This is a genomic window from Aquimarina mycalae (assembly GCF_029906345.1).
In the GTDB taxonomy this organism is placed as follows: Bacteria; Bacteroidota; Bacteroidia; order Flavobacteriales; family Flavobacteriaceae; genus Aquimarina.
In genome coordinates this window covers 346,029-461,371 of sequence record NZ_JARYGY010000005.1, presented here as the reverse complement: position 1 = coordinate 461,371, position 115,343 = coordinate 346,029, and the positions used below count along the sequence as shown (strand labels likewise).

At 32.7% G+C, this 115,343-nt stretch carries 88 protein-coding genes and 5 tRNA genes (2 of these 93 cut by a window edge); 46 read left to right on the top strand and 47 right to left on the bottom strand.

Features of this window, described 5'->3' with window-relative positions:
• Positions 1-1,095: the beginning of an ATP-dependent Clp protease ATP-binding subunit gene (locus QBK95_RS14440; protein WP_280934984.1), read on the bottom strand. The gene continues 1,461 nt to the left of window position 1, outside the view; the window shows 1,095 of its 2,556 coding nt (coding positions 1-1,095); its start codon is at positions 1,093-1,095; the stop codon falls past the left edge of the window.
• Positions 1,096-1,479: 384 nt separating this feature from the next.
• Here QBK95_RS14440 and gyrA point away from each other — a divergent pair, with 384 nt between their 5' ends.
• Both gyrA and QBK95_RS14430 read left to right on the top strand, forming a co-directional pair.
• A complete protein-coding gene (gyrA, locus tag QBK95_RS14435; protein WP_280934981.1) occupies positions 1,480-4,011 on the top strand; it encodes a DNA gyrase subunit A in 2,532 nt (843 codons plus the stop codon).
• A 41-nt stretch (positions 4,012-4,052) separates the two neighbouring features.
• On the top strand, positions 4,053-5,327 hold the full coding sequence (locus tag QBK95_RS14430) for a tetratricopeptide repeat protein (protein ID WP_280934979.1): 1,275 nt from the start codon (positions 4,053-4,055) through the stop codon (positions 5,325-5,327).
• A gap of 71 nt (positions 5,328-5,398) precedes the next feature.
• Here the strand turns inward: QBK95_RS14430 and QBK95_RS14425 are convergent, their stop codons facing one another.
• The 3 genes from QBK95_RS14425 to QBK95_RS14415 form a co-directional block, all read right to left on the bottom strand.
• On the bottom strand, positions 5,399-5,806 hold the full coding sequence (locus QBK95_RS14425) for a glyoxalase (protein WP_280934977.1): 408 nt from the start codon (positions 5,804-5,806) through the stop codon (positions 5,399-5,401).
• 217 nt (positions 5,807-6,023) lie between these two features.
• Positions 6,024-9,092, bottom strand: a complete 3,069-nt coding sequence (locus tag QBK95_RS14420) for a WD40/YVTN/BNR-like repeat-containing protein (RefSeq protein ID WP_280934975.1) — start codon at positions 9,090-9,092, stop codon at positions 6,024-6,026.
• Between the two features lie 80 nt (positions 9,093-9,172).
• The gene (locus QBK95_RS14415; protein ID WP_280934973.1) at positions 9,173-9,910 is read right to left on the bottom strand and encodes a LolA-like protein; all 738 of its coding nucleotides are present in this window, start codon (positions 9,908-9,910) and stop codon (positions 9,173-9,175) included.
• Positions 9,911-9,999: 89 nt separating this feature from the next.
• On the opposite strand from QBK95_RS14415, the gene QBK95_RS14410 reads away from it, so the two are divergent.
• The 6 genes from QBK95_RS14410 to QBK95_RS14385 all read left to right on the top strand — a co-directional run bounded on the left by QBK95_RS14410 (position 10,000) and on the right by QBK95_RS14385 (position 17,360).
• Entirely contained in the window at positions 10,000-10,890 is an 891-nt protein-coding gene (locus QBK95_RS14410) for a DUF72 domain-containing protein (RefSeq protein WP_280934971.1), read from the top strand.
• A 205-nt stretch (positions 10,891-11,095) separates the two neighbouring features.
• The gene (locus QBK95_RS14405; protein ID WP_280934968.1) at positions 11,096-11,497 is read left to right on the top strand and encodes a hypothetical protein; all 402 of its coding nucleotides are present in this window, start codon (positions 11,096-11,098) and stop codon (positions 11,495-11,497) included.
• A gap of 87 nt (positions 11,498-11,584) precedes the next feature.
• Entirely contained in the window at positions 11,585-12,694 is a 1,110-nt protein-coding gene (locus tag QBK95_RS14400) for a DEAD/DEAH box helicase (protein WP_280934966.1), read from the top strand.
• 309 nt (positions 12,695-13,003) lie between these two features.
• Positions 13,004-15,481 (top strand): ATP-dependent Clp protease ATP-binding subunit, encoded by a 2,478-nt coding sequence (locus QBK95_RS14395; RefSeq protein ID WP_280934961.1) that lies wholly within the window; start codon positions 13,004-13,006, stop codon positions 15,479-15,481.
• 62 nt (positions 15,482-15,543) lie between these two features.
• The gene (locus QBK95_RS14390) at positions 15,544-15,993 is read left to right on the top strand and encodes a hypothetical protein (protein WP_280934959.1); all 450 of its coding nucleotides are present in this window, start codon (positions 15,544-15,546) and stop codon (positions 15,991-15,993) included.
• Between the two features lie 14 nt (positions 15,994-16,007).
• On the top strand, positions 16,008-17,360 hold the full coding sequence (locus tag QBK95_RS14385; protein ID WP_280934956.1) for a DUF5458 family protein: 1,353 nt from the start codon (positions 16,008-16,010) through the stop codon (positions 17,358-17,360).
• Between the two features lie 64 nt (positions 17,361-17,424).
• Here the strand turns inward: QBK95_RS14385 and QBK95_RS14380 are convergent, their stop codons facing one another.
• The 7 genes from QBK95_RS14380 to QBK95_RS14350 form a co-directional block, all read right to left on the bottom strand.
• The gene (locus tag QBK95_RS14380; protein ID WP_280934953.1) at positions 17,425-17,799 is read right to left on the bottom strand and encodes a response regulator; all 375 of its coding nucleotides are present in this window, start codon (positions 17,797-17,799) and stop codon (positions 17,425-17,427) included.
• Entirely contained in the window at positions 17,796-19,997 is a 2,202-nt protein-coding gene (locus QBK95_RS14375; protein ID WP_280934950.1) for a PAS domain-containing sensor histidine kinase, read from the bottom strand. The genes QBK95_RS14380 and QBK95_RS14375 overlap by 4 nt, the downstream gene beginning before the upstream one ends.
• A 129-nt stretch (positions 19,998-20,126) precedes the next feature.
• Complete coding sequence (locus QBK95_RS14370) at positions 20,127-20,522, bottom strand: hypothetical protein (protein ID WP_280934948.1); 396 nt, start codon at positions 20,520-20,522, stop codon at positions 20,127-20,129.
• A 633-nt stretch (positions 20,523-21,155) separates the two neighbouring features.
• A complete protein-coding gene (locus QBK95_RS14365; protein WP_280934946.1) occupies positions 21,156-21,566 on the bottom strand; it encodes a hypothetical protein in 411 nt (136 codons plus the stop codon).
• A gap of 15 nt (positions 21,567-21,581) precedes the next feature.
• Entirely contained in the window at positions 21,582-25,679 is a 4,098-nt protein-coding gene (locus QBK95_RS14360) for an RHS repeat-associated core domain-containing protein (RefSeq protein ID WP_280934944.1), read from the bottom strand.
• A gap of 2 nt (positions 25,680-25,681) precedes the next feature.
• Positions 25,682-27,043, bottom strand: coding sequence for a hypothetical protein (locus QBK95_RS14355; protein WP_280934942.1), 1,362 nt, complete (start codon positions 27,041-27,043; stop codon positions 25,682-25,684).
• A gap of 6 nt (positions 27,044-27,049) precedes the next feature.
• Positions 27,050-28,837, bottom strand: coding sequence for a type VI secretion system Vgr family protein (locus QBK95_RS14350; RefSeq protein WP_280934940.1), 1,788 nt, complete (start codon positions 28,835-28,837; stop codon positions 27,050-27,052).
• Positions 28,838-29,637: 800 nt separating this feature from the next.
• Between QBK95_RS14350 and QBK95_RS14345 the strand changes: the two genes are divergently transcribed.
• Positions 29,638-30,477, top strand: a complete 840-nt coding sequence (locus QBK95_RS14345; RefSeq protein WP_280934938.1) for a hypothetical protein — start codon at positions 29,638-29,640, stop codon at positions 30,475-30,477.
• Between the two features lie 180 nt (positions 30,478-30,657).
• On the opposite strand, the gene QBK95_RS14340 is transcribed toward QBK95_RS14345, so the two are convergent.
• From QBK95_RS14340 to QBK95_RS14270, 15 genes are all read right to left on the bottom strand, one after another.
• Positions 30,658-31,074, bottom strand: coding sequence for a hypothetical protein (locus QBK95_RS14340; RefSeq protein WP_280934936.1), 417 nt, complete (start codon positions 31,072-31,074; stop codon positions 30,658-30,660).
• A gap of 247 nt (positions 31,075-31,321) precedes the next feature.
• Positions 31,322-32,080 carry a hypothetical protein gene (locus QBK95_RS14335; RefSeq protein ID WP_280934934.1) on the bottom strand — a complete coding sequence of 253 codons (759 nt, stop codon included), beginning with the start codon at positions 32,078-32,080 and terminating at the stop codon, positions 31,322-31,324.
• A complete protein-coding gene (locus tag QBK95_RS14330) occupies positions 32,074-35,328 on the bottom strand; it encodes a toxin VasX (protein WP_280934932.1) in 3,255 nt (1,084 codons plus the stop codon). The genes QBK95_RS14335 and QBK95_RS14330 overlap by 7 nt, the downstream gene beginning before the upstream one ends.
• Before the next feature lie 14 nt (positions 35,329-35,342).
• On the bottom strand, positions 35,343-36,020 hold the full coding sequence (locus QBK95_RS14325) for a PAAR-like protein (RefSeq protein WP_280934930.1): 678 nt from the start codon (positions 36,018-36,020) through the stop codon (positions 35,343-35,345).
• Positions 36,013-36,900, bottom strand: coding sequence for a hypothetical protein (locus tag QBK95_RS14320; RefSeq protein ID WP_280934928.1), 888 nt, complete (start codon positions 36,898-36,900; stop codon positions 36,013-36,015). Before QBK95_RS14320 ends, QBK95_RS14325 begins: the two co-directional genes overlap by 8 nt.
• Positions 36,901-36,912: 12 nt before the next feature.
• A complete protein-coding gene (locus QBK95_RS14315) occupies positions 36,913-38,379 on the bottom strand; it encodes a T6SS phospholipase effector Tle1-like catalytic domain-containing protein (RefSeq protein ID WP_280934926.1) in 1,467 nt (488 codons plus the stop codon).
• Positions 38,380-38,387: 8 nt separating this feature from the next.
• Complete coding sequence (locus tag QBK95_RS14310; RefSeq protein WP_280934924.1) at positions 38,388-39,470, bottom strand: DUF2931 family protein; 1,083 nt, start codon at positions 39,468-39,470, stop codon at positions 38,388-38,390.
• Complete coding sequence (locus QBK95_RS14305; protein WP_280934922.1) at positions 39,460-41,244, bottom strand: type VI secretion system Vgr family protein; 1,785 nt, start codon at positions 41,242-41,244, stop codon at positions 39,460-39,462. The genes QBK95_RS14310 and QBK95_RS14305 overlap by 11 nt, the downstream gene beginning before the upstream one ends.
• 51 nt (positions 41,245-41,295) lie before the next feature.
• Positions 41,296-42,066 carry a hypothetical protein gene (locus tag QBK95_RS14300; RefSeq protein ID WP_280934920.1) on the bottom strand — a complete coding sequence of 257 codons (771 nt, stop codon included), beginning with the start codon at positions 42,064-42,066 and terminating at the stop codon, positions 41,296-41,298.
• Positions 42,063-42,797 (bottom strand): hypothetical protein, encoded by a 735-nt coding sequence (locus tag QBK95_RS14295; RefSeq protein ID WP_280934917.1) that lies wholly within the window; start codon positions 42,795-42,797, stop codon positions 42,063-42,065. The genes QBK95_RS14300 and QBK95_RS14295 overlap by 4 nt, the downstream gene beginning before the upstream one ends.
• Positions 42,798-42,814: 17 nt before the next feature.
• A complete protein-coding gene (gene tssD, locus QBK95_RS14290; RefSeq protein ID WP_280934915.1) occupies positions 42,815-43,210 on the bottom strand; it encodes a type VI secretion system tube protein TssD in 396 nt (131 codons plus the stop codon).
• A 145-nt stretch (positions 43,211-43,355) separates the two neighbouring features.
• On the bottom strand, positions 43,356-43,742 hold the full coding sequence (tssD, locus tag QBK95_RS14285) for a type VI secretion system tube protein TssD (protein WP_280934913.1): 387 nt from the start codon (positions 43,740-43,742) through the stop codon (positions 43,356-43,358).
• A 255-nt stretch (positions 43,743-43,997) separates the two neighbouring features.
• Complete coding sequence (locus tag QBK95_RS14280; RefSeq protein ID WP_280934912.1) at positions 43,998-44,873, bottom strand: TssN family type VI secretion system protein; 876 nt, start codon at positions 44,871-44,873, stop codon at positions 43,998-44,000.
• A complete protein-coding gene (locus QBK95_RS14275) occupies positions 44,870-45,793 on the bottom strand; it encodes a hypothetical protein (RefSeq protein ID WP_280934910.1) in 924 nt (307 codons plus the stop codon). Before QBK95_RS14275 ends, QBK95_RS14280 begins: the two co-directional genes overlap by 4 nt.
• A gap of 32 nt (positions 45,794-45,825) precedes the next feature.
• Positions 45,826-46,449: a C40 family peptidase gene (locus QBK95_RS14270; protein ID WP_280934908.1), complete on the bottom strand. Its 624-nt coding sequence runs from the start codon at positions 46,447-46,449 to the stop codon at positions 45,826-45,828.
• A 201-nt stretch (positions 46,450-46,650) separates the two neighbouring features.
• Between QBK95_RS14270 and QBK95_RS14265 the strand changes: the two genes are divergently transcribed.
• Genes QBK95_RS14265 through tssO form a run of 5 tightly spaced genes read left to right on the top strand, consistent with a single transcriptional unit; the run spans position 46,651 to position 51,637 of the window.
• Complete coding sequence (locus tag QBK95_RS14265; protein WP_280934906.1) at positions 46,651-47,082, top strand: GPW/gp25 family protein; 432 nt, start codon at positions 46,651-46,653, stop codon at positions 47,080-47,082.
• Between the two features lie 8 nt (positions 47,083-47,090).
• Positions 47,091-48,926 (top strand): type VI secretion system baseplate subunit TssF, encoded by a 1,836-nt coding sequence (locus tag QBK95_RS14260; RefSeq protein ID WP_280934903.1) that lies wholly within the window; start codon positions 47,091-47,093, stop codon positions 48,924-48,926.
• A gap of 24 nt (positions 48,927-48,950) precedes the next feature.
• Positions 48,951-49,940: a PKD domain-containing protein gene (locus QBK95_RS14255; RefSeq protein WP_280934902.1), complete on the top strand. Its 990-nt coding sequence runs from the start codon at positions 48,951-48,953 to the stop codon at positions 49,938-49,940.
• Between the two features lie 4 nt (positions 49,941-49,944).
• Positions 49,945-51,102, top strand: a complete 1,158-nt coding sequence (locus QBK95_RS14250) for a hypothetical protein (protein ID WP_280934900.1) — start codon at positions 49,945-49,947, stop codon at positions 51,100-51,102.
• 31 nt (positions 51,103-51,133) lie between these two features.
• On the top strand, positions 51,134-51,637 hold the full coding sequence (gene tssO, locus QBK95_RS14245) for a type VI secretion system TssO (RefSeq protein ID WP_280934898.1): 504 nt from the start codon (positions 51,134-51,136) through the stop codon (positions 51,635-51,637).
• A gap of 80 nt (positions 51,638-51,717) precedes the next feature.
• On the opposite strand, the gene QBK95_RS14240 is transcribed toward tssO, so the two are convergent.
• The 4 genes from QBK95_RS14240 to QBK95_RS14225 form a co-directional block, all read right to left on the bottom strand.
• Entirely contained in the window at positions 51,718-53,526 is a 1,809-nt protein-coding gene (locus QBK95_RS14240; RefSeq protein ID WP_280934896.1) for a M61 family metallopeptidase, read from the bottom strand.
• 414 nt (positions 53,527-53,940) lie between these two features.
• Positions 53,941-54,507: a hypothetical protein gene (locus tag QBK95_RS14235; protein WP_280934894.1), complete on the bottom strand. Its 567-nt coding sequence runs from the start codon at positions 54,505-54,507 to the stop codon at positions 53,941-53,943.
• Between the two features lie 121 nt (positions 54,508-54,628).
• Positions 54,629-55,504 (bottom strand): LytR/AlgR family response regulator transcription factor, encoded by an 876-nt coding sequence (locus QBK95_RS14230; protein ID WP_280934892.1) that lies wholly within the window; start codon positions 55,502-55,504, stop codon positions 54,629-54,631.
• 208 nt (positions 55,505-55,712) lie between these two features.
• Positions 55,713-55,797: transfer RNA gene (locus QBK95_RS14225), tRNA-Ser, on the bottom strand.
• Positions 55,798-55,968: 171 nt separating this feature from the next.
• Here QBK95_RS14225 and QBK95_RS14220 point away from each other — a divergent pair.
• The gene (locus QBK95_RS14220) at positions 55,969-57,018 is read left to right on the top strand and encodes a M28 family metallopeptidase (protein ID WP_280934891.1); all 1,050 of its coding nucleotides are present in this window, start codon (positions 55,969-55,971) and stop codon (positions 57,016-57,018) included.
• Between the two features lie 69 nt (positions 57,019-57,087).
• Here the strand turns inward: QBK95_RS14220 and QBK95_RS14215 are convergent.
• The 4 genes from QBK95_RS14215 to QBK95_RS14200 all read right to left on the bottom strand — a co-directional run bounded on the left by QBK95_RS14215 (position 57,088) and on the right by QBK95_RS14200 (position 61,464).
• A tRNA-His gene (locus QBK95_RS14215) sits at positions 57,088-57,163 on the bottom strand.
• Positions 57,164-57,222: 59 nt separating this feature from the next.
• Entirely contained in the window at positions 57,223-57,939 is a 717-nt protein-coding gene (bshB1, locus tag QBK95_RS14210; protein WP_280934889.1) for a bacillithiol biosynthesis deacetylase BshB1, read from the bottom strand.
• Between the two features lies 1 nt (position 57,940).
• Complete coding sequence (locus QBK95_RS14205) at positions 57,941-59,110, bottom strand: trans-sulfuration enzyme family protein (protein ID WP_280934887.1); 1,170 nt, start codon at positions 59,108-59,110, stop codon at positions 57,941-57,943.
• Between the two features lie 104 nt (positions 59,111-59,214).
• On the bottom strand, positions 59,215-61,464 hold the full coding sequence (locus QBK95_RS14200) for a tetratricopeptide repeat-containing hybrid sensor histidine kinase/response regulator (RefSeq protein ID WP_280934886.1): 2,250 nt from the start codon (positions 61,462-61,464) through the stop codon (positions 59,215-59,217).
• Positions 61,465-61,740: 276 nt separating this feature from the next.
• On the opposite strand from QBK95_RS14200, the gene QBK95_RS14195 reads away from it, so the two are divergent.
• The 9 genes from QBK95_RS14195 (at position 61,741) to ribB (ending at position 70,137) form a co-directional block, all read left to right on the top strand.
• On the top strand, positions 61,741-62,379 hold the full coding sequence (locus QBK95_RS14195) for a peroxiredoxin (RefSeq protein ID WP_280934884.1): 639 nt from the start codon (positions 61,741-61,743) through the stop codon (positions 62,377-62,379).
• A gap of 77 nt (positions 62,380-62,456) precedes the next feature.
• The gene (locus QBK95_RS14190; protein ID WP_280934883.1) at positions 62,457-62,771 is read left to right on the top strand and encodes a thioredoxin family protein; all 315 of its coding nucleotides are present in this window, start codon (positions 62,457-62,459) and stop codon (positions 62,769-62,771) included.
• Positions 62,752-63,009, top strand: coding sequence for a DUF6952 family protein (locus tag QBK95_RS14185; RefSeq protein WP_280934881.1), 258 nt, complete (start codon positions 62,752-62,754; stop codon positions 63,007-63,009). The genes QBK95_RS14190 and QBK95_RS14185 overlap by 20 nt, the downstream gene beginning before the upstream one ends.
• A 120-nt stretch (positions 63,010-63,129) precedes the next feature.
• Positions 63,130-63,630 (top strand): thiol peroxidase, encoded by a 501-nt coding sequence (gene tpx / locus QBK95_RS14180; RefSeq protein ID WP_280934879.1) that lies wholly within the window; start codon positions 63,130-63,132, stop codon positions 63,628-63,630.
• A gap of 7 nt (positions 63,631-63,637) precedes the next feature.
• Positions 63,638-64,006, top strand: coding sequence for a diacylglycerol kinase (locus QBK95_RS14175; RefSeq protein ID WP_280934877.1), 369 nt, complete (start codon positions 63,638-63,640; stop codon positions 64,004-64,006).
• A 67-nt stretch (positions 64,007-64,073) separates the two neighbouring features.
• Positions 64,074-66,545: an FtsK/SpoIIIE family DNA translocase gene (locus QBK95_RS14170; RefSeq protein ID WP_280934875.1), complete on the top strand. Its 2,472-nt coding sequence runs from the start codon at positions 64,074-64,076 to the stop codon at positions 66,543-66,545.
• 55 nt (positions 66,546-66,600) lie between these two features.
• Positions 66,601-67,233 carry an outer membrane lipoprotein periplasmic chaperone LolA1 gene (lolA1, locus tag QBK95_RS14165; RefSeq protein ID WP_280935056.1) on the top strand — a complete coding sequence of 211 codons (633 nt, stop codon included), beginning with the start codon at positions 66,601-66,603 and terminating at the stop codon, positions 67,231-67,233.
• A 74-nt stretch (positions 67,234-67,307) separates the two neighbouring features.
• Positions 67,308-68,768 (top strand): LptF/LptG family permease, encoded by a 1,461-nt coding sequence (locus QBK95_RS14160; protein WP_280934873.1) that lies wholly within the window; start codon positions 67,308-67,310, stop codon positions 68,766-68,768.
• A 217-nt stretch (positions 68,769-68,985) separates the two neighbouring features.
• Positions 68,986-70,137: a 3,4-dihydroxy-2-butanone-4-phosphate synthase gene (gene ribB, locus QBK95_RS14155; RefSeq protein ID WP_280934871.1), complete on the top strand. Its 1,152-nt coding sequence runs from the start codon at positions 68,986-68,988 to the stop codon at positions 70,135-70,137.
• 12 nt (positions 70,138-70,149) lie between these two features.
• On the opposite strand, the gene QBK95_RS14150 is transcribed toward ribB, so the two are convergent.
• From QBK95_RS14150 to QBK95_RS14140, 3 genes are all read right to left on the bottom strand, one after another.
• Positions 70,150-71,340, bottom strand: coding sequence for a DegT/DnrJ/EryC1/StrS family aminotransferase (locus tag QBK95_RS14150; RefSeq protein WP_280934868.1), 1,191 nt, complete (start codon positions 71,338-71,340; stop codon positions 70,150-70,152).
• Positions 71,341-71,424: 84 nt separating this feature from the next.
• Entirely contained in the window at positions 71,425-71,880 is a 456-nt protein-coding gene (locus QBK95_RS14145; protein WP_280934866.1) for a thioredoxin family protein, read from the bottom strand.
• 69 nt (positions 71,881-71,949) lie between these two features.
• A complete protein-coding gene (locus tag QBK95_RS14140) occupies positions 71,950-72,579 on the bottom strand; it encodes an NAD(P)H-dependent oxidoreductase (protein ID WP_280934863.1) in 630 nt (209 codons plus the stop codon).
• A gap of 90 nt (positions 72,580-72,669) precedes the next feature.
• Between QBK95_RS14140 and QBK95_RS14135 the strand changes: the two genes are divergently transcribed.
• On the top strand, positions 72,670-73,068 hold the full coding sequence (locus tag QBK95_RS14135; protein WP_280934861.1) for an acyl-CoA thioesterase: 399 nt from the start codon (positions 72,670-72,672) through the stop codon (positions 73,066-73,068).
• 55 nt (positions 73,069-73,123) lie between these two features.
• On the opposite strand, the gene nhaC is transcribed toward QBK95_RS14135, so the two are convergent.
• Entirely contained in the window at positions 73,124-74,608 is a 1,485-nt protein-coding gene (gene nhaC / locus QBK95_RS14130) for a Na+/H+ antiporter NhaC (protein ID WP_280934858.1), read from the bottom strand.
• Positions 74,609-75,700: 1,092 nt separating this feature from the next.
• On the opposite strand from nhaC, the gene QBK95_RS14125 reads away from it, so the two are divergent.
• Complete coding sequence (locus QBK95_RS14125) at positions 75,701-76,333, top strand: CPBP family intramembrane glutamic endopeptidase (protein WP_280934857.1); 633 nt, start codon at positions 75,701-75,703, stop codon at positions 76,331-76,333.
• Here the strand turns inward: QBK95_RS14125 and QBK95_RS14120 are convergent.
• The 3 genes from QBK95_RS14120 to QBK95_RS14110 are packed head-to-tail and all read right to left on the bottom strand — an operon-like array spanning position 76,330 to position 78,217.
• The gene (locus QBK95_RS14120) at positions 76,330-76,902 is read right to left on the bottom strand and encodes a non-canonical purine NTP diphosphatase (RefSeq protein WP_280934855.1); all 573 of its coding nucleotides are present in this window, start codon (positions 76,900-76,902) and stop codon (positions 76,330-76,332) included. The genes QBK95_RS14125 and QBK95_RS14120 overlap by 4 nt on opposite strands.
• A gap of 42 nt (positions 76,903-76,944) precedes the next feature.
• Positions 76,945-77,469: a KdsC family phosphatase gene (locus QBK95_RS14115; protein WP_280934852.1), complete on the bottom strand. Its 525-nt coding sequence runs from the start codon at positions 77,467-77,469 to the stop codon at positions 76,945-76,947.
• Positions 77,453-78,217, bottom strand: a complete 765-nt coding sequence (locus QBK95_RS14110; protein WP_280934850.1) for a Rossmann-like and DUF2520 domain-containing protein — start codon at positions 78,215-78,217, stop codon at positions 77,453-77,455. Before QBK95_RS14110 ends, QBK95_RS14115 begins: the two co-directional genes overlap by 17 nt.
• Positions 78,218-78,349: 132 nt before the next feature.
• Here QBK95_RS14110 and QBK95_RS14105 point away from each other — a divergent pair, with 132 nt between their 5' ends.
• The 3 genes from QBK95_RS14105 to QBK95_RS14095 all read left to right on the top strand — a co-directional run bounded on the left by QBK95_RS14105 (position 78,350) and on the right by QBK95_RS14095 (position 86,107).
• Entirely contained in the window at positions 78,350-81,505 is a 3,156-nt protein-coding gene (locus tag QBK95_RS14105; RefSeq protein ID WP_280934848.1) for a cytochrome c biogenesis protein CcsA, read from the top strand.
• A gap of 147 nt (positions 81,506-81,652) precedes the next feature.
• Positions 81,653-83,299, top strand: coding sequence for a solute:sodium symporter family transporter (locus QBK95_RS14100; protein ID WP_280934845.1), 1,647 nt, complete (start codon positions 81,653-81,655; stop codon positions 83,297-83,299).
• Positions 83,300-86,107: a helix-turn-helix and ligand-binding sensor domain-containing protein gene (locus tag QBK95_RS14095; protein WP_280934844.1), complete on the top strand. Its 2,808-nt coding sequence runs from the start codon at positions 83,300-83,302 to the stop codon at positions 86,105-86,107. It abuts the gene before it with no gap.
• On the opposite strand, the gene QBK95_RS14090 is transcribed toward QBK95_RS14095, so the two are convergent.
• Complete coding sequence (locus QBK95_RS14090) at positions 86,096-86,242, bottom strand: hypothetical protein (protein WP_280934842.1); 147 nt, start codon at positions 86,240-86,242, stop codon at positions 86,096-86,098. The genes QBK95_RS14095 and QBK95_RS14090 overlap by 12 nt on opposite strands.
• Positions 86,243-86,362: 120 nt before the next feature.
• On the opposite strand from QBK95_RS14090, the gene QBK95_RS14085 reads away from it, so the two are divergent.
• The 7 genes from QBK95_RS14085 to QBK95_RS14055 all read left to right on the top strand — a co-directional run bounded on the left by QBK95_RS14085 (position 86,363) and on the right by QBK95_RS14055 (position 102,541).
• On the top strand, positions 86,363-89,380 hold the full coding sequence (locus tag QBK95_RS14085) for a SusC/RagA family TonB-linked outer membrane protein (RefSeq protein WP_280934840.1): 3,018 nt from the start codon (positions 86,363-86,365) through the stop codon (positions 89,378-89,380).
• Between the two features lie 12 nt (positions 89,381-89,392).
• Positions 89,393-90,850, top strand: a complete 1,458-nt coding sequence (locus tag QBK95_RS14080) for a RagB/SusD family nutrient uptake outer membrane protein (protein WP_280934838.1) — start codon at positions 89,393-89,395, stop codon at positions 90,848-90,850.
• A gap of 18 nt (positions 90,851-90,868) precedes the next feature.
• Positions 90,869-93,028, top strand: a complete 2,160-nt coding sequence (locus QBK95_RS14075; RefSeq protein ID WP_280934836.1) for a hypothetical protein — start codon at positions 90,869-90,871, stop codon at positions 93,026-93,028.
• Between the two features lie 10 nt (positions 93,029-93,038).
• Positions 93,039-94,655 (top strand): glycoside hydrolase family 16 protein, encoded by a 1,617-nt coding sequence (locus QBK95_RS14070; protein ID WP_280934834.1) that lies wholly within the window; start codon positions 93,039-93,041, stop codon positions 94,653-94,655.
• 102 nt (positions 94,656-94,757) lie between these two features.
• On the top strand, positions 94,758-97,085 hold the full coding sequence (gene bglX / locus QBK95_RS14065; protein ID WP_280934831.1) for a beta-glucosidase BglX: 2,328 nt from the start codon (positions 94,758-94,760) through the stop codon (positions 97,083-97,085).
• Position 97,086: 1 nt separating this feature from the next.
• Entirely contained in the window at positions 97,087-97,848 is a 762-nt protein-coding gene (locus QBK95_RS14060; protein ID WP_280934829.1) for a glycoside hydrolase family 16 protein, read from the top strand.
• 322 nt (positions 97,849-98,170) lie between these two features.
• Positions 98,171-102,541, top strand: a complete 4,371-nt coding sequence (locus tag QBK95_RS14055; protein WP_280934828.1) for a carbohydrate-binding protein — start codon at positions 98,171-98,173, stop codon at positions 102,539-102,541.
• A gap of 81 nt (positions 102,542-102,622) precedes the next feature.
• Here QBK95_RS14055 and QBK95_RS14050 read toward each other — a convergent pair whose 3' ends face one another.
• The 4 genes from QBK95_RS14050 to QBK95_RS14035 form a co-directional block, all read right to left on the bottom strand.
• Entirely contained in the window at positions 102,623-103,225 is a 603-nt protein-coding gene (locus QBK95_RS14050; protein WP_280934826.1) for a hypothetical protein, read from the bottom strand.
• Positions 103,226-103,441: 216 nt separating this feature from the next.
• Positions 103,442-103,515 (bottom strand) — tRNA-Arg (locus QBK95_RS14045).
• A 15-nt stretch (positions 103,516-103,530) separates the two neighbouring features.
• Positions 103,531-103,605, bottom strand: a tRNA-Pro gene (locus QBK95_RS14040).
• Positions 103,606-103,671: 66 nt separating this feature from the next.
• Positions 103,672-103,755, bottom strand: a tRNA-Ser gene (locus QBK95_RS14035).
• Positions 103,756-104,041: 286 nt separating this feature from the next.
• Between QBK95_RS14035 and QBK95_RS14030 the strand changes: the two genes are divergently transcribed.
• The gene (locus QBK95_RS14030) at positions 104,042-105,637 is read left to right on the top strand and encodes a hypothetical protein (RefSeq protein WP_280934824.1); all 1,596 of its coding nucleotides are present in this window, start codon (positions 104,042-104,044) and stop codon (positions 105,635-105,637) included.
• Between the two features lie 78 nt (positions 105,638-105,715).
• On the opposite strand, the gene QBK95_RS14025 is transcribed toward QBK95_RS14030, so the two are convergent.
• Positions 105,716-106,957, bottom strand: a complete 1,242-nt coding sequence (locus QBK95_RS14025) for an NAD(P)/FAD-dependent oxidoreductase (RefSeq protein WP_280934822.1) — start codon at positions 106,955-106,957, stop codon at positions 105,716-105,718.
• A 102-nt stretch (positions 106,958-107,059) separates the two neighbouring features.
• Here QBK95_RS14025 and flxA point away from each other — a divergent pair, with 102 nt between their 5' ends.
• From flxA to QBK95_RS13980, 9 genes are all read left to right on the top strand, one after another.
• Positions 107,060-108,589, top strand: coding sequence for a flexirubin biosynthesis tyrosine ammonia-lyase FlxA (flxA, locus tag QBK95_RS14020; RefSeq protein WP_280934820.1), 1,530 nt, complete (start codon positions 107,060-107,062; stop codon positions 108,587-108,589).
• A 101-nt stretch (positions 108,590-108,690) separates the two neighbouring features.
• On the top strand, positions 108,691-109,830 hold the full coding sequence (locus QBK95_RS14015; RefSeq protein WP_280934818.1) for a WG repeat-containing protein: 1,140 nt from the start codon (positions 108,691-108,693) through the stop codon (positions 109,828-109,830).
• Positions 109,831-109,968: 138 nt separating this feature from the next.
• The gene (gene flxB / locus QBK95_RS14010) at positions 109,969-110,700 is read left to right on the top strand and encodes a flexirubin biosynthesis SDR family reductase FlxB (RefSeq protein WP_280934817.1); all 732 of its coding nucleotides are present in this window, start codon (positions 109,969-109,971) and stop codon (positions 110,698-110,700) included.
• Between the two features lie 3 nt (positions 110,701-110,703).
• The gene (locus QBK95_RS14005) at positions 110,704-111,924 is read left to right on the top strand and encodes a beta-ketoacyl-[acyl-carrier-protein] synthase family protein (RefSeq protein WP_280935054.1); all 1,221 of its coding nucleotides are present in this window, start codon (positions 110,704-110,706) and stop codon (positions 111,922-111,924) included.
• Between the two features lie 27 nt (positions 111,925-111,951).
• A complete protein-coding gene (locus QBK95_RS14000; RefSeq protein WP_280935052.1) occupies positions 111,952-112,197 on the top strand; it encodes a phosphopantetheine-binding protein in 246 nt (81 codons plus the stop codon).
• An 8-nt stretch (positions 112,198-112,205) separates the two neighbouring features.
• Positions 112,206-113,096 carry a lysophospholipid acyltransferase family protein gene (locus tag QBK95_RS13995; RefSeq protein ID WP_280934815.1) on the top strand — a complete coding sequence of 297 codons (891 nt, stop codon included), beginning with the start codon at positions 112,206-112,208 and terminating at the stop codon, positions 113,094-113,096.
• 3 nt (positions 113,097-113,099) lie between these two features.
• Positions 113,100-114,023 carry an NADPH-dependent FMN reductase family protein gene (locus QBK95_RS13990; protein ID WP_280934813.1) on the top strand — a complete coding sequence of 308 codons (924 nt, stop codon included), beginning with the start codon at positions 113,100-113,102 and terminating at the stop codon, positions 114,021-114,023.
• Positions 114,024-114,036: 13 nt separating this feature from the next.
• Positions 114,037-115,170, top strand: coding sequence for a dialkylresorcinol biosynthesis protein DarB (gene darB, locus QBK95_RS13985; protein WP_280934811.1), 1,134 nt, complete (start codon positions 114,037-114,039; stop codon positions 115,168-115,170).
• Positions 115,170-115,343 carry the 5' portion of a hotdog family protein gene (locus QBK95_RS13980; protein WP_280934809.1) on the top strand. It continues 282 nt past the right edge of the window, so the window shows 174 of its 456 coding nt (coding positions 1-174); its start codon is at positions 115,170-115,172; its stop codon lies off the right edge, out of view. The genes darB and QBK95_RS13980 overlap by 1 nt, the downstream gene beginning before the upstream one ends.

Here is a 115,343-nt window from a genome sequence, read left to right as displayed (position 1 = left end):
TCTTTCTAATGCGCCATCCTTTTCAATGTATTGTCTGTACTCATCCAGAGTAGTAGCTCCAATACATTGTATTTCACCTCTTGCAAGTGCGGGTTTAAACATATTAGAAGCATCCAAGCTTCCAGTGGCACCACCAGCTCCAACTATTGTATGAATTTCATCAATAAAAAGAATAATATCATCATTCTTTTCTAATTCGTTCATGACAGCTTTCATACGTTCCTCAAACTGTCCTCGATATTTAGTTCCAGCAACTAAACTGGCTAAATCCAGTGTAACTACTCTTTTATCAAACAATATGCGAGATACTTTTCTTTTAACGATTCGAAGTGCCAGCCCTTCAGCAATAGCAGATTTACCAACACCAGGTTCTCCTATAAGAAGAGGGTTGTTCTTTTTTCTTCTACTAAGTATTTGCGAAACTCGTTCGATTTCTTTAGTTCTTCCTACAACAGGATCTAACTTTCCTTCTTCTGCCATAGCAGTTAGGTCTCTACCAAAATTATCTAATACAGGAGTTTTAGATTTTTTGTTAGCTTTAGCACCTCCAGTAGGCGAATTGAAAGGATTTTCTTTTGATGCATCTCCAGACATGTCATCATCTTCAGAAAATGATTCTGCCTTTGGGCTTTCTATATATTCTTCTTCGTTAGCAATCATAAATTTAAATTGATCTTTAACATTATCATAATCTACCTTAAGTTTATTTAATAGTTTGGTAGTTGGATCGTTTTCATTTCTTAAAATACACAATAACAAATGTGCAGTATTGATTGAAGAGCTTTGAAACAACTTTGCTTCCAAAAAAGTAGTCTTTAATGCTCTTTCTGCCTGTCTTGTTAAGTGTAAATTCTTTTTTTCATTTGAGGCTACTGCCACATTAGGATTTGCGGGGCTAAGAATTTCAACTTTTCTTCTCAAATTTGTTAAATCTATATCTAACGCATCAAGGATATTAATTGCTTTTCCACTTCCATCACGCAAAAGTCCTAACATTAGATGCTCTGTTCCAATAAAATCATGCCCTAACCTGAGTGCTTCTTCTTTACTGTATGCAATTACATCTTTGACTCTAGGTGAAAAATTATCATCCATATAATTCGTTTCTTTCTTTTTCTCTGTTTCTTTATTACTAAATATAGTAATTTTTAAAATTACATTGGCAAAAACTATTCCTTTTAACCATGATTAACAACCAATATGACATTATGCTATGAATTGTCATATTTCTGTAGAACTTCGATTGTTCTAATTTAGGTGAACTAAATAGTTAATCTAATAGATTATTTACTTTTTTGAGTAAATAGACAAAAAAAGCGGTAATAATCAAAATCTATGTTTGTAGACTTATTAACGATATGAGTCGTTAAAGTTGTTAATAAATTACTGATATTAGAAAGGCTATTGGCTGTTAAAACCGTCTTAATTTACTTAAATTAGCGCGTTTAATAAAATCAATTTTAGAATAAAATAATTTTTATGGCAGAAGGAGAAAAGCTAATACCTATCAATATAGAGGATGAGATGAAGTCTGCATACATCGATTATTCGATGTCAGTGATTGTATCACGTGCACTTCCTGATGTTAGAGACGGTCTTAAACCAGTTCACAGAAGAGTTTTATATGGTATGTATGAGTTAGGCGTTAAAGCTAATAGTGCTCATAAGAAGTCTGCAAGAATTGTAGGTGAGGTTCTTGGTAAGTATCACCCTCATGGGGATACATCTGTGTACGATACCATGGTACGTATGGCACAGGAATGGAGTTTGCGATATATGCTTGTAGATGGTCAAGGTAACTTTGGTTCAGTAGATGGTGATAGCCCTGCAGCAATGCGATATACGGAGGCCAGAATGAGAAAGATATCAGAAGATATGCTTGCTGATATAGAGAAAGATACCGTTGATCATACTTTTAACTTCGATGATACATTACAAGAACCTACGGTTTTACCAAGTAGAGTTCCAGGATTATTAATTAATGGAGCTTCTGGTATTGCAGTGGGTATGGCAACCAATATGCCACCTCATAATCTAAGCGAAGTTGTTGATGGAACTATTGAGTATATCAATAATAACGACATTGAAATAGATGAATTAATACAGCACATTAAAGCACCTGATTTTCCAACAGGTGGTATTATATATGGATATGACGGAGTAAGAGAAGCTTTTAAAACGGGTAGAGGTAGGATCGTAATGCGTGCCAAAGCTAGTTTTGAAGAGGTAAATGGAAGAGAATGTATTATTGTATCTGAAATTCCTTATCAAGTAAATAAGGCAGATATGATTAAGAAAACTGCCGATCTTGTAAATGATAAGAAAATAGACGGTATCTCGACCATTAGAGATGAATCTGATAGAAAAGGAATGCGTATCGTATATATTCTAAAGAGAGATGCGATCCCTAATATAGTACTTAACCTTTTATATAAATATACTGCATTACAATCTTCTTTTAGTGTAAATAATATTGCATTGGTTAATGGAAGACCGCAGTTATTAAATGTAAAAGAAATGATTCATCATTTTGTTGAGCATAGACATGAAGTTGTGGTGCGCAGAACAAAATATGAACTTAGAAAAGCAGAAGAGAGAGCACATATTCTTGAAGGGTTAATTATTGCTTCGGATAATATTGATGAAGTTATTAAGTTAATCAGAGCTTCTTCTAATGCTGATGAGGCAAGAGCTAAACTTATCGAACGATTTAAACTTTCAGAAATTCAAGCCAAAGCAATTGTAGAGATGCGTTTGCGCCAATTGACTGGACTGGAGCAGGATAAATTGCGTTTGGAGTATGATGAGTTAATGAAAACCATTGAAGACCTTAAGGATATTCTTGACAAAAAAGAACGTCGAATGACTATTATTAAGGAAGAACTTCTTGAAGTAAAAGATAAGTATGGAGATGCTCGTCGTTCTCAGATAGAATATGCTGGTGGAGACCTTAGTATAGAAGATATGATCCCTAATGAGAAAGTAGTTATTACTATTTCTCATGCAGGTTATATTAAAAGGACATCTTTAAACGAATATAAAAAACAAAATAGAGGAGGAGTAGGTCAAAAAGGAAGTACTACTCGTAATGAAGATTTTCTGGAGCATTTATTTGTAGGAACCAATCATCAATATATGTTGTTCTTTACTCAGAAAGGAAAATGTTTCTGGATGCGAGTGTATGAAATTCCTGAAGGGAGTAAAACATCAAAAGGAAGAGCTATTCAAAACCTAATCAATATTGAGAATGATGATAAAGTAAAAGCATTTATTTGTACTCAAGATCTTAAAGACGAAGAGTATATTAATTCTCATTATGTGATTATGGCTACTAAAAAAGGCCAGGTAAAGAAGACATCTTTAGAGCAATATTCTAGACCGAGAACTAATGGTATAAATGCTATCACGATTAAAGATAACGATGAATTGTTAGAAGCAAAACTTACCGATGGAAAGAGCCAGGTAATGTTGGCGGTTAAATCAGGGAAAGCGATACGCTTTGAAGAAGAAAAAACAAGACCAATGGGACGTGGAGCATCTGGTGTGCGAGGAATTCGACTTGCAGATGATGCAGACGAAGTTATCGGAATGGTGGCTGTAAATGATATGGAGAGTAACATCTTGGTTGTTTCTGAGAATGGATATGGTAAACGTTCACGATTAGAAGACTATAGAATAACTAATCGAGGAGGAAAAGGTGTAAAAACAATTTCGGTTACTGATAAGACAGGTAAGTTAGTTGCTATAAAAAATGTAACGGACTCTGATGACTTAATGATTATCAATAAATCAGGGATCGCAATAAGACTCGCAGTAGAGGATTTAAGGGTTATGGGACGCGCTACTCAAGGAGTTCGTCTAATTAATCTTAAAGGTAAAGATTCTATTGCTGCAGTTGCAAAAGTAATGCACGAGGACGACGATGTTGAAGATATTGATGAGAATATTGAAGAAAATGACATATCTTTGCAAAATGAAGACGATGTCACAGATGGCACGACTATTGATTAATTAACAAACAAATAAAAAGAATCCCATAAAAAACACAAGTAATGAGAACTAAATTTATTATAGCCTTTTTCTTAACAATCAGTGCTGTAGGATTTTCACAGAAGAAAGCACTTAGTGCGGCGAAGAAAGCATTGAAATCTGGTAATTTAGAAACAGCAAATGATGCGTTGAAAGCAGCCGAAGGTCAGTTAGAAGCAGCTGATGATAAGATGAAAGCGCAATACTATTTTCTTAAAGGACAAGTTACTTCATCATCATCAGATAAGTCCTTGGAAAAAATAGAAAGTTCTGCAATGGCTTATAAAAAAGTATTGGAAATCGAAGAAGCTTCAGGTAGTTCTAAATATACTGAACAAGCGAATGCTGGATTACAAGCAGTACGTCAGTCCTTAGTTGAAACCGCAGTTGAAGATCAAAGAGCAGGTAAGAATGATGTGGCAGCAGAAAAATTATACTTAGGGTATAAACTTAATAAAGCTGATACATTATATCTATATTATGCGGCTTCTAATGCAGTTAATGGAAAGGATTATGATTCAGCTTTAAAATATTATGGAGAATTAGTAGATCTTGGGTTTAATGGAATCGAAGAAATATATACAGCTACTAATAAAGAAACAGGTACAGTAGAACCTTTTGATTCTAAACAAGTAATGGATCTTTCTATAAAAGCAGGAACTCACATCAAGCCAGAAACTAAGAAGAGCCCTTCAAAAAAATCTGAGATTACTAAGAATATAGCACTTATCTATATTAGTCAAGGAAAAGATGAAGAAGCTATGAAAGCTATGGAAATGGCTAAAAAGGAAAATCCTGAAGATACTTCTTTAATGCAAGCTGAAGCTGATATTTTCTATAAAATGGGAAATGTTGAAAAATATAAAGAGATTGTTGAGCAAATAGTTGCAAAGGATCCTAATAACCCTGATTTATTATATAACCTTGGAGTTAGTGCAGCACGATTAGGAAATAATGATCAAGCTTTAAACTATTATAAAAAGGCTTTGGAGTTAAAACCAGATTATGGATCTGCTCAAATTAATATCGCTTCTATTATTTTAAGTGAAGAACAAGCAATTGTAGAAGAAATGAATGGGTTGGGGACTTCTAATAGTGATTATAAAAGATATGATGCTTTAAAACTTAAGCGTCAGAATTTATATAAGAGTGCAGTACCTTACTTAGAAGGAGCATTAAAAAGTGATCCAGATAATGTTGAAGCTGTAAGAACTTTGATGAATATCTTCTATCAGTTAGATGATCCTAAGGCAGAAGAAATGAAAAACAAGCTTAAAGCTTTAGAAGGAGGAAACTAATATGTAAGTTTTATTCTTACTTAATATAAAAAAGCCGAATCAAATATTTGATTCGGCTTTTTTATATTGTATTAGTAAGCTAATGTGTTTTCTAATAATTGAATATTACTTTGTAGACGTTCCTTTACAATATTCATCATTCTTTTATTTAAAGCGGATGAATTTTTAATATATACAGAATACTCATCTACGGTAAATTGACCAATGATCATTCCTTTAAGACTATTCCTGAATTTTGTATCCTTTTGAATGGAGTTTTCAATATAAAGCAGACGTTTTTCAAGCGATAATTCATAAAAGGTATTTTTCCTTTTTTTAATGTAATTTCTAAATACTTCGATTAATAATTCATTTTGTAATTTGATAATTGGTCTGATTGTTTTGTTCTGAAATTGTTCATCATTTGACATGTTTTCAGAAACTCTTGCGTTTAAAATTTGTGGGCGTATTGCCAATAAATTAGATTCTCTGTTTTCCATAATAAAGAGCGTTTACTAAAAATACAGAATAGTTTCATCCGAAATTACAGTTCATGGATAGAGTTTTAAACCAGTTATGAACAGTTTTTTTTAAACAACCATCGAACTATAAGTGCTTTGTTTGTCCATAATAACAAACGATTCTAGATAATTACTATGAATACAAAAGCCCTTTAAAAAAGGGCTTTTGTCGTATCAATAAATATTTGTTATTGTTTTATTTGTCAATATATTCTTGTTTTGATTTCATTTTAATAGCTCCTTCATTATTCTTTTCTAAGTATTTCTTAAACTTGGCTAATTGTTTGCTTTCTATTTTTTGATAGGCAGTATTAGCATCCTTTAACCTGTTTTCTAATACTTCTTTATTTTCTAATTGTGAAACAGAAGGTTTTTCGAATTGATTAGCTACTTCACTATATATATCTGCTAGTTTTTCTCGTAATTGAGGTTCTGCTTCAGCAACATAATTATCACCAGTAGTAACCACTAATGTTTCTTTTAATGAATTCAAATCATTTATAAGCGTAGAAGTTATTTTATTTGCTTTTGAGTCTTTGTTTTGTATTTCCTTGGCCTTATTAATTACTTGGTCAACTTGGTATACCAGGTATGCAAGGTTTTCCATATCATCAAAAAGTTCTTTGGTTATTGTCGATTGACTTTTTCTTTCAGAAACAGTAATTACCGAATTTGGATCATTTAGAATTGTTATACTACTCTCAAAGCTGTTTTTTCCTTTTTTTAGAACTACCTTATAGGTTCCTGCAGTTATTCTAGGAGCTGTAAATCCACCAGCGGTAAAAGATTTTCCTGCTGCGACCTTAGGACCTTTCGTTCTAAATCCCCAGTTTACAATGTTGATTCCTTTAGATTTCCCTGGTACAAGACTTACAATTTCGTTTCCGCTATCATCTAACACAGTTAATGTCATTTTCCCAAAAGTATGTCTCTTTTTTAGGTAATAAATTATCTGAGCAGAAGATGAAGGGTTGTTTCCAACAAATTGTAGCTCTGTACTCGCTCCACCAAAACCGCCTTCTTCTTTAATTATTGCTGGTTTTGAATTAAAGAAGTGCACGTCTTTTTTTAGTACTTCTTGATTAATTTCACGTAACGGAGAAATGTCATCAATAATAATAACTCCTCTTCCATGGGTACCTAATACAAGATCATTTGTTTTTTTCTGTAAATCAATAAAATGAACTGCAGTAGCAGGCATATTATTGGTAAAACGTGACCAGTTTTTTCCACCATCAATAGTTATGAATAACCCAAACTCTGTTCCTAAATAGAGTAAGTTTTCATTTTCATAATCTTCTTGGATGTTTCTAGCAAACCCTATAATGTCATCGGTAACTAAGGATTTCCAGGTTTTACCAAAATCCGAAGTTTTATATACATAAGGTTTCATATTATTTTGAGCGTGCCCATCAAAAACAGCATAGGCAGTTCCCTTATCATGACTACTAGCTTCGATATGATACACCCATGTATTTTTTGGTAATCCTTCAATATTAGTAACCGTGTTAGTCCAGGTTTTTCCTCTATCTTGGGTTATTTGTACATTTCCATCATCAGTACCTACCCAGATAACATTTTCATCTAATGGCGATTCTGCTATAGTAAAAATAGTTGTATGTGTTTCAGCACCAGATTTATCAGTAGAGATACCACCAGATTCTTTATCTTGTTTTGAAGGATCATTTGTTGTAAGATCAGGAGAAATAATTTTCCAATTATCTCCCATGTCTTCACTTATGTGTAAAAATTGACTTCCTATATAGAAACGATCTGGTTGATGAGCACTTACGGCAATCGGTGCATTCCAGTTAAAACGAAGGTCTGCTTTTCCTTTTACATCTAATGGTTGTACATTTTTGGTGTTGTTTTTGTCTATATCATATCTCCATACATTTTGAGCTCCTTGCATTTCTGAGTAAATGATATTTTTGGTTGGATGTCGTAATACTCTGAAACCATCTCCAACTCCTACACGTTTCCAATCACGAGCTTCGATTCCTCCTGGAGAAGAAGAAGGTCCGTACCAAGAACCATTGTCTTGTAATCCACCATATATGTTATATGGTTCTTCATTATCTACACTGATATGATAAAATTGAGAAAGTGGTAAATTATCAACCATATCTAATGTAGCTCCGCCATCCCAACTTCTATAAACACCACCATCTGTACCTACATACATACGATCAGAATTATTGATATCGAAGGTAATATCATGAATATCTGCATGCATGTTTCCAAGGTTTTTAAAAGTCTTTCCGCCATCTCTTGAGATGGATCCAAACAAACCTCCTTTTGCTACGATGTCAGGGTTTTTAGGGTCCACAACAATTCGTGCAAAGTAAAATGGTCTAACGACAAGCCCAAAGTCACCATTAAGTAGTTTCCAACTTGCGCCTGCATCATCAGAACGATATAAACCCTTATCTTCTTTACTTTCGACAACAGCGTATACAATATTAGAATTAGAAGGAGCAATTGCAATTGCAAACCTTCCTAAATCTCCTTTGGGAAATCCATTATGAATTTTGTTCCAGGTTTTACCAGCATCAGTAGATTTGTAAAGAGCACTGTTTGGACCTCCAGAATTAAAACCCCAAGCGGTTCTCCTGAATTCCCACATAGCCGCATACAAAGTATTAGGATCATTAGGATCCATGATTATTTCGTTTGCACCCGTTTTTTCATTTATGTACAGGATTTTGTTCCAGGTTTTTCCTCCATCTATGGTTTTATAGATTCCTCTGTCTTCACTATCGCCCCACAAAGCTCCCATAACTCCTACATATACCTCATTAGAGTTTTTTGGATTTATTTGTATACTGCTTATTCGTTCTGAATTCTCAAACCCCATTTTTTTCCAATTAGCACCACCATCTTTAGATTTATATAGTCCATCACCAATAGAAACACTATTTCTTGTCCAGATTTCACCAGTTCCTACCCATATTGTATTATCAGGATCACTTGGGTCAATAGATACAACTCCTATGGATTGGGCGTAGTCATCAAATATAGGAGTGAAGCTAGCTCCACCATTAGAAGATTTCCATACTCCACCACCAGCAGTACCAGCATATAGTATTCTACTATTGGTTGGATGATTTTCTAGATCAATAATTCGACCACTCATTAACGCAGGACCTATATGTCTTGCTTCAAGTTTTCCAAAAAGTTCCTTGCCTTTTAGAACTATATCCTGAGCTTGTAACCCGAGTGATAGTATAATGCTAAGCCCAGCAATTATAATTTTTTTATTCATAATTCCTTTGATTGATTAGTATTGATTTATATGAAAAAAAATCCCCAAATAAATTGGGGATTATAGGTTTGTCTGTATGTTTATTTTTTCTCTGGAAATGCAAATTTTGCATCGTCAACCTCTGGATTTGTTTTAATTTCTTTAAAATTCATTGTTTGGAATTGATTGCCAACCGTAAAAGGAAAATATACTCCATTTACCTCTTGATAATCACTAATAGAAGATTTAATTGTTTGCCCTTTCATAGGACCTTCATTTACCTGAGATTCTATAATTATTGGGACATAATTCTCTGTATCGAAATAGTAGTGAGAAATGTTTGGTTGAGATTGACCGTTTACTATAATAGGATCTTTAGTTAACTTCACTTTATAAGTCTCTGTTCCATCAATAGTTTCTTTTCCAATAAACTCTACTGTGTATCCTTTTTCTTTATAATTTAAAAATGGATCAGGAAAATCTTTGGTCTGTTTTTTCATATTCTCTGTAGCTTCATTATCACTTTTTTCAGGTTCCATAGTCATTTGGTTCCTTTGCCAAGAGGTTTCTCCATCAAATGCAGACCATATCATACGATTACCTTGTAAATCAATAGTAACTAATTGTTTACCGTCTTTGGTAGATACTTGTTCAAAAGGGATTTCCATGCCTTGCATTTTCATAACTCCTATCATTTCTAAACCCTCTAGTTTTTCCCAATTGTCTTTACCTCCAGTGTTTTCAAGATAATTAGCTATAATTTCATCTGCGGTTTGTCCTTTTACAGGAGTAATAATTGCTAGAATTAATAGAACTATTATAGATTTTAAAGTATTCATTGTTAAAGTTTTTATTGTTGTTACTGTAAAGTTAGTTGTTTGAATTATATTTTTGTTACACTATTTATGTAATCTTTTAAATAAAAAAAATGAAGTTTGGTAAAGTAGAGCATCCAGAAAATGTAAATTTTGTGTTGCCAGAAGATCATATTGATACCTCAAGGGTTTTAGAAAAAGGAAAGAGTGAAAATTTTTCTGTTTATGTAGGTTGTGCTAAATGGAACAAACAAGATTTAAAAGGCTTTTATCCTAGAGGTACTAAGGATGAACTGTATTATTATTCTAGACAGTTTAATTCTATTGAGCTTAATGCTACATTCTATAGGATTTTTCCAGAAGATCAATTTAAAAAATGGTATGATAAAACACCAGATGGTTTTAAATTTTTTCCAAAACTAGTTCAAAATATTTCTCATCTTAAAAGATTAAATGATGATGTACAGCCATATGTGGATCAGTATTTAGCAAATGCTATTCATCTAAAAGAAAAATTAGGAACTATTTTTTTACAAATGCATAGTAATTTTGCCCCTAAGTATGTAGATCGAGTAATTAATTTTGTCACAAAATGGCCAAAGGAACTTCGTTTGGCAATAGAGTTTAGGCATACGGATTGGTTTAATGATCAAGTAGTGGCTAATGAGTTGTATGACTTGTTAGAGACTCACAATATTGCAAACATTATAACAGATTCTGCTGGACGAAGAGATTTGTTGCATATGAGACTCACGAATAAGGAGGCTTTTATAAGGTATGTTGGAGCTAATCACGAAACTGATTACACCAGATTAGATGATTGGGTTACAAGGTTGAAATCATGGAAAGCGCAAGGAATAGAAGATGTTCACTTTTTTGTACATCAAAATATCGAGAAAGAATCTCCCTTGCTGTCCAAATATTTTATTGAATTATTAAATAAAGAATTAAATACGACACTAATTTTACCTAATCATGATTCTGATAAATCTACCTTGTTTTAAATGGTATAGTGTTGATAAATATGGTTTTGCCATATGAAAAAAAAGTTTTTGCTATTAAAAAGTGTTAAAGTTTATAATTAATTTGCACTTAATCCTGTTTATGTGTATTTTGCCGATGTTTTTAATGATTATTGCTCTAAATACCGAGTTTTTGATTTGAAACAGGCTTATTTTGAAATGTATTAACAAGCCAAAATAAATATATATGACTAAACAACTACACTCCGCAGTATTATTTATTTCATTATTATTAGCAACTACAGCGCACTCTCAGCAAGGAGAAACGGCGCTATCTGTTTCAATATCAGGTCATGATATTACCGTTTTGAATTTATTTGATACATTAGAAAATAACCTGTCTTTAATAGAGAAAGATTTTTCTTACGAGTTTAGTTTAGATAATGAAGTTCACGATCATTCTGATCATCATGAACTAGTACATGATTCTCATTCACATGAGATATCTCTTATAGATTTTATTTCATCAGATTCAGGATCCGACTTCAATTGTTCTGGAGGTTTTTGTATGGATAAGAGTCATTTTCATAAGAGAGGACTAACATTAAAAAAGCAGTTATTTGATTATTTCATGAAAATTTCTTGCTAGTATTCTGATAATTTCCATTTTGTATTGACCTAATTAGTTGGGCAATGAATATATTCACCTATTTTTGTACCCTAAAACAAAATAAGGATGACATTTTCAGCATTAGGAGTTCCTAAAGATCTAAATAAAGGTCTTAAAGAAATGGGGATTACTAACCCTACTAAAATTCAAGAGCAGGCAATACCTATTCTTATTAACAATCAAGTAGACTTTATAGGAAAGGCTCAAACTGGTACTGGTAAAACGGCAGCTTTTGGTATTCCTTTATTATCTAGGATTGACCCTAATAAGCAGGAAGTACAAGCCTTAGTTTTAGCACCTACCAGAGAATTAGGTCAGCAAATAGCCAAACAATTTTTTAAATACACTAAGTATACAGAAAAGATTTTCACAGAATCTGTATATGGAGGTGAAAAAATAGAAAGACAGCTAACCAGATTAAAAAGACCAACACACATTATTGTAGCGACTCCAGGTAGACTTATTGATCTTATAGAGAGAAAAGCAGTTGATATTTCAAAAATTAAAACTGTAGTAATGGATGAAGCTGATGAAATGTTAAGTATGGGCTTCAAAAAGGATCTTACTACCATCCTAAGTAAAACAAAAGGACGTAGAAATGTATGGCTTTTTTCTGCTACAATACCTTCTGCACTTCACGAAATTATTGATTCCTATGTAGATAAAAATGCAATAAGAGTTTCTATTGATAAAAATGATGCCGTAAATAAAGGTATAGATCATCATTTTGTTATTGGAGAAGAAGCAAATAAACTAGATACACTGACATATTTCTTAAAATCTCAAAAAAATCATAGAGGTATCATTTTTACTAAGACTAAAGTAGCTGCAAGAAAATTATCTAAGCAACTTGTTGCTAAGAATTATCACGTTGGATTGTTAGAAGGTGATATGACCCAAAAAGACCGAGATAAGGTGATGCGCGCATTTAAGAAAGGGACTATGGAACTATTGGTATCTACAGATGTAGCGGCAAGAGGGATTGATGTGGCGAATCTATCATTCGTAGTGCATTATCAATTACCTGATCAGATAGAATATTATACACATAGAAGTGGAAGAACCGCCAGAGCAGGAAATACAGGACTTTCGCTAGCATTAATTGTTAAACAAGAATTAAAAGTAATCCGAGATTTGGAAAAGCAACTTGGGATTAGATTTAGTCAAATTCGATAGGTATATTGTATCTTCTAATTAGTATTTTCTTAAACTTTGGGCTTACAAGGTTTTTTTAAGGATTAAAAGTAACATAGGATAATAAGTACTTTTTATAAACTACCTGAAAACAGGGGTTACATTTTACCAAAAAACGAGGTAAATGAATCCATGATTTTATGATACTTTTGATTCAGATAAAGTAGTATATCATAGTTTTTTAGAAGAAAATCTCTCTTTGATGGATAATAAATTAAATTTTATGATCCGTATGGGATAATTTTTTGCTAATTATTAGGTTATTTATTTACTTTACGAAAAACCAACTTCATGCAAATATTAGACTACACATTGTCATCTAAAGTTGATAATGCAATTCATATAGCACAATCTATTGCTAAAGAGTGTTATAATGATCAATATAATGCTGCTCATTTGTTGAAAGCACTCTTGCATAAGGATGTAGGACTAAAAGATTTTTTTGACCAAATTGATGGAGATATTTATTATTATGAGGAATGGTCAGAAGTGAGAATAGAAGCTTTACCAAGAGTTGTTAATATTCCTGACACTATTCAAGGAGATAAATCTATAGAAGCCGTATTTAATGAAGCAGATACTGTAAAGTTAAAGTTGGGTCAAGATGAGATTACACCGCAAGCCATATTAATTTCTTTATGTACGCCAGGTGTAGGTTTTTCATACGAACAATTAAAAACATTACCGCTTAAAGCAGATGAAATTTTAATAGCTGTTAATCAAGGAAAAACAGGAGGAGGCAAGACTACTACTAAAGGAAAAACTACCCAAGGTAATGCGCAAAAAAGCGATTCTGGAATACTCGAAGAATATTGTTTTGATAAAACATTTGCTGCTAAAAATGGGCAATTAGATGATGTTTTTGGTAGAGATGCCGAAGTAAAGATGATCACAGAGATTTTAGGTAGGCATTCTAAACCGAATGTTTTAATTACTGGAGAACCTGGTGTTGGAAAAACAGTCTTATTAGATGGTTTTTCTGAAGCAGTTGTTCATGGTAATGTACCTGAAGGGTTAAAAGATGCTCAAATTTATGAATTAGATTTTATAAACTTAGTTTCTGGAGCGAGTTATAAAAGTGAGGTAGAAGATCGATTTAAAAAGATAATAGCGGCATTAAAAGAATTTGATAAACCTATTTTATTGATTGATGAGATCAATAATCTCACAGATAAAAATAGTGGCAATCAAGGTTTAGTAAATATTTTAAAATCTGAGCTAGCAAAAGGAGAAGTTACTTTTATTGCAACGGCCACAAACGATGCGTTTAGAAAACATATAGAAACAGACGAAGGGCTTACAAGAAGATTTGAGATTGTTGCACTAGACGAACCTTCAGAAGAAGATGCATTGACCATGATTTCTAATACTATTGATAAGTATAAAAATCATCATAGTTTAGATATTATAGATGAAACAATTGCAGAAGCTATAAGACTTTCTAAACGTTTTAATAAAGATAGAAGTCTTCCTGACGCGGCCATAGATCTTATAGATCGTACAATGTCTGCTTCTAGATATATGATAGAAACGACCGCTAATAATGTAGAGGTGTTATTAAAGGATATAAAAGAAATTGGAGAGAAGAAATCGGAAGAAGCTGAAAAAATCAATTCAGTAAGCTGGATATATAACAACCTTAAAAGTAAGTTTAGTTATTTGTTGTTTACAGAACTTGGTGAAGATGAAATGACTTCAGGAGCAGAAACTTTTAAAGAATATAAGACGAAAATTGTTACGATTTTAGACCGTTTTTTCCAAAAAGCATCTGAAGAGAAAACGATTATTGATAAAAATGATGTTTCTGCAACGATTGCTAATAAAACAGGAATACCAGTTGGAAAATTACAGGCAGATGAAAAGGAGCGATTATTAAATATGGAAGATCATCTTAAAAAAAGGGTGATAGGACAAGATCATGCGATTAAAACCATTTCTGAAGCTGTATTGGAATCAAGATCTGGTTTAAGTAAACCAGGTTTACCTACAGGTTCTTTCTTTTTTACAGGACCTACAGGTACAGGAAAAACGGAGTTGGCAAAATCTTTGGCAGAGTTCTTATTTCAAACAGAAGATGCTATTATTCGATTTGATATGTCCGAGTTTAAAGAAGAACATTCTGCAGCTTTGTTATATGGAGCACCTCCTGGATATGTTGGTTATGAAGAAGGAGGATTGTTAGTAAATAAAATAAGACAAAAACCTTATTCTATTGTATTGTTTGATGAAATTGAAAAAGCGCATCCGTCTGTGTTTGATATATTTTTGCAGATTTTGGATGAAGGAAAATTGAATGATAGGTTAGGTAAAACTGGAGATTTTTCTAATGCGGTTATATTGTTTACATCTAATATTGGTAGTGAACATGTGGTAAAGTCATTTACTGATGGAGAAATTCCCAAATCTTCAGATTTATTAGAGTTGATGGGAAGGCATTTTAGACCTGAATTTTTAGGAAGACTAACAGAAATAGTTCCTTTTGCTCCAATTACAAAAGAGAATGTTGTAAAGATTTTCAATATTCAATTAAAAGATTTACATAAAGCTTTAAATAAACAAGAAGTAACACTCGAATTGACCGAAGCAGCACAAGAATATCTGGCATATAAGGGATTTACCCCCAAATATGGAGCAAGACCTTTGCGAGGAGTTATTAGAACTGATCTTAGAGGCCCTTTGTCTAAAATGTTGATTACAGGAAAGATAGGTAAAGGTAGTAAGGTTAGTTTGGATATAAAAGATGAAAAAATGGAATGGTCCTATGAATAAAGACCAATATCCTGCAATAAAATTAGTATATTTATAATTCACAATCATTATTAAGAGAAAGTATGAGCAATAACACATATGGATTAGGAGGAACAGAGGTGAAAACCGATGCCAGTGAAGCTATATTGGAGATCGGGCAAAACAAAACGCTTCTTGTTCAAAAATTAACTCAGGATCAGCCAATTAAGCCGCAAATTGTTGGTGGGTTGACCTCTGTAGAACACGTGTTTGAAAATTATAAACCTGAAGTAGAGGTAGAATTTGAGGATGCAGATGGTGTAGAGAGTAAAGAAATGCTAAAATTTAATCACTTAGGTGATTTTGGTAAAAAAGGAATTATTAACCAGAGTAAATTCTTGAATGACTTGGATACAGAAAAAGATCAGTATCTAAAAGTTGTAAAACAACTTAAGTCAAACAAGATTTTAAAGACTGCATTGGCAGATCCAGATGCAAAAGAAGCATTAATAAGATCTATCCAATCGTTATTAGCAGAATTACAACAAGGTTAAAAAGATTAAATTACATGGCAGCAGGAAAACAAGCTCAAGAGAGTGTTAAAATAGAAAACCCAGCGAAAGAGCTGAAAATTAACGAGGAAAAACTAGCCAAATATGGTGGTTTTGACTTATTAGAAGCGTGTATAGATGATGTTCAGAATATGAACCCAGATCGTAAAGCACGTAAAAAGATTTTTCTTACCGAATCAACAAAGAAATTAGAAAGAGCCAAGCTTCAGAAAACTTTAGAAATTTGGAGTGAGGTTTTATCCTCATCTGATGATCTTTCTGAAATGGTAGATGAATCTGAAAAAAGATCGGAAATTGCTGGGAAATCATTAGAGAAAAATCTAGGAGCGGCTTTAGAACAAACCAGAGAATTAGAACAATCTTATAGATCTGTAGCGCTGTTTTTTAAGAATACAGAATCACAGAAAATTAAGAATATCAATATCATGAACGCTGAGCTTGAACAGCTTAAGGATCTTGATAATACAAGGTTTATCGATGCTGTACAGGAAGAATTAGTGCAGGGATACGATCGTTTAGATTTAAGAGATAATTATGGACTACTTGTTATTCCTGGATATTTGGGATCAAACAAAGTGGTAGAGAAATGGGCAAAGATTGCTCATGAGAATAAGGTGATGATGGTTACTGATTTTGAGCACTTAGATGAACCAGATGATGTAATGGAAATGTTTGAAGCAGCAAATCTTACAGGAGGTGATAAATACAGATCTAATGTGATTATGTCTTGTAACTGGCTTGTAGGAAGAGGGAAACACGATGAAGTAGGAGAAGAGGATGATCTTTTTGTTCCTCCATCAAGTGCATTAGCAGGTAAAATCTATAAGACATTAATGTCTCAGGTAACCGCAGGTAAGAAGTTTGGTGGAATGAATGAGGTTGATGGTGTTCGTTTTGATCTTAAGAAAAGTGAAATTGCTCAGTTAGAAAAATTAGGATTGGTTCCTATGGTAAATGAATATGGTAAAGTAATGGCATTTTCTGCTAAAACTTTATTTAATGGTGATAATCTGGGATTACAGACATATTCTGTAGTTCGTGTATTTGATTATGTGACTAAGGTATTAATGGATTTCTTAAATAGAAGAGCTTTCGAAAACTTTAATGCAAGAACCCGTAAAGAATTAATGGGGCAAATTGTTAAGTTTTTAGATGGTATAACTGGTCCAGATCAATTAATTGAAGACTTTTCAATCAAACGTTTTGAGCAAGATCCACAGCAAAAGGATAGAGTATTTTTAGATATACATATGAAGCCTTATTTTCCTGCTAAAAACTTTATGATTAAGATGGATGGTCAGAAAGGTGATGATGGAACTGATTGGGATTCTGATTATGAACAACAATAGTTTATAAAGAATAGAAATAAAATAATAATATAAATGAGTGTCAATTTTTTGGCACTCATTTTTTTTAGCTAACCTTAGATTTTACCTTAGAAATAGCAGTTAATAGTTTATCAAAATTTACAGGTTTTGAAAAGTATTTATCAAAACCAATTTTAATGAATTTTTGGGCATCACCAGGCATTGCATAGGCGGTTACTGCATATATAGGAATATGTTTTAGCGGATCCAGCTTCTTAAATCTTTTTAATAACTCACATCCGTCCATTTGATTTAATCCTAGGTTGATATCTACTAAAATTAAATCTAAAGATGATTTTTTTACTATTTCTAAAGCTGTGGGACCATTTTCCGCAATTATGACATTGGATACATTTTTTGATAGCATTTTATCCATTACCATTGCATTTATCTTATTGTCTTCTACGTAAAGTATATTCATATATTCTTTGGGATTGTAATTATAAATTCTGTTCCTTTATTTACCTTACTTGCAACTTTTATTTTGCCTCCAAGTACTTCAATATATCTCTTTGATAAACTCAAACCTATTCCAGTACCTTCATATTTTCTACTTAGCCCTATACTTTCTTGTATAAAAGGGTCGAATATTTTCTTCAGACTATCTTTTTCAATACCAATTCCTGTATCTTTTATCGAAATACGAATGTTTAGTTTTTTAGATTTAATCTTAACGACTATTTTACCTTCATCAGTATATTTAATAGAATTATGAATAATATTGTTTATGGCAGTAAGGAATATTTCTTCATCAATTAAAGTAGAAGGACAGCTTTCATCAAGTTTTAGAGTGTATGTGAGGTTTTTGGCTTTAGCCAAATGGCGATAATTTCTATAGGAAGTCTCTACTGTATAATTGATATCTGTTTCTGAATAATTGAGATTTTTTTGAATGGTTTCGATTTCACTATAATGTGATAAATTATTAATAGTGGCAAGTAACCTTTCTTTACTTTCATCTAAATAAACCGATAACTTTTCACGTTCTTCAGGATTTTCTTCTCCGGAGAGTAATAAATTACTGATAGTGATAATTCCGTTTAACGGAGTTCTTATTTCGTGGCTAAAATTAGATAATATGTTTGATTTAAGATTACTTAGCTCTTGCTCCTTTAGATGTGCTTCTTTAATAGCTATTTCTGCAGTTTTCTGCTCTGTGATGTCATGAAAACTAACTAGAACCGAGTTAATGTTATGCTCTTCATTTTTAATAGGAGTATATTTTGATTCTAACCATTGTATAGCGCCTTTATATGTAATTCGTTCTATTTCTTTTTTTACGGTATTTCCTTTTAAAGCTTCGTTAAATTCGTGGGCGAATGTACTTCTGAAATTGACAGGCATAACATCTATAAAAAGAGTAGGTGCATCTGTAGGATTGATGTTAAAATCTCTTTTTATAACTTTCAGTGAATTCTCATCCGCCATTAAGATTTCTCCATTTGTATTTAATAAAACCGTATATGCAAAGCTATTATTGATCATAGCCAATAATCTACTATGATTTTCTGCTATGGTGTGTTCGTTTAATTTTCTTTGGTGTACATCAATGAGATTACCAATCATTCTGGTAGTCCAGTTATTTTTGTCTTTTTTGCGATATCCGTGAATTTCATAATACCTGTAATCTCCTTCTTTGTTTTTTATTCTATAGTGATTGAAGTAGTGATTACCTTCTTTTTTAAGACCTTTGATATGTCGTTTAAGAGCTGGCTCGATGTCATCTGGATGAATTAATTCTTTTAATAAATTGACATCGATAAAGTCTTTTTCTAAAGGAAGTCCGAGCATTTTCTTAAAATCCTTGCTATAATACGTAGCATCAATATCAAAATGATGATCAAATAATCCAGAGCGGATTCCTTTAAGAGCCAGATGTTTGGTTTCTTCGTTATACTTTAATTTTTCAAGATAATTATGACGTTCTGTAATATCTGCAAAACTTCCATTAATAAAAACTACTTTGTTATTATGAATAATAGGTTCTCCCAAGACTCTAATCCACTTTTCCGTGCCTTTTTCTGTAATTATTTTTTCGGTATAATCAGTAGGTTTTTTATTAATTAGATCTTCAAGGTATTTCCATATTTTGGCTCTAGATTCCGGTCGATAATAGCTTATCGCCTTTTCCATCGTTATTGGAGTTCCTGGCTCTAAGTCGTGAAGGTTATAGCATTCTTTAGAAAAAAACATTTCTTCACTGATAGGATTATAATACCAAGCTCCAGTTTTAGTCAATTTTGATAATGAAATAAGGGAATAATGTTCTTTATTTTCTTCTGTTATGTCAATTCCAGATGCATAAATGAGATCATTATATAAGATAAAATCAAACTTTAAGGTAAGTATTCCAGAATTAGACGCTGGCGAAAACCGAAATGTATAATTTTGAGGAGACTTAAGTGTACAACATTTAGATATGATTTCTTCGAATTCATTTTCTTCCTGATCAATTATGAAATCAATAATGGATTTTCCAACAATTTGATCGTTAGGTAATTGAAATAAAGTCTCACTTCGTTTATTGGCATAATGCACTTTTCCTTCTTTATCTATAATTATAAGATAAAGCATGGTTTTTTCTGTTAGAGTGACAAATTCTTGCCCTGTAAATGCCATATAAATTGGGTGATTAGCTTTTTAAAGTTACAAAAATGATTTAGATAACGAAATGTTGGTTTTATAATTTGTGAATATGCTATCGCTTTTAACTTAAATTTATTACCATCATTCTAAAAGAAAGTAGCGCTACCCTTTTCTTTTTCTTAATCTAAAAATCAAAATAATTATACCTAATACAATAAGAATATATAGACCATAGGATTGTAAAAAAGAAGTGCTTTTGGTCGTGAGTAGGAGAGGTGTTTCTTTATTGTATAGCACTGTAATATGGTCACCTTCTTTGTCTAAAGCTCCTATAAACGGAATATGCATAAGTTTCACAACGCTAGATAGACTATCACCTTCTTGCGTTTTGTAAGCAACAGTTGCTGTAGCTGCAGATCTACGTCCACGAACTGTAAAATTGATTTCTTTTATTACAGCTTCGGTTTCTATATATGACACTGTTGTGTCCTGAGAAATACAAGTATTAGAAAAGCAAAAGTAGAAAATGAATAGGTAAAAGGTTTTAAGATGTTTCATTGTCGGTTAATTAGAAATCTAATATAGTGATCTTGTTTTTAATCCGATGTTAAAAATTTAATAGCATGTAGTTTTACATATTTGGTTTTAGTAAGCAATTTTTTAAATCAACTATTTTAATCAAAACTTTAGTTCTGTCAGATACTTTTATTTTGTATTCAAAACCAAAAAAATCTACTCGTAGATTTGAATATAAATGTTTGGATTATTGTCAAGTAATCCAATTTAATCCTGTAATGTTTAAGTTCTGGTATTAGCTAAATAATACCTATGTCTTATAATATAATCCTGTCTTTATATCTTCATACTTTTCTTGAAGCTATAAAAGGATAATTATTCAATGAACCTTTTACAAGGTTACGCACTTTTCCATAAATATCATACTCTACTTGCCAGGTTTTTTCGCCTTGACTATTATACATTTTTCTACAGGTGTACCCAGATAGTCAGTAGTTATAGGATAGCAGTCTTTTCCTATGGTTTTGGCAACACATTATAAAACTTTCGATGCTTTGATTTGAAATAGGAAACAGTTACGGAAATGTAACTGTTTCTTAATCTTTGTTACTATTCATAACCCTACGAAATTGCAAATTTCGTAAAATCAGTAGGTAAATTTATAAGCATGTTGTTTTAACAAAAAGCAACATCTCCATCTCCCAATTCCGTGATTTCATAATTATCACCTGTAATTTTTAAACCACACCCATGTTCAATATCAAAGCTAACTCTAAATTGTAGTCCGAACAGTTCTTTTTCATCTTGTTCATAAAGTACAAAGACATTCATTAATTGTATATCATTTTTTTGAACCTCTTTATTATATTCATTTTTGCCCCTATTTATAACTGCAAGAATAGCTATCTCATACCATTTTGAAGAATCGTTTATGAATTTAGCTATTTTGGATTTATACTTTTCGGTTAACTCCTCTTCTGATGCATCTAAATCATCGGATAGAGTAATACAAATTTGATTACTAGATTCATTAATTGAAGTATACAATTCTAAATTTTCATCAAAAAGTACATCACTACTGTTCATAATAAATAATATTAATTAAGGACATTTTGCATTTAATTTTTTCGCTTCCGCTTTTGCTTCTGGACTTTCATATACTGTTCCAGTATGATCTTCAAAACCTTTAACGGAACCTTTATGTGGTTTACTTGCGTTATGATCTGCCGAGCTTACTAACTGCATTTTAGCAGTATTAGTTTCAGGGTCATAGTCCACGTGATGCCAAACAACATCACCATGAATTTCTTTATGTGCATTACCTGTTGGTTTGCCTCGTTTTCCATTAAGACCTACATTCGCATTTGCAGCTTTGAAATCTTGACTTCTAGATCCTTGCATTTGAATTGTTGTTTCAGCTATAACATTATTTTTAGGGAATACCACTTCCTCTAAAAGTCCATATGGGTCAACAAAAGTATTACTATTACGTACATATGAATACAGGTTAGGCATCTTTCCAGCCAACCCTATCGGATCTTGCGATATATATACACCTTCATCAGGTGTATAATACCTAAACCGATTATAATACAATCCCGTCTCTATATCTTCATATTGTCCTTGATATCTAAAAGGACAATCATTCAATGAACCTTTTACAAGTTTACGTACTTTTCCGTAAATATCATATTCTACTGCCCAGGTTTTTTCGCCTTGGCTGTTATACATTTCTACAGGTGTACCCAGATAGTCAGTAATGATAGAGTAGGAGTTGTCTTCTGTAATTTTAGCAGCAGGCTTAAAGGTACCCTCGTCAAATATCCAAGTAATTAAATTCTCAACGGGCTCTGGTTTACTTTCTTTAAGCATTCCATATTCATCTACAACCAATTCTGGCCGTTGATTTAGATTGTATTTCCATTCATGGAGTGGGACATTGCCGTCCCAAACCCATCGAGTGATTTGTTTATTAGTTTTTGATAGGCTGGGGCTGACATTGGTGATTTTTGCAGTTCGTCTACCTAGTGCATCATATTCAAACTCTGTTGTATTGTTTTTTGGATCAGTCACTGAACGTAGCATTCCGTTGCTATACCATTCATAGTCCCAATTACCTTTATGAGTGATTTTGGTAATCAGGTTCCCTTCAGCATCATATTTAAATTTATTACCATCAGCTTCTTGAAGTTGTCCTCCAGTTCCGTATTTTCGATCTCCTTTACCTTCGGTTCTATATAAGTTTCCAACCTCATCTGGTAGTTTGTAATCGAATTGTTTGTTCTCATATCGTGCTCCTGCCAAATTATTAAACTCATCATAGCTATATGCAACTGTTCCTTTGGTTAATTCATCAACCATTTTGGTGAGTCGATCATTTACATTCCAAGTGTATGTACGATGACGCATTTCTCGATTTCCAGAAGTAACTTTATGCTGTATAGGTCTTCCTGCATGATCATATTCGATATGATTGACAATACCACCAGGAAGTATTCTCTCTACTTCCATACCTAGGCTATTGTGCACAAATTGTGCATTCCAAACCTTTGATTTTACGTTGTCTGATGTCTCTTCCTCAGAAGGAGAGAAGCAATTGGCAGAGACTTCTTGTATCAATCCAAGTTTATTTCTGGACAAAGCAATATTGGCACCTAAACTACTGGTAATATTGCTGCGATTACTTAAAGAATCATATTCACTTTCTACAAGATGACCATCTTGATGTTCTGCTATGATTCTGCCAGCTTTATCTCTGATAAATTGTACGTGACTATTCTCATTAACGGCTTCAATCAGGTTTCCACTAAGATCATAGCTATAGGTTTCCCAACTGCCATCACTATGTTCTGCTCGAGTAATTCTTCCATTAAAATCATACTCGTATTCAGTATATTTATCATCAGGTCTGTTTATCTTGAGTACTTTTCCAGCACGGTCACGATCATATTTTTTAGTCAATCCATCAAAACCAATTTCCCTGATAATTTCTCCTTTTTCATTTCTGGAGAAACGATAATATTCATTATGTTCGTTGGTAATAGAGTTTAGTTGTTCTTCTGTATCATATTTAAAATACACTTTTCTACTATTTTCTTCCCTCATTTTAAGGCTTCCCATTGGGGTATAATCAAAATTAACTTCTCGTTTTTTCTGATCTACAGTTTGGATTACCTCATCATAGGCGTTGTATTTTAATTTAATGATATTAGCATCTGCTTGTCTTACTTGATAGATACGATCTAATTCATCATAGAAAAATTGCTGTTGATACTCTTCAGAATTTTTAGTATGTAAACATCTACTCCAAGCATCATATTCCCAGTGAGATTCTGCACCATTTGGTAATGTGAGTTTATGTAGGTTATGATCTTCATCATAATCTAGCTTAGTTCTGTTTCCTGCATTATCTCTAACTTCCTTGATTAATCCCTGATCGTTATATTCAAAAGAGGTAACACCACCATCTAAACCTATAACAGCATGCAGACGATCGTTTTCAAAAGTCTTTACTACTGAACCTCCTGCAGGGTCTTTAGAAAGAACAAGTCTGTCTTTTTCATCATATACAAATCCAATGACAGCACCATCTGGTTGATGTAAGCCTGTTAAATTTCCACGTTCGTCATAACTATATCCCGTGATGTTTCCTTCTTCATCAATATCACGATAGGGTTCCATATATGGAGTATATTCATGGAAAATATGATCGCCCATCGGATCGGTAACTTGTGTACAAAGATTTAGATTATTAAAGTAATAAATACTTTCTTGGTCAAGAGAGTTGGTTACGACATTATACCCTTTATTGTATTCTATGGTTCCAGAAAGAATTCCTTGATCTCCCCATGTTTCGATACATTTAGCTCCTGTATTTTCTCCATCATATTTCCAATAAAAAGCTTGTCCATTACGATCAGTTTTTTTGATCATAAGATGGTTTTCGTATTCCATTACAGTTGCTTGATCTAAAGCATCAATAATTTTTATAAGATCTCCATCTTCATTATAGGTATACTGTATCAATGTTCGAGTCTCTCCCTTATGTGTTGCTGTAATCTTAGTAATTCTATTTTCTTCGTCCAGATCTAAATCAATTTTTCTACCTGCTGTATCAATAATTTGTTCTAATTGATATACCGCATTATAAACGAATTGGATTTTAAAACCTTCTGGATTTCTTAAGTTGGTTGGTTTGTATAGTGTGTCGGTATATTTAGTAAAAGTATATGTTTGCTGAGATTGATGGTCGATAACTTCATACGTAGTACCGTCAACATATGTTAGTGTTAACTTTTCAGGTCTATTATAAAAAGATTCGTTTTCTGTAAGTAGCATAGGGAAGGAGGTAATTCTTCCATCTGGTAGACGCATAACTATTGCATCTTCATCATAATCGATATGCAGGGCGAGATCATAATTACAATGCATTCCGTGGCCCATCATTCCTTCATATCCAGAATCAGAATACCAATTACGTTCCCAACGAATTGGTATAGGTCCGCCAATGCTAAAATCTTCTCCTTCATAGACCATACGACCTGTAATCAAGTCTACTGGTTCGAATCCCATTTTACACAATTTCTTACCTAATCCTTGAGTTGCTGGAAATTTTTGTAATACGCTTTTATTCAATTTTGCTAGGCCTCTTCCTGCACCTTTCATTAATGCCCCAAAACCGTAGGACATTACTAGAGCCATTAACATCCCCATTAAATCTGGAGCATATGGCCCACCTACATTTACTGGTTTCCCCATAGGTATTGGTACACTCATAGAGGAAGGCAAATATAAACTAGGTATTGGCTTCATTTTTTTTCCTGGTGTTAATGATAGTGGCATCCCTATATCATTACAGGTCATTGTCATATATCCAGCAGGAGTGAAGTACGCATCTTCTGCGCTAACTTTTGTGCTTCCAAAAAAGTTCATGGAGTCATGACCTATCATTGGAGCCATTGCAAAAGGTCCACCCATTGGGATATGGATCATCGTACCAATCATTCCAGCAGTACCGCTATTTCCTTTAGGAACACAATTTACATTTACTGTAGAACCTATTATAGGAACATAGTCCATAGGATCTATTACCATTCCGATATACGGATGAGGTATAGGTACTGGGACTCCAGGAGGAATGATTACGATATGTATATCAATTCCAATAACAGGGGTAAAATGTTTACTTGCTAATAACATATCTAGAACCAGTTTAAAATTGAAAGACTCTTTTTTTCCATTTCTTTGCGATGCTCTTCGACTTTTTCTCTCCAACCTTCTTCTTCAATTTCTGTCATAAAGATGTCTATAGATTCGCATGCTTCTGTATTTCTGTTTTTCTCACAGATGTTGTAATAATCTGCAGCGATATACGCCATACAGGTTGATTTTATCATTTCTGGTGCTAACGAAACACCGTATTGGTATGCTTCAGTAACAATGTCTGAATATCTCTTCTTATCTCTTTTTTTAATAACATTATATCCCAACCACCAAGCTGTCAATGCTTGCGGACCAAAACCAAACTCAATAGAGGTGTTGGCTTGTTTACAGAACAAATCTGCTGCAACATCTTTTTGTTTTTGTAGCTGTTTACAACTTGCTTGATATCCATAACTCTGAATGATAATTGGTTTACAGGTGTCCTCACCACTGGATAATCCTTGTTTGGCAATAGCTAACCCTTTTTGAAGTAACTCTTCTATAATTTTATATTCTTTAAAATTAAAAAGCATTCCTGCATAAATCACATGAGCAGTTGCAAAAGCAGATTTACTTCCAGATTTTTGTGTGATCATTAACCCTTTCTTTCCCCAATCATTAAGTCTGGGTAGATTCTTTTTAGTAACGCTTTTAGACATTTCGATCATACATTGTCTAAATTGCACTTCAGGATCATTTGGGTCTCCAGCGGCAGCTATTTTATTGATTGCCCCTTGAAGATCTAAAGGAACTGCTAATGATTTTGAAATATCACGATGCGCTTTTGTAAGTTGATCAAAATGTCGTTCCTCTACATAGTCAAAAAACATCAATCGTACTTTGTCGGGCAACCCTAATTGTATGAGTATATCAATCCATTTTCCATATTCTTTAGTTTCTTCAATAGAATAAGGATAGAGAGATAATGCCAAGTGTAATTGTGGATTCGGCATTGCTTTTTGAAAAGTACTTAGCATTTCTAATAACAATACATTACAATCTGTATTTTCGTTTTTGAGCTTTGTTTCATATTCTGCAACATCCCAGTCGAACGTTAAATTTCTGGAATCGAGATTCTGTTGCAGTTTTTCATCTTTTTTGAATGTGTCTATCCAGTCTTTTATTAATTTTTCACTATGCGTTTCTTTGTTCTCAAAAGCGGTAAGTAATACTATAGGAACATCTGGTAAACCTCCGTTAGGAGTAGATTCTAAGCGTAAAAAACCTTCATATAATCTTGCTTGATCAGGTTTTATTAACCATCGAACCAATTGAATGTGATTATAAGGGCTTACTTCATCAATCCATTTTTGCTGAATTGTTGTAATTAATTGCGCTATGGGATTATGTTCGTTATTCATGATGTATTACCCGCAGTTAAGATTTAATAATCCACCTTTTACATTCGTCATAGCTGTACCATCTATATCTGTCATCCCTTTACTGGTCAGCTTTAATTCAGCTTTTCCTTCGACCAATGTACTTGGAGCGCCAATTTCTACTTTAGCTCCACTGTTTACTGTTACTTTGGCACTTCCATCGTTCAGAATTTCTTTAGATTTTACATTTACATTATTGGTGCCGTCGATATTAACTGTTTCTGAAGCATTGATATTAATTTCTTTAGATGAGAAATTAATTTTTTCTGGTGCACTAATGTTTATTTCTTTTTTAGAAGTATCTAAAATAATTGAGTTACCATTTTTATCGGTAATGGTAATCGTTTCTTTTCCGTCTTCGTCGGAGAATGAAAGTGTATGTCCGCCACGCGTTTTAATAGCCTTGATATCATTCTTTTCGGTTTTCCAATCTCCAGCATTACTACCACCAGTAAAAAGTGCTCCCATCACATAGGGTCTTTCTGCATTACCTCCTTCAAAACCTACAATGACTTCTTCATCCTTTTCTGGTGTAAATTGAAAACCTTTTCCACCTCCAGCATGAGGAGTTAAAACACGAAGCCAAGGAGTTTCTTCTCCGCTAGCTTTTTGCCAAGGAAACTGAACTTTTATTCGACTCATACCATCAGGGTCTGCATTATCCATCACTGTGGCTACTTGCGATTCACTTTTTGGAAACGCCATCATATTGGTATTAGGATATACATCCAAATCTGCTGTTACTCCTACAAAGCGATTTTGATATTTTCCATTTTCAGTAGAAGTATGAGAAACACTAATTATTCTAAAACTTCCGTAATCAGTACTTTCTCCTTTAATTTTTACTACCTGTCCTAAATGTACTCCAGGATTATCACTTACTCCTTGAATCTGAACTTGTTTTATTTCGGTAGCTTTTTTTTGTTGTTCTACGTGCTTGTCTAATCTCTTTTTGAGTTGAGGGTCATAATATGAATTTACATATACACTGGTTTCTTTAGCAAATATTGCTTCGCTTTTTTCACTTGTAAAACCGTTAAACCCGTTAACTCCAGAGTTAACCTGAGCTGTGGCCATCTCATGTTGTTCATCGGTTAGGTAATCGTTAGTGAAATATTTAAAATTATTTGGTGTAGGGTTGAGGTTTAAAGAGAATTCTTGTAAATCATGACCATAGCTTAGTTCTGTTGCTTCTTTGTCTTCAGGTTTTCCAAATATGAGTTTACTTCCGTCATAAAAAAACCATTCACTATATTGTGCTGCTAATCTACTGGCATATTCAAAAGCACTTTCGTTGTGCTGTACACTATAATGAAGGCTTTCAGAATTCTGAGGGTTAAAATTGGTTTCGAGTTTAGATTGATCATAACCTTGAAAAGTTTTATCTAAAATTTCAGAAAGACCTACATCGCTATGTGAATCATAATGCGGACCATCATCTGTGATGATACTACAGCTATGCGCTTTTATAGAAACCATATCCCCACTTTGTTGATGAAACCCTTTTGTGTTGCTAACTGAAGTTACAATACTTTTAAATTCTAACTCTTTATATCCATTAGCAGTATCTAGAGAAGATACTTTTACTGTAAGAATTTCACCAAGATAGTTCTTGCTCTCTGAGGCAATTTCTCCTCCTATATTTTCTAATACGTCCATTCTGCATACTAGTTCAAGCACATGATGGGCATCGATTTCTTGATGAAGCATTAATCTTTTATAGGCAGTAATTGGAGATCCTCCTATAAATATTTGTGTGTTTGATTGCAAAGCCATGATTTCTCGTTATTTTCAATTTTATAGCATACGCTACTATTGAGATTCTATACGTAATTATATTTTAGTGTACTATTTGAAAGCAAGGTTAACTTTCTAATTAATCTGAACGATTTGGGAGGGAATTTCAGATATTATAGTTTCTTAGAAAGAAGCAAAAATAGTACCGAATTGTTGTTTACATAAAAATACTCAATTTTTTAAAGTCATTATAATTAACAAAGTTGTTTTTATGATTTCCTACATAAAAAAGGGTTGATTTCCCCCTTTATATTATAGTAATCAAACTTATATACACAAACGGATATAATTGTTACCTAAATATTAAAAAATGTTTTGCGTCTGTATGATAGGAATTTATATTTAGCAGTAGTTGGTTTGTATCTAACGAGAGTAGGTTGTTATGAATTTAGGAATTATGTGCTTTTTAGATTCTTGTATACATACTCTTCAGAAGTTTTGAGTATATTATTTTTTGATTAAATTTTGTAACAGAACTCACAAAGTATTTTTGAATTATAATTTTATCAATGATATGCCCTTTTAATTGTTAGATGTTTTTATAATGAAACATAAAATTAGTGTTGAAATTCTTTAAAAAGGTGTAATAAATTGGATTTTCTCGTTTTTAACGATTTACAAAAAAGAAGAAAGATTCAGAATTATCCTAGATAAGAACCTAGGTTTTATGATTTATTTTATCTGAATAATAAGATACAATTTCTTATATTTCGAAATAAGATATTTGTACCAAAAATTAAATTATTTATTGAATGTTTTCTAAGTGTAGATTTTGTTTTTTGATATTTTTTATTCATTCTGGTTTTCTTTTCTGTCAAAAAATCGATGATGATTTTATAGCGGGAAAATGGAAGATTGAAGAGGTTATCGTTCCAGAGAATAAATTCAATGATAGTAGAGAAAAAAAAATACTTAAAGAGTTAGGTACAACGGTTCTACATTTTAAAGGAGATGGTCATTTTTCATTCATGTATGATGGTGAGAACAAAGAAATGAAAAGGAATATCAAAGATTTTGAAAATTCTGTTTGGCGTACAATAAAGGGAGAAAATTTAATTTCTTTGGAAAAGAAAAAATTAATAACCTTAATGACTGTTGACCTTGATAAAAATATAGTATTTGGATTTATCGATAACATAAAACTTCAAGTACTGAAGATTGATAATGAAAAAGTTAATTTTTTACCTGTTGTCAAAAAACCGAAAGAGGAGAAAGCAATTCCAGAGCAAAAGATTGATTCTGTCTTTAAACAGGTTACTGTGGATAAAGAGAGTTTGGAAAACTCTGTCATCTCCAAATATCCTGTTTTAGATGGATGTATGGAAAAGAATGCGAAGAGTTGTTTAAATAAGGTTATTAGAAATCGTATTTTGGATGCATTAGATTTAAAAAAATATGATTCATTAAATGATCATAAGAGAATTAAAGTATTGGTTCTTTTTGCTATAGATATTGATGGAGGAATTAAAAATATTACGGCAAAATCTCCAGACGAGGATTTAACTTATGACCTGAAATTAATCATAAATAATCTTAAGGTGATTACTCCTGCAGAGAATACCGATGGAGAGCCTATGCTAAGTACCTATACAATTCCGTTAACTATGATGATACAATAAGAACTTTTGATGTTGTAAATTTTTGATGAAAGCCTTTTAAGTTATAATAAGCTAACTAAAAGAGTGCTAATTTAGACGTATTTGGGTCGTATTAATATTAAAACAATTATTTAAAATTGTATATAAAAAATATGAATTTCTGATTTCTATCAATGTGAGAATACTTAGTGTTTTAAGAACTTACCATCCTCCAATCTCGAGTCGTTCTTTTTGCTGTTCTTTGGTAGCTTCGGGAGTTTTTATAGAACTTGGATATAAAGGTTTTGGGAAACCTTCTGCTTTACGACGTTCATAATCTTGCTGACGATATTCGTCAAATGCATCTCCAGAAGGTAAAGGTCGATTTTTATCCATATACGAAAAAATAAAATTCCAATCGTTTAGAAAACTATCTTTAGTTATTATTCTTTTTAAGAAATGATATACTAAGTGATGTTGATTATCTTCTTTTAGATAATAAACTTCTTTGTTATCTTTATCTATTCTGATATTGTATATGTTGTATTCCTTCGTAGATAAATTATGAATGTTTTTAGGAAAAATAATAAGTCCATTTATTCTATCTAGGATAAATTTTATGTTTCCTTTTTTTTTCATATTAACAAATGTTATTATTCCGAAAATAAATGAAAGAATAGCGAAAAAAAATCCGATATATACAAACTCATTATACATTATCGTAAAAATAAATTCTAATACCACTGAAATTATCAAAAAAAATAAAGACAGTTGAAAATCGGGAGAAAGCGTTTTTTTTATAATTTTTTTATCATTAACACTATTTACTTTTAATAAAAAATTAGTTTTTCTTTGAGATATCTTGAATATTTTCATTCCTAATTCTTTACCATCCTCCAATAGCAAGTCGTTCTTTTTGTTGTTCTTTTGTAGTTTCGGGTGTTGATATTCCTGGATATAAGGGTCTCGGAAAACCTTTTGCTTTACGATTTTCATAATCTTGTTGACGATATTCATCAAATGCATCTCCAGGAGGTAAAGGTCGATTTTTATCCATATACCAGCAGATTAAAGACATAGAGTCATAACAATCACTAGAGATCATAAAATCATCGTAAGAATTTAATCTACTTTTGGTAGGGCGTATGGCTTGTAACATAAAAGCTCCAGTACCATCTTCTCCTCCTGTTGTATAAGCAAATAAACAATTCTTAAAAGGCATGGTGATGTTTTTTTGCCAATAAAATCCTGTCAAAGTGATTAATCCATCTCTACGATTTAAAATTTGTTCTTTTTTGGGTTTGGTAAAATAATATATGGCGAAAAAAAGGGTTAAGATCACAGATAAACTAAAAACAAATAGTTCAAACCATTCTAATCTTTCTCCTGAAAAAAAACTATCCACAAAAATGAGTGCCAATATTAAAGATATTGCTCCTCCTAAAATTGGAGTTATGTTACCTTTGGTATGAAACATAATAAATTGATCAGTAGTATATCGGTATTTCTCTTCTTCTTTTTTACTGAGTTTATCCAATCCATGTGGTAATTTAAAAATTTTTTTCTCTACTCGATGATAGTATTTTTTGAGTTGTTTTTCATATTTATAATCGGTATGAGTGATTTCCCTTTTAAAATCTACCATGTTTCAGAATTTTTAAGATCTCTTAAAGGAGCAAACAAAACTTCCTCATTTTGTGTCATATCAGATAACATAAAGCGTTCTCCTTTTAGTTTAATTTTAGCACCTAGATAACGCTCGTTTCCGCCCAATTTATATGGGAAATACAAGTTAGCAGATGGGTCAATTTTTAATCTAAGAGCAAAAAGCACTTCGGATTTTTTAGTGATTCGATCTTGTTGTTCCTCAGGTATAGAAAAAGCTAAGGTCAAGGCGTCTTTACCTTGTTTATTTGTTGTTTTACAGAGGCTTCCATCATCTACTTGAAGTCTTATAGGATTTCCTTTTTTAATACCGTCGGGATAAAATAGTATTTCTGTATCTACTTGATTTTCTTGGTTAAAAAATTGTACAAACGACATATCTACTTTATAGGCAGATACGGTATGAGTTTTGATATTTCCAGGATTAGTATATGGATTATACCCATCTCCTTCAATTTTGGTTTCTGTAGGAGTGAAGATCATATTTTTACATACAATTGCATCAAATAAACTAGCTTCTGCATCTGAAGGATGCATTAGTGTTTCTATATAATCATCGTCTACCAAATCTTCTTTGTTGGCTAATACCTTACGACTATATTCCATAGGAGTATCTCCTTCGGCTTTTGGAAACGCTTCTGTGTCACTTAACACAAAGTTTTTAAAAAAAGTTTCTAATTCACTATCCGTTAATAAGGCTGCAATAATGATTAATCCTACACCAATCCCTGCAGCGATCCAGCCTACAGGCCCCGCTACAGAAGCAGATGCAAATATATAAGGAGCAGCGGTAGATAATGCGAAAGCTGCGCCTGCACCCGCCAGAGCTATTCCACTATCCATATCACCTTTATCCATTGCTTCTACGCTTTCCCAAAAACACATACCTGCCGTAAAAGCTCCTCCTATAAGACTTAGCTGCGTCGCAAATTTACCAACTCCTACAATCTTTGGGTTTTTAGGATTTTTAAAATTAAGTTGAGCTTTAAGAAGATTCGTTCCAGCCTCTGTCATTTTTACACCCGCACCTACAAAATTAACTTTGTCTTTAGTGTTATTTTCACTTCTTACCTTATTAAATGCAGCTACCAGGTTAATAGCTTCTAAAAAAGCAAATACCCCATTAAAAGCACGACCATTTACTATTTGCGCAATTTTCACATTTTTTGCATTGGATTTTATCTCATCTGCTCCAATTTTTTTTCGTACACGTAGGCTGATTTTATTTTGTGAACTACCATTATCAACACTTTCTAAAATCTCTATTCCTTCACTACCGTGTATTGCTCTTAAAACTTCGGTTTGCATTTTGGTGTTCTTAAAACCTGGTCTTCTTTTTAAAAGGTTTCCTTTTTTACCTGCATAATTATGCTTGCCTTTTACCTTTACATTATTGGATTGTTTGATATAATCATTATCTATCTCTACACCCAATTCGTGTAACCTCATTCTCATCTCTCCATCTTCGATATGAAACATGTTTTCACCAAAAACGGTTAGATTATTATTAAGTTTAGCAACTACGAATTCTTGCTTGTCTGCAATTTCCTTGAACATAGTACGCCCCACTTTTTTCATTACAAAAGCTTGCTTCGAATGATGCCCTAATTTTTTCTTGTATACTTTGGCAATTTTATGGCTAATACTTCTTGTTTTATCTACTACTTTATCCAAGTTAATGGTCGGAGTAAGTAATGCGTACATAGGGTCTAATTTTTCGAACCCTGAAGTCGTACTCTTTACATTCGTATTTGAAAACTCATTTTCATAATCTTCGTCGATCATGCGATATACCCAATCGATCCATTCATCAGATTTTTTATACTCTTTTTTTAATAGCATATGTCTGTCAAAATCATATGTATTAATGGTAATAGGGTCTAAAAGCTCTAATAATAATCCGCGTCCTTCAATGGTACGTTCTTTCAGGTTATCTGTATAGTCGTCCAGAACCTTTTTAAATCCTTTTGATTCAAGATATTTAGCAAAATCTTTTTTAAACTCTACTATTTCTTCTCTAAGGGCAGTTCGTTCTTTTATTCCTAATATACCTTCTAATTTTTGATAATCTAATCCATAGCCTATTGTACTGGTGTTTGGTAAAGTGTGTGATGTGTGTTTACCATAAAAAGTTTTAGTTTTAGGACGTGGATCCAGAGAATGACGATCACTATAATTCCATCCTGGAGACCCACCATCATATTCTAGTATAGAATCTTTATCATTATAGACCATTAGATAGCATGTTAGCGCTAATGATAATAACGATTGGTATTCTTTTTCAGGTTTTGGTCCTTCTAAATTGCCTTGTAGTAATCTATCGTATGCTTGTTTTAAAGTTTCCCCTGTTTGTATAGCATCTACTAATGCTTTGAAATCTAATATTTTATCAGAAAGACCTTCACCAATATCTATTGCAGAATTTATTGGATCATCCAATGTAACAAACATATCAGTCATGATCTCTGGCTCTTGATGATCAGAGTTTTCTTTTCGATTTTGTTCTCTTTTTTCTTCTATTCTCTGAACAGCATCTATTTTTTGCTGTATACTTCGGCAAAGACTTTTATTTTCTGAAGAGAAATATGTGGTGATACCTGTGTAAGGAGCATGATCCGTAGAACTTTGTATCGTTCCTAGTGGAAACCCGCTAGCCTGTATTTGTGTCATTCGATCTTTTCGCTTCCCAGCATCACTAACAAAAGAGTCATAATATTCCTTTGTCCACTGAATAGGAGAGTAGGCTACCCAAACTACAGCTTCGAACTCGGCTTCATAGTATCCATTATTGTTATCTTTTCCATCTGTTATCCTAATATCGGGAAAACCTTCTTCACCTTTTTCCCAAGAAATTGATTTAAAATTACCATATTCATCTACTTCGAATTCTATAGATTGATCAGGTTTACTTTCATCAATAATGTATACATAACCTGGGTTTAGACCTGTGTGTACCGTACTATAATTCTCTAATCGAGGATCTGAAATAATGACTTCTTCTAAGATGATATTACCATTTTCATCTTTTTGCGATTTTCCGTCTTCCGTTTTTACTTTAGCTTGTAAATGGCTTTCTTTTGGGGTGTCTAGAAGTACCCCAAATCTCAAAAAATGTAACTTAATTGTAGGTTCTGCTTTACATTCTAATACTAGTGTTTGATCACTAAAATCAAATGTTCTTCCTTCTGCTTCTATTTGCAATGATAATTCTCTTGTTCTGCCACCCATAATTCTATAGAAGTTTATTTTTCTTTATTCCAGTTTTCTTCTGTTTCCAAAAGTTTTAGCTCTGCTGTACCATCCGCCTTTACAGTTCCCGAATATACTAGCTGATCTTGTTTTCCATCTATCTGTTTTCCTTCTTTTTCTGATACATTAACTTTCAAGCTTTTTCCAGGATCCATATTTTCTGTCATTACAAAAATGGATGCTTTTTGCCCATAATTAATTGTATCGACTTTTTCATTTCCATCTTCATCCATCCAGTAACTTTCTACTACTTTTGGAGCTTTGTCATTACCCATCATTGCACCAGGAATAGCCATGGCTATTTCTTTGAACTTTTCTTTTGCGCTTCCAGCAGTGTTAATTTGCATAGGCTGCATAATAGTTACTTTACCACCAGTACCGCACATACATTCAGAATCTTCATATAAGAATTTTTTACTTCCCCCTAATGTGGAAGTTTTTGTGGTTTTTGTCCATTTCTGTAAAGCTGGTATACACGGTAAATACCCTCCACTAGTTGGTTTTAATTTACACTGACCAAAAGTAGCAGGCACTTGTACATCCATATCTGTTGCCTTAAACTTGCCTTGAATCTTCACCTTTTGATTTTGCGTTACCAAAAGTTTAGCAGGAACAAAACCTTGATTGCATTGCAACAATGCACCATCTAATACGTATATTTTACTACTCATCTTTTTCTAAATTAAAGGTTATGGTAGTTGTTTTTTTATATAAATCTTTTACCTCAAAGGTGTATTCTAATTTTCCTTTTGTAACTAACCCATATTCTGGTTTTATTTTATACCTTCCTTTGTAATCAAAATCCAGTGTGTGTTGATCTCCTGGTTTGGTAGGCAACTTTCCTAAAAAACCATTTAGTTTGGCTAAAGGAAATTTTTTATGATCGATATCCATTTCTGCATCAGATGCAATTACCACCTTGGTGAACCCAACATCTTGCTTATGTATAGTTTTTTGTTCTATAATAGGGATGTTGATAGTACCTAACGCATTAGACACAACTTTGGGTTGTTGGATTGATTTTTTATTTTCGAACTCTTGATAAAAAATATTTGCAAAAAAGAACTGATAAAAGTTATCTTCTAAAAATATTTCCTGAATATTATCTTCTTGAAGTTGCCAATCAAAATCACTTGCCATGGTAAGTAAATCTGGATATTCTTCTAAGAGATCAATTTTAATATCTTTCCATTTTTGCCGTATCTCTTTAGTATTGATTACTTTATTTAGCTTAAAACTTTTATCTACTTTAAGTTCTAGGATATCATTAATAGCAGCAACTTTTAAAGCAATTTTTTGAGCTTTGTCTACCTTACGGATAACGCTAAACTTTTCGTTAAGTAAGAATCGTTTTTGGACTTCTATTCTATACCTAAGCAATCCTTCTTCATCCATTCCATAAAAAGTAAGGTCAAACTCAATACCAACTGCAGCGTACGATTTTTTTTTACCCTGTTCAATTAGGTTTATTACTTCTGAAGTATATGTACGAGTAACTCTTTCTCCGTTGAGTTTAATGATCTGGTTGATATGGGATAGGGCACGTTGCATTTTTTTTTTGTATTATCCAGCTTGTGTTACACGTTGTCGATTACCATGTACTCTGTTAGGGCCCATTCCAATACTACTGTAGTGTGCAGAGAAATGGAAATAACGATTTCGAAGCGTTTTTAATAGTATCCTATGTTCTGGATTGTTATAAGACATTTCTACATCATCATTAAATACATATTCATCTAAAATAGCCTTGGTGGCACTGAGTTCAGAAGTTATGGGATAAGACCTTGTAACTTTACTTAGTATAAAGTTGACACCTTTATCTTTTGAAAATTTTGCCATAATTTGCAATGGAATATAGCTATATCGATTGCTGAGACCTTTTCTATGACCAGTAAGAGTTCCCCAAAAATCGCTAACAGTGATTTCTTTTGGTTTATACCATCCTTGCTCTATTAAGAAATCACGTTCTGCTCGTAAATCATTAAGATTAGTAAGTGTATAATCTAAACGAAGTTCTTCATCTGCATTATGAACATATCCGCCACCTATATCAGAATGAACTCCAGGAAGAAATTTTTCTACGCCTCGATTTCCTGTACTATTAATATCAGTGAGTCTAAAATTACTTCGATGTTCATCACCAGCTGCTAGCTGTAATGTATGTTGTGATTTTTTTACAGCATTTAGCTTAAGTTGAGCAGTATTATTACCGTGCGCTAAACCTAGAGAGGCAACAGTATCAAATAATCCTGCAAAATGAATGACAATCATTTTTACTTTGATCCCTTTTTGCTCTAAAAATTCACCCAAAGCGCCATAATCAACATCATAGTAAATAATGGTAGTCGAAACTGGTGCATATTCACCCGATCCTGTTGTGATTATTTCTTTTATCTGCCCTTTTCTTTGCGTTATTTCGTGAATAAAATTTCGCGCTGCTGCTGCTCCTCGACTAAACCCATATGTTTCAATGCTAAGAATATTAATATCAGTAACACCCATATCAGCTATTACATTAGATACTTCTTCACATCCTTTTTTTACTTTAGCCCTAACTCCAGTTGATCCAGTACCTAATCCCATTCCAATTTTAGAATCGGATCCTTCATTTTCTGTTCCAATACCTTCTATATATACAGAAAACTTTTTTACTTTTTCTTCATCAACTGGTTCGTAGGCTGGTTCAATTCGTGAGATATTTGAATGATCATTATCATAACTTCCTGTTTTATTAGGGTTCCAAGGCGTTCCCCACCAAAAATCACGATATTTTTTTACCAGCTCTTCATTATGAGGCTCTCCTCGTTTCATTTTTTCATACTCCAGACGAATATTGGTGTTCTCTCTATTATTAGCTGTACCATCAAAAAATACAGCAGCAGTAATATTTACACTTTCTTCTGGAGTTAGTTCTTCAAATTCTGCATTACCAACGTGAACTGGAGCTGTTTGTACATTAACTCCGCTTAGTACATTTTTGCTAGTCTCTTGAGCTCCTGATGATGTTGCTGTTAGTCCAATACCTCCCATAATATTTATTAATTAGAAGTTTCGTATACTTTTATTCTTGCTTTTGCGATATCAATTTTTTCCGATTCGTTTTGCAGTGCTATCGTAATATTGCTATTGTATTTGTCAATTTTAAAAACCAATTCTCCAGTTTTTTGGTTAAGGTTTTTATAAAATGTTTGAAAAACCGTCTGTATTTCATCTTCCTCGAAATAGATTTTGCTTCCAAATTCATTATTGTTTTCATCCATCCAATCCAATCTTATGTGATCAGGCACCGCATAATCTTGAAATTTAGATAATATTTTATTTGAACCTATGGTATGGATACTTTCGCCATTATAGAAAGATATTTGAAGTTCTTTTAAAGCTCCTTTTTGATAGAATTCAATAGACGGTTTCCATTGGAACTTTTGTCGATAATCATCCCATTTACCAAAAGAGATACTATCAGGATTCATTTTGGCTTTTACCTCTTCACTAAAATCTTCTTCTAATACGGATTCTATAAACTCTTCCATTGTGATTATAGCTCCTGGTGCAAATTCTTTGATACTTACTTCTGTTTCAGACGCCTGAAATCTTGCAATTTCTTTAGACCAGCCACCGCCCATAGCCCATAATACAACTATTCCTTTTGGAGCTAATCCAATATTTATTCTTCCAAAGGTTTCTTTTTTTCCAAAACGATTTACATATCCGTCATTAAATAATTGATTTATTTTTTCTGAAGGAATGTTGAAGGTGCCTTTATAAAACTTCTTTTCGAGATAAGAAATCCATGTTATTTCTAATTGAACTGGTATTGGTTTTAGGTCTTCTCCAACCACATGTGTTGGCCCAATTTTACCCCATCCTTGATGCAAAGTATGCCCAGAAGGGATATAGATACTTTCTCCATTTTCATATATCAAACGACCTTTATGAATCTGCATTGGATTAAATTTCGGAGCAGATGCAGTTGGTCTCCATTCATATTTTGTCATTTCTTTTATTGTATTAGTTGGGGTTTGGGTTGTATTGTTTTTTTGACAGGAAACAACTCCAACACTCATTATTGTAAACAATATTATTAGTAACACAGTATTTAGTATACTGCTCTTATTCTCCATATTCTACAGTTTCTGCACTGGCGATTATAATTTTACCACCTGCATTTGTTTTTATCTCACCACTGGCATCGGTGGTTATTTCTTGAGCTTCTTGTTTATACTCACTACTGATAACTTTTATCGTTTCTCCAATCTGACGATCTTCATTTGTTGCACTTATAAAATAATCTTCAGTAATCGTTTCGTTTTTATTCTTACCTACAGATATATCTAAATTTTCATCCACATTTATCTGCATGTTTTTAGCATTTAATGTCATGTTTTCTCCTGCAGAAATCGTAATATCATTATTTGCAGTATCTATGTGAATTATATTTTTATTTTTATCGGTAATCATTATAAACTCTGAACCATCTGCATCATTTAACTCTACCGTATGACCACTTCTGGTTCTTAAAGCTTTTATATCATTGTTCTGAGTTTTCCAACCGCCAGGATTTGCTCCTCCAGTATACAGTGTACCTAATACGTATGGTCTTTCTGCATTACCTCCTTCAAAACCTATTAATACTTCTTCATCAATTTCTGGGATAAAATGAAAACCTTTTTCTCCACCCGCATGCGGAGTTACGATTCTTAACCAAGGTGTCAATTCACCTGTTTCATTTTGCCAAGGGAATTGCACACGAATTCTTCCGATACCATCTGGATCACTATTTTCTTTTACAATAGCAACTTGAGTCTCACTCTTAGGAAATGCCATAAGATTCGTATTAGGATATACATCTAAATCCGCAGTAACTCCCTCAAATCTATTTTGATATCTCCCATTTTCAGTATTGGTGTGTGTAACGCTAGTAATTCTATACGTACCGTAACTTTCGTTTTCACCACTAATGGTAACCAACTGACCAATTTTCACTCCTGGGTTATCACTCGAACCTCTGAATATTACTTGCTTAATTTCTTCAGCTTTTTTCTGCTGTTCTACGTGTGCGTCTAATCTTTGTTTTAGAGATGAATCATTATAAGAGTTTAAATATACATTCGTCTCATTAGGAAATAATTCATCCCCTTTGTTACTAGTAAACCCATTATATCCATTTACTCCAGAATTTACTTGATTTGTTGCTTTTTCATGTTGTCCATCACTCAAATAATCATTGGTAAAGTATTTGTAATTGTTTGAAGATGGCTTTAAGTCCAGAGAGAACTCCTGTAAATCGTGACCATAGGTTAGTGTAACTTCTTCTTCATCTTGTGGTTTTCCAAAAATCAAAGCACTTCCATCGTAATAAAACCATTCGCTATATTGCGCTGCTAATCTACTTGCATATTCAAAACCACTTTCTTTGTGTTGTACACTATAATGAATTGTGTTTGCATTACTTGGGTTAAAGATTGTTTCTAATTTGGATTGGTCATAACCTTTAAAGGTTTCGTTTAACACTGTAGATAGGTCTACATCATTAAAAGAATTATAATGTGGCCCATCATCTGCAATAATACTACAACTATGTGCTTTTATAGTGACCAGATCACCATTTTGCTGATGGAATCCCATGGTACTATTAACAGAAGTCACGACACCTTTAAATTCGAATTCTTTATAACCCGATAATGTTCCTGTAGAAGATATTTGTATTGTGATAATCTGTCCAAGATAATTTTTGGTTTGAGAAGCAATGTCTCCAGAAATATTTTCCAGAACATCCATTCTACAAATTAATTCTAATATATGGTGCGAATCAATTTCTTGATGTAGCATTAATCGCTTGTATGCATTTATCGCAATTCCTCCGATAAATATTTGTGTGTTAGATTGTAATGCCATACGTTTAGTTTTTTTAGTGATTTAGCAATTTATAATACACTTGCGATGTTTTCACTCAGTTTTTATAAAGTTACCATTTTTATAGCTGTGCGTAATTGTATTTCCTGTTTTTTCCAGAAAACCTGTATTTTCATTTTCCTTATATTCTGGTAGTTCAATAGTATTGCTTGAGGACTTGAATACAGGAGATGTTTTATCTGCTCTAGGTTTTATAAACAGCAATTGATTTTCGCCATTAAAACATCTATCACAATCTCTTGCCTGATTGTTTTTAAAAGTTATTTTTCTGAATACATAAAAATCTTGTCCACCACCGTGAGTACCATATCCTTTTAATAGATACTCTGTATCAGAAAGTTTATCTATATGAACGTAGGCAACATCAGAATATGATGAACTATTTGGTGTTTTTTGAACTATTTTTAAGTCACCAAAGCTATACATCTCATTTTCCTTGTATTGAAATATAGAATTATAGATATGCCAAGTCCCTCCATTTAATTCATCCCATGAGAAAATTCGTAATTTTTGATCTTCAGATACTATGATTTTGATTTTGCTATTTAATGAATCAAAAGAATGCGAAATAGATTCCTTATCACTAATTACTTTAAGTAGAGTTTCTCTAAAGCGTATCAAGATAGTATCTCTTGCTTCTCCATAGCTGTCACCGTAATCTAAGCGATTTTCATAATATTTATCATAAACGTTCGCCAATAACTGATCTTGTACAGAAAAATCAACATTTTTGGATTGTTGTGAAATACAACCAAGTTGCAAGCTTAAAAATGCTATTGTACTAAAAATTTTTGTTAACTTCATTTAGAAAATATTTTTTTCGTCTGTACGTAACGCCAGGTTGCAAGACGTTCTGTGGCTAAAATATGTACTTGTCCTCTAGAAGATTTGTTTGTAGTAATATCAAAACCTTTATTGGCTTTTAGCCATCGTTTTGCATTTCCTTCTCCTTGATAATATACATAGGTCCAATAGGCTTGTTGATCTTCGGTAGGAGTGCCATAAGCAAAACTACTAGCGTGAGATAAGAAAAGATTCTGGCGATGCGCTAACGTAGCTCCGAAAGCCCATAATGCACTTTCCAAATCTTTAAATATACCAGAAATAGTTTTTTTACCTAACTCATTTGTTCTCACTTCCTGAATGAATTCTGCTCCAGTTTTAAAATCTGCCTTCGTTTTTCCTTCATTATAGGTTTTTGGAAGGTATTTTTTATACCTAGGGAATTCTGACCCGAAATCATCCGTGCCTAACACATTGAAACCACTAAGAGGTTGGTCTATGATTACATGATGAGGAGGTTTAGGATCATAATTATCATCTACAAATAAGTTTAATCCTTCACCTACAGCTATTGTATTAAAGTATGAGGGTATTATCCCTAAATCAGCAGAAATATCTTCCATTAATGTAAGTATAGCCGCTTCACTAGGGTCATCAACATATCCAGACCACCCATAAACTTTACGCGCATCATATTTCTTACGAAGATCTTCTTTGATCTCCGTAACCGTTTTTTTAGGCTGCTTTCCCATAGTAACTATGGTATATGTTACGCCTTAGAAGGCCAATTATTCGTAAACGTGGTCCCTTTTATAGTAATTTCTTTTGCAGAAAGTACTAAGTGTATTTGTAAAGGTTTTGAATTTTCAGCATTAAAATGCTCAGTGTACTCTATACAATAGGCATCTTTGACTTCTACGTTTTTTAGACTAGACATATTATCTCTTCTAAAAAAAGTGATTTTACAATTTTTAGTAATTGTTGGAGAAATGGTCCAATCTAAGAAATCTGTTTTTGCTGTAGATTCTATTAATAAACTTACTTGCCCACCTTGCGGTTTGGCACATGGTCTTCCAGTATAATCGGTATCTTGTCTAAAGGTAAAAGAGCAATCCAAAATGTTAATCTCTTCCCCATCAAGATCTAGTTTTGCTAAAAATGACATAAGTACTATTTTTAATATTAATAACTACTTTATCAGTTCCATTATTGTATGAAATAATTAAATAGAGGAAATGATGCTTTAAGATAGCAAAGGGAGTGAAAAACACACTCCCTTTATCTAATCTTATATAAAATGATTTGGTTATTTATACCCAGTCATTTACGTGCTCTCCATTTCCAACTGCAATTGATCTAGCAGAAATAGTAATTCTTTCGATCATTGGGTTTTTTCCTGTAGCATCGAAATTCTCTACATATTTAACTGCATATGCATCAGTGAAAGTAAGTTCTTTAGCGGTAGCTTCTGTATCTCGTTTAAGAAAAACAATAGAACCACTTCTTAATTCGAAGTTATTAAACATCCAATCGGATAAACTTGTGTCCGCTGTGGATTCAACTTCAATAGAAATCATTCCTCCACGAGTAATAGAAGATGGACGACCAGTTGCATCAGTTTCTTGGTGAAGACCATAGTTGCAGTTCAATACATTGTACTCTTTACCTCCAACTTTTAATTTTGCTTTAAAAGACATAATAAATAAATTTTAATTAATAAATAATAATAATAAGTATATAATAAACGTAACTTGTACACTATAAAGATAACAAAATAATAAAAAGTGTTACCCTTACTCATTTGTTAAAATGTAAAGAGTCAGTAAATTAAGAAAGAAAAAGATTACACTGTTTTCAGGGAATTTGCACTTTATCGTGAACTTAATCCAATAAAGAAAGATCTTAACGAGGAGATGAAGATCTTTTTTTTAACAATTTTTTAACATTAAAGATTAAGCTCTCTTACAGATAATCACATCATTTTCTTTAATGTTGTTCCCTTCTATGGTTCTAGTGAAATCTATATGATTTTGTGATCCTAGCCAATTTGGTTTGGTGTAAAAGATCCATCCGTGAGGATTGTTTTTGTCATCAAGGAATTGAATTTCTCCTTCAGGATGTCTATCATTATAATCATTAATGAAGAAGTAAAACAGTTTTCCAAACTCCATTTTTTCTGGTGCTTTTAACCTAAAGTTACTTAGTTCTTCAAAATTCTTTCCTTTATTGAACTCAAATGAAATAACCAAGGGATTTGCGAGTTCATCATCTTTAGGGTCTTTGATTTTTTTGTCAATAGGGTAGAACCATTTTTTGTAAATAGGAACTGGAACAGAAGTGGCAAATTCATATAGTTTAACTACCATTAATGGAATAAGAAAACAGATAGATGACGCTGCAAAGATATATTTATATTCGGGTTTGTAGATGCCGACAACCATCAGAAAAGTTATCAATCCAACAAATATAGTAACTACTGTATATAAAAATTCTGGCCAGAAACGGGTAGGGGTATCATCTAATAGATTAGGAAAAAATTTACGCATAGTTAATACGTGTAACGAACCTAAACATAAAAAGATAATTTGAAATCCAATAAAGCTATTAAGAGGAATATCATTAAGTACTTTTTCGTTACTTAATAATGCCGTTGCAGCAAATAATAAAAGCACTACAACCATATATAGGAGAAACTTCTTTTTGTTTTTGACAAAAAGCTTCTTTAATCCAGCAACTACTCCCATTAATATAGCACTAACTGCCAATAGCAAAATTCCTACCTTAAAAAAATCAGCATTTAATGCTGTAGATTGTAATATCAAATTCATATCATAGTTGTTAGCCCCATTCTAGGACTGTTAGTCTCATGTAATACAAATGTTTCCTCTTTACTCGAATGTGTTACGTTAATTTTTGTGTCTATTTCCATAGGGATAAAATAGTCACAAAAGATAGTAATAAATTTTGTAGTAGCACCGCTTACAATATATTTATCAATATTTTTTTTATTGACGGGGCCAATTGTTATTTCCCAACAAGGATACGAAATAACAGTTTCTTTTAGATCCAAAACCAGATCCACTCCAAGTTGATAATCACTAGTTAGATGATTAGTGTTTTCTTCAAGGGTTTTGTATTTTTTTTCAATTATCACTGTTTCTCCAATGATTTTTTCCAGACTTAAGGCAGTAAGCTCAATTTCACCAGATATTTTATGAACATATGGTAATAATTGTAAAAGCTTGATGCTGTAATCTGCAGGGATATCATCGTCTAATTTCCAGAATTTTAATAAAAAATCAGTTTTTAGATTCGTGAATTCATTTATTAACTTTCTCTCATTTTTTTCTATAATAACTTTTTGAGTAAAAAACTCATTTTCGAGAGGAGAGAAAAAGGATCTAGCGTCTTTTTCTTGTTTTTTCTGTTTTTGATGTAGTTCACTATAAGAAAGTGCACTTTTCGTTTTTACAGGTTCATGGAACAATCCTTCAGGAAGTGTGTCATAAAGTCCATTTCTTGCAAGGTTGAACTGTAGTTTGTCTGTATTACTAGAATACGTATCTACATTAAAATCGATAACGTCTCTTCTGTAAGATCTAGAAAAAGTACTTTGATTAAAGATATCAATATCCGTTAGCTCTACATCAGAGTTCTCCAAAATTTCAGTTACAAAAACCTCTGCTTTTAAATTTTGGTAGGCGGTTGTTAATTCTTCATAAACATCTCGTACCTCTTTACTATTCATTTGTCAAGGAGTTATAGAAAATGTGTTTGATTTTAATTGTTATCTGTAGTTTTGGCTAGTTTTGGTTTTCTTCCAGCGGCCACAAACATTTTTTGCCAATGACGCTTTTTAAAGTCACTTATCTGTACGCCATTCCTTCCTGATTTAGCTTTTCTGGCTGTAGAGTGTACAAATTTGTCATTACCAAGATAGACACCAACATGAGTTATAGGTCTATGTTCTGAACCTCTTTCATTAAAAAACAACAAATCTCCTTGTTTTAAAAACTCCTGGCCTAAAAACTTATCTGTATCAGGAGCATCATATTGTTTTTGAGCAGTTCGCTCAATTAGATTATTATATACGTCATGGAACAGGTATTGCGAAAAGAAAGAACAATCAATCCCATCTTTAGTTTCTCCTCCCATTCTATAAGGTGTATTCATCCATTCATCTATGAATTTATATAGAGGAACATTCTTTATTTCTTTTGGAGATACCCCAAGAATAGCTCCGTATTTTTTCTGAATTGGTAATACTGCATTTTTTTGAGCTAGGGCAATAGAATCCCTTTTTGCTTTTGCTAAGGCTTCTTGTTCTGCTTTTTTAGAACCCCCACAACTCATGACCCCAACAATGATAATAAATAAAATAAGCGTTTTAGAAAGTATATTCATGTGAAAATTAAATTTACACAAATATAAAAAACTTATGGTTATTTTCTAGACTTCATGCATTGATTACATTAAAATAATATGATAAAAATATCTATCCTTAATTTTTTACATAGTTTATTGGATAACGAAGTGCTGATAAATAAAATCTTTATTAAATTGCATCTGTTTAAGAAGTATATTAAAGCACACAAATCACTATTTATGATTACTTCATATTATAAAATACCTATCGATACTTTTAAAATTGTCAAAAACAAAGAAATTGATAATTGTGATTTAAAAGAATCAATAGTTGGCTTTATTCATTTAATTACTACCTCCTATTTTGGGGAATGTACTTTTGATGAATCCTTTGGTTGTTCAATATGGAACGTGGATTTTGATAATCTTACCAGTACTAATAAATTACGAAACACAATTACAGAATCTTTGGTAGAAAGTATTGTTTCTCAGGAAAAAAGACTTAAAAAAGTAAATGTTGAAGTGTCAATAGAACAAGAAGAATTTAAAAACAGAGGTAGTCTTAATAGGATCAAAAAACGTGTTGATATTAATGTAAGAGGAGTTGTTAGTCGAACTAATGAGCAGTTTTCTTGCTTAGAAAGGTTTTATATTGCACCACTTTCGTTTTAAAAGAGTTTATGGGTTCAGAAAATAAAGTACAGATAAAAAATAGAATGATCAAAAAGGCGGCTTCGCTTTGGGGAGTTTCCCCAAATGAGATAGAAAGCTCTTTTGATCCTGTAGTATCTCTTCTTATTGGAGCTTGTGCTTCAGAAATAGAGAAGATTTCTGGAGAAATTGATAATTCTCAAACTAGAATAACAGAGCGTTTAATACAGTTAATGACGCCGGAAACTTTATATGGATCACGCCCTGCACATGGTGTTATTTATGCAGAACCCATTGAAAAAAAAGCAAGCATTACTCCAGAGCATTTGCTCTATTATAAAAAAAGAGTGAAGTCTAAGAATGCTAGTAATGAGTTAAAGAATATCTATTTTTCGCCAATACAGGAAAATCAACTTATTGATGCTTCTATTAGTCGTATTATATGTGGTGATAAAATTCATGAAATAGAAGGTAAGCGAAAATCGGTGAGTTCATTATCGTTTAATAAAAGAGGTTCATTACCTCCTTCAACATTATATCTTGGCGTTAAAACCGAACATCAAAAAATAGGAATAAAAGATGTGTCATTTTATTTTGAGCTCTTAGATGTGCAAGAGAATGAGCTTTTCTATCATCACCTTAAAAATGCTAAATTTTATTTAGATGGACAGTTGATTGACACTTTTCCAGGGTATTTTAATAGTGATATCTCAAGGCGTATAAATTTAGAATCCATTTTTGATTATAAGCCTAATAAAACAAGGAATATTGAAGAGCAGGTAAAGAAGCTCTATAAAAAACACTATATTTCTGTAAAATCAGATATTTCGTTGGATTCTAAAGCAAAAATGCCAGAAGAATTTTCTAACTTTATAAATCTCAAAGATCACGATGATTTAGGAGATTTTAATTGGATTAAAATAGAGTTTCCTAGAATAGTAGATGATGCGATTCTAGAAAGTGTGTATTGCACTTTTAATGCTTTTCCAGCATTAAATAGAAAATGGGAGAGTATTTCATATCAACTAAAGGATTATATAGATATTGTTCCGATAAGTACCCAGGAATTATTTCTTGATATGAAATCTATTTCAAACACATCTGGTAAAGAGTATAGATTGCGAGAAAACGATTCCTCCAAAGATCATAAAGGAACTTATGTGATCCGAAGAGATAATGTAAGTAAGCTTGATTATAGAAAAGCACGGGAGTATTTAACACATTTGATTGAATTGCTGAAGGATGAAAGTGCTTCTTTTTCTTTTTTTGGAAACGATTTTTTACAATCTAATATAAATGAGCTTAATCAAAATATATCCTTATTAGAAAAAAAGGTCTCCGATATGAAAAAAACTTCGGAAGAAACAAATTATGTTTCGGTAAAACCTTATAAGAAGAAGGATACGCTTTTGGTAGAGTATTGGGTGACTAATGGAGAAGAAGCGAATCAGATAAAATCAGGTAATTCTCTTAGTATATATCAAGGAAGCGATTTAAAACAAAAAGGAAGTATGTTTTTGACTTCTACGTTTCAGGGTAAAAATAATCTTGGAATGGACGAAAGATTAAATGCCTATCGAAGGGCCTTATTATCTAGAAACAGAATAGTTACCAGAGAAGATGTAAAAGCACTTTGTTATGAATTATGTAGTAATAAAGTAGAAGATGTGAAAGTTACTAAAGGATTTAAAACTGATATTCGTATTTCTAAAGGTTTAATACCCTGTATAGAAGTAATGTTGTTTGCAAGTAAAGAAGTTGTAACTTCTGAAACAGAATGGAATTCTTTAAAAAGTAATATTTTATCAATATTGGAACAACAATCTCTAAATGTTTTTCCATATAAAATAACAGTAATAGATTAATTATATTTTGAAAAACGATTTATGATGAAAACTTCAAAAAACGAAACAAATTATCATTTGGATAAATCTGTGGTATTGTTTTTTATAATTACAATACTAGTTACCGCAACAGTATTTGCCTATAAGTATATTAATTATACACCTTGTGAGATAGTTAATTTTGATGTTAATGCACGAAATTTAAGAGTAGGAGAGATTATCAGGTTTAAAGACAATACTCAGGGAGTGATAGAACGTGAGTGGGATTTTGGGGATAGCTCTAAAGTGGATACAAGGGTATCGCCATATCATACCTACGAAAAACCTGGACAGTATATAGTAAAATTAAAAGTTAATGGAAGGTGTGAAAGTATTGAGACATTAACTATTAAGGAGAAGGTTTTTATTCTGGATTCTACAAAGCTTGCAAAATTTGATCTGCCAAAAACGATAACTGTAGGAGAGGTGTTAAGGGTAAAAGATAAAACACTTAATGCAATGACATGGGAGTGGAGGTTTGGAGAGACTGCTAAGGTGAATTCTACTAAGAAAAACCCTGAATACATATATGATACTTCAGGATTAAAAACAGTTACACTTGTTGTAAATGGAGATCCTCAATACGGTACTAAAAAGAAAATCAACGTGCTTCCTAAGGAAAAACCAAAAGAAAAGCCAATAAGAGATATCTCAAGACCAAAAGAATCCACTACAGCGATAAAGTATGCTCCTACAGATGATGTTAAGGATGCGCCGAAAGAAGAATTTAAGGCACCTTATATTGGAGAGAAACAATTTGAATCAAAACTAATTCTTGTTTCTAAGAAGAAAGCTACTGCTAAAAATTTCAATGATTTCTTATGTGGAAACCTTAATTTATCTATAATAGTCAATAAAAAAAGAACTACATTTATTGAGTTTTGTGAGAAAATAAAAGGAAAAGGAATTAAGATAAAAGAATTACAACTGAATCACGAAAAGAACAATTGTATAAAGAATATTGTCATCAAATATTCTAAAACAAGCTTATTTTAATCGAATGGAATTAATTAATAAAAATCATCATCGTGTCAACTGGATTGATGGTATGAAGATCAATAAGAATCACTTTATTGAAGCTGATAATGCGTTTACTAATTTTTCTCAGCTCATAGGTTCTAAAGATATTAATGCGGTTAATTATGGATTATTGCCTGATCTAATGGGTGATGATGCTGTTGACCTGGTGTTTTCTATGGATGGTCAGGATACGGTAAAGGTTCAGCTTAATAGGTGTAGAGCTATTACTAAAGGTGGGTATATTATTAATATTACCCCAGAAATATCGGCCTCATTAGACCAGAAAGGAAGTATAATAAATACCGAATATAAAATCAATAGAACAGAAGAAGAATGTTATATTGTGCTTAGTGTTAATCCTTATGGGAGAATTCCTGTGGGAGATGCAAATCCAGAAGAAGAACCTCCTAGACATCCTTATGTACTGCCAGAATATAATCTTAACGTGATTAATATGGCAGAAGCTAATGAAGAGGAGTTCGGTAAGCATCACATAACTATAGGGAAAATAGAATTTAGTGATGGAGTAGCGTCTTTAGCAGAAGATTTTATACCGCCTTGTGTTTCTATCCAGAGTCATCAAGATCTGAGGTATATCTATACAGAAATACATACTTTTTTCAACGCGATTGAAAAATATTCAATGAATATTATTCAAAAAATTTATCAGAAAAAGCAGTCAAATGAATTGGCAACTATGGTATTAACATTGACTCAAGGTACTTTGCAGTATTTGGGAGGAATGTTACCTGAGTTTAGACTTTATGATAGGCATTTACCGCCAGTAACTATGATTACTAAATTAATGGCACTAGCCAGAGTAATCAAAAATAATATGGATGTGTATGTAGGGACAGGAAAAGAAGAATTACTTAACTATTTATCTGATTGGTGTGATCTTAATCAAGGAGCGTTTGAAAACGTATTGGTGGAAATGATGGATTTAGAATATCAACACACAGATATAAATAAAGCATTGCATAATGTTTCCAGTTTTACAAAATTAATGCTTTCTCTATTTAAGAAATTAAATGAGCTCGATTATATTGGAAAAAAATCGGATTCTAATATCTTTGTGAAGGAAGAAGTTATAGCTAAACCAGATGTTAAAAATAGACGCAGTTTCTTGTTAGATTAAAAAATGTGTCATTAAATTATAAATTGTAAAAATGAAACCAAAAAACAGTAAAGAAAGAAGAAATAGTGTGCTAAAATTCGGCTTATTATTTTTGTTTACAGTAGCGTTAATTGTTACAGCATTCTTTTTTGATTTTGATAGAGTGCCTTTTAAAGAAAATTCAGTATTGAGAGAACGTTCTGCTTCTGTAGAGAAAGAGATACAATTTCAAAAAGAGTTTTCTGATGGCATGGAAAATGTGAAGTCCTTGATCGATTCTTTGGATACACCTGGGCAAAACCTTCAATATATTAATGCAAAAATAAGCTCAACGATTGTAGATTTACAGAAATCTATTCCTAAAGAAGATTCTACTTATCGATATGATATGTATACTAATATTGTGAACTCTTATGTGGATATACAGGCATTTAAATCTAAGTTAAAGGAGTATGATGGTGTAGATCAACGAATTGAAGAGTATAAGGAAGAGCTGGATAGGTTAAGACAAGAATTAAATGAAGCTAATAGATATCTTGATGCCTTACGAAGGTAGAAAGTAATTTATTTACGTAAAAATAAAAAAAAGTGTATGAAACATATCATACACTTTTTTTTATACAGTCAATTGCATTGTTATTTTGCTTTTAACCAGTTTTCTCTTTTTTGTAAAGCTTTTTTGCTAGGTTTGGTATATTGTGTTATTACAACTTTTGGGCTAACCCCATATCTTACCAAGGCTTTTCTTTCTTCTCCCATTCTTCTGTATACTATGGTAGCTTTCTTACCAGGTTTGTATTTTTTAAGTACAGCATTATATTGGTCAATATCAGAAAATGATTGATTGTCAATAGCTACAATAATATCTCCTTTTTCTAAACCTGCGGTATAAGCGGGAGTACCTTTTTTTACATATCTAGATATTACTGCATTATCATCATTGTTAAACTCAATATCGGCTCCTAGGTATGCCTGTTTGCTATTGGTTTTAGGGTATATGGCAACAGAGGCTAGTAATTTCTTAAAATCAGGAATTTGGCTATCAAAAATATATTTTTTAAAAAAATCATCTGCAAAAGAGTCTCCAGCGTATTCTCTTAAAGTGAAAAATAAATTTTCTATTGTATAAGGTATCTCTGTTTTTCCGTATTTAGTCCAAACTAGTTTGAGATAATCATCTAAGTTTAAATCGTCTTTATCACGCAAAGATAGATCTAATGCTAATCCTAACATGCTTCCGTAGGAGTAATAAGATACAAAGGTATTACCTCTATTTGTTGGATCAACGGATCTTGCAGCGTCAACAAAAGGAGCCTGATAACTCATTTCAATTGGATTAAAATATTCCAAAGCAGGTGAGTTCCATACATAATTATACGTATTACTTAGTCCTTCTATATATTGATCTTGAGTGATAATACCTGCTCTACATAAAATTAGGTTTGTGTAGTAGCTTGTAAACCCTTCAGCAAACCATAATTCACCAGACATATTAGCATTTTCAAAATCAAAAGGCTCTAGAGAAATAGGACGAATACGTTCTACATTCCAGGCATGGAAAAATTCATGAGAAACGGTTCCGATGTTTCTTTCCATTCCTCCATCAGCAAGACTTCGTGTACTTGTTAAAATAGTAGAGTTACGATGTTCCATTCCGTCTCCTGAAACATTAGGCATATAGCAAGCTAGGAAGGTGTACTCTCCATAATCAAAATTTGGATAATCTCCGAAAACTTCTTTTTCTTGTACAACAATCTTCTTTACCTGTTCAAAATATTGATCTGCTTCTTCTTCACTACCTTGATGATGTAATGCTAGTTTTATGGTGTATTCAGTTCCTCCAGATTCTACCTTAAACTCTTTTACAGTATGGTTGCTGATTTCTGCAGGGCTATCCATAAAATATTGAAGATTTGGGGCTAAAAACCCATTTCCTCCAAGCGGTATTAATTGGGTCGCTACTTTCCACTTAAGGTCTTCTCTAACTCTATAGGTAACTTGTACAGGTCGATCTTTTAGTGTTGGGATGTACATAAATGTTGCAGGCATATTTAAGTGTGCATGCGTTTCATCAATTTGAGAATATGTTCCGTCACCTTGATCAGCGAATAAAGTGTAAGAAACATTAAGCGTACCGTCATGTCCAGAAACATCCCATTGATGAGGATTAGGTCTTGTGATATTTACATCTTTTCCTTTACTATCAGTGATCTTTACATTGTATACATTTTTTGCAAACTCATGTAACGCATATCTACCAGGAGAGGTTCTACTCATTCGTAATGAAATAGTACCGCTTTCTAAATTGGAGAATACTGCTTCGATTTGTGCTTCATGATGCACTGCGTTTTCAAAAGAAATTTGATATTCATTTCTTACTTGGCTGTAACCTAATTGGATTAGAAAGACAAAGAAAAATAAAATAAAAAATCGATAAGATTTCATTAAAAAGTGTTTTGGTTAAAATATATATGTGTAAATGTGTTTGGCAAAAATAAAAATAATTAGTTACCAAGAATCAAATAGGGAAGTTCAATTTTTTTTGGGGCACCTAACGGTAAAAAAATAAATTTTTACAACCATTACGAACTTCAAAAATACAACAAACTCTTAATTGGACAAATAATAGTAGATAATTTCCTGTATAGAATTTGAAAACAAGCCTTTTATCTTTAAATATTGATTTTTAACTCTTTTTTATTGGTTAAAATATGGTTAGTAGGAGCGTAACTTTGTTTTGTGTGAAATTAATAAAAAAATAATCTCTTAAGAATTCATTTCTTAAGAGATTATTTTTCTTACCCGTATTGAAAAGGAAAACGGGATGGAAACTAATATTTTATAATATAGCTTAGGTTATTATTTCTTTCTGACACAAGCAATTTTCCAAGTGGGATATATGATTTTTTCACTGGTATCTACCCATTCTCCAATCCATTTGTAGCCCGTATTAGACATGTCATAAAAAGTTAGTCTATAATTACCTTCCATTCCATTAGGCGCTTTTTGTTCTTTATATAGAACAATTTTATCATCTTTTTTGTTTCCTTCCCAAACAGGTAATGAAGTAGTAGGTCCTTTAGAAGAATAGTAGTGAACATACCATTTGCTACTATCTGCAATGAATTGTCTAATGCTTCCAGAATGTCCGCCATCTTCTTTAATGGTTTCGTCTTGAATAGCCATTCCGTTCATAATGTATTTAAATGTCCAGGTCATATTAATTGGATCGGCCCAGCTTTGATCCTTTTTTCGGACCACTGATTTACAATCACAAATTCCTATCATAGATTCAAAATCTTTAATTTGCTCTGGAGCTTCTGGATTAGCTTGTCCGTATGGGAATTCTGGAGATATACCATAGTTTTTTTGAGCTATAATTATAATTGGAAAAGAGAGTATAAAAAATAAGGCATAGTGTTTCATAATAATGATTTTGAATTAATAGTATTCAAATCAATAAAAAAATACATTGCGTATTATTGAAAATGCTGGGAACTGAACTTTTTTTGCAGTAAACTTGGTTAAAGAATTTCTAAAATCTTTTTTAAGAGAGGAATTGTTTTACGTTTTTTAGATTGCTTTTCGAAATTGGAATTGTAATATCGTTAGAAAGAATTAGTTTTGGGTTTCCGGATAAACTTAATTCTTTTGTGCTATCCATGTTTACAATTGCTTTTCTGTGTACTCTCAGAAAATTGTTACTTAATTTCTCTTCTAAACTCTTTAGAGTACTTCGCATCACATGAGTGTTACCATTATTTGTATGTACTTTTACACAATAATCATCGGCTTCTATCCATTGAATTTCTGAAGTCGGTATGATTTTGCGTTTGTTTCCTGTTTTGATATTGAGAATGGTTGTTTTATCATCTACTCTTTCTCGTAGTTGTTGATACAAATCTTTATTGATCTCTTTTATTTCAGATAATTTTTGAACCTTGATTTGTAGTTGCTCATTAGAGAAATATAAATATAAAATAATAGTAATAGCAAAGTAGCCTAAGGTATATACTGGGGTTTTTTGAAATATAAAAAATGGCAGATATTCGTTAAGAAATAGGTTTATGGAAAAGGTATCTCCAGATCGCAATTGCTGTAAAGATGCAATAGTTAATATACATAAAAAGACCAACCCAAATACTATAAATACATAGTGTGCGATGTCCGTAATTGTGTTTTTTTTGGAGTTTGTTTTGGCTTTAACCACCCAAATCAAGATTAATGAAAATAATATCCAAATGATCCAGCTATAAGATTGGCTTTTTAAAAGGTAGAAAAAAGAGACGTCAGATACAAGATTGTATCTTCTGATGTAATAAAGTTGTTGTAATGTTTCAAAAGTGATAGCAATAACTAATGTAAGGAAGATAATAATTAAGCTTCCTTTAAGGTTTGATGATTTTGAAACAGTGTTTGTCATTTGAAATCTTTACAAAACAAATTTAGTTGATTTTATTTGTAGTGTATAATTCATTCGTACTTATGCAAAACCTTGGTTTAAAATTCGTGGTAAAGAATACTTTAATTTTGATAAGGAAAGTCTAATTCGGAGTGTATGTTTGGGGGTTAAAAATTCTAGATTCTTGTAAAATAAAAACGCTTCATCAAAAGATGAAGCGTTTTATCTGCGGAGAAAGAGGGATTCGAACCCCCGGAGGTGTGACCCTCAACAGTTTTCAAGACTGCCGCATTCGACCACTCTGCCATTTCTCCAGTGTTTAGTCTCATCAGGTATTTCCTGAATGCGGGTGCAAATATAATAACCTTTTTTAATTCTATAAAGATTTTTTCCAATTAATTTCAAGGTTCTTTCTTTTAAGAAAACATTTGCTAAATCATATGTCTCTAAATCTGTATATTGCATATACCAAATACAATAATAAGATGAGAGATATTTTAATCATATTTAGTTTGTCGGTACTATATTCTTGTGGAAGCTGGCATGATTCATCAAATTCGGGGAGTTCTAATTCTTCAAAAGCGAAAAAAGGAAAATTAGATATTACGTCTTATGCTGAAACTATTACTTCTAATGAGCTTAAAACGTATTTGTTTAAGTTTGCGGGAGATGAATTTGAAGGAAGAGATACTGGGGAACCAGGGCAGAAAAAAGCAGCAGATTTTTTAAAAGAAGCGTATAAAAAAATGGGAATACCTTCTCCTATGGGAGGAGATGATTATTTTCAAGAAATACCAGAAAGTTATTTCAGAGGTGGTATTAAATCATCAGAGAATGTATTGGCTTATATAAAAGGTACTGAAAAACCAGATGAGATAGTGGTTATATCTGCACATTATGACCATGTGGGCATGGATAATAAAGGAAATGTTTTTAATGGCGCAGATGATGATGGTTCTGGTACAGTTAGTATGTTGGAAATAGCGGAGGCTTTTGTTGAAGCTTCTAAAAATGGGCATGGACCTAAGAGATCTATTTTGTTTTTACATGTGACAGGCGAAGAGAAAGGGCTGTATGGTTCTAAATATTATACTGAAAACCCTGTTTTTCCATTGGAAAACACAGTAACTGATCTTAATATTGATATGATCGGTAGGATTGATAAGGCGCATGAAGGAGATGATAAGAGTAATTATGTGTACTTAATAGGAAGTGATAGGTTGAGTACTGAGTTGCATAATTTAAGCGAAGAAGTTAATGATAAGTATACAAAGCTAAATTTAGATTATACGTATAATGCAAAAGATGATCCTAATCGATTTTATTATAGAAGTGATCATTACAATTTTGCAAAACATAATATTCCTATCATATTTTATTTTAATGGAGTTCACGATGATTATCATCAGATTTCTGATACTCCAGATAAAATTGAATATGATCTTATGACTAAACGAGCTAAATTAGTTTTTTACACGGCTTGGGAAGTGGCTAATAGAGAAAACAGATTAGTGGTTGATGGTGTTAAGGAGTAGGTGCTGTTTTTATGTCATTTGTTAAAATAAAAAAAGACTCTGCATACACAGAGTCTTTTTTTTATAGAAGGGTGGAAGACGGGATTCGAACCCGCGACCCTTGGTACCACAAACCAATGCTCTAACCAACTGAGCTACAACCACCATTTAATTTCGGCTGCAAAAATAAGGCATTTTTATATTTCTACAAAGCAAAAAATGAAATTATATTAGATCAAAAATAGAACTTACTGCTACATAGCGTTCTACCGTATAACCTTCAGCATAATCAACTCCAATAATCCTACCTAAATCAGCTGCTCGATACTCAATACTATCTTTAAAGTTCTTACTGGATATTGGTGTAGATGGAGCATTATTATTTGTGTCATAGAATTGCGAGGCATAAGCCATAACACTTTCCATTTTTTTATCCATGTACCCACTAATATCTACAACAAAATCAGGTTCAATATTTTTCCATTGTATATAATGATATACTTTTTTTGGTCTCCAGGGATCTTGCGATACATCATTATAAGAAGTTTCTATTTTTCGTAAACCAGATAAAAAACAAGCATCACTAACCAATTTACTTCCTTTTCCATGATCAATATGACGATCATCGACTGCATTGCAAAGCACTATTTCTGGTTTGTATTTTCTTATGATTTTTATAACAGCCAATTGGTGTTCTTCGTTATTTATAAAGAAACCATCTCTAAAACCTAAATTTTCTCTGATTGAAACTCCTAGTATTGAAGCTGCATTTTTAGCCTCTTGATCTCTTATTTCAGGAGTCCCTCTAGTACCTAATTCTCCACGAGTAAGATCAAGTATTCCTACCTTTTTACCGTTATCTATTTCTTTTGCCAGTGTCCCAGAACAACTTAATTCTACGTCATCAGGGTGCGCGCCTATTGCCAAAATATCTAATTTCATACTAGTGTTCTAGTTCTAATACTTTAACTTTTTGTAATGCTTGTTCAATATCTTTAATTAAATCTTCTTTTTCCTCAATACCTAAACTGAGTCTTAAAAGATTATCACTAATGCCTTGTTTTTGTCTTTCATCTTCTGTCAATAAAGCATGCGAAGTAAGGCTAGGAGAGAGAATTGTACTTTCTACGCCTGCTAAACTCATAGAACTTTTAATGAGATTTAATTCTTTTTGAAATTTACTAGCATCCAATCCTTCATTTAATTCAAAAGAAAGCATTCCTCCATATCCACTCATTTGTCTTTTTGCTATTTGATAATCAGGATGGGATTTTAAACCTGGATAATGCACAGCTGCAATATCAGGATGCTTTTCTAACCATTTAGCGATTTTTTTAGCGTTTTTATTTTGCTGCTTAACTCTTAATCCTAAAGTTTTAATACTTCGTTCTAGCATCCAAACCGTAAAATCACTTAAGCTACCTCCTAAGTTTTTTGCTAAATGAAATATTTGTTCAATGTTTTTTTCGGTAGTGATAACTGCTCCTGCAAGTATATCACTATGTCCTCCCAGATACTTTGTGGCAGAATGTATAACAATATCGATTCCTAGAGTAATGGGGTTTTGATTTACTGGCGATGCAAAGGTGTTATCAATCATTGTAATAATTCCCTTTTTTTTCGCCAATCCTGAAATTGCTTTTATATCAGTTATCGTTAATAAAGGATTAGAAGGGGTTTCTATGTAAATCACTTTAGTGTTTTCCTGAATTTTCTCTTCAAAACCTTGTTCGTTTTGGGTATCAACATAAGAATACTCTATTCCGTATTTGCTAAACTCTTCATTAACCAGGTTTGCAGTACCACCATATAGTGTACGTTGCAATACAATATGATCTCCTTTTTGAAGAAAAGCTAATAATGTTGTACTGATAGCGGCCATACCACTCCCAAAAATAAGGGATGCTTCTCCTTTTTCTAATTTAGCAATTTTCTTACTTAATGCTTCCTGATTTGGGGTGTTAAAATAGCGAGGATACCTTTTTATATTGACATCTTCAAAAGCATATGAAGTTGATAGATATATTGGTGATATTGCACCTTTAAATTGTTTATCTTCAATCTCTCCAGCGTGAGTGCATATGGTATTAAAACCTTTGTTTTCTGAGTTCATTTTTGTGTAATCATCTAGAATTTCAGCTCTAAAAGTAATATATTCAAAAATAAATTGAATAAGCTTTAACAGAATAATAAATTATAAGGTAAGCCTCTGTGTGGTTAATTTATGTATTTGACCTTAGAGATATTTTTCATTATAGTTTGAAAGAACTGTTGCGTATCATATGGTTTAATGATCACATCATTCATACCAACAGATAACGCTTGATCTCTTATTTCTCCTTCTTCTACAGCTGTAAGTGCAATTATAGGGATGTGAGTATTAAAAGTACGTATTACGGTAGTGGCATCAAGTCCATTCATTTCTGGCATATTGATGTCCATTAGTACAAGATCAAAACTTTCCTTTTTTATCATTTCGATAGCATCCATACCATTGTTTGCTAAGTCGCAAGTATACCCTTTTTTCTTTAAAATATTTTGAGTAACAATTTGATTGATTTTATTGTCATCGACAATTAGAATATTGAAGTTTGTAGTACCGATACTAATAGTTTCTCCGCGATTAGAAGATAAGTCTTGTTCTTTAATTGCTTTTTCGTAATATAGGTCAAATGTAAACTCTGATCCAACTCCTTCTTCACTATCAATAATAATCTCACTATTATGTAGATGAATTAATTTTTTTACAATAGCTAAGCCCAGTCCCGTACCTTCATATTCTTGATTTTGATTTTTTACTTGAGCAAAATTATCAAAAATGGTAGCCTGTTTGCTTTTTGGAATCCCAATACCATCATCTTTTATGATAAATCGTAACTTGTAATTATCATCTTGATACTCTAAACATTTTACCTTTATCCAGATGTTCCCATTATTTGTGAACTTAAGAGCATTACCAACAAGGTTGATTAATATTTGAGATAGTCTCACAGAATCTCCTAATAAAGTAGTCTTTATATTTCTATCGATATCTATATGAACACTGTTGTTGTTGTTGTGTTTTTGTTTAGAATGAAGAGAATTGACAATTCCTTCAATAAGTGATCTTAAATCAAAAGAAACTTTTTCTAATTTCACTTCATTGGTTTCAATTTTACTTAATTGTAAAACATCATTAATTAAAGCTAACAGATAATCACCAGAAAATTTAAGAGATTCTAAATATTCATTTTTCTTCTTTTCTTCCGGATGTTCCATTAATAAAGAAGTAAGTCCAATAACTCCATAAAGAGGAGTTCTTAATTCATGACTTACAGTAGATATGAATTGAGATTTTAATGTTGAAACCTGTTCTGCAGTCTCTTTTGCATTCACAAGTTCCTTATTTTTTTCTATAAGATCATTATTAAGTTTTTTCTTTTGAAGGTTGTTTTTATATGCGCTGATTAAAAAAGCAAGAGAAATAAGAATAAGAACAACACCAAGAATAATACTTATTTGCCATTTGATTTCTTTTGAAAAATTTTTGTCTATAACTTCAGTAGCTTGTTTTGCTTTATCCTTATAATTAGCTACGTCATATTCGACAATAGTTTTTTGTAATTCGATTTCCTTTATGAGATCTTCTGATCGAGAAATACTTTGATAATGTTTCTCGAGATACGGAATTGCTGACTCGAACTCCTTTTGTGCTTTAAAAACTTTATACCTTGTTAAGTAAGAAGTAGATAATTCGATATGATATCTGGAAATTACACTTTTGCTGTTACCAGAAGTATTTTTAATTTCTTCTTTTGCAAATGATATTGCATCTTCTATATGTTCATTTGCTCTATCATAATTTCTTACTCTTAGAAAATATTTCCCAAGTAAATTACTTAGTTTAGTTTTTTCAGTGTTTGGGATGTTCATCTCATCACCAATTAAAGCCCTTACTTTGGTAAGTTTTTCATAACAGGTTTTGTAATCTTTATTACTAATATAGTAATCGGCAAGATTTAGTAAGGGTTTAACCATTTTAGTTGTATCCTTTACTGTTTTGGCATAAATATATGCATCTTCATAATACTCAAGTCCTTTACCTATAGTAGAATCCGTTTTGACGTATAAGTTCCCTAAATTGTTGTATAGTTTAGCCTTTAGATGTATTGTTTTGGATCGAGATGCAAAAGTAACTGCCGTTCTATAATTTTTTATAGCCTCACCTTCTTGCTTATTTAGTTCATGTACTTGAGCGTACATATGAAATATTTTTGCTAAGCTTCTATCGTCATTGTTAAACTGTGCGGTCTTAAATGCAGTACGTGCTTTTTTTAGAGCTTGATCATATTTGTAATCTTCTAATAGAACTTTAGCATCTTCTATAAGCGATTCAATACTCTCTTCTTCAAGATCGGATTGAGCCTTTACAGATACCGCCATAGTTACTAATAGTAGTACAATTATATCTCTTATAAAGTTCTTCAACTCATACATTTTTTTGGTAACCCACTTAAGCGAAAATACAAAAATAGATTTAACAAAGTGTAAATCGTCGTCTAAAAAGAACAATTAATCCGTAATTTATGTAAGGTATTTTGTTTTTTTTGTAAGAATAAACGAAAACAATGAAGGAATAACTATGTATTAGAAAAAACTATCAATACATAGAAAATTAAAATTATTCTACTATAAAAGAGCGCATAGTAGATGTATATTTGCGGCTTTAAAAATTAATTAATCATAAATATAAAAAGTTCAAAAATGGCATTTGTAGGTAAAAAATTTCCAAACCTTGACGTTGACGCAATGAATGATATGGGCGATACATTCAAAATTAATGTATTGGAAGAAGCGAAAAATAACAATAAAAAAGTATTGCTTTTTTGGTATCCAAAAGATTTTACTTTTGTATGCCCAACAGAGCTGCATGCGTTTCAAGAAGCTTTAGCTGAGTTTGAAAAAAGAAACACCATAGTAATAGGTGCTTCTTGTGATACTCCAGAAGTTCATTTTGCGTGGTTAAATACATCTAAAGATAACGGAGGAATTGAAGGTGTTACATACCCTATTTTAGCCGATTCTAACCGTAATCTTTCTGGAACATTAGGAATTTTAGATATTACTAATGAAACTTATAACGAAGAAACTGGTGTAGTAACTGTAGAAGGAGATAACGTAACCTATAGAGCAACTTATTTAATCGATGAAGAAGGTACTGTTTTTCATGAAGGTGTAAATCATATGCCAGTAGGAAGAAATGTAGCCGAGTTTTTAAGATTGATTGATGCATACGCTCATGTACAAAAAAATGGAGAAGTATGTCCAGCAAACTGGGAAGAAGGAAAAGATGCAATGTCTGCTAATAGAGATGGAGTAGCTTCTTACTTAGCTTCTCATTAATATATAGACTATTCAAATATAACTTCTCTGAATATATTTTCAGAGAAGTTTATTCTTTACTTTATACTTAAAAAAATATGATTCAAGAGTTAACTACAGATAATCTTGCAGAGATAATAAGTGACACAGATACAGTAATAGTTCAGTATTCTGCTACTTGGTGCGGGAATTGTAGAATTATGAAGCCTAAATTTAAAAAACTTGCTTCAGAAAAAAGTGATGCAACTTTTATTATTGTAGATGCCGAAAAAAATCCCGAATCCCGAAAGATGGCTACCGTAGATAATCTTCCAACATTCGCAACCTTTAAGAGTGGTGCTTTTGTGAATCAAGTACAAACCAATAAATTTGATATTCTAAAAGAATTAGTAGATGAAGTTACCAGTAATTAAACATCTTACGTCTTTTGTTGAAGAAAATGATGAAGATTTTCTTGTAGAAACTATCGAAACTTTAGAAGCATTAACTGAAGTTCCTTCGTTAAAAGATGAAGAGCTAGATGTAATAGGAGAATTAATATCTAATATGTATGGCGCACTTGAAGTTCATAAACTGATTAAAAGCGGAACACCTAAGAAGGAAGCTCTAAATGGTTTTATGCAAAGAGTGATGGGGTCTATAGATACATAAAAAACTATATTTGGATATTTAAAATCTTCTTTTTTAGGAGGTTTTTTTATTTTCATAAAACTTTATATAAAATGCCATATAATCTTACTAATTTTAGTGCTCTAAAAAACACAAATTATTATGGCTACAATAAAATTAAGCGGAAACTCAATACATACAAATGGAGAATTACCTAAGGTAGGTGATAAGGCTCCTGATTTTGAACTTGTTAATACCGACTTGTCAGTGTCTAGATTGTCTGATTATAAAGGATCTAGAGTTGTTCTGAATGTATTTCCATCTGTAGATACAGGGATTTGTGCTGCTTCAGTTAGACAATTTAATAAAGAAGCCAGTAGTCTTTCGAATACCAAAGTTTTATGTATATCTAAAGATTTACCCTTTGCTCAAGCTCGATTTTGCGGAGCAGAAGGTATAGAGAATGTAGTTAATCATTCTGATTTTAGAGATGGGAAATTTGGTAAAGATTATGGTGTAGAAATTATTGATGGACCTATGAAAGGACTGCATTCTAGAGCTGTTATTGTGATTGATGAAGAAGGTACTATAGCGTATACAGAGCAAGTACCTGAGATTGTACAAGAACCAAATTATACAGATGCAATAAAAACGTTGTCTTAAGTATTATATGAGTAAAATCTCTAGTTTTATTATAGGAAGATTAAAAGGTTGTAAATATGCATTAAAAGGTGCATTACTACTGCTTAAAACAGAACCAAGTATTCAAGTTCAAGCTGTCATAGCAATTGCTATGACAGCTTTAGGTTTTTATATAGACATCACTAATGTAGAATGGATGTTACAAATTTTTGCAATTGGTCTTGTGATGAGTATAGAAGGTATAAACACTACAATAGAAGCGATTGCAGATTTTATACATCCAGATTTTCATAATAAAATAGGTTTTATTAAAGATATCGCAGCAGGAGCTGTGTTCATAGCTGCAATAACAGCAGTTATTATTGGGTGTATTATTTATATTCCGTATTTGTTATAGAAAATTTTTTTACCATTTTTACGTTCCAGTATAGATATTCGTATTTTTGCGATAACACATCCAAAAAATGGCAAAAAAAAAGGTAACAACAAAAAGGAAAACTGCTAAAAAACCTAAAACTCCTTTAAAAGAAAAATTTACTTTATCAAGACAACAAAAAGTAGTCTTAGGTAGTTTTTTGTTTTTTTTAGGAATTGCGCTGTTCTTTGCTTTTATTTCTTTTTTCTTTAATTGGAAAATAGATCAAAGCGAAATTTCTCAATTTCCTAATAGAACTGCTACGGCTAAAAACTGGCTTAGTATTTCGGGAGCTAAGGTTAGTGATTTTTTTATTTTTAGAGGTTTTGGTATTTCTGCTTTAATCCTTCCTGTTCTTATTTCGCTAACTGGAGTTTATTTGTTTTTTGATTTAAATAGAAAAAAACTTGCGGGATTTTGGTTTTGGGGTACTTTGGTCATGTTGTGGATTTCCGTGATTTTTGGATTTGTTCAAAAAGAAAGTGGATTACTTGCAGGAGTAATAGGGTATGAGGTTAATGACTTTATGCAGGATTATATTGGATTTATAGGAACCGTGCTTGTATTAGCTTTTTTTGCAATAGTCTATATCGTAGTACGTTTACGATATACTCCAGAAAAAATATCGGCTTCCTTAAAAAAGACACAAACAGAAATAAGCAAAGATTACCAATCCGCAAAAAAAATCAACGGTACTAAGAGTATTGTAAAAGAAGAAACTAAGGAGAAAGAAACTTTATCTCCAGGAGATACTAAAGATTTTTCTATAGATTCTGTTTCAGAAAAACCTAAAGAAAAAATTAGCCTTGTTGATGATAAAAAACCTATCAGTACAGCCAAAACAACGGTTAATGAATTTTATGGTAATCCAGAAAATCAGTCTGATGAAATTCCGCAAAAGCTTATTATAAAGTCCGAAGATAATCCAGAGGATATTGCAATGGAGGTAGAGACTATAATTGAAGAAGAAGTTGTAGAAAATCTTAGTGCAAAGTTAGTAAAGGATTTTGGAGAATTTGACCCAAAATTAGAGCTTGGTAATTATAAGTTTCCGACGGTAGATTTGTTAAAGGATTATTCTATTCAGAATGGTGGAATTACGATTGATCAAGGAGAACTCGAAGAAAATAAAAACCGTATTGTAGAAACTCTGAAAAACTATAAGATCGAGATAGCACAAATAAAAGCTACAGTTGGTCCTACGGTTACATTGTATGAAATTGTTCCCGAAGCTGGTATTAGGATTTCGAAAATTAAAAATCTTGAAGATGATATAGCACTTTCTTTAGCAGCATTAGGAATCCGTATTATAGCTCCAATTCCTGGTAAAGGTACAATTGGTATCGAAGTGCCTAATAAGAAATCTACGATCGTTTCGATGAGATCTGCGATTACTTCTTCAAAATTTCAAGGAGCAGAAATGGAATTACCTCTATCTTTAGGAAAAACAATTTCTAATGAAACCTTTGTAGTAGATTTAGCTAAAATGCCTCATTTATTAATGGCAGGAGCTACAGGACAAGGTAAATCTGTAGGATTAAATGCAATATTAACCTCTTTGCTATATAAAAAACATCCAGCAGAGGTTAAGTTCGTTTTAGTAGATCCAAAAAAAGTAGAACTTACGCTATTTAATAAAATAGAGCGGCATTATTTGGCCAAATTACCTGATACAGAAGAAGCTATCATAACAGATAATACAAAAGTGATTAATACTCTGAATTCTTTGTGTATAGAAATGGATACTAGATATGATCTGTTGAAAAATGCAATGGTTCGAAATATTAAGGAGTATAATACAAAATTTAAAGCTAGAAAACTTAATCCAGAAAATGGCCATAGATTTCTACCGTATATTGTTCTTGTAGTAGATGAGTTTGCGGATCTTATTATGACTGCTGGTAAGGAAGTAGAAACGCCTATTGCCAGATTAGCTCAATTAGCACGAGCAATAGGTATTCATTTAATTATTGCTACCCAACGACCATCGGTTAATGTAATTACTGGTATGATCAAAGCCAATTTCCCAGCTAGAATTGCATTTAGAGTAACTTCTAAAATTGATTCCAGAACGATATTGGATACTGGTGGTGCAGATCAGTTAATTGGACGAGGTGATATGCTGTACACACAAGGAAATGAATTGGTGCGAATACAATGTGCTTTTGTAGATACTCCAGAAGTAGAAAGGATTACCGATTATATAGGAAGTCAAAAAGCATACCCAGACGCACACTTATTACCAGAGTATCTTGGCGAAGAAAGTGGCACAAGTCTTGATATAGATGTTAAGGATAGAGATAAGCTTTTTAATGAAGCGGCAGAAGTTATTGTCACAGCACAACAAGGTTCTGCGTCTTTATTACAGAGAAAACTTAAATTAGGGTACAATAGAGCAGGGAGATTAATTGACCAATTAGAAGCTGCTGGTATTGTAGGCCCGTTTGAAGGAAGTAAAGCAAGGCAAGTCTTAGTTACTGATTTAATAGCATTGAAACAGTTACTAGATGCAGAAAAATAAGATAGCTTGCAGTAGAAAAGAGAATTTTTAAATTTTATATAGAAATAAATAGATGATCAAGAGGATATTATTTTTAGTAGTTGCCCTTTTTATGGCTAATACTCAGGCACAGGATGCAAAACAACTTTTGGATGAAGTGTCTAATAAGGTAAAAAGTTATGATAATATTGTGATAGGGTTTAAGTATGCGCTTAATAATCCAGCTGAAAATGTTTCGCAAGAGACTAGAGGAGATGTTACTTTGTTAGGGAATAAATATTTACTTAACCTAATGGGAACAGAGCAAATGTATGATGGTAATAAATTACATGTAATAATTCCTGAAGATGAAGAGATCAATATTTCTTCTCAGAGTGAAGAAGATGAAGGTAGCGTTACACCTTCTAAAATGCTTACTTTTTATGAAGAAGGATATACGTCCAAAATGGATATTGTTCAAAATGTACAAGGAAGAAAAATACAGTTTGTTAAATTAATTCCTATTGATTCTAAAAGTGAATTAAAGGAAATATTACTAGGAATTGATAAGCAAACAAAGCATATTTATAAAATGATTATGATGCAGAATAATGAGACTAATATAACGATTACAGTAACTAGTTTTAAGACAAATCAACCGCTTTCTAAGACATTATTTGTTTTTGATGAGTCAAAATATGCTAATTATTATATCAATCGTTTAGATTAATAATATATTTAGGAACAAATTTTTGAATTAATACACGTCCCGAAGATTTCGGGACTTATTTTATCGACGAATAAGTGAAAATACTTGACAAATATATTCTAACGACTTTTTTAAAGACTTTTTTTCCGCTCTTTATCATTATTATGTTTATTCTCCTGTTACAAACCATCTGGTTGTTTATATCAGAATTAGCAGGTAAGGATTTGGATTTTGATGTGATCATGAAGTTTCTAATGTTTGCAACTCCTCGATTAATACCCATGGTGTTGCCTCTAACTATTTTACTTACATCGATAATGATCTTTGGTAATTTTGCGGAGAATTATGAATTTGCCGCCATGAAATCATCTGGGATATCTTTACAGAGAGCTATGAGAACCTTGTCAGTTTTTATCTTTTTTGTGGGTATAGGTGCATTTTTATTCTCTAATACAGTAATACCTAGTTCAGAACGTAGGTTTGTTAACCTTAGAAAGAATATTGTAAAGGTCAAACCCGCAATGGCAATTACACCAAATCAATTTAATGATTTGGGAGATATAAATATAAGGGTGTCTGATAAGTATGGTGATAATGATGAATTTCTTAAAAACATTATTATCCATAAAAAAGCTGCAAGAGCTGGTAATTTTACGGTAATAAAAGCTACAGATGGAGAGTTGAAAGGGAACATTGATTCTGATTTGATAACATTGGTTCTTAATGATGGTAATTATTATGACGAGATTCAACAGAAATCGCCTAAAAGGAGAAAAAAACTGCCATTTGCTAAAACACATTTTAAGCAGTATGTACTTAACCTTGATCTATCTGCTTTGGATAATGTAGATATGGATGCTCAGCAATATAGTAAGGGATACAATATGCTTAATGTATCTGGTCTTAAGACTCAGATCGACTCTATATCAGTGCAAGTAAATGATGAGGTGAAATCTACAAGTGAAGAAGTTGATAGAAGAAATGGATTTAAAGAATTAAATAGAAACCTGAAAATTGATACGATTCAAATAGCAGAGATTGATACATTGGATCTTATTAAGGATCGATTTAATACAAAGCAAAAAGCACAAATTTATAACCTTGCATTTTCTAATGTTGAAGGGGTAATCAGAAGAATAGAGACAACCAGACGATCTTTAGAAGTTAAAAAAAGAGCACTTAATAAGTATGAAATGTCTCTACATGATAAATATGCGCTAGGCATTGCTTGTGTATTATTGTTTTTCGTAGGAGCTCCGCTTGGAGCGATTATCCGTAAAGGTGGTTTAGGGTTACCTATAGTAATAGGAGTAGTACTTTTTCTTACCTATCATTTCATTGGTATTTTTGCCAAAAATGGGGCAGAAGAAGGCGGTATTCCTCCGTTTTTGGGTTCTTGGTTGTCTACCTTTATTATATTTCCGTTAAGTATATTTTTAACGTATAGAGCCACAAGAGATAGAGGGTTTATTAGTATTGATAATTTTATTCAGCCTATACGAGACTTTTTCGAAAAACGATCAAAGTCTAAAAACGTAGAAAAACAAAATTCCTAAAAACCGGTAAACGTATCTAAGCTTTTATTGATAAAATTTCTATAACTACTGATAAAAACGCATCCTTAATCTTTGCACTATATGTTATTTTGATTTTGAATGATCATTATTATTAAAAAATGGATAATGTTTTGAACTTGATCAGATAATTATAGATACCGTTCCATTTAATGATTATATAAATTACCTTTGTCAACAAATAAAGAATTGCATAGTTATGTCACAGGTTAAAGAGACTAAAAACAAATTAAAATTGAATACTATACAAGAAGCCATTGAAGATATTCGACAAGGTAAAGTGATTATTGTTGTTGATGATGAGGATCGAGAAAATGAAGGTGATTTTTTGGCTGCAGCCGAAAAGGTTACTCCAGAGATGATTAATTTTATGGCAACTCATGGTAGGGGATTAATTTGTACTCCGATTACAGAACAGCGTTGCGAAGACCTGAAATTAAATATGATGGTCGATAATAACACAGATCCTATGGAAACTGCGTTTACGATTTCTGTGGATCTAAAAGGTGATGGAGTAACTACTGGTATCTCTGCAAGTGATCGTGCTAAAACTGTTTTGGCATTGACCAATTCTGAAACAAAAGCACATGAATTAGCGAGACCTGGTCATATTTTCCCTTTAAAAGCGAAAGAAGGAGGTGTCTTAAGACGAACAGGACATACCGAAGCAGCTATAGATTTTGCAAGATTAGCAGGGTTAAAACCTGCCGGTGTGATTGTAGAAATTATGAATGAAGATGGTACCATGGCACGTTTACCTCAATTAGTAGAAGTTGCTAAAAAATATGATCTTAAATTAGTTTCTATTGAAGACTTGGTGGCGTATCGCATGCAGCATGATTCTCTTATCGAGAAGAAAGAAGATTTTGATGTTGTAACCCGTTTCGGAACATATAGACTAAGAGCATATAAACAAACTACCAATAATCAGATTCATATCGCATTAACTAAAGGAAGTTGGGCAGATAATGAACCAGTGTTAACGCGTATTAATTCTACCCTATTTAATAATGATATCTTAGGGACGTTAACCAATAATGCGGATAAACGATTGGATGCTATGTTTACACGTATTAATAATGAAGGTAAAGGAGCTGTTGTATTTATTAATCAAGAAAGTCAATCTTTCAATCTATTAAACCGTTTAAAAGCATTGAAAGAAGTACAAACAGGTGAAGATATAGTAAAAGCACCAAAAATAGTAATGGATACCAAGGATTTTGGGATTGGAGCTCAGATTCTTCATGACCTTAATATCCATAAACTTAGATTAGTATCCAATACGGTACAACAAAAACGTGTAGGTATGATCGGATATGGGTTAGAAATAGTCGAATATGTAAACTACTAGAGTGTAGTTTCTTTATAAAACACTTTGTAGAGCTTCAACCATTTTTGAAGCTCTTTCTTTTACTTCAGTTTCTGACCAACCAACTTTTATTAAACAAGAAATTGTTTTACCCATCCATTGATCACTGGAATCAAAAGATTGATTATTTTTCTGAAGTCCTGTTTGCTGCTCCTGAGAGAGTTTATTAAGAGATTTTGGAGCTAACAAATGCTCCCACTTTTTATAATAATGCCAATTATTATCAAACCAATAAAAGCAGGCATCCACACCTTGTGCTCCAAGTGCTTGGTGCCCTTTTCTAGCCAAATCCTCTGTAGGAAGGAAAATAGTTAAAAACGCATAGCTTTCTACTCCTGTTTTGGGAACTCTTCTAAAGGTAACCCCAGAAACTTTAGACAATGCTTTTCGAAGTATAGTATAGTTTTTTTCTTGTATAGCTATTGTGTGATCTAATTTTCTCAATTGCGCAATACCAACAGCAGCATTTAATTCAGAAAGTCTATAATTATAGCCTAAAAAGGGATGTGTTTCTGCTCCACGATCATTACCAATATGATCATGTCCATGATCCTGATATTTATCGGCATTTTCTGCGTACTTTTTAGAATTGGTGATCAATCCACCACCTTCACCACAAGTAACCGTTTTTACATAATCAAAAGAGAAACAACCTAGATCTCCATAACTTCCTAAAGGTTTCCCATCGTATGTTCCTCCGATTGCTTGGCAAGCATCTTCTAATAGAATTAAATCATGTTTGTCACAAATGGTTTTTAATGCTTTAAGATCTGCCATAGAACCACACATATGTACAGGCATTATCACTTTGGTTTTTGGTGTAATAACTGCTTCAACTGCTTTTGGATCCAAGGTCAAAGTATCATCAATATCACATAATATTGGTGTAGCACCTACCGATAATATTGCTTCAAAACTGGCAACAAAAGTGAACGTTGGCATAATCACTTCATCTCCAGATCCAACACCAGCAGAAGCCAATGCTACAGTCAATGCAGCAGTACCACTTGATACCACTTGCGCATATTCGGTTTGCATTTTTGCAGCTAAATCTTTTTCCAGTTCTAAGGCTTTATGATGTCCATTTCGATTACCATCAAAACCATAACGCATTAAAACTCCATTGTCTAGTACGTCTTGAACTTCTTTTTTTTCTTCAGCTCCAAATAGCTCGAATCCTGGCATAGGTATAGTGTTAAATTAAAAACTCTTTCCAGCAAAAATACCGAAAAGAGTTTTGATTATACAGCGTGTAACTTATCTTTTTAATTAGTAATTGTCAATAATCATGGTCACAAAACTAAAGTATCTACTGGGATCTCTTAAAGACGAACTATAGGACCCTTGAGTACCAAGGACTTTGCCTTTATGATTCAAAGCAATGATATTTGGAAACCCACCTTGTTTATTGTACTTGCCTAATAGCTTTTTATTAGCTTTTAATTGCTCTTCAGAAATAATATCCGTCCTTCTGGGAATATCTACTTTTAATAAAACTATATGTTGTGATTGTTGTTTGAATTTTTCAGTATAAAAAAAATCCTCTTGAAGCATAATACAAGGTGCACACCAGTCACTACCTGTAAAATACATCAAAATAGGTTTCTTAGTATCTTCAGAAACTTGTTTAGCAGTTTCGAAATCTGTTAGCCAATGCAATTCGTCCTCTTGCGAATAAATAACAGTAGTAAGTATTAAGAGTAAAAATAAAACTACTTTCTTCATTGTATTAAATTTTAAGTAAAACAAAAATATAATATTTTATTCACACCAAATATCTTGCCACTATGTTGTTTATAAAACGATTACTGTTTCCGTAATAGGGCGTCTTACTTTTTTAAAATCTGCAAACATATCATCGTTGGCACGATATCCTATAGGTAATACCAATACAGAAGTAAGCCCAAGATCTTTAAGATTAAGTACTTCGTCATATTTTTCTGGGATGAAACCTTCCATTGGGCAAGCATCTACTTTTTCCATGGCACATACAGTTAGTAGATTTCCCATTGCCAGATAAGCTTGTTTAGCAGCCCAATTAGAAACTTCGTCTGAGGGTTTATTGGTAAAAGAATCTACCAATTGTTCTCTAAAAGGTTTAAGTATTTCTTCTGAAGTGTTTCGTATAGCTTTTACATTATCAAAATATTTAGTGATGTAATCTTTATCAACGCTATTTTCGATACAAAAAACTAAAACATGAGATGCATCTGCTACCTGTTGCTGATTCCATGAATGTTGTGTAAGCTCTTTTTGAATTTCTTTATTATGTATCACAACTAATTTTAATGGCTGTAATCCATAGGAAGTTGCTGTTAGGTTAAATGCTTGTGTAAGTATGTCTATTTTTTCTTGAGGAAGAATACGATTATTGTCGAATTTTTTGGTCGCATATCGCCATTGAAGGCTTTCTATAATTTCCATTCTATTTTTTTAAAAATATACCGCAAAGATACTGGTATAAGAATTACCTTTGATAGATAAATTGATAAGAAAAAACTATATCACTATTATATGAATACTATTGACCAACTGATCCAAAAATCTGAGACTAGAATTTTTAAAGCTGTTTTCCCTAATACTACCAATCATTATGAAACTTTGTTTGGAGGGACTGCATTGCAACTTATGGACGAGGTTTCATTTATTTGTGCTACTCGCTTTAGTAGAAAAAAAGTAGTAACGATTTCTACAGGTAAAATCGATTTTGAGAAACCAATTCCGGAAGGAACCATAATCGAACTAGTTGCTAAGGTTAGCGAAGTTGGTAGAACCAGTTGTATGGTACAAGTAGATATTTATAAAGAAGAAATGTATAATCATGATAGAGAAATAGCGGTTTCTGGATTATTTAAGTTTGTCGCAATAGATAATAACAAAAAACCAATTCCGATTATTGATCGTGTTGAATAAAAAAACGCATTCATACGAATGCGTTTTTTTATTTTCTAACAAATAAGAAATGGGTTTATTTATCTCCTAATTGTTTAATCTTTATTCTAAATGCGGCAAAAAGCAATGTCATAAAAGGGCTTAACCAATTGAATATTGCAAAAAAGAAATAATCTACAACAGGAACACCTAAAACTCCACTTTGATATGCTCCACAAGTATTCCAGGGAACCAATACAGACGTTACCGTTCCAGAGTCCTCTAATGTTCTACTTAAATTTTCTGGAGCAAGTCCTTTATCTTTAAATGCTTTTGCATACATTCTTCCAGGAACTACAATAGCTAGATATTGATCGGATGCGGTCACATTTAACGCTAAACAACTAACCACTGTACTTGCAAATAATCCGAATATAGAATCAAATAATCCTAGCAATGCTTTACTAATTCTTGCCAATGCACCAATCGCATCCATAACACCACCAAAAACCATTGCACAGACAATTAACCAGATAGTACCTAACATACCAGACATTCCTCCTGCACTAAACAGGTCATTCAGTTCTTTACTAGATGTTTCGACAGCTGTGTCTACAGTCATTGCTTGCATAACTCCTTTATAAGCTGAATTAAAATTTAGCGTATCACTACCCGCTATATTCATTACGATTTCTGGCTGAGCAATTATCGCAGCAATTGCACCTAATAAAGTTCCTGCTAATAAAGCGATTAAAGGAGGTGTTTTCTTTATAATAAGACCAATTACAATTACAGGAACAATAAATAACCAAGGAGAAATTGTAAATGCTCCTTTTATAGCCTCTAATTGTCCATCAATTTCTGGAGTACCTGAGGTGTCAATTGTGAATCCAATTATGATAAATGTTATGAGTGTAATAATAACAGTAGGAACAGTGGTATATGTCATATACTTTATATGAGAGAATAATTCTCCACCAGCCATTGCAGGAGCTAAATTGGTTGTATCTGATAAAGGAGACATTTTATCACCAAAATAAGCTCCAGAAATCACTGCACCAGCAGTCATTCCTAATGAAATACCTAATGTGTCACCGATACCAATTAATGCAATACCTACTGTAGCAGAAGTTGTCCAGGAACTACCAGTTGCTATCGAAATGATCGCACAGATAATTACACAAGCCGCTAAGAAAATGGTAGGATTAAGAATTTGTAGGCCGTAATATATCATTGTGGGTATGATACCACTTATTAGCCAAGTACCAGCCAATGATCCGACCATTAATAGTATTAGTAATGCACCAGTAGTGGATTTTACATTTCTAGCAACTTCTTCCATCATCTGCTTGTAAGATACCTTATTGAAGAATCCTACGATTGCAGCCACTGCAGCACCAAGAAGTAAAATAAATTGATTACTACCACTAAGAGCGTCATCACCAAATGCATAGTACACATTATAGAATAACATTCCCACTAAAGCAACTATAGGAATTAGTGCTTCCCAAATATTTAATTCTTTGTTTGTAATAATTTGTTCATTTTGGGGATCAGTAGGAGTGATGTTTTGGCTTTCCATATGTTATATTCGAAATTTTAAGGATGTAATGTTACGATATTAATAAAATTTATGCAACGTATTCTGTTCGTTTAATTATAAAAATATATGGAATGATTAAGAAGATAAGGATAGGAAAATCACTTAATCGAATAAATATGTATTTCATCGATAATCAAGTGTTGGTTTGGCGTATATTTTTTGTAAAAATCTATACAAAGTATACTTTTGAGGTATAGAAAAAGAAATATCGAGAGATTGAATATATAATGAAAGAGAAAGATTGGAATTGATTGTTTATGTTTTTTTGTCCCAACAAATTTAATCCACCCTAGAATTAAATTTGACAAAGTAATGAGCCTCAGAAATGAGGCTTTTTTGTGTAATTATATTTTATATAATACTTATATAAATACATAATTGTAGTGTTATTGACTGTAGTTATTTTAATAAAATAGTGGTAACTATTTGTTTTATCGATTATTTATGTATTTTATCGATTAATTGGGTTTTTAAATCCCATGTATTTCAGGGAAAAAATAACTTTTTAGTTACTTTTGAAATGTAAAAGAAGAATATCTTTAGAGTTAGTTTTTAATGTTACAATCTAAAACGGAATCATATTATTACCCTATTATTTTTTAAAGTCGAACACTTTTTTTACCCCAATTTTTTCTCCCCAATACTAATAAGCCTCACCTCAAGAGGCTTTTTTGTGTTCTTAAGTGTAAGTAATTAGTACGAATTTGATATGCAACGGTGTACTTGTTTCTTTTGATTACATAAAATCTAAAGATATTTTATTATGCACGAATTACACTTTATCGAATATATAGGTATTTTGTCGATAATCATAGTTTTTTATAATACAGTTTTTTTAAACATTTTTAAGTTCATGATGTACTTTTGAAGTGTTGTTAATGATTGATACAAGTTGAATTAGTTTTACGGTATTGCCCAATACCAAAATTTAATTACCCCAAAATCGTAAATCAAACTTTGCCCCAAATTTTGATTTCCCTAAATTAGAGCCTCTTTCCCAGAGGCTTTTTTTTATATGTAAAAATAGTACTCATTTCATTTTTTATATAGAAATTAGTAAAAAACTATAATATGCAGTCTATTTGGATCAGAGGAGCAGAGCTCTTTATATTATTTGTATTACTCCCAATTAGTTTTTTGTTTACCTATCCAATAGCAATAAAAGCTGGATTAACGATTGTTGGGTTTGTATATATATTAATACAACTTAAACGATCTGGACTTTTAAAATTGAAGCTTCCTAATAGAATATATTGGAAACCATTTTGGAAAGAAACTATTATAAAGTTAGCAATTGTGATGACGATTACTAGTTTATATGTGTTTTGGATGGCGCCAGATAAATTATTTTCTGTATTGATTAAAAAACCTCAGTTATGGATTATAATTTTATTTATATATACTTTTTTATCGGTTTGGCCCCAAGAAGTTATTTATAGAACGTTTTTTTATGATAGGTATGAAAATTTGATAGCGAATAAATGGTTATTCATTTTTATAAACGCATTATTATTTTCTTTAGCTCATATTTTTTTAAGAAGCTTTTTGGTGCAATTGCTTACTTTTATAGGAGGATTATTATTTGCGTTCACCTATCAGAAAACAAAATCCACCACTTTGGTATCCATAGAGCATGCAATCTACGGAAACTGGTTGTTTACTGTAGGTATGGGAGAGATGTTGGCGTTTCCTGGAGCTGATTAGTTATTAAGGTGTTCAATAAGTAGCTTTACGGCGTTAGCTCGATGACTTATGGTGTTTTTCTCTTCCAAAGGTAATTCTGCAAATGTTTTCTGATATCCATCTGGCAAAAAAATGGGGTCGTATCCAAAACCTTTTTCTCCTTTTTTCTCTTTAGTTATACTGCCCGAGCAGATACCAGTAAATGTTTCTAAGGTTCCATCGATGAGTAATGCTATTACAGTTTTAAATAGTGCTTTTCGGTTCTGTTTTTCCTTCAGTTGATCTATAAGCTTATTCATATTTGCCGAGGCGTCTTTAGCTGCTCCCGCATAACGGGCAGAATATACTCCAGGCGCACCATCGAGTGCTTCTACTTCTAATCCTGTATCATCAGCAAAACATGGGTATTTGTAATGCTCCTCGACATACCTAGCTTTTTGTATAGCATTACCTTCTATTGTAGGCGATGTTTCAGGAATATCTTCGGTACATCCGATATCAGATAGACTCAATAATTGAATATGAGAAGGAACAAGAGCTTGTACTTCTTTTAGTTTGTTTAGATTATTAGTTGCAAATACTAATTTCATATATGAAGTGTCCTTATTTTAATATTACATAGGTTTTAATTATTACGCTTTGGCATCATAATTCTCAATCCATTTCCCTTGTACTTTAAGTACCTGTTCAATAACATCCCTAACACAACCTTTACCACCTTTTTTAAATGAAATATATTTAGATACTTCTTTTATTTCTGCAACACCATCTTGAGGACAAGTAGGTAAACCTACAAGTTTCATAACTGGTAAATCGGGTATGTCATCACCCATATATAATACGTTTTCGATTTTAATATCGTTTTTGGTCATATATTCATTTAATTGATCAACCTTATGGTGAGCACCCAAATAAATATCTTTAATCTCTAATCCCTGAAGTCTTTTTCTAACTCCTTCATTTTTTCCACCAGAAATAATACATACATTAAACCCTTGTTGTACAGCTGTTTTTAAGGCATAACCATCTTTGATGTTCATGGTACGCAATAGTTCTCCATTAGAATCAATTAATACAGTACCATCGGTTAAAACTCCATCAACATCAAAAATAAAGGTTGTGATATGCTGTAAATATTCTTTATAACTCTTTTCCATATTTAGATTGTATAGCTTCGGTAAGCATTTTATATAGTTCTTTTTGTGAATTGCCTTTAAGAATACTCAAATGTCTTTCTATAGTTTGGGTATCTTTTCTGATTGCAGGTCCTGTCTGTGCTTTATCAGGTTCTATTTCTACTATTTTTTTTGCCGTTTCCTGTATAAGTGGATGTAAAATTTCAAAAGGGACATTGTTTTCAATACAGATCTCATTTCCAATAGAAAACATATAATTAGAGAAATTATTTACAAATACTGCGGCAACGTGTAATACACTTCTTTGTTCTGAAGAGATGTCATAGATTTTTTGTGATAATGTTGCAGCTAATTTCTTTAAAAGCACAACATCCTTTTCTAAATCTGCTTCAATACAAAATGGTACTTTAGAAAAATTCACCTCTTTACCAGCACTGAAAGTTTGTAAAGGATAAAAAACACCTCGGTTATTAGCATTGTTAATAGCTTGCATAGGTGCGCTACCAGAAGTATGTACAACCAGTCTGTTCTTAAAAGGCAATGCATTGGATACGCTTTCTATAGCATCATCACTAATGGCTAATATGTATATATCGGCATCAGCTAATTTTTTTAAATCAGTTGTTATAGTATCTTCTGTTTGATTTTCATGGAGTTTAACTCCTTGTCGATTAAAGCATTGTACTACTTTTATCGACTTTTGAATGTAAAAAGCAGCATAAAGATGTTGCGCCACATTTCCTGCACCAAGAATGACAACTGTAATCATTTGGCTAAAATAAGGAAGTTACTTTAAAAAACTGATAAGATTTATAGTTCTGTTAAAAGCAATAAATAGGGAAAAAAGTATATCTATTAATCCTGCTAAAAACACTAAATTTGCCGAGCTAAAAAAATTACAATGCAAAAGAAGTTGGCAAGTATTTTATTTTCTACCCGATTAATGGCAGTCTTGTTTATAGCATTTGCCGTGTCTATGGGTATTGGTACGTTTCTAGAAGATGATTATGGTACTACTGCAGCAAGAATATGGATATATAATACTTGGTGGTTCGAAGCTATTATGGCTTTTTTTATGATCAACTTCTGCGGAAACATAGTTCGATATAGATTATACAAAAGAGAAAAGTGGGCAACGTTATTGTTGCACCTTTCCTTTATTTTGATCATTCTAGGTGCTTTTATTACGCGATATATTAGTTATGAAGGAGTTATGCCAATACGTGAAGGTGAAACTACTTCAGAATTTCTTTCTGAAAGAACTTATTTAACAATTTTTCTAGATGGAGAGATTGATGGAGAACCCCGAAGAAGAGTAATTTCTGAAAAGTTAGAACTCGCTCAAGCTACCAATAATGATTTTACGATAGATACAGATTATAATCTTCAACCTGTTTCAATTCAATATAAAGATTATATTCAGGGAGCAGAAATGGGCTTGGTAGAAACCGAAGATGGTGAGAATTATCTGAAAATAGTAGAAGCTGGAGATGGAAATCGCCATGATCATTATCTTAAAGAAGGAGAGGTATCAAACATTCATAATATTTTGGTAGCTTTTAATATACCTACCAAAGGAGCGATTAATATATCTTATAAAAATGATGAGTACTACATAGAATCTCCTTTTGATGGTTCATACTTGCGTATGGCAGATCAGCAGCAAGGTTTGGTTATGAAAGATAGTATACAACCATTAATGTTGAGATCATTGTATCAAACCGCAGGAATGCAATTTGTAATACCTGATCCTGTGATTACTGGTAAATATGATATCATTCCTATAGAAGATAAAGAAAAAGGGCAACAAGATGCACTTATTTTTGATGTTTCTACTAATGGAGAAACTAAAGAAGTTAAGTTATTAGGAGGAAAAGGATATGCAAATGATATGCAAAAAGTATCTCTTGGAGGGTTGGATATGTATTTTAACTATGGATCTAAAAGAATGGAACTTCCTTTTTCGTTAAAACTGAATGATTTTATTGCTGAAAAGCAACCTGGTACTGAAAAAGTCTACAAATCATTTATGAGTAAAGTAGATATTGTAGAAGAAAATAAGGCATCACAACCCTATGATATATATATGAATCATGTACTGGATCATAAAGGATATCGATTTTTTCAAGCATCCTTTGATCCTGATGAAAAAGGTACCGTATTATCTGTGAATCATGATTATTGGGGAACAAAAATTACTTATGCAGGATACATGTTACTATATCTTGGATTAATGCTTATTTTATTTACAAAAGGTTCAAGATTCAAGGACTTAGAACAAATGCTAAATAAGGTAAAGTCAAAGAAGAAAGTATTAACAGCTTTGATTATATTTTCGGTTTCTACGTTTTCTTTCGCTCAAGAAGAACCTGGTCATGTGAATCACTTACAAACCCTACCTAGTAAGGTTCAATTGGATTCAGTGATCAAAGCCAATGCGGTTAGTAAAGAACATGCTGCAAAATTCGGAAGTGTAATTATTCAGGATGAACGAGGTAGAATGAAACCCGTAAATACATTTTCCTCTGAATTACTTCGAAAGCTTAGTAAAAGAGATACCTATGAAGGCTTAACCGCAGATCAGGTTTTTGTATCGATGGTTGAAAATCCATTTATTTGGTATAGCGTACCGATTATAGAAATACAAAGAGAGAATGATAGTATTCGTAAGATATTAGGAGTTTCTAAATCAGAAAGAAGAGTTTCATTAATAGATCTTGTAGAACCAGATGGATCTTATAAATTAGATCCTTATCTCGAGAGAGCTAGTAGTACAAATACTCCAAGTAGTTTTGAAAAAGATTTCTTAAAAACTCATGAAAAGTTTTACCTGTTAAATCAAGCATTAGGAGGCGGAATACTTAGGATTTTTCCAGTTCCTGAAGATGAAAATAATACATGGGTTTCTGTTCCTCAACTTAATGAATATAAATTTACAGGTATGGATTCTGTTTATACAAGACAGATTATACCTATTTATAGACAAGCACTACAAGAAGCAAGAGTTTCTGGAGATTACAGTAAACCTGATCAGTACATCAAAAGTATTAAGGATTTTCAAACAAAATTTGGTAGTGAAGTCATGCCAACAGATGAAAAAATCCAAGCTGAAATTGCACTAAATAAATATGATGTTTTTAGAACATTATATAGATATTATATGATGATTGGACTCTTACTGATTATGATTATCATACTAGGGATATTTTTTGATCTAGGGTTTATACGAATATTGATTAAAGGGTTCATCGGACTGATCATTCTTATTTTTATGGTGCATACTTCTGGTTTGATCATTAGATGGTATGTATCTGGACATGCGCCTTGGAGTGATGCCTATGAATCGATGATTTACGTAGCATGGGCTACTATGGCTTTAGGACTGGCGTTTGGTAAAAAGAGTAACCTAACTATTGCTGCAACAGCTTTTGTAGCTGCGATCATACTATTTTTTGCACATCAAAACTGGACTGACCCTGCAATTGCAAATTTACAACCAGTATTAGATTCATATTGGGTACTGATTCATGTATCTATAATTGTTGGAAGTTATGGACCATTTTTTGTCGGAGCTATTTTAGGCGTGTTGGCGTTGTTATTAATGATATTGACCACAAAATCCAATAAAAAACGTATGGACCTTACCATTAAGGAACTTACCATTATTAATGAAATGGCATTAACTATTGGATTAGTAATGTTAACGATAGGTAACTTTTTAGGAGGAATGTGGGCTAATGAAAGTTGGGGTCGCTATTGGGGTTGGGATCCAAAAGAAACTTGGGCATTGGTAAGTATTATGGTATACGCTTTTGTAATTCATATGCGATTAGTGCCTGGATTGAGAGGAAGGTGGTTTTTTAACCTGATGTCGGTATTGGCCGTTGGAGCTATATTGATGACATATTTTGGAGTAAATTTTTATTTAAAAGGACTACATTCTTATGCCAGTGGAGATCAAGTAGTAACGCCATCAGCGGTATACTATAGTGCACTCGCTTGGCTAATTTTAGGAGCGTTCTCATATTGGAGGTATACTGTACATTATAAGAAGTGATTTTCATAAAACACTGTATTTCATAAGGTTGTGTTTTTGAATAACTATACAAAAACTATACACTGCTATTTTTTTGGTATTATTGGTAACGAGATTAAATTATATCTGATATTTTTATGATTCTTAACAAATCATTAAAATTTAGATATGGGTATTATTTCTTTTGTAGGATTCACACTTTTAGTTGCGATCATATCATATTTAGCCACTAGAAAGACAGATGAAACATCTTCTGATGGTTATTTTTTAGGAGGTCGTAGTTTAACAGCTGTGGTTATTGCAGGTTCTTTATTGCTTACTAACTTATCTACAGAACAGATCGTTGGATTAAACGGATCCTCATATTCAGAAGGTATTCTTGTGATGGCCTGGGAAACTCTTGCCGCCATAGCAATGGTAATTACTGCTGTTTTCTTATTACCCAGATATCTTAAAGGAGGAATAACAACCGTTCCTCAATTTTTAGAACGACGTTATGATACCACAACAAAAGCGATTACATCAGGATTGTTTTTAACAGGTTATGTAGTCGTGTTTTTACCAATTGTATTGTATTCAGGGTCTTTAGCGATCAGTACTATGTTTGATGTTCCTGAATTATTGGGAGTGTCAAAAAGTGCTTCGATATGGATATGTGTTGTTGGTATTGGTGTGATAGGATCTATTTATGCAATTTTTGGAGGATTAAAAGCGGTAGCGGTATCGGATACAATCAATGCTGTTGGATTATTGATAGGAGGTATTATGATTCCAGTTTTTGGTTTATTAGAGATAGGAGACGGTAGTATTTCTGATGGTATTACAACATTAATGACAACAAATCCTGAAAAGTTCGACGTTATAGGTGATTCAAACTCTTCGATTCCTTTTGCTACTATATTTACTGGGATGATGTTGGTACAATTGTTTTATTGGGGAACGAATCAGGCAATTATACAAAGAGCGTTAGGTGCCAAAAACCTTAAAGAAGGGCAGAAAGGGTTGTTATTAGGGTCATTCTTGAAAATATTAGGTCCAATTATAGTTGTATTACCAGGTATTATAGCTTTCCACTTATTTAATGGAGAGTTAGAAGTAGCAGATGAAGCTTACCCAACTTTAGTAAGTAAGGTATTACCAGTGTCATTGGTTGGTTTCTTTGCGGCAGTGCTTTTTGGTGCAATTTTAAGCTCTTTTAATAGTGCATTAAATAGTTCTGTAACTCTTTTTGGTTTAGATATTTATAAACAATATATTAACAAGGATGCAAATGAAAAACAGGTAGTAAAAGCAGGAAAGAGTTTTGGTGTTTTATTAGCTATTCTTGCTATGGCAGTAGCACCTTTTATTGCAAATGCAGGTAGCCTTTTTGATTATTTACAAGAAGTGAATGGGATTTATAGTATTCCTATTTTGACAATTATAGTTGTAGGTTATCTTACTAAGAAAGTGCCTGCAATTGCTGGTAAAATAGGTGTTATATCAGGTTCATTACTATACATATTAAGTCAATTTATTATCAAGCCTATTGTCCAAGATCGTGCCATAGAAGCTGCTCAAGCTTCTGGTATAACAGATGCTGCACAGTTAGAGAGTATAGGTGCATCTTCTTATCCACATTTCTTACATGTAATGGCGATTCTTTTTGTATTGAATATCATTATTATGTTAATAATTGGTAAATTGTATCCAAGAGAAGAGGCATATGAGCAGCAGTATACCAAAGAAGTGGATATCACACCTTGGAAGTATACTAAAATTGTAGGTGCTATAGTATGCTTAATTGTGATATCTACGTATATTTATTTTAACTAATTGAAATATAACAAAAGAATATTTTTATTTCTATGCTTTCTGCTTTCGGCGATAATTACTGCACAAGAATTACCGCCAATAGAAACGTATTTTCCAGATGTTTATGGTGGAGAAACTCAAAATTGGTCAGTTTCTCAGGCGAATAATAGATATATTTATATAGCCAATAATAAGGGATTGCTAGAGTTTAATGGTTCCAATTGGACTTTATATCCTACACCTAACGAAACTATTATGAGATCTGTAAAAGTGGTTGATGACCGCATTTACACAGGTTTCTATATGAATTTTGGTTTCTGGAAGAAAAATACTTTTGGCACACTAGAATATACATCATTAAGTGATATTATAAAAGACCGTTTAATTGAGGATGAACAGTTCTGGTATATTGTACACCTGGAAAACCGCGTTTTGTTTCAATCACTTAATAGAATTTATATCTATAATTCGGATAACAATCAAATTGATATCATAGAGTCCGATATTGCAATGCTTAGCATGTTTAACGTTAATGGAGTTGTGTATTATCAAGATATAAATAATGGGATTTTTAAGATACAAAAAGGACAACCAACGCTCATAGCTGATCTTTCATTGTATACAAATGATAAAGTAGTTACTATTTCAGAAACTCTTAATGGAATTCTTGTATTAACAGAAACTGATGGTTTTTTTGAAATTTCAGGCAATTCCATTCAAAAATGGAATACGCCTGCTGATGAAATATTAAAGAGTTCCACTATATATAGTGGGATACAATTAAAAGACAAGAGTTTTGCATTAGGTACCATCTCTAATGGTGTCATCTATCTTTCTTCGAAAGGAGAAGTAATATATCATATAAATCAAAGCAATGGATTAAATAATAATACGGTCTTATCATTGTTTGAGGATGTCGAAGAAAATTTATGGCTGGCTTTAGATAATGGCGTTAACTGTATAAATCTTAAATCACCGATAAAGATATTTAATGATGACAAAGGAAAAATAGGAACAGTATATACCTCGGCAATTTTTAATGAATATTTATATCTAGGTACAAATCAAGGATTGTTTTGTAAAAAGTTTGATACTAATGAACCATTTAAAATAGTAGCAGGCACTAATGGACAGGTCTGGAATCTTTTTGAATTTGATAATTCTCTTTTTTGTGGACATAATTCAGGAACCTTTATTATAAACGAAGATGATTCGAGATTGATTTCACCCATAGCTGGAGCTTGGATTTTTAGACCAATATATGATAATCCTAACATCCTGCTTCAGGGATCATATAGTGGACTTAGTATATTAGAAAAGAATCAAGGTAATTGGTCACTGAAACGAGAGTTGGAAGGATTTGATTATTCTGCAAGATTTATTGAAACGTATGATGATGAAATATGGGTTAATCATGAATATAAAGGTGTTTTCAAAATTAGAACTGACAAGCAATTTTCAAAATTGCTAGAGATTACCAGGGATTCATCCGTAATAAAAGGTAAAAATTCAATAATCAATAGATTTAAAGAGAATCTCTTATATTCACATGGACAAGGTGTTTTTCAGTACAATAAAGAGGAAAAGATATTTTACAAAGATAGTTTGTTGAATCAGGTGTTCAATGTAAACGATTATGTAAATGGTAAATTGATAACGGATAATACAGGCAGATTATGGAATTTTTCTGATGAAGATCTTAGTTATATATATCCCAGTCAGTTTTCAGATAATATAAAGGTTGATAAAATACCAATTCCACGTTCTTTGAGAAAAGAAATGATTGGTTTTGAGAATATTTTGCATATTAAGGATGATGAATACTTACTAGGTACTACAGATGGATATATGATTCTGGATTTGTCCAAAATTAATTTAAGAAGTCATAATATAATTATAGATAAAGTATCTGTAAAACAAAAAGATACTCAATTCAAAGAAGTTGCATTTTCTGATGAGTTGCCTATTTTTGAATCTAATCAAAATACAGTTTCGTTTGTATATGCCATCCCTGAATATGATAAATACCTGATATCTAGATTTCAATATACACTTGATGGGTTTTATGAAAATTGGAGTGATTGGACTACTAAAACTAATGTAGTCTTTGAAAACTTACCTTTTGGAGAATATACCTTTATGGTGAGAACTAAAACAGGAAATATAGTGGGCGAAAAAGTGAAAGAGTACAAGTTTATCATTGATAGACCATGGTATTTTTCTGTATTAGCAATTGTGATATATTCGTTAACCTTACTTGTTTTATTACTTTTAATGCATAGATCATATAAACGTTATTATGCTAGACAAAGAGAAAAACTGGTTGAAGAAAATCAGAAACAATTAGAGTTGAGAGCATTAGAGAGCGAACGCGAGATAATGAAACTAAGTAACGAAAAATTAACTCAAGATATAGAGAGTAAAAATCGTGAATTAGCTTCGTCCACAATGAATATTATTAAGAAGAATGAAATTCTTAGTACAATCAAAAAAGAATTAGAAAAAGCAGAATCAGATAGAAGCAGCATAAAAAGTGTGGAACGAATAATCGATAGAAACTTGAATAATAAGGACGATTGGAAACATTTTGAGGAAGCTTTTAATAATGTGGATAAAGACTTTTTAAAGAAGTTAAAGAAGAAACATAACGATTTAACACCCCATGATCTTAGATTTTGCACATATTTGAGACTTAATTTATCTTCTAAAGAAATAGCTCCTTTGTTGAATATTTCTGTAAGAAGTGTTGAGATTAAGAGATATAGATTAAGAAAAAAGTTAAAATTAAAGCATTCTGATAATCTTGTAAACTACATCTTAGAGATTTAGCACTACAACATGAGTTGTAATTACCACAACATTACCTATACTCCAACGTTGTAGTTGGCTTACACTATGATTTTCTTTACTTTTTTTTAACACCTGATAAACTCGTATTACTTCCAGATTTTGTAGGCTATTCATAAAAAACCTTTCTTAAACATTTAATTTTTATCCAATCCTGTATGTTTTTTGTTGTGGTTGCTAATTAATGATTTGTTAATGTTCGTGACTAGATTTGAGTAAATCAAACAAAAACATTTTATGAAGATTATTTATTTTTTAATGGCTGTGTTTTTAACAACAGTTATTAATGCTCAAGAAATTCAGATTAGGGGAAACGTAAAAGATGCAAGTGGATTAGAGTTACCAGGAGTTAATGTGGTGGTCAAAGGAACATCAAATGGAGCGGTAACAGGTTTTAATGGTGATTACGTTTTAAACAATGTTCCAAGAGGAAGTATTGTTGTATTTTCTTATGTGGGTTTTACTACACAAGAAATAAGTGTTGGACAAAATCCAGTCATTAATATTATTATGCAAGAAGATAGTGAGTCTTTAGAGCAAGTAATTGTAATAGGGTATGGTACACAAACTAAAAAAGAAATTACAGGAGCAGTTTCTGTAATTGGCGCAGAAACAATTGAAGAGCTCAACGTTGTGAGAGTTGAACAGGCACTACAAGGTCAGGTAGCTGGAGTTAATATTACTACTCAATCTGGAGCTCCTGGAAGTGGTTCTACTATCTCAATTAGAGGGATATCTACAAATGGGGATAGTAGACCTTTGATTCTGGTAGATGGAAATGTTATCGAAGATCTTAGTGTGCTAAATCCTAATGATATTGAAAGTATCAACGTATTAAAAGACGCTACCGCAGGTATTTATGGAGTGAGAGCTGCAAACGGAGTGATCCTTATAACCACTAAATCAGGGATACGAAATGCAGAACTTAAATTTGAGTTAGATTCATATACAGGTTTTCAGGAAACAACAAGAAAATTATCAGTGCTGAATGCCACAGAATATGGAGTAATTATTAATGAAGCGTTTGCAGCTGGTGGTAGTACACCTCCCTTTACTAATTTTACGATATTAGGTGAAGGAACAGATTGGCAGGATGAAATATTTAGAACTGCAGTAATTTCTAATATTAACTTTAATGTAAGTGGAGGAGGTGAGAGTTCTACTTATTCTGCAGGAACATCGTATTTAACGCAGGATGGGATTGTAGGAGGAGGAGATGCTAATTTTGATCGTTTTACAGGAAGGTTAAATTATAGTTTGGATTTTGCAAAGAATTTTAAATTCACAACATCTGGAATATTTACACAAACAAATAGAAAAACTTTATTAGAAAACACATTAGGCTCTGTGTTATTTAACGCACTAAATATGGCGCCTACATTATCCGTAAGAGATGAAAATGGTGATTTTACTTTAGCCGAAGGATTAGGAAATGAAGTAATTAATCCTGTAGCTCAGATAGCAAACACATTTAATGATACAAGAGTTAATCGAATAGGTGCTACTTTTGGGTTAAATTATAAGTTTTTGAATGGATTTAGCGCAGAATCCAGGTTTCAATTTAATTATTCTGAGGTAGAAGGAAAAGTGTTTTCTCCAGAAGTATTTTATGGTTCTGGTAAGGTGTTTAATGTAGATAGAAGTAGTGTTACCGAATTTAAAAACTTCTTCAGAGATTATACTTGGGATAATTTCTTAAAATACGAAAAACTAATAGGAGATGATCATGATGTGAAAGTGTTGTTAGGAATGTCAGTGTTTAAGACTACAGGATCATTTGGTAGTTTTACAGGATTTGATATTATTGATAACTCTTTTTCCAACGCTAATATTTCTCAGGCTTCAGATGTAGTTAATAATTTCCAAAATGGAGGAAATACTTTCGATAGCAGATTGTTGTCATATTTCTCTAGATTACAATATAGTTATAAAGGTAAATATTTATTATCGGCAGTAATCCGAAGAGATGGGTCTACAAAATTTGGTCCCAAAAACAAGTTTGGATATTTTCCATCAGCTTCTATTGGTTGGGTAGTATCTGATGAATCATTTTTAAATAGTAGTAGTTGGCTAAACTTCTTTAAACTTAGAGGTAGTTATGGTGTTATAGGTAATGATAGAATTGGAGACTTTGGGTTTGTGTCTTTATTAAATGGTGAAGGAGCATATGTCATAGATGATGAGCTAGTATTTGGTACAGCTATTGGCCAACTTTCTAATCCAGAGATTAAATGGGAGCAACAAAAAACTTTAGATATTGGTTTTGATACAAAACTACTAGATAACAAAATAGATATTACGTTTGATTATTTTAAAAAGCGAACAGAGGATTTGCTTGTAGTAGCACCTGTATCTGGTGTTTTAGGAGTTGCTGCTCCAGGATCTGGCGCACCAATAATAAATGCGGGGATTGTAGAAAACAGAGGATATGAGTTTAGAATAAGCTATAACGATCAACTTTCTGATAACTTTAAATTTAATATTACCTATAACGTTACTACTCTTGATAACGAAGTAATATCTGTGAATAGCGAAAACAGTTTTATAGCAGGTGGATCATTTGGAGTAGGACAGGATCCTCCTTCTAGAATGGAAGCAGGTAAACCTATCGGATACTTTTATGGATTGCAAACTGATGGTGTTTTTCAAAATCAGGCAGAAGTAGACGCTCATGCTATGCAAGCAAATGCAGCTCCTGGAGATTTACGATATATAGACATAAATGGAGATGGACAAATCGATTCTGATGACAGAACAGATATCGGAAACCCTATTCCAGATGCGACTATGGGGCTGAACATCGGTTTTGAATACAAGAACTTTGATTTTGCAACCTATGCATTCGCTTCCATAGGAAATGATATAGTAAGAAATTACGAACGTAATCAACCTTTAGTTAATAGAAGAAATGAATTTTTGGATCGATGGACAGGAGAAGGAACAACAAATTCTTTTCCCAGAGTAACTACAGGAGCTAATTCTAATAGCTTGTTTTCTACGTTTTTTGTTGAAGATGGTTCGTATTTAAGAATTCAAAATGTACAACTAGGATATACTTTTTTAGATAAACATATGAAACCAGTTGGGATAGATAAGTTTAGAGTATATGCTTCAGTGAATAATCTATACACATTTACAGAGTATAAAGGGTATGACCCTTCAGCTTCATCAGGAGCTCCTATTGGTGGTGGTATAGATCAAGGATTTTATCCAGTGCCAAGAACATATTTATTAGGTGTAAATCTTAAATTTTAAAAAATGAAAAAGATGAAAAAAAATATCAAATCAGCAGTCTTTTTTGTACTACTAATAGTAATTGCCTCTTGTAGTGATGATTTTGTAGATGTAGCTTCAGAGGACGAAAATTCAGAAGACTTTTTTAATAGTGAAGAAGACTATCAAAGTGCTTTAATAGCTGCATATGATATGCTTCAATCTACGTACTTAAACGTAATGCTAGGTGAGATCGCATCGGATAATACCTTGGCAGGAGGAGAAAGTGCAACCGATGTTCCAGGAATACAGGAAATTGACGATATGGTGCACACTCCTGTAAATGCGCAATTGAGAGATATATGGAGTTGGATGTATGCTGGAGTGAATCGAGCAAACTATATCATGGAGTTTCAGGATAAAACAGATTTTGCAGGTAAAGAAGGAGTAATTGCTCAGACACGTTTTCTTAGAGCTTATTATTATTTCGAATTGGTAAAATGGTTTGGAGATGTACCGCTTGCAATAGATAGAAGAATATTATTTGGAGAAGAAACCAGTATTGAAAGGTCACCAAAAGAAGATGTTTATGCACTCATTGAAGAAGATTTACAATTTGCTGCAAACAATTTACCAGTTACACAAGCAGAAACAGGCAGGATTACTCAAGGAGCAGCAAGAGCTTTATTGGGAAAAGTATACCTATATCAGGATAAATTTTCAGAAGCTGCGGCAGTTTTAGATCAAGTTGTTGCAGGACCTTATGATTTAGAACCAGATTACAATTCTATTTTTGAGGAAAATGGAGAAAACAATATAGAATCGGTTTTCGAAGTGCAGTATACGGATGTAGAAGGAGCTGGTTTTGGATGCTTACAATGTAGTGAAGGTAATGTAGCTGTAGGGTTTAATGGAATTCGAAATTATTCGGGCCCGTTGTTCGATTCGGGTTTTAGTTTTAATGTTCCAACACAAGAAGTAGTAGATGCATTTGAAACAGGAGATATTAGACTAGACGTTGCTATTTTAGACATTGATGCCTGGGCAGCTGCACAAGGAGCTACGTTTTCAACTGGTTTTGAACATACAGGATATTTTAATAGAAAATACATTGCAAGACAAGGAGATTTAAATACGGGTGATGCTAACCTAACCAACCCTAATAACTACAGAGCGATTCGATTTGCAGATGTATTGTTAATGGCTGCTGAAGCTCATAATAGAAATTCGCCAAGTAATGATGGTCAAGCGCTGATATACCTTAATAGAGTAAGAACCCGAGCACAATTAACAGATGTAACGGCCACTGGAAGCACATTAACGGATGCCATCTATCAAGAACGAAGAGTAGAGTTGGTTGGAGAAGGACATCATTTCTTTGACTTGGTGAGAACAGGAAGAGCGGCTACAGAAATAGATGGCTTTGTAACAGGAAAGCATGAGTTATTTCCCATTCCGTTGATAGAAATTCAGTTGGCAGGAAATAGATGGGAACAAAATCCAGGGTACTAAAATAAAAACTAGAAAAAGATGAAATTTTTTAAATCATTATTAATAATAACAATACTTGCATTTGTATTTAATGGATGTAAAGAAGATGATGTTTCTTATGCTTTTGAGGGTATTTCTGCTCCAACACAGGTACAAGCAATATTTAATATAACTCAAGACGATACAGGTCTTGTTACTGTGACTCCAAGTGGTGTTTCTACATCATCATTTGAGATTTATTTTGGAGATATTGAGAATGAAGAAGCAACCATAGTTTCTCCTGGAAGTACTGCAGAACATATTTATCAAGAGGGTATGTTTACAGTAAGAGTTGTAGGAGTAGGGGTTACAGGTTTAACCAGTGAATTTTCGCAAGTACTAACAATTTCTTTTAGGGCACCAGAGAATTTGGTAATCACATTAGATCAAGATACTGTTAATCCAGCAATTGTTAGAATAAGTGCAAGTGCGGATTTTGCAACTCTATTTGATGTGTATTTTGGAGATGTAGAAAATGAAGAACCATCCATTTTAATGCCTGGAGAGGTTTTAGAACATACCTACGAAAATCCAGGTGATTATACAGTTAGAGTAGTTGCTAGAGGTGCAGGTGTTGCTACTACAGAAACTACACAGGTGATTACTATTTCTGCAGCAGATGATCCTGTAGTATTACCAATTACTTTTGATATCCCAACAGTTAATTATCAATTTTCAACATTTAATGGAGCTAGTTTTGAAGTTGTAAATAATCCAGACCTTTCTGGAGTTAACACTGCAGTATCACAAGTAGGTGCAATTACCAATTCAGGAGTAAACTTTGAAGGAGGAGCATTTAATTTAGGTACACCAGTAGATTTTAGCGGTTCAAATAAGACAATTATAATGAAATTTTGGTCAAATGTGGCAGTTCCTGTTTTACTTAAGTTTGAAGGAGGAGTGAATGGAGAACGTCAAAATGAAGTAGTTGCCAATCATGGAGGTACAGGATGGGAGGAATTAAGGTTTGACTTTGCTATTGATGCTGTGCAAAGCTTTATAGATGGAACACAAGGAGTAGGAGAACCATTTGTACCTACAGGACAATATGCAACACTTGTATTATTTGTAGATGGTCCTGGTACAGCTGCAGGAACCTTTTATCTGGATGATGTTGAACAAGTAGAAGGCAATCAATCTGTTTTACAACTTCCAATCAATTTTGAATCCAGTGATATAACTTACACTTGGACAGGTTTTGGAGCAGCTGACTTTGGTCCAATTCCTGCAGGAGTAATAACAAACCCTGATCAGTCAGGAATAAATAATAGTGCGAATGTTGTAGAAGTTCAAAAATTAGCTGGAGCTCAAGTATGGGCTGGAGCAAGTTTACCTTTATCAGGAGCAGCAGATTTTTCAAATGGAACTACAATTACTATAAAAGTTTGGTCGCCAAGAGCAGGAGTGCCTATACTATTCAAAATGGAAGACACTACATCAGCACCAGATGGAAATGGAAACCCTTCTGTATTTGTAGAAGTTCAGACAACTACAACCGTCGGTAATGCTTGGGAAGAACTATCATTTGATCTAACAAGTTTTGGTACATTTAGTACATCTATTTCTTATCATAATGTAATTGTTTTTCCAGATTTTGGAAACGCTGGTGTTGGAGAAATATTTTATTTTGATGATATTGAAATTACTTCCATTAAAATGCCGATTAATTTTGAAGTAGCTACATTAAATTATACTTGGACAGGTTTCGGAGCTGCTGATTTTGGACCAATTCCAGTAACTATTGTTACAAACCCCGATCAATCAGGAATCAATACAAGTACTAATGTTGTAGAAGTTCAAAAGTTAGCTGGAGCACAAGTATGGGCTGGTGCAAGTATGCCTTTAAATAATGAAGTAGATTTTTCTAATGGAACTACCGTAAGATTAAAAATATGGTCACCAAGGGCAGGAGTACCAATTTTATTCAAAATGGAAGACACCACTTCAGCACCAGACGGAAATGGAAACCCTTCTGTATTTGTGGAAGTTCAGACAACTACAAGTGTAGGAAATGCTTGGGAAGAGTTGTCATTTGATTTAACAAGTTTTGGAACATTTAGTACTTCTATCTCATATCATAATGTAATTGTTTTTCCTGATTTTGGAAATGCAGGTACTGGAGAGACGTTCTATTTTGATGATTTTATATTAACGAACTAAAAAAAAGACAATGAAAAACTTTAATATCACATATATTTTTCTGGTATTTACTTTATTGTTCAGTAGTTGTCAGGATGATGATGCAGAATTAGGAACAATTATACCACCATCTAATCTACAGATTGATGTGGTAATAGAAGAAGGACAAACAGGTAATGTTACTATTACACCTCAAGCAGACAATGCACTAAACTTTCATATTTTCTTTACTCAAAACGGTGAACCGTTAGTTGCGCAACCAGGTCAATCGCAGACATTTAGGTATACTCAATCAGGTCAATATTCCGTACTGATTACTGTTGTTGCTTTTGGAACTGGTGGGACCTCTTCTTCACAGACCATAACCCTTGATCTAGATGTACGATTGTTTATAGATCAGGAAACACTAGAGATGATAGGAGGAGATGGTAGTAAAAGATGGGTATGGGATAGTGGTGTAGGAGGACATTTTGGTGTTGGACCAATAACAAATGATTTTCCAGAGTTCTTTAGCGCAGCTCCAAATCAATTAGATCCTTGTGTGTATGATGATGTATTGGTATTTAGTTATGATGCTAACGATAATTATGGTTTCGAATTAATTACTGGTAATGCTAATCAAACTTTTATTAATTGGGCAGAAGTTACCAGATTTTTTCCAAATGATACGCCTACACAGTTTGTTGACGAGTGTCGAGATATCACTGATCAGATTGCAACGAATACTAGTTTTGTAATCTTCGAAAATGAAGGGAGAAGGTTAATTAGTGTGGAAAATAGTACGCTATCATATTGGTCTGGAGCCATGGAGTACGAAGTGGTTGAGCTTACTGCAGATAGGTTAAGTGTACGCGGAATTCAGGAAGTGTCAAGTGATTTTGGAGGAGGTCAATTGGCGTGGTACCATACTTTTGTTCCTGAAGATGGAGGAGGAGATGGTAATATAGGAGAACCACCTTTTGATGAATTAGTTTGGGCAGATGAATTTGATAATAATGGAGCTCCAAACAGTGCAAATTGGACATATGATCTTGGAACAGGAGATAATGGATGGGGGAATGGTGAATCTCAATCATATACAGATGACCCTAGTAATGTTATTGTAGAAGATGGATTACTTAAAATAACTGCAATATCAGAAAATGGAGGATATTCATCTGCAAGAATAAAAACTCAAGACTTGTTTACTTTTACTTATGGTAGAGTAGATGTAAGAGCTAAATTACCAACAGGAGGAGGTACCTGGCCTGCAATATGGATGCTAGGATCTAATATAACAGAAGTGGGCTGGCCTGCTTGTGGAGAGATCGATATAATGGAACACGTTGGAAACAATCAAGATGTTGTTTCTAGTGCACTGCATTTTCCAGGAAATAATGGAGGGAATGCAATTTTTGAGGAGACCACAATTCCTGGAGCATCCGTAGATTTTCATATATATAGTGTAGAATGGTCGTCAACTGAAATCATATTTTCGATTGATGGGACACCATATCATACCTATCCTTATACCTCTAATTTACCTTTTTATAATAATGATTTCTTCCTGATACTTAATGTGGCAATGGGAGGAACTTTTGGAGGAGCTATAGATCCTGCATTTACAGAATCTACTATGGAGATTGATTATGTAAGAGTTTATCAATAGATATACACTTAGTTTTTAAATTGTTTTTAGCAGGAAGGCTATTTACCACAGATAGCCTTCCTAAAAACATTAATGTTACATTAAAAAAGAGTAAAACCATTTATGAAAAAAAGTAATGTCATATTTGTTGTAGTTATTTGTAGTTTGTTTTTAACTAGTTGTAATTCTTCGTTAGAAAATAAAAATATTATGGATTCTACGGGTACTGTAACGACATCCGAACGTTTGGATGTGACTTTAGAATCAAAAATCGATTCATTGCTCGCTATCATGACTTTAGAAGAAAAGATAGGTCAAATGAATCAATATAATGGTTTTTGGGATGTAACTGGACCACAACCAAAAGAAGGCTTGGCAGCAAAAAAATACGAACACCTGCGAAAGGGCTGGGTAGGATCTATGCTTAATGTATGCGGAGTTAAAGATGTAAGAGCTGTACAAAAAATTGCGGTTGAAGAATCTAGATTAGGCATTCCTTTAATTATTGGTTTTGATGTTATTCATGGGTATAAAACAATGAGTCCAATTCCTCTTGCAGAATCTGCGAGTTGGGATATGGATGCGATTAAAAAATCAGCTGAAGTCGCTGCTCTCGAAGCTTCTGCAGCAGGAATTAATTGGACGTTTGCACCAATGATTGATATATCTCGAGATGCAAGATGGGGAAGAGTGATGGAAGGTGGAGGAGAAGATCCCTTTTTAGGATCTAAAATTGGTGTAGCCCGAATAGAAGGTTTTCAAGGAGAAGATCTTTCTGCGAATAATACAATCGCTGCTTGTGCAAAACACTTCGCAGGATATGGTTTCTCAGAATCTGGTAGAGATTATAATACTGTAGATGTTGGAATATCAACACTAAATAATATTATTTTTCCGCCATTTAGAGCTGCAAATCAAGCTAATGTGAAAACTTTTATGAATTCATTTAATGAACTCAACGGAATTCCTGCAACAGGTAATAAAATGCTACAACGTGATATTTTAAAACAAGATTGGAAATTTAATGGGTTTATAGTTTCGGATTGGGGATCTATTACAGAGATGATTGCTCATGGATATGCAAAAGATGGAAAAAGTGCTGCAGAAATGGCAGCGAATGCTGGGTCAGATATGGATATGGAGTCGTATCTGTATGTTGAACATTTAGCTGCTTTGGTGAAAGAAGGTAAAGTTCAGGAACACTTAATTGATAATTCTGCAAGAAGAATTCTTAGAGTAAAATATGAATTGGGTCTTTTTGATGATCCTTATAGGTATTGTGACAAGACCAGAGAAAAATCTATTTTGGGTAGTAAGGTTAATAATGAGATCGTCTTAGATGTTGCTAAAAAATCTATTGTATTGCTTAAAAATGAGAACAAGCTATTACCTCTTAAAAAGCAAGGACAAAAAATAGCCTTAATTGGCTCCTTAGCTAGTGATAAAAATAGTCCTTTGGGAAGTTGGAGAATAGCTGCCGATGATAACACAGCTATTTCGGTTTTAGAAGGAATGCAGGAATATAAAGGTAATTCATTAATATATGCTAAAGGTGCTGATGTTTCCATTGGAAATACGGCATTTGTTACCGAAACTAAAATTAATACTACTGATAAAAGTGCGTTTGGAGAAGCTATAAAAGTAGCTAAAGGTGCCGATGTGGTGATAATGGTTTTGGGTGAAGTAGGTTTTCAAAGTGGAGAAGGACGAAGCAGAACAGAAATTGACTTACCAGGAGTTCAGCAAGAGCTTTTAGAGGAAGTGTTTAAAGTGAATAAGAATATTGTATTGGTGTTAAATAATGGTAGACCATTGGCAATTACTTGGGCAGATGAACATATTCCCGCCATTGTAGAAGCTTGGCATTTAGGATCGCAAAGTGGTCATGCAATTGCTCAAGTTTTATATGGAGATTATAACCCTAGTGGAAAGCTACCTATGTCTTTTCCAAGAAATATTGGACAGATTCCTATATATTATAATTACAAAAATACAGGAAGGCCCACAGAACCAGCACCAGATATTGTCTTTTGGTCACATTATTCTGATCAAAAGAATACTCCTTTATATGCTTTTGGACATGGGTTGAGTTACACTAGCTTTACTTATAATAATTTAAAAATTAACCCCAAAAATACATCTGTAAATAATCCTAAGATTGAAGTATCTGTCGATCTTTCTAATACTGGTAATTATGAAGGTAAAGAGGTAGTACAATTATATATAAGAGATCTTTTTGCAAGTGTCACAAGACCAGTAAAAGAGTTAAAAGGGTTCGAAATGATTTCGTTAGAACCAGGTGAAACGAAAACGGTGAATTTTGAATTAAATAAAGAAACACTAGGCTTTTATGATAATAGTAGTCAATGGGTTGTTGAGCCAGGAGAATTTGAGGTTTTCGTAGGAGGAAGTTCTGATAAAACTATAAAATCAACTTTTGAATTAAATTAAATTGAAAAAATACTTAGTATATATTATTCTTTCTTTGACCTTCTTTTCCTGTAATAAGGATTCAAATCCTATTGTTTGGGAAGAGAATTTTGAAGGAACGCAGCTAAATGAATCCTATTGGAATTATCAATTGGGAAATGGATGTCCAGATTTATGCGGTTGGGGTAATAATGAAAGGCAAATCTATACTAAAGAAAACATAAAACTTAAAGATGGTAACCTAATCATTACCGCCACTAAGAACAAAGAAATTTATAAATCTGCAAGAATAACTACCAAAAGTAAGATAGAGTTTCAGTACGGAACTATTGAAGTTCGGGCAAAATTACCAACAGGTTATGGGTTATGGCCAGCAATATGGATGCTCGGTTCTGACATAGATGATATCGGTTGGCCTGATTGTGGAGAAATAGATATTATGGAGTATGTAGGTAAGGAACCTCACACTATCTATACCTCACTCCATACCCGACAAAGTTTTGGTAATACTATTAACTCTAAAAAAATATTCCATGATACTATAGAAGAGGGATTTCATGTGTATAAGTGTATATGGACCGAAGAAAAAATAGAGTTTTATATTGATAGTAAACTGGTTTATACATTTTCTCCAGAAATAAAAAATGATAAAACATGGCCTTTTAATAAGCCTTTTTATATAATACTAAATCTTGCCATTGGTGGAAATTTTGGAGGCCCAGAGGTTGATGATACAATCTTTCCAAAGCAATTTGAGATTGATTATATCAAAGTTTGGAAGTAAAAATTCCGTTGTAAGTGCAAGAAGTTTTGTATACAGTTCTACCCTTGATTTTAGAATGCTATAGTTCTTTATACTTCTAAAATCAAATTTAAGATTTTGATATTTTTTTAATATCAAATACAACAAGAATAAGTGAAGTGTGTTTTAATAAATACTTCAACTTGTTAAACATATTTGGGAAAACATATAGATCTAGTGGTTTTTTGGTTGAAACTATCTAGGTAAGAAAAATCGTATGTCTATATCTATAAAATTAGGTGTAGGATGGAGATACGTTATGTCTAATCTTAAAACTAAATTAAATACACAAATTAACTAACTCATGAAAAAAAACTTATTTTTTAGACCAATTATAGCCATAGTTATGCTGGTTTTTTTATCTGCAAATAGCTATTCACAATGTTCAGAACTCATTTTTAATGATGAGTTTACTGGTAATACGGTAGATTTAAGTAAATGGACTTTTGATAATGGAGATGGATGTCCCACTCTTTGTGGATGGGGAAATGCAGAGGAACAATGGTACCAACCAGAAAACACCACAGTGCAAAACGGAAACTTAGTAATTACCACCAGAAATGAAGCTGCAGGAGGCAAACAATTTACCTCGTCAAAATTGATTACTTCTGGTAAGTTTAGTTCCAGATATGGGAGGTACGAAGCAAGCATAAAATTACCTTCTGCTGGAGGGATTTGGCCAGCTTTCTGGATGCTACCCGAAAATGGTAACTGGCCATTTACTGGAGAGATTGATATTATGGAATCTCAACATAAAAACCCAGAAAGTATCGGAGGAACAGTACACTATTCAAATGGAGGTTGGCAATATAATGGAAGAGAGTTTGATGCTGGATTGGACCTTTCTGCTGGATTTCATGAATACGCTGTAGAATGGGAACCAACAGAAATTAGATGGTACGTAGATGATCAATTGTATCATACCGTTACACCAGCTAATACCGTAGATCCATGGCCTTTTAGCGAAGGAGCTTGGTATATTATTCTTAACGTAGCAGTTGGTGGCCCAGGAACTCCATATACAGGAAATATATCACCAACACCTGCTGATTACCCTACACAAATGGAGGTTGATTATGTACGAGTGTATAGTGGTACCTTCAATACTCAACTTACTGGAGATAATACAGTGTACGAAGGTGAAACAAATAAAGTATATTCCATAACACCAACATCTGGAGCTGCATATAGTTGGTCAGTTCCATCAGGAGCATCCATTATTTCTGGTCAAGGAACTAATACTATTAATGTGAATTGGGGAAGCGAAGGAGGAGACGTTTCTGTCGAAGTTAATGTTACTGATTGCGGTGTTAATGATTACAAAATGAGTGTATCAGTAGAACCGCCAAGAACATTGGGGTTTATATATGAAGATTTTGAATCTAACAGAAATCTTAACTATGGATCCACAACATCTGGAACTTTAATTCAGTCTGTTGCTAATCCAGGATCAAGTACTATTAATAATTCTTCATCTGTTGGTAGATATCAAAGAGATATAGATTCTCAGTATGATGTGTTGTTTATGGAATCAGATGATATCGGTAATTCGCAAGAGTTAATATCAGGAAAAAGAACAATTTGGATGGAGGTATTTAGTGACGCTCCTATTGGTACAGAATTTATATTACAACTAGAAAACGGAACCTTGTCTTCTGGTAGTTGGCCATCAGGAAGACATAGTAGGTATACGGCAAAAACTACAACTCAGAATGAATGGGAAACTTTGGAGTTTGAGCTGTTAGACAGACCTGATATGACAGTAGGTGCTTTTGATACAAATCAATTTGCTTTATTAATTGATGCTAATAGTAATACACAACACACTGTATATTTTGATAATCTACGAAGTATGATTGCACCCGACACCACCATTTTGGATGAAACAATTATTGCTAATTATGATGGTATTAATCAATTAACTTCATTTTTTGAAAATGGGATATATACAGCTAATGTAGGTAACCCAACACCTAATGATGTAAATAATAGTGCTAACGTGGCAAGCTATACAAGGAACTCAAGTGAACAATATGATGTTGTTAGTTTTTCTACAGCAGTTATTGAAAATAGCGGTCCATTTAAGGAAGGAGATAATATATTTTTAATGGATATCTATACTTCTGCTGCGGTAGGAACAGAAATAACTCTGAGTTTAGAAAATGAAACTTCTTCAGAAGAAAATTATCCTATAGGTAGAAATAGCCAGTATTCGGGTGTTGTCTCAGAACAAAATACCTGGCATACTGTTGTATTTACCCATGCAGCTTCTCCTGATGCAGGAACATCTAATTTAGCTATAGATGAGATATCTATATTATTTGATCCTAATTCAAATTCTTCGGACACCTACTATTTTGATAATTTTAGATATGGAACTACAACTTTATCACCAACCTATAATTTTTCTGAAATGATTCAGGATTATAATGGAAGTGATAATCTTACATTTGATTCACTGACAACTGGATCATATATAGCTAATGTTTCTAACCCTTCAGCAAATACAGTAAATGAATCCTCGCAAGCAGGACGATATGTTAGAAATTCTGATGAGTTATATGATGTGTTATTTTTTGATACAAACTTTATAACAGATGCTAGTGCCTATGTTTCTGATGATAAAAGATTTGCCATGGATATATATACTAGTGCTCCAATAGGGACTGTCGTTAGTTGGCAATTAGAAGCAAGTACTATATCTACTCCAGAGAATTATCCTTCAGGAAGACATAGTGTATATCAAGCTACTGTAAAAGAGCAGAATAATTGGCATACTTTAGAGTTTATACTTACAGGAACTCCAGATTTAGTAGTGAATGATGCTCAAATTGATAATATCGTATTCTTATTTGACCCTAATAGTAACAATGGACATACATTTTATATTGATAACCTAAGATCCCTTACTAAGGATGAGGTGATTCAAGTACCAGTGTTATCCTCCATTGTAGTTTCTTCCGTTAATGCTGAAATTAATCAAGGAGAAACAGCACAGTTCAATGCGCAAGGGTTTGATCAAAATGGAGAGCCTTTTGCAACTGATTTTAATTGGACAAGTACTGGAGGTTCTATTGATACTAATGGGTTGTATACAGGTTCAGAGGTTGGAACCTATACAATCACATCAACCAGTGGCTCGGTTTCTGGTTCGGCATCCATAACTGTAAACGAAAACTCAGGATCTTTTATAGTAATTCCAGGAATAATACAGGCAGAGGATTATAAAGAAGGAGGAACAGGAGTAGGGTATTTTGATACCAGTGCTGGAAATACTGGAGGAGCGTATCGACAGGATGATGTAGATATTCAGAATACTACAGGTGGTTATAATGTTGGTTGGATAGCTACAGGAGAATGGTTGGCGTATGATATTAATGCAACTGCATCAACGAATAGTTATGACATCTATTTCCGTGTAGCCTCACCTAATGGCAATGGTAAATTTCATTTAGAGTTGGACGGAGTTGCCATTACAGAAGTGGTATCAGTACCAAACACTAATGGATGGCAAAATTATCAGATAATAGAAATAAAAAATGTATCTATTGACAATGGACAACATGAATTGCGAGTTGTTATGGATTCAAGTGGGTTAAATTTCGACTATACAGAGTTTATTTCGTCTGCTCAACCTTCTGGAATTACTATTCCAGGAGTAATAGAGGCAGAGAATTATAATGAAGGAGGAGAAGGAGTAGGGTATCATGATACAAGTGGAGGGAATACAGGAGGAGCGTATCGTCAGGATGATGTGGATATCGAAAGTACTACAGGAGGTTATAATGTAGGCTGGATCGCTGCAGAAGAATGGCTCGCATATGATATCAATGCTACTGCATCTTCTAATAATTATGATATAGATTTTCTTGTAGCTTCTCCTAATGGAAATGGAAGTTTTCATTTGGAGTTGGATGGAGTTTCAATTACAGATGTATTGCCCGTTCCAAATACTGGAGATTGGCAAAACTATCAAGTTATAGAGGTAAATAATATAGTCATTAGTAATGGATCGCACCAATTGCGTATTGTTTTTGATTCCAGTGGTTTAAATATTGATAAGATAGAATTAGAAGCTAGCATAGAATCTACAGGAGAAAATGGTTGTTCTGGAGTGGCTGAAAATGGACACTATAACTATGCTGTTTCATCAGATACTATAAATCCAACAATAACCTTTATTCCTGAAGTTGAAGGAATGGGAGATGCTATTTGTATTCTTTATTATGGTACATCCAATACAGGGCCATATCCAGGATATATAGTAAATCCAAATATTCCTTTTGAAATAAACGCTAATTCCGACGACCGAATTTATTTTTATTACACCTATAGCTTACCAAGTGGAGGTGAGAATAATACGGCAAATGCAAAGCATGATTTTTTGGTAGGTTCGTGTAATCAAAATAGATCATTAGAATTAACAGATATAGGTTCTAATGTCTTTGTTTATCCTAATCCTATGCTAACATGGACAGAAATAGTATTGCCTACTAATCATCAATATTTTAGGTATAGAATTCTTGATGTTTCTGGAAAAGTAATTCTGGATCGCCCAGTTAGTGTAAAGGAACAAAAACTGAAACTGGACGTGAGTCAAAATCAATCAGGATTATATTTCTTAAAGTTATATGGTAAAACTGACACTAAAAGCTTTAAGCTGTTAAAAAAGTAAGCACTACCGATTAATTATAAACAATAAAACGGCTAAAGTTTAAAACTTTAGCCGTTTTTATTATTGTTATTTTAAAAGAGCTTACTTAGCCTTTTTAATAATATATTTTGCCACTGATTTAGCAAGTTTTGCATAACTCTCTGCAATTCTGATTCCTGAATTAAAATCACCACCACCAAAAGTAGCTCCAGGTTGGTTCTTAAATACTCCAGAGTAAAGTACGTTATCAGGATTTGCCGTTTCATACACTTTAATAGTAGCTGTAACCTTAGAAGGGGATTTTTGGATACCAATATTATATCCAGGATAAATCCATGTAGTTTTAACTAACATTGTATGTTTTGCACTTTCTAAGCCTTTATCTGCTTTAACCGATTGGTTGTCAAATCGCTTATTGAAAGATTCAATAAACTTTGGCTCATATAGATTTTCACGATCTGCAAACCAAGATTTTTTAAATTTTTCTCCTCTTCCTTCACCTGGATGCTTTTTTTCTCTTTTATCCATTTTGTCCTTTAGGAACTCCTCTTCAGTATCGAATTTATGAACTTTTACATTTTCATAATCAAAAACAAGATTGTATTCAGAGATGCCTTTCAGGTTTTTAATTTTTCCTTCTGTTGCTTTTTGCGCAAAAGTGATTGAGGTTGCCATAAGAACGGCTACTAATAATAGTTTTTTCATAATTAGGTTTTTTTAACGGGGTTAAAGATATTTATTTTTTTAAAATTATTACTGTGTTGTCAATAGAATTAATAACACTAATGCGGTAAATGGCAACTAATGTGCCAAGTTTGTTTTTAACTTAATGTATTGAGGATATATAGATGCTATAATATTTGGAATGATACAAAATGTATAAAAACAAAAAAGTCTTACTAGTAAAAGTAAGACTTTTTGTGAGCCCGATAGGATTCGAACCTATGACCGCCTCCTTAGAAGGGAGGTGCTCTATCCAGCTGAGCTACGAGCCCGTAACTCCATTATTGTCGGGGTGGCAGGATTCGAACCTGCGACCTCCGCGTCCCAAACGCGGCGCGATAACCGGGCTACGCTACACCCCGAAGTGTAACTATTCAAAAACTCCAACAATTTAAGTTACCATATAGATAATTTTATTGGAATAATTGCGGAGAGACAGGGATTCGAACCCTGGCAACACTTACGCGTTGACAGATTAGCAATCTGCTCCATTACCACTCTGGCACCTCTCCTAAATTCAAAAATATGTATGAACTCAGCATTAATATCTCAAATGCGGATGCAAATGTAGCTTTTATGAGCCTACAATGCAACATTTTTTTTGCATTATTTTCATTTTATTAAAGTTGTTTTTTTAAAAAGTTGAAAATCAGTTTTTTTATGAAAAATAAATTTCAAAAAATAAGTAAATACAGTTTATAACTTTCTAAAAATAGACGTTTCAATCAAGAATCATATATTTGTGATGATTGACCTAAATCTTAAAATGTAATGCGAATAAATAAAACCCTAGAAAAAATGAAGCATACGTCCATACTACTTATGTTAATTATGATGAGTGGATACTCATTTGCTCAAAAACCAGTGCTTTCTGAAGATTTTAGTTTTAAGATTGGAGAAAAGTATAAAAGAATTAAGAGTCTTAATTCGTATTATGTTGCTTCTGGAGATAGATTGGTGGCTATTAAAAAAGGAAGAAGTAGTATGACAATACAACGATTTTCTTTAGAAGATCTTAAGGAAGATGTCAAGAAAAGACAGGTGATCGAAGATAAAGGAGATTTTCAAACAGTAATGAATTTAGGAGGCAAAGCAGTTGTATTTTACACTGTAAAAGATAAAGCATTTGCTCAAAAAATTTCGCTTACTGGAATAATTGCAGAAAAACCAGTACTTATAGGTAGTGATAAGGAAAATATAAATAATGATGTCGGTTTTAAAAGTACATATGGTTTTGATGCTGGTGGTAGAATTAACAAGTTTGTTTTCAAGAAATCTTTTGATGGGAGTAAGTTGTTAGTGTTGTTTAGGGTTAAAACAGCAGACGATACAGGCGATAAAATAGGAATAAGTGTTTATGATACTAGTTTAAAATTGTTGTGGAAAAGAAAAGTAAAACTTCCATATGCTTCTAAATGGTTAGAGAATGAAGATTTTGCTATTGATAATGAAGGAAGTTTTTATTTGACAGCTTCAGTATTTAACTCTGGAGCAGAAGAAAAAAATAAATTAGACTTTACATATAGAACAGAAGTTTTTAAAATCAAGGAAAATCCTAAGGACATAATTAAAAGTAAAATTTCGCTTTCTGGAAAATCTGTAATGGATGCTATTATAGGTTTGGATAAAGGAGGGAAGATCCGAGTATCAGGTTTTTATAGTGATAACGCTACTAAAGCTGAAGCTTCAGGTATGTTTTCTGCAATTTTGGATGAAACAGGGAATGTGGCTTCTGTTGTAAAAAGCGATATTCCAGCAGAAACGGTTCAGCAATATTTATTGAAACGAGAAGAACGTGTTAATGAGGGAACTCAAAAAGATGATGATAAAAAAGACTTTGAAAACCTAAAAGTAAATAATATTGTGTTTAATGAAGACGGAAGTATAGTTTTGCTTGGAGAACAAAGATATGTAGAGTCATTCACTACTTCTAGCTCTTCAGGTTCTCGAACAACCTATAAATATTTTTATAGGGATGTAATAGCGTCTAAGCTGTCTTCAGATGGTAGTGTGACATGGTTTCATAAATTACCCAAACATCAAATTGGAGCCAGAGGAAAAAGAAGTATGTCTTATGTTAATTTTACCAATTCTGGTAAGCACTATCTATTTCATATAGATGATTTTACCAATTTAAAAAGATCTTTTGATGAAATTCCAACAAGGTATTTTGATGGTAAAAAAGAGTTTTTGTATCTAACATCATATACTATAAATGATGCTACTGGAGAAGTCATTAAAGAGCCAATCCTTACAGGAAGCGATATCAGAAACTCGCGTTTAGACCATCTCGAATTATATAAGGCTGCAACATTACCTAATCAGGATATGATTTTTGAAGCGTATGATGGTAAAAAGAATAATTTGTTGTTAAAAGTTTCTGGGGTTAAATAGTTCATTACACTTTATTAAATAAAAAAAAGGAGACAAATAAATGTCTCCTTTTTTAGTGTTTTATTTTTTATAAAAAGACTACTCAGATATATTTTCTTCCATTTCTACAAGTTTTGCTACATTTCTAACAATATGATTATGTTTCTTAACAAATGGATTGGTTTTATCCCAAACATATCCTGCTAATACAGCACATATTTGTTCTTTAAATTCTTCGTTTGGTTTATCGTGGAAAATAATTTTTTGTAAATTTCCAGAATACCATTCTTTTACATAGGTAGAAAAAACATCAACTCCTCGTTTCATGTAATTTACAAAATCTTCTTGCCAATCAACATCTTCATTATTTAGTTGTTTAATAGCAAGCTTTGCAGCCAATAATCCTGTTTCTGTTGCAAAAGATACTCCAGAAGAGAATACAGGATCCAAGAACTCTGCACTATTTCCAGTAAGAACAAAACCATCACCAAATAGTTTGGTAACATTTTTAGATATATTTTCTACTTTATAAGGCTCAAAAAGATAAGGTACATCTTTAAACTGCTCGTAATAATATGGAGAAGTTTTCATCATTTTTTGTAACACCTCAGTCTTGCTACCTTCAAATTTATTGATCCAATCCATTGGGCCAACAAATCCAATACTGGTATTACCATTAGAAAAAGGAATATACCAGAACCACACTTCGGTTTCTATAATTTCAAATGTGATGGTAGTCCCTTCAACTCCTTCTGGTCGTTTGATATCTTTTACCTGAGTAAATATAGATCCGTGTTCTGCAATTTTAGGAGGTGCTTCTAAACCAAGTTGTCTTGCAATTACACGTCCGAATCCACTAGAGTCAATAATAAACTTTGCTTCAATTTGACTTTCGGTTCCGTCTTTATGTTTTACGGTAGTTAGAGAATCAGTTCCGTTAAATTCTACTTGAGTCACTTCAGTCTCAAAATCAACATTAACTCCTTGTCTGATAGCTTCATCGATTAAAGTTTTATCAAAATGATCTCTAGGTACTTGCCAAGTCCAATCCCAACCTTCACCATATTTTTTGCTAAAATCAAAAGTGCCTTTTAATCCATCTCTTATAAAACGAGCACCATATTTTTTTTCGTACCCTTGCTTCATAAGACAATCCAGAAGCCCAGCTTCCTTAAAATTATCCATGCATCTGGGGATCAGGCTCTCTCCAACCTGAAAACGAGGGAATTTGGTTTTTTCAACTACTTTAACATTAATTCCCTTTTTGTTAAGATAAGCCGCACTTACGCTACCAGATGGACCAGCACCAATAACCAGCACATCCACATTTTCTTTTTTCATAATTTTTAAAGGTACATTAAATACATTACATTTGCCCTCGGTAAAAATAAAGACTAAACTTTAATTTTTTACAAATATTGGAAAAAACTTACTAATTCGCGAATGCTACTATTAAAAGACAGGTTAGAAATAAAAGATTTTCTTAACGTTATTTTTAACGGAGAAGACCTTGCTGTAGATGAATCTATAATAAAGAGAGTTGACGATAGCTATAAATTTTTAGAAAAATTTTCTGAAAATAAAGTTATCTATGGAGTAAATACTGGTTTTGGGCCAATGGCTCAATATAAGATTGATGATAAAGATAGGATTGAGTTGCAGTTTAACTTGATACGAAGTCACTCATCGGGTACTGGTAAACCTATGGAGCCTGATTATGTAAAAGCACTAATGTTGGCAAGGTTAAATACGCTGTCTTTAGGTAGATCAGGAGTAAATACTTCTGTAATTCGTGGCCTAAAAGATTTGATCAATAACAATATTACACCTTTGATTTTTGAACACGGTGGTGTTGGAGCTAGTGGTGATCTAGTGCAATTAGCTCATTTAGCACTTGTGTTGATAGGTGAAGGAGAAGTTTTTTATAAAGGCGAAAGAAGGAATACCTCTGATGTTTTTGAAGAATTAGGTCTTACACCAATTGAGGTTAAGATTAGAGAAGGACTTGCATTGATGAATGGTACTTCTGCAATGACAGGAATTGGTATCGTTAATGTAATCAATGCTCAAAAATTGTTAGATTGGTCTATATCATGTTCTTCGGCAATAAATGAAATTGTAGAAGCATATGATGATCACCTTTCCGAGGAATTAAACCATAGTAAACTTCATTTAGGGCAGCAAGATGTTGCTCGTAAAATGAGAGCACATTTATCTGATAGTAAATTAACAAGAGATAGAACAAAACATTTGTACTCTGGTCAGAATGGAGATACTTATTTTAAGGAAAAAGTTCAGGAATATTATTCGCTTCGTTGTGTTCCTCAGATTTTAGGCCCAGTTTGTGATACTATTAAACATGTAGGTAGAATATTAATAGAAGAATTAAATTCTGCGAATGATAACCCTATTATAGATGTAGAGACAGAACATGTATATCATGGTGGTAATTTTCATGGAGATTATGTTTCTTTAGAGATGGATAAGCTTAAATTGGTAGTAACCAAATTATCAATGTTAGCAGAACGTCAGTTAAACTATTTACTGAATTCTAAATTAAATGATATACTGCCTCCATTTGCTAATTTGGGTAAATTAGGTTTTAATTTTGGTATGCAAGGGATTCAATTTACTGCGGTTTCTACAACAGCAGAAAATCAGATGCTTTCGAATTCAATGTATGTACATAGTATCCCAAATAATAATGATAATCAGGATATTGTTAGTATGGGGACTAATGCGGCTAACATGACTAAGACTGTTATTGAAAATACATTCGAAGTACTGGCAATAGAATTGATGACTATAGTGCAAGCATTGGAATATCTTGATTTTGGGGATAAACTATCAGGTAGTACGCAGAGATTAGTTGAAGATATCAAGAAAATAGTTCCTCCGTTTACTAAGGACTACATTACGTACCCTTTTGTTCAGAAGGTAAAAGATTATCTAAAAGATAATGATGCCTATTAAGTATTTGATTAAGATTTAATTTATTACATATAAATTGTGAGAGACATGTTTACTCTTACGCTACGATATGCACTAAAAAATAAACCTTAAATATAAATATGATGAAAAAAGCACTTTTAATTACACTAACATTAGTATTTGGTTTACAAACTATATGCTCTCAAGAGCTTGCCAAAGTTAGAGAAGGAGGGAAATTTGGCTTTATAAATAAAAAAGCAGAATTTGTAATAACACCACAATATAAGAAAGCAAATAGCTTTGCGGATGGTGTAGCACTTGTTTTGGAGGGTAAAAAATGGGGATATATAACTCCTGATGGAAAATGGCTTTTAGAACCACAATTTGGCAAAGCAAAGGATTTTAATGCTGGTGTTGCAATGGTACTGAAAGATAAAAAATGGATGTATATTGATAAGCAAGGTAAGGAACTAACATATTCTGATGCAGAAAAAATATATCCTTTTAAAGAAGGCGTTGCTTTTATTAAATCTGATAAAAAGGTTGGTTTGATAAATGCAAAAGGAGAAGTTATAGTAAAACCAGAATATAAGATTATCAAAGGTTTTCAGAATGGCTATGCTAGATTTTCAAATCAATCAGGTCAATGGGGTATTATGGATAACAAAGGAAATATTGTTATTAAACCAGAATACTCATCAATTGGTAATTATGTTAATGGTGTAGCGCGTGCAGAAAAAGGTGAAGGTGTATTTGGTATAGCTTCTGCAGATTCGTTTAACGAAGTTGATGAGGCAACAAAATTGTGGGATTTTAGAAATGGAGGAAAATATACTATTGCGCAAAAAAACGAAAAAATAGGATTTATTGATTCACAGGGAAAATGGGTCATAGAGCCTCAATTTATAAAAGCTAAACCATTTAAAAATGGATATGCTGGTGTTTATGATGGTAACAAATGGGGCTTTATTGATACTAATAATAAGATGGTCATAGATTATAAATATAATGATGTTGATTATTTTGGTGTTAATGGATTAGCTCCAGTAAAAATTGAAGAGTGGGGGTTTGTGAATCTGAAAGGAGAAATGATTATTGATGCTAAGTATGGTATCACTGCAGGAAGTTTCGGGTTTTTGTCTGGTCGAGCTGCTGAGAAAGGTTTTGTTGACGGGATGGCACGAGTGAAATTTAACAAACAGTGGGGATTTTTATTGCCTGATGGAAAGTGGTTAGGAGATAAAATGTTTGAAAATGCAGAACCATTTGTGAAAATTAAATGATCCTTTTTCAAAATAAACAACATTAGACGATTGTTAAAGTCGTTTGTAATCTTTTAATATTGTTAATTAAAACTTAATTTGGAATAATTGTTGATCCGTAGATTTGATAATTATTTGATCTTAAAACCAAAATTGTAAATGAAATACGCCCTTGTAACTGGAGGTTCCCGAGGAATAGGAAGAGAAATAGCTGTGAAGTTGGCTAAAGAATTGGAATATCCAATTTTGATTAATTATCAATCTAACGATGCTGCTGCCAATGAGACTAAAAAATTAATTGAAGATCAAGGAGGTCAGTGTACATTATTAAAATTTAATGTCGCTGATATTGAATCTACTCATCAAACATTGGATAACTGGATAGCTGATAATCCAGATGCAACTGTAGAGGTGATTATCAATAATGCTGGTATTACTAGGGATGGTTTGTTTATGTGGATGAAGCCAGAAGATTGGCATGATGTTTTAAATATAAGTTTAAACGGGTTTTATAATGTAACAAACCATTTGATCCAGAAGATGCTTACGAATCGATACGGACGTATTGTAAATATTGTTTCTGTTTCTGGTGTAAAAGGTACACCTGGTCAAGCTAATTATTCTGCGGCAAAAGGAGCTTTAGTTGCAGCAACGAAGGCATTGGCTCAAGAAGTTGCAAAACGTAAAATTACGGTAAATGCTGTAGCTCCAGGTTTTATAAAAACGGATATGACTGCAGAGATGGATGAAAAAGAGTTAAAACGTATGATTCCAGTAAATCGTTTTGGTGAAGCTGAGGAAGTGGCAGATTTGGTTGCTTTTTTAGCGTCTAAAAAAGCTGCATACATTACTGGAGAAGTTGTAAATATTAATGGTGGAATTTATTCATAGTAGATTATGCGTAGAGTAGTTATCACTGGAATGGGAATATATTCTTGTATTGGTACAAATGTAGATGAAGTTAAGGAATCATTGTACCAAGGAAAATCTGGGATTGTTTATGAACCTTCTCGAAAAGAATTTGGATATAGATCAGCACTAACTGGTACCGTACCTAAACCAAATCTGAAGAAGGAACTAAGTAGAAGACAACGTGTTAGTTTTGGTTCTGAATCTGAGTACGCATATATAGCTACAAAACAAGCGTTTGATCAAGCTGGTGTAGATCAGGAATTTTTGGACAATGAAGAAATTGGTGTACTGTTTGGTAATGACAGCACAGCAGAATCAGTGATGGAGGCAATTGATAAAATCCGAGTTAAGAAAGATACTACGCTTGTGGGTTCTGGAGGGGTTTTTAAGTCTATGAATTCTACCGTTACTATGAATCTTTCGACGGTATTTAAGTTAAAAGGAGTCAACTTTACAATTAGTGCCGCTTGTGCAAGTGGGTCGCATTCTGTAGGGATGGGATATCTACTAATAAAACAAGGTTTACAGGATTATGTATTGTGCGGAGGAGCTCAGGAAATTAATGACTATGCGTTTGGAAGTTTTGATGGATTAGGAGTTTTTTCTGTAAATGAAGGTAATCCAACAGAGGCTTCTAGACCTTTTGATAGTAAAAGAGATGGTTTGGTTCCAAGTGGTGGTGGTGCAGCTTTGTTTATGGAGAGTTATGAAAGCGCTATAAAGAGAGGAGCAACTATTTTGGGAGAAGTAGTAGGGTATGGTTTTTCTTCTAATGGAGCGCATATTTCTACTCCTAATCAAGAAGGGCCAGCTAGAGCAATGAAACGAGCTGTAGAACAGGCAGATATAAAACCAGAGGATATTGATTATGTGAATGCGCACGCAACTTCAACTCCAATTGGAGATGCTAATGAAGCAAAAGCAATAGATGAAGTTTTTGGAGGATCAAAACCTTATGTAAGCTCAACAAAATCAATGACTGGCCATGAATGTTGGATGGCAGGAGCAAGTGAAATAGTGTATTCGTTGATAATGCTAAATAATTCTTTTATCGCACCTAATATTAATTTAGAATCACCAGACGAAGATTCAACTAAGTTAAATTTGGTAAAAGAAACAGTAGATAAAAAAATTGATGTATTTTTGTCGAATTCATTCGGATTTGGGGGCACAAATTCTGCAATCGTCATAAAAAAGATTTAGAGTATAAAAAAAATTACTAAAAAGATGATGGAAACAAGTGTAATTGTTGAAAAAGTTGATGACTTTTTGATAGAGGAATTCGAGGTTGAAGCGGATGAGATTGCTCCTGATGCAAACCTTAAAGAAACGTTAGATTTGGATAGCTTAGATTATGTAGATCTTGTAGTAGCTATAGAAGCTGCTTTTGGAGTTAAGCTGGTAGGAGATGATTTTGTTGGAGTAGAAAGCTTTCAGGATTTTTATGATTTGATAGAACGCAAAGTCAATATTTAAGAGACGTAATGACCCAATGGGAAGGTAAAGCTAAAGGAACACCTTTAGGATATAAAATATTCATTTTCTTTATAAAGAATTTAGGCCTTAATGCTGCATATTCTATTTTGATATTTGTAGCAGCATATTACTTGGTCTTTTCTTATACTACAACCAAAACAAGTTACTATTTCTACAGAAAAAGACTTAAACAATCTTTTTTTAAGACGATCCTGAGTATTTATAAAAATTATTTCGTTTTTGGACAAACATTAATAGATAGAACTGCAATTTCATTTGGATTGAAAGATAAGTTTACATTTAGTCATGATGGAAGAGAAAAAATGCAACGCATTTTAGACGAAGGTAAAGGTGGGATTATTTTCAGTGCACATGTAGGTAGTTTTAATATTGCGCGTTATTTTTTTGACGATTTCGATATGACAAATACTGGAGTAAACTTAATGGTTACTGATCAGGAGAATGAGCAAATCAAAGAATATGTGGGAGCTGTTTCTTCGGGTACAGCTATGAAATGCATTGTGATAAAAGATGATATGTCTCATATTTTTCAAATGAATGATGCGATTGCGAATGGAGAGGTTATTATTTTTGCAGCAGATCGTTATGTAGAAGGGATACAGTTTTTAGAACATGATTTTCTTGATAAACCAGTAAAATTTCCTTCTGGCCCATATAAATTAGCGGCAAGAAAGAAAAAGCCTATCCTGTTTATGTATATCATGAAAGGATCAGGTAAACGATATAATTTATATGCTAGAGAACCAGAGTTTACAGAATCATCAATCAAACCAAGTCATGTGTTAAGAGAGTATGTTAGAAATACTGAAATCATGGTTAAAAAGTACCCGCTACAATGGTTTAATTACTTTGATTATTGGGGTGATCTTAAAACCTAATATATGAAGAGCGTACTCGTTTTATATTATAGCCAAAGTGGTCAGTTAGGGGAGATTTTAACAAATCTAGTAAGTCCACTCTATAATGACAGTAACTGTTCAGTAACAATTCATCAGATTGAACCTGAAGAACCTTATTCGTTTCCTTGGGATAAAAAAGAGTTTTTACAGGTTTTTCCTGAGTCATATTTACAAATTCCCAGACCTAATAAACCAATTCCAGACGATATAAAAAATAAAAAGTATGATTTGATCATATTTGGTTATACAGTTTGGTATCTTTCGCCTTCAATTCCAATTAATTCTTTTTTAAAAGGGGATGATGCGAAAGTACTATTAAATAACACACCCTTAATCACGGTTAACGGCTCCAGAAATATGTGGGTTTTAACACAGGAGAAGATTAAAAGGTTATTGGTAGATTGTAAAGCAGAATTAGTTGGAAATATAGCCTTTGTAGATCGACATTGGAATCATGTTAGTGTGATTACGATAGTGCATTGGATGATTGGAGGTAAGAAGACAAAATATCTAGGAGTTTTTCCTAAACCTGGTGTTTCTGATAAAGATATTAATGAAGCAGGAAAATTTGGGGTTATTATAAAAAAACACCTTTTTCAGAAAAGTTTTGAACATATGCAAGAAGAACTTGTAAATGATGGAGCAGTTAGGATAAAACCCTTCTTAATTAGGTCAGATAAATCTGGAAATCATATTTTTAGTAAGTGGTCAGCACATATATATAAAGTTGGGTTAAAATCACCAGAAAAGAGAGTAAAATGGCTAAACTTTTTTGAGTATTACCTACAATTTGCTATTTGGGTTTTTGTACCTATAGTTTTTATTATATTTTTGTTGACTTATTTACCTTTTTATGCGCGCATAAAAAAAGATATTAAATATTATCAATCAACAAGATTACGATAGGTAATCATTATTTATGAAGAACGTTTACATAACAAAAACAGGACATTTCTTACCGAATCAACCAGTCTCTAATGATGAAATGGAAAAGAGGCTAGGAATGATTGATGATCAGCCTTCACGTGCAAGGAGAATTGTTTTGAGGAATAATGGAATCAAAGAACGGTATTATGCTGTTGATGCTAATGGTAACGTAACTCATAATAATGCTGAGCTTACTAAGGAAGCGATCAAAGATTTATGCGATCGCGGTTTTTCTGAGAAGGATATAGAATTGCTTTCTTGTGGAACAACAGGTCCTGATAATTTACTTCCATCTCATGCTTCTATGGTACATGGTTTATTAGAAACTGAAAGTATTGAGCTTAACTCTGCATCTGGAGTTTGTTGCTCAGGTATGAGTGCGTTGAAGTATGGCTTTCTATCGGTAAAATCTGGTAATAGTAATAATGCTGTATGTACAGGTTCTGAAAGATCATCTAGCTGGATGCAATCTCAGAAATATGATGAGGAGATTGATAACCTTAAAAGCTTAGAGGAAACTCCAGTGATTGGTTTTAAGAAAGATTTTCTGCGTTGGATGCTATCTGATGGAGCAGGAGCTTTTTTGTTAGAATCTGAACCTAATGGAGATGCTTCATTAAGAATAGATTGGATGCAAGCATATTCATATGCTTATGAATTAGAAGCCTGTATGTATGCTGGTGGAGAAAAGAAGGAAGACGGTTCTTTAAAACCTTGGACAGACTACACCCCAAAAGAATGGCTTAATGATTCTATTTTTTCTTTGAAACAAGATGTAAAAGTCCTTGATGAGCATGTAGTGAAAAAAGCTATTGTAAGTTTAAAAGATGCAGTAACTAAAAACAATCTGGATGTTAATGATGTAGATTATTTCTTACCACATATGTCTTCTTTTTATTTTGAAGGGAAGTTAAATGACGAAATGGTAGAACAAGGAATAGGCATCCCGAAAGATAAATGGTTTACAAACCTTAAGAATGTAGGGAATGTTGGATCAGCATCTATCTATCTTATGATAGATGAACTTAAGAATTCTGGAACACTAAAAAAAGGACAGAAAATATTGGTGTTAGTCCCTGAAAGTGGGCGTTTTTCATATTTTCATATTTTACTTACCGTATGCTAATGAGCAATCAGTTAGAAGATAAGATAACAGATATAGATTTCATAAAGAAATTAATACCTCAGAAGGATCCATTTGTGATGATTGATAAATTATTACACTTTGATACAGAAAAAGTTGTTTCTGGTTTAAAAATTACTACGGATAATATTTTAACTTCTGATCAGTATTTTACC

Bases quoted from the DNA above. Each gene is read 5' to 3' on its own strand.
- QBK95_RS14400 (WP_280934966.1), top strand. From the start codon at position 11,585: ATGACATTTTCAGCATTAGGAGTTCCTAAAGATCTAAATAAAGGTCTT.
- QBK95_RS14025 (WP_280934822.1), bottom strand. From the start codon at position 106,957: ATGAAAAAAGAAAATGTGGATGTGCTGGTTATTGGTGCTGGTCCATCT.
- QBK95_RS14275 (WP_280934910.1), bottom strand. From the start codon at position 45,793: ATGAATAGTAAAGAGGTACGAGATGTTTATGAAGAATTAACAACCGCC.
- QBK95_RS14315 (WP_280934926.1), bottom strand. From the start codon at position 38,379: ATGGGAGGTATTGGACTAACAGCAACATCATCAGGAGCTCAAGAGACT.
- QBK95_RS14270 (WP_280934908.1), bottom strand. From the start codon at position 46,449: ATGAATATACTTTCTAAAACGCTTATTTTATTTATTATCATTGTTGGG.
- QBK95_RS14310 (WP_280934924.1), bottom strand. From the start codon at position 39,470: ATGGAGAATAAGAGCAGTATACTAAATACTGTGTTACTAATAATATTG.
- QBK95_RS14425 (WP_280934977.1), bottom strand. From the start codon at position 5,806: ATGGAAAACAGAGAATCTAATTTATTGGCAATACGCCCACAAATTTTA.
- QBK95_RS14255 (WP_280934902.1), top strand. From the start codon at position 48,951: ATGAAAACTTCAAAAAACGAAACAAATTATCATTTGGATAAATCTGTG.
- QBK95_RS14140 (WP_280934863.1), bottom strand. From the start codon at position 72,579: ATGGAAATTATAGAAAGCCTTCAATGGCGATATGCGACCAAAAAATTC.
- QBK95_RS14265 (WP_280934906.1), top strand. From the start codon at position 46,651: ATGATTACTTCATATTATAAAATACCTATCGATACTTTTAAAATTGTC.
- QBK95_RS14295 (WP_280934917.1), bottom strand. From the start codon at position 42,797: ATGGGAAAGCAGCCTAAAAAAACGGTTACGGAGATCAAAGAAGATCTT.
- bshB1 (WP_280934889.1), bottom strand. From the start codon at position 57,939: ATGAAATTAGATATTTTGGCAATAGGCGCGCACCCTGATGACGTAGAA.
- QBK95_RS14305 (WP_280934922.1), bottom strand. From the start codon at position 41,244: ATGGCATTACAATCTAACACACAAATATTTATCGGAGGAATTGCGATA.
- flxA (WP_280934820.1), top strand. From the start codon at position 107,060: ATGCTACTATTAAAAGACAGGTTAGAAATAAAAGATTTTCTTAACGTT.
- QBK95_RS14320 (WP_280934928.1), bottom strand. From the start codon at position 36,900: ATGCAACGTGCCCTATCCCATATCAACCAGATCATTAAACTCAACGGA.
- tssD (WP_280934915.1), bottom strand. From the start codon at position 43,210: ATGTCATTTTTAGCAAAACTAGATCTTGATGGGGAAGAGATTAACATT.
- QBK95_RS14390 (WP_280934959.1), top strand. From the start codon at position 15,544: ATGAGCAATAACACATATGGATTAGGAGGAACAGAGGTGAAAACCGAT.
- QBK95_RS14370 (WP_280934948.1), bottom strand. From the start codon at position 20,522: ATGAAACATCTTAAAACCTTTTACCTATTCATTTTCTACTTTTGCTTT.
- QBK95_RS14150 (WP_280934868.1), bottom strand. From the start codon at position 71,340: ATGCCAGGATTCGAGCTATTTGGAGCTGAAGAAAAAAAAGAAGTTCAA.
- QBK95_RS14080 (WP_280934838.1), top strand. From the start codon at position 89,393: ATGAAAAAAAATATCAAATCAGCAGTCTTTTTTGTACTACTAATAGTA.
- QBK95_RS14235 (WP_280934894.1), bottom strand. From the start codon at position 54,507: ATGAAACACTATGCCTTATTTTTTATACTCTCTTTTCCAATTATAATT.
- QBK95_RS14100 (WP_280934845.1), top strand. From the start codon at position 81,653: ATGGGTATTATTTCTTTTGTAGGATTCACACTTTTAGTTGCGATCATA.
- QBK95_RS14190 (WP_280934883.1), top strand. From the start codon at position 62,457: ATGATTCAAGAGTTAACTACAGATAATCTTGCAGAGATAATAAGTGAC.
- tpx (WP_280934879.1), top strand. From the start codon at position 63,130: ATGGCTACAATAAAATTAAGCGGAAACTCAATACATACAAATGGAGAA.
- QBK95_RS14395 (WP_280934961.1), top strand. From the start codon at position 13,004: ATGCAAATATTAGACTACACATTGTCATCTAAAGTTGATAATGCAATT.
- QBK95_RS14330 (WP_280934932.1), bottom strand. From the start codon at position 35,328: ATGGGTGGCAGAACAAGAGAATTATCATTGCAAATAGAAGCAGAAGGA.
- QBK95_RS14050 (WP_280934826.1), bottom strand. From the start codon at position 103,225: ATGAAAAAACTATTATTAGTAGCCGTTCTTATGGCAACCTCAATCACT.
- QBK95_RS14015 (WP_280934818.1), top strand. From the start codon at position 108,691: ATGAAAAAAGCACTTTTAATTACACTAACATTAGTATTTGGTTTACAA.
- QBK95_RS14115 (WP_280934852.1), bottom strand. From the start codon at position 77,469: ATGGAAAAGAGTTATAAAGAATATTTACAGCATATCACAACCTTTATT.
- QBK95_RS14085 (WP_280934840.1), top strand. From the start codon at position 86,363: ATGAAGATTATTTATTTTTTAATGGCTGTGTTTTTAACAACAGTTATT.
- QBK95_RS14325 (WP_280934930.1), bottom strand. From the start codon at position 36,020: ATGAGTAGTAAAATATACGTATTAGATGGTGCATTGTTGCAATGCAAT.
- QBK95_RS14260 (WP_280934903.1), top strand. From the start codon at position 47,091: ATGGGTTCAGAAAATAAAGTACAGATAAAAAATAGAATGATCAAAAAG.
- QBK95_RS14055 (WP_280934828.1), top strand. From the start codon at position 98,171: ATGAAAAAAAACTTATTTTTTAGACCAATTATAGCCATAGTTATGCTG.
- QBK95_RS14125 (WP_280934857.1), top strand. From the start codon at position 75,701: ATGCAGTCTATTTGGATCAGAGGAGCAGAGCTCTTTATATTATTTGTA.
- QBK95_RS14430 (WP_280934979.1), top strand. From the start codon at position 4,053: ATGAGAACTAAATTTATTATAGCCTTTTTCTTAACAATCAGTGCTGTA.
- QBK95_RS14415 (WP_280934973.1), bottom strand. From the start codon at position 9,910: ATGAATACTTTAAAATCTATAATAGTTCTATTAATTCTAGCAATTATT.
- QBK95_RS14360 (WP_280934944.1), bottom strand. From the start codon at position 25,679: ATGTTATTAGCAAGTAAACATTTTACCCCTGTTATTGGAATTGATATA.
- bglX (WP_280934831.1), top strand. From the start codon at position 94,758: ATGAAAAAAAGTAATGTCATATTTGTTGTAGTTATTTGTAGTTTGTTT.
- QBK95_RS14195 (WP_280934884.1), top strand. From the start codon at position 61,741: ATGGCATTTGTAGGTAAAAAATTTCCAAACCTTGACGTTGACGCAATG.
- QBK95_RS14110 (WP_280934850.1), bottom strand. From the start codon at position 78,217: ATGATTACAGTTGTCATTCTTGGTGCAGGAAATGTGGCGCAACATCTT.
- ribB (WP_280934871.1), top strand. From the start codon at position 68,986: ATGTCACAGGTTAAAGAGACTAAAAACAAATTAAAATTGAATACTATA.
- QBK95_RS14365 (WP_280934946.1), bottom strand. From the start codon at position 21,566: ATGAACAGTAGTGATGTACTTTTTGATGAAAATTTAGAATTGTATACT.
- QBK95_RS14340 (WP_280934936.1), bottom strand. From the start codon at position 31,074: ATGAAAAAAAAAGGAAACATAAAATTTATCCTAGATAGAATAAATGGA.
- QBK95_RS14380 (WP_280934953.1), bottom strand. From the start codon at position 17,799: ATGAATATACTTTACGTAGAAGACAATAAGATAAATGCAATGGTAATG.
- gyrA (WP_280934981.1), top strand. From the start codon at position 1,480: ATGGCAGAAGGAGAAAAGCTAATACCTATCAATATAGAGGATGAGATG.
- QBK95_RS14250 (WP_280934900.1), top strand. From the start codon at position 49,945: ATGGAATTAATTAATAAAAATCATCATCGTGTCAACTGGATTGATGGT.
- QBK95_RS14185 (WP_280934881.1), top strand. From the start codon at position 62,752: ATGAAGTTACCAGTAATTAAACATCTTACGTCTTTTGTTGAAGAAAAT.
- QBK95_RS14405 (WP_280934968.1), top strand. From the start codon at position 11,096: ATGACTAAACAACTACACTCCGCAGTATTATTTATTTCATTATTATTA.
- QBK95_RS14170 (WP_280934875.1), top strand. From the start codon at position 64,074: ATGGCAAAAAAAAAGGTAACAACAAAAAGGAAAACTGCTAAAAAACCT.
- QBK95_RS14350 (WP_280934940.1), bottom strand. From the start codon at position 28,837: ATGGCTTTGCAATCAAACACACAAATATTTATAGGAGGATCTCCAATT.
- QBK95_RS14030 (WP_280934824.1), top strand. From the start codon at position 104,042: ATGAAGCATACGTCCATACTACTTATGTTAATTATGATGAGTGGATAC.
- QBK95_RS14375 (WP_280934950.1), bottom strand. From the start codon at position 19,997: ATGGCATTTACAGGGCAAGAATTTGTCACTCTAACAGAAAAAACCATG.
- QBK95_RS14420 (WP_280934975.1), bottom strand. From the start codon at position 9,092: ATGAATAAAAAAATTATAATTGCTGGGCTTAGCATTATACTATCACTC.
- QBK95_RS14135 (WP_280934861.1), top strand. From the start codon at position 72,670: ATGAATACTATTGACCAACTGATCCAAAAATCTGAGACTAGAATTTTT.
- QBK95_RS14205 (WP_280934887.1), bottom strand. From the start codon at position 59,110: ATGAACTCAGAAAACAAAGGTTTTAATACCATATGCACTCACGCTGGA.
- tssO (WP_280934898.1), top strand. From the start codon at position 51,134: ATGAAACCAAAAAACAGTAAAGAAAGAAGAAATAGTGTGCTAAAATTC.
- QBK95_RS14335 (WP_280934934.1), bottom strand. From the start codon at position 32,080: ATGGTAGATTTTAAAAGGGAAATCACTCATACCGATTATAAATATGAA.
- QBK95_RS14145 (WP_280934866.1), bottom strand. From the start codon at position 71,880: ATGAAGAAAGTAGTTTTATTTTTACTCTTAATACTTACTACTGTTATT.
- QBK95_RS14090 (WP_280934842.1), bottom strand. From the start codon at position 86,242: ATGAATAGCCTACAAAATCTGGAAGTAATACGAGTTTATCAGGTGTTA.
- QBK95_RS14000 (WP_280935052.1), top strand. From the start codon at position 111,952: ATGGAAACAAGTGTAATTGTTGAAAAAGTTGATGACTTTTTGATAGAG.
- tssD (WP_280934913.1), bottom strand. From the start codon at position 43,742: ATGTCTTTTAAAGCAAAATTAAAAGTTGGAGGTAAAGAGTACAATGTA.
- QBK95_RS14075 (WP_280934836.1), top strand. From the start codon at position 90,869: ATGAAATTTTTTAAATCATTATTAATAATAACAATACTTGCATTTGTA.
- QBK95_RS13990 (WP_280934813.1), top strand. From the start codon at position 113,100: ATGAAGAGCGTACTCGTTTTATATTATAGCCAAAGTGGTCAGTTAGGG.
- QBK95_RS14220 (WP_280934891.1), top strand. From the start codon at position 55,969: ATGAGAGATATTTTAATCATATTTAGTTTGTCGGTACTATATTCTTGT.
- QBK95_RS14300 (WP_280934920.1), bottom strand. From the start codon at position 42,066: ATGAAGTTAACAAAAATTTTTAGTACAATAGCATTTTTAAGCTTGCAA.
- QBK95_RS13995 (WP_280934815.1), top strand. From the start codon at position 112,206: ATGACCCAATGGGAAGGTAAAGCTAAAGGAACACCTTTAGGATATAAA.
- QBK95_RS14240 (WP_280934896.1), bottom strand. From the start codon at position 53,526: ATGAAATCTTATCGATTTTTTATTTTATTTTTCTTTGTCTTTCTAATC.
- QBK95_RS14410 (WP_280934971.1), top strand. From the start codon at position 10,000: ATGAAGTTTGGTAAAGTAGAGCATCCAGAAAATGTAAATTTTGTGTTG.
- QBK95_RS14105 (WP_280934848.1), top strand. From the start codon at position 78,350: ATGCAAAAGAAGTTGGCAAGTATTTTATTTTCTACCCGATTAATGGCA.
- QBK95_RS14355 (WP_280934942.1), bottom strand. From the start codon at position 27,043: ATGAATAACGAACATAATCCCATAGCGCAATTAATTACAACAATTCAG.
- QBK95_RS14175 (WP_280934877.1), top strand. From the start codon at position 63,638: ATGAGTAAAATCTCTAGTTTTATTATAGGAAGATTAAAAGGTTGTAAA.
- QBK95_RS14280 (WP_280934912.1), bottom strand. From the start codon at position 44,873: ATGAATTTGATATTACAATCTACAGCATTAAATGCTGATTTTTTTAAG.
- nhaC (WP_280934858.1), bottom strand. From the start codon at position 74,608: ATGGAAAGCCAAAACATCACTCCTACTGATCCCCAAAATGAACAAATT.
- QBK95_RS14120 (WP_280934855.1), bottom strand. From the start codon at position 76,902: ATGAAATTAGTATTTGCAACTAATAATCTAAACAAACTAAAAGAAGTA.
- flxB (WP_280934817.1), top strand. From the start codon at position 109,969: ATGAAATACGCCCTTGTAACTGGAGGTTCCCGAGGAATAGGAAGAGAA.
- darB (WP_280934811.1), top strand. From the start codon at position 114,037: ATGAAGAACGTTTACATAACAAAAACAGGACATTTCTTACCGAATCAA.
- QBK95_RS14070 (WP_280934834.1), top strand. From the start codon at position 93,039: ATGAAAAACTTTAATATCACATATATTTTTCTGGTATTTACTTTATTG.
- QBK95_RS14230 (WP_280934892.1), bottom strand. From the start codon at position 55,504: ATGACAAACACTGTTTCAAAATCATCAAACCTTAAAGGAAGCTTAATT.
- QBK95_RS14385 (WP_280934956.1), top strand. From the start codon at position 16,008: ATGGCAGCAGGAAAACAAGCTCAAGAGAGTGTTAAAATAGAAAACCCA.